Source organism: Pseudomonas sp. B424, assembly GCF_055408345.1.
In genome coordinates, this window is record NZ_JBUZTL010000011.1 from 57,672 (window position 1) to 147,663 (window position 89,992).

The 89,992-nt window shown below is 56.9% G+C and carries 74 protein-coding genes and 5 pseudogenes (1 of these 79 running past the window's edge); 29 read left to right on the plus strand and 50 right to left on the minus strand.

The genetic code is table 11. The features are described 5' to 3' along the window. The 5 genes from efeO (ACZRMS_RS14735) to ACZRMS_RS14755 all read right to left on the minus strand — a co-directional run. On the minus strand, positions 1-425 hold the 5' portion of the coding sequence (gene efeO, locus ACZRMS_RS14735; RefSeq protein ID WP_463995830.1) for an iron uptake system protein EfeO. It extends 400 nt beyond the left edge of the window; 425 of the gene's 825 nt are visible here — the first part of the coding sequence; it begins with the start codon at positions 423-425; its stop codon lies beyond the left edge, outside the window. Positions 426-483: 58 nt separating this feature from the next. Continuing rightward, positions 484-1,788 (minus strand): iron uptake transporter deferrochelatase/peroxidase subunit, encoded by a 1,305-nt coding sequence (gene efeB / locus ACZRMS_RS14740; RefSeq protein WP_463995831.1) that lies wholly within the window; start codon positions 1,786-1,788, stop codon positions 484-486. A gap of 17 nt (positions 1,789-1,805) precedes the next feature. Then, entirely contained in the window at positions 1,806-2,999 is a 1,194-nt protein-coding gene (efeO, locus tag ACZRMS_RS14745; RefSeq protein ID WP_463995832.1) for an iron uptake system protein EfeO, read from the minus strand. Positions 3,000-3,007: 8 nt separating this feature from the next. After that, positions 3,008-3,850, minus strand: coding sequence for an iron uptake transporter permease EfeU (gene efeU, locus ACZRMS_RS14750; protein ID WP_463995833.1), 843 nt, complete (start codon positions 3,848-3,850; stop codon positions 3,008-3,010). Between the two features lie 286 nt (positions 3,851-4,136). Further along, positions 4,137-5,147 carry a DNA-binding protein gene (locus ACZRMS_RS14755; protein WP_463995834.1) on the minus strand — a complete coding sequence of 337 codons (1,011 nt, stop codon included), beginning with the start codon at positions 5,145-5,147 and terminating at the stop codon, positions 4,137-4,139. Positions 5,148-5,325: 178 nt separating this feature from the next. Here ACZRMS_RS14755 and ACZRMS_RS14760 point away from each other — a divergent pair, with 178 nt between their 5' ends. The 3 genes from ACZRMS_RS14760 to ahpF all read left to right on the plus strand — a co-directional run bounded on the left by ACZRMS_RS14760 (position 5,326) and on the right by ahpF (position 8,702). Continuing rightward, on the plus strand, positions 5,326-6,264 hold the full coding sequence (locus tag ACZRMS_RS14760) for a site-specific integrase (RefSeq protein WP_463995835.1): 939 nt from the start codon (positions 5,326-5,328) through the stop codon (positions 6,262-6,264). A 192-nt stretch (positions 6,265-6,456) separates the two neighbouring features. Beyond that, positions 6,457-7,020, plus strand: a complete 564-nt coding sequence (ahpC, locus tag ACZRMS_RS14765; RefSeq protein ID WP_003445433.1) for an alkyl hydroperoxide reductase subunit C — start codon at positions 6,457-6,459, stop codon at positions 7,018-7,020. Between the two features lie 128 nt (positions 7,021-7,148). Then, positions 7,149-8,702 (plus strand): alkyl hydroperoxide reductase subunit F, encoded by a 1,554-nt coding sequence (gene ahpF / locus ACZRMS_RS14770; RefSeq protein WP_463995836.1) that lies wholly within the window; start codon positions 7,149-7,151, stop codon positions 8,700-8,702. 55 nt (positions 8,703-8,757) lie between these two features. Here the strand turns inward: ahpF and gloA are convergent, their stop codons facing one another. The 3 genes from gloA to ACZRMS_RS14785 form a co-directional block, all read right to left on the minus strand. Further along, positions 8,758-9,279, minus strand: a complete 522-nt coding sequence (gloA, locus tag ACZRMS_RS14775) for a lactoylglutathione lyase (protein ID WP_463995837.1) — start codon at positions 9,277-9,279, stop codon at positions 8,758-8,760. Between the two features lie 552 nt (positions 9,280-9,831). After that, positions 9,832-10,191 carry a histone-like nucleoid-structuring protein, MvaT/MvaU family gene (locus ACZRMS_RS14780; RefSeq protein ID WP_463995838.1) on the minus strand — a complete coding sequence of 120 codons (360 nt, stop codon included), beginning with the start codon at positions 10,189-10,191 and terminating at the stop codon, positions 9,832-9,834. A 254-nt stretch (positions 10,192-10,445) separates the two neighbouring features. After that, the gene (locus ACZRMS_RS14785) at positions 10,446-11,993 is read right to left on the minus strand and encodes an EAL domain-containing protein (protein ID WP_463995839.1); all 1,548 of its coding nucleotides are present in this window, start codon (positions 11,991-11,993) and stop codon (positions 10,446-10,448) included. A 332-nt stretch (positions 11,994-12,325) separates the two neighbouring features. Between ACZRMS_RS14785 and hppD the strand changes: the two genes are divergently transcribed. Next, positions 12,326-13,402 carry a 4-hydroxyphenylpyruvate dioxygenase gene (gene hppD / locus ACZRMS_RS14790; protein WP_048361949.1) on the plus strand — a complete coding sequence of 359 codons (1,077 nt, stop codon included), beginning with the start codon at positions 12,326-12,328 and terminating at the stop codon, positions 13,400-13,402. Positions 13,403-13,464: 62 nt separating this feature from the next. On the opposite strand, the gene ACZRMS_RS14795 is transcribed toward hppD, so the two are convergent. Genes ACZRMS_RS14795 through ACZRMS_RS14805 form a run of 3 tightly spaced genes read right to left on the minus strand, consistent with a single transcriptional unit; the run spans position 13,465 to position 18,377 of the window. Then, positions 13,465-14,103: a DUF1345 domain-containing protein gene (locus tag ACZRMS_RS14795; RefSeq protein ID WP_463995840.1), complete on the minus strand. Its 639-nt coding sequence runs from the start codon at positions 14,101-14,103 to the stop codon at positions 13,465-13,467. A gap of 51 nt (positions 14,104-14,154) precedes the next feature. Continuing rightward, complete coding sequence (locus ACZRMS_RS14800) at positions 14,155-17,256, minus strand: multidrug efflux RND transporter permease subunit (RefSeq protein WP_463995841.1); 3,102 nt, start codon at positions 17,254-17,256, stop codon at positions 14,155-14,157. Between the two features lie 2 nt (positions 17,257-17,258). After that, on the minus strand, positions 17,259-18,377 hold the full coding sequence (locus ACZRMS_RS14805; RefSeq protein ID WP_463995889.1) for an efflux RND transporter periplasmic adaptor subunit: 1,119 nt from the start codon (positions 18,375-18,377) through the stop codon (positions 17,259-17,261). Between the two features lie 206 nt (positions 18,378-18,583). On the opposite strand from ACZRMS_RS14805, the gene ACZRMS_RS14810 reads away from it, so the two are divergent. Together ACZRMS_RS14810 and ACZRMS_RS14815 are read left to right on the plus strand one after the other, a co-directional pair. Continuing rightward, on the plus strand, positions 18,584-19,285 hold the full coding sequence (locus ACZRMS_RS14810; protein ID WP_463995842.1) for a response regulator: 702 nt from the start codon (positions 18,584-18,586) through the stop codon (positions 19,283-19,285). 4 nt (positions 19,286-19,289) lie between these two features. Then, entirely contained in the window at positions 19,290-20,585 is a 1,296-nt protein-coding gene (locus ACZRMS_RS14815) for an ATP-binding protein (RefSeq protein WP_463995843.1), read from the plus strand. A 16-nt stretch (positions 20,586-20,601) separates the two neighbouring features. Here the strand turns inward: ACZRMS_RS14815 and rarD (ACZRMS_RS14820) are convergent, their stop codons facing one another. From rarD (ACZRMS_RS14820) to ACZRMS_RS14830, 3 genes are all read right to left on the minus strand, one after another. Further along, positions 20,602-21,483, minus strand: a complete 882-nt coding sequence (gene rarD, locus ACZRMS_RS14820) for an EamA family transporter RarD (RefSeq protein ID WP_463995844.1) — start codon at positions 21,481-21,483, stop codon at positions 20,602-20,604. Positions 21,484-21,743: 260 nt separating this feature from the next. After that, positions 21,744-22,628, minus strand: coding sequence for an EamA family transporter RarD (gene rarD / locus ACZRMS_RS14825; RefSeq protein WP_463995845.1), 885 nt, complete (start codon positions 22,626-22,628; stop codon positions 21,744-21,746). 185 nt (positions 22,629-22,813) lie between these two features. Continuing rightward, positions 22,814-24,130: an MFS transporter gene (locus ACZRMS_RS14830; protein ID WP_463995846.1), complete on the minus strand. Its 1,317-nt coding sequence runs from the start codon at positions 24,128-24,130 to the stop codon at positions 22,814-22,816. A 158-nt stretch (positions 24,131-24,288) separates the two neighbouring features. Here ACZRMS_RS14830 and ACZRMS_RS14835 point away from each other — a divergent pair, with 158 nt between their 5' ends. From ACZRMS_RS14835 to pssA, 3 genes are all read left to right on the plus strand, one after another. Continuing rightward, a complete protein-coding gene (locus ACZRMS_RS14835) occupies positions 24,289-25,386 on the plus strand; it encodes a sugar diacid recognition domain-containing protein (protein WP_463995847.1) in 1,098 nt (365 codons plus the stop codon). 104 nt (positions 25,387-25,490) lie between these two features. Then, positions 25,491-26,627, plus strand: a complete 1,137-nt coding sequence (locus ACZRMS_RS14840) for a glycerate kinase (RefSeq protein WP_463995848.1) — start codon at positions 25,491-25,493, stop codon at positions 26,625-26,627. A gap of 118 nt (positions 26,628-26,745) precedes the next feature. Beyond that, positions 26,746-28,089, plus strand: coding sequence for a CDP-diacylglycerol--serine O-phosphatidyltransferase (pssA, locus tag ACZRMS_RS14845; protein ID WP_463995849.1), 1,344 nt, complete (start codon positions 26,746-26,748; stop codon positions 28,087-28,089). A gap of 44 nt (positions 28,090-28,133) precedes the next feature. On the opposite strand, the gene ACZRMS_RS14850 is transcribed toward pssA, so the two are convergent. From ACZRMS_RS14850 to arnT, 3 genes are all read right to left on the minus strand, one after another. Then, positions 28,134-30,317 carry a TonB-dependent receptor gene (locus ACZRMS_RS14850; RefSeq protein ID WP_463995850.1) on the minus strand — a complete coding sequence of 728 codons (2,184 nt, stop codon included), beginning with the start codon at positions 30,315-30,317 and terminating at the stop codon, positions 28,134-28,136. A 128-nt stretch (positions 30,318-30,445) separates the two neighbouring features. Further along, positions 30,446-31,972, minus strand: a complete 1,527-nt coding sequence (locus tag ACZRMS_RS14855) for an ArnT family glycosyltransferase (RefSeq protein ID WP_463995851.1) — start codon at positions 31,970-31,972, stop codon at positions 30,446-30,448. Then, positions 31,973-33,670 carry a lipid IV(A) 4-amino-4-deoxy-L-arabinosyltransferase gene (gene arnT / locus ACZRMS_RS14860; RefSeq protein WP_463995852.1) on the minus strand — a complete coding sequence of 566 codons (1,698 nt, stop codon included), beginning with the start codon at positions 33,668-33,670 and terminating at the stop codon, positions 31,973-31,975. A gap of 388 nt (positions 33,671-34,058) precedes the next feature. Between arnT and ACZRMS_RS14865 the strand changes: the two genes are divergently transcribed. Beyond that, complete coding sequence (locus ACZRMS_RS14865; protein ID WP_048361935.1) at positions 34,059-34,664, plus strand: SCO family protein; 606 nt, start codon at positions 34,059-34,061, stop codon at positions 34,662-34,664. Between the two features lie 29 nt (positions 34,665-34,693). Beyond that, entirely contained in the window at positions 34,694-35,158 is a 465-nt protein-coding gene (locus ACZRMS_RS14870; protein ID WP_463995853.1) for a copper chaperone PCu(A)C, read from the plus strand. A 65-nt stretch (positions 35,159-35,223) separates the two neighbouring features. Here ACZRMS_RS14870 and ACZRMS_RS14875 read toward each other — a convergent pair whose 3' ends face one another. From ACZRMS_RS14875 to ACZRMS_RS14885, 3 genes are all read right to left on the minus strand, one after another. Then, positions 35,224-36,567, minus strand: a complete 1,344-nt coding sequence (locus ACZRMS_RS14875) for an OprD family porin (protein ID WP_463995854.1) — start codon at positions 36,565-36,567, stop codon at positions 35,224-35,226. After that, the gene (locus tag ACZRMS_RS14880) at positions 36,564-37,001 is read right to left on the minus strand and encodes a pseudoazurin (RefSeq protein WP_463995855.1); all 438 of its coding nucleotides are present in this window, start codon (positions 36,999-37,001) and stop codon (positions 36,564-36,566) included. The genes ACZRMS_RS14875 and ACZRMS_RS14880 overlap by 4 nt, the downstream gene beginning before the upstream one ends. Before the next feature lie 201 nt (positions 37,002-37,202). Further along, positions 37,203-38,366, minus strand: a complete 1,164-nt coding sequence (locus tag ACZRMS_RS14885) for an acetyltransferase domain-containing protein (protein ID WP_463995856.1) — start codon at positions 38,364-38,366, stop codon at positions 37,203-37,205. 321 nt (positions 38,367-38,687) lie between these two features. Between ACZRMS_RS14885 and ACZRMS_RS14890 the strand changes: the two genes are divergently transcribed. Beyond that, positions 38,688-39,722 carry a LysR family transcriptional regulator gene (locus ACZRMS_RS14890; RefSeq protein ID WP_463995857.1) on the plus strand — a complete coding sequence of 345 codons (1,035 nt, stop codon included), beginning with the start codon at positions 38,688-38,690 and terminating at the stop codon, positions 39,720-39,722. Positions 39,723-39,857: 135 nt separating this feature from the next. Here ACZRMS_RS14890 and ACZRMS_RS14895 read toward each other — a convergent pair whose 3' ends face one another. The 10 genes and pseudogenes from ACZRMS_RS14895 to ACZRMS_RS14940 form a co-directional block, all read right to left on the minus strand. Next, a complete protein-coding gene (locus ACZRMS_RS14895; RefSeq protein WP_463995858.1) occupies positions 39,858-40,322 on the minus strand; it encodes a MaoC family dehydratase in 465 nt (154 codons plus the stop codon). Beyond that, on the minus strand, positions 40,319-41,956 hold the full coding sequence (locus ACZRMS_RS14900) for an AMP-binding protein (RefSeq protein ID WP_463995859.1): 1,638 nt from the start codon (positions 41,954-41,956) through the stop codon (positions 40,319-40,321). Before ACZRMS_RS14900 ends, ACZRMS_RS14895 begins: the two co-directional genes overlap by 4 nt. A 29-nt stretch (positions 41,957-41,985) precedes the next feature. Further along, a complete protein-coding gene (locus ACZRMS_RS14905; protein WP_463995860.1) occupies positions 41,986-43,371 on the minus strand; it encodes a GntP family permease in 1,386 nt (461 codons plus the stop codon). A gap of 294 nt (positions 43,372-43,665) precedes the next feature. Continuing rightward, positions 43,666-46,743: an efflux RND transporter permease subunit gene (locus ACZRMS_RS14910; RefSeq protein WP_463995861.1), complete on the minus strand. Its 3,078-nt coding sequence runs from the start codon at positions 46,741-46,743 to the stop codon at positions 43,666-43,668. Positions 46,744-46,745: 2 nt separating this feature from the next. Beyond that, on the minus strand, positions 46,746-47,942 hold the full coding sequence (locus ACZRMS_RS14915; RefSeq protein ID WP_463995862.1) for an efflux RND transporter periplasmic adaptor subunit: 1,197 nt from the start codon (positions 47,940-47,942) through the stop codon (positions 46,746-46,748). A gap of 23 nt (positions 47,943-47,965) precedes the next feature. Beyond that, entirely contained in the window at positions 47,966-49,549 is a 1,584-nt protein-coding gene (locus tag ACZRMS_RS14920) for an efflux transporter outer membrane subunit (RefSeq protein ID WP_463995863.1), read from the minus strand. A 273-nt stretch (positions 49,550-49,822) separates the two neighbouring features. Further along, positions 49,823-51,211, minus strand: a complete 1,389-nt coding sequence (locus tag ACZRMS_RS14925; protein WP_463995864.1) for a tripartite tricarboxylate transporter permease — start codon at positions 51,209-51,211, stop codon at positions 49,823-49,825. Next, a complete protein-coding gene (locus ACZRMS_RS14930; protein ID WP_463995865.1) occupies positions 51,208-51,675 on the minus strand; it encodes a hypothetical protein in 468 nt (155 codons plus the stop codon). The genes ACZRMS_RS14925 and ACZRMS_RS14930 overlap by 4 nt, the downstream gene beginning before the upstream one ends. Positions 51,676-51,733: 58 nt before the next feature. Further along, positions 51,734-51,976 (minus strand): annotated as a pseudogene (locus ACZRMS_RS14935) (hydroxymethylglutaryl-CoA lyase); the annotation flags it as partial. A 189-nt stretch (positions 51,977-52,165) separates the two neighbouring features. Further along, the gene (locus tag ACZRMS_RS14940) at positions 52,166-53,452 is read right to left on the minus strand and encodes a hydroxymethylglutaryl-CoA reductase, degradative (protein WP_463995866.1); all 1,287 of its coding nucleotides are present in this window, start codon (positions 53,450-53,452) and stop codon (positions 52,166-52,168) included. Between the two features lie 137 nt (positions 53,453-53,589). Here ACZRMS_RS14940 and ACZRMS_RS14945 point away from each other — a divergent pair, with 137 nt between their 5' ends. The 4 genes from ACZRMS_RS14945 (at position 53,590) to ACZRMS_RS14960 (ending at position 57,168) form a co-directional block, all read left to right on the plus strand. Then, entirely contained in the window at positions 53,590-54,960 is a 1,371-nt protein-coding gene (locus tag ACZRMS_RS14945) for an aminotransferase-like domain-containing protein (protein WP_463995867.1), read from the plus strand. Between the two features lie 53 nt (positions 54,961-55,013). Next, positions 55,014-55,622, plus strand: a complete 609-nt coding sequence (locus ACZRMS_RS14950; protein WP_463995868.1) for a dTMP kinase — start codon at positions 55,014-55,016, stop codon at positions 55,620-55,622. A 168-nt stretch (positions 55,623-55,790) separates the two neighbouring features. Next, on the plus strand, positions 55,791-56,468 hold the full coding sequence (locus ACZRMS_RS14955) for a type 1 glutamine amidotransferase domain-containing protein (RefSeq protein ID WP_463995869.1): 678 nt from the start codon (positions 55,791-55,793) through the stop codon (positions 56,466-56,468). Positions 56,469-56,538: 70 nt separating this feature from the next. Next, positions 56,539-57,168, plus strand: coding sequence for a glutathione S-transferase family protein (locus ACZRMS_RS14960; RefSeq protein ID WP_463995870.1), 630 nt, complete (start codon positions 56,539-56,541; stop codon positions 57,166-57,168). Between the two features lie 73 nt (positions 57,169-57,241). Here the strand turns inward: ACZRMS_RS14960 and ACZRMS_RS14965 are convergent, their stop codons facing one another. Then, positions 57,242-58,333: an NADH:flavin oxidoreductase/NADH oxidase gene (locus ACZRMS_RS14965; RefSeq protein WP_463995871.1), complete on the minus strand. Its 1,092-nt coding sequence runs from the start codon at positions 58,331-58,333 to the stop codon at positions 57,242-57,244. A gap of 83 nt (positions 58,334-58,416) precedes the next feature. On the opposite strand from ACZRMS_RS14965, the gene ACZRMS_RS14970 reads away from it, so the two are divergent. Further along, entirely contained in the window at positions 58,417-58,716 is a 300-nt protein-coding gene (locus ACZRMS_RS14970) for an ArsR/SmtB family transcription factor (RefSeq protein ID WP_463995872.1), read from the plus strand. A gap of 344 nt (positions 58,717-59,060) precedes the next feature. Here the strand turns inward: ACZRMS_RS14970 and ACZRMS_RS14975 are convergent, their stop codons facing one another. The 5 genes and pseudogenes from ACZRMS_RS14975 to ACZRMS_RS14995 all read right to left on the minus strand — a co-directional run. Continuing rightward, entirely contained in the window at positions 59,061-59,222 is a 162-nt protein-coding gene (locus tag ACZRMS_RS14975; protein ID WP_463995873.1) for a hypothetical protein, read from the minus strand. Beyond that, positions 59,222-59,389: a hypothetical protein gene (locus ACZRMS_RS14980; protein ID WP_463995874.1), complete on the minus strand. Its 168-nt coding sequence runs from the start codon at positions 59,387-59,389 to the stop codon at positions 59,222-59,224. Before ACZRMS_RS14980 ends, ACZRMS_RS14975 begins: the two co-directional genes overlap by 1 nt. Positions 59,390-59,488: 99 nt before the next feature. Further along, positions 59,489-59,761, minus strand: a complete 273-nt coding sequence (locus ACZRMS_RS14985) for a colicin immunity domain-containing protein (protein ID WP_463995875.1) — start codon at positions 59,759-59,761, stop codon at positions 59,489-59,491. Continuing rightward, entirely contained in the window at positions 59,758-60,087 is a 330-nt protein-coding gene (locus ACZRMS_RS14990) for a colicin D domain-containing protein (protein ID WP_463995890.1), read from the minus strand. The genes ACZRMS_RS14985 and ACZRMS_RS14990 overlap by 4 nt, the downstream gene beginning before the upstream one ends. Then, positions 60,088-60,144, minus strand: a pseudogene (locus ACZRMS_RS14995) (S-type pyocin domain-containing protein); the annotation flags it as partial. It lies immediately after the preceding gene. A 721-nt stretch (positions 60,145-60,865) separates the two neighbouring features. Here ACZRMS_RS14995 and ACZRMS_RS15000 point away from each other — a divergent pair. The 4 genes and pseudogenes from ACZRMS_RS15000 to ACZRMS_RS15015 form a co-directional block, all read left to right on the plus strand. After that, complete coding sequence (locus ACZRMS_RS15000; RefSeq protein WP_463995876.1) at positions 60,866-61,567, plus strand: helix-turn-helix transcriptional regulator; 702 nt, start codon at positions 60,866-60,868, stop codon at positions 61,565-61,567. A 5-nt stretch (positions 61,568-61,572) separates the two neighbouring features. Further along, positions 61,573-62,358: a PhzF family phenazine biosynthesis protein gene (locus ACZRMS_RS15005; protein ID WP_463995877.1), complete on the plus strand. Its 786-nt coding sequence runs from the start codon at positions 61,573-61,575 to the stop codon at positions 62,356-62,358. A 54-nt stretch (positions 62,359-62,412) separates the two neighbouring features. Next, positions 62,413-62,655: pseudogene (locus tag ACZRMS_RS15010) on the plus strand (GMC oxidoreductase); the annotation flags it as partial. A gap of 581 nt (positions 62,656-63,236) precedes the next feature. Continuing rightward, positions 63,237-63,650: pseudogene (locus ACZRMS_RS15015) on the plus strand (DHA2 family efflux MFS transporter permease subunit); the annotation flags it as partial. A 208-nt stretch (positions 63,651-63,858) separates the two neighbouring features. On the opposite strand, the gene ACZRMS_RS15020 reads toward ACZRMS_RS15015, so the two are convergent. From ACZRMS_RS15020 to ACZRMS_RS15060, 9 genes are all read right to left on the minus strand, one after another. Beyond that, positions 63,859-64,533 (minus strand): hypothetical protein, encoded by a 675-nt coding sequence (locus tag ACZRMS_RS15020; protein WP_463995891.1) that lies wholly within the window; start codon positions 64,531-64,533, stop codon positions 63,859-63,861. A gap of 604 nt (positions 64,534-65,137) precedes the next feature. After that, the gene (locus ACZRMS_RS15025) at positions 65,138-67,741 is read right to left on the minus strand and encodes a fimbria/pilus outer membrane usher protein (RefSeq protein WP_463995878.1); all 2,604 of its coding nucleotides are present in this window, start codon (positions 67,739-67,741) and stop codon (positions 65,138-65,140) included. A gap of 55 nt (positions 67,742-67,796) precedes the next feature. Beyond that, positions 67,797-68,561 carry a fimbrial biogenesis chaperone gene (locus tag ACZRMS_RS15030; RefSeq protein WP_463854176.1) on the minus strand — a complete coding sequence of 255 codons (765 nt, stop codon included), beginning with the start codon at positions 68,559-68,561 and terminating at the stop codon, positions 67,797-67,799. Then, positions 68,561-69,259: a fimbrial biogenesis chaperone gene (locus ACZRMS_RS15035; protein WP_159259289.1), complete on the minus strand. Its 699-nt coding sequence runs from the start codon at positions 69,257-69,259 to the stop codon at positions 68,561-68,563. The genes ACZRMS_RS15030 and ACZRMS_RS15035 overlap by 1 nt, the downstream gene beginning before the upstream one ends. Positions 69,260-69,318: 59 nt before the next feature. Beyond that, positions 69,319-69,891 (minus strand): fimbrial protein, encoded by a 573-nt coding sequence (locus ACZRMS_RS15040; protein WP_159259290.1) that lies wholly within the window; start codon positions 69,889-69,891, stop codon positions 69,319-69,321. A 19-nt stretch (positions 69,892-69,910) separates the two neighbouring features. Then, entirely contained in the window at positions 69,911-70,453 is a 543-nt protein-coding gene (locus ACZRMS_RS15045; RefSeq protein WP_463995879.1) for a fimbrial protein, read from the minus strand. Continuing rightward, a complete protein-coding gene (locus ACZRMS_RS15050) occupies positions 70,437-71,156 on the minus strand; it encodes a fimbrial biogenesis chaperone (RefSeq protein WP_463854178.1) in 720 nt (239 codons plus the stop codon). Before ACZRMS_RS15050 ends, ACZRMS_RS15045 begins: the two co-directional genes overlap by 17 nt. 66 nt (positions 71,157-71,222) lie before the next feature. Beyond that, positions 71,223-71,735 carry a fimbrial protein gene (locus ACZRMS_RS15055; RefSeq protein WP_159259291.1) on the minus strand — a complete coding sequence of 171 codons (513 nt, stop codon included), beginning with the start codon at positions 71,733-71,735 and terminating at the stop codon, positions 71,223-71,225. 551 nt (positions 71,736-72,286) lie between these two features. Next, entirely contained in the window at positions 72,287-73,369 is a 1,083-nt protein-coding gene (locus ACZRMS_RS15060) for a M14 family metallopeptidase (RefSeq protein ID WP_159259292.1), read from the minus strand. Positions 73,370-73,465: 96 nt separating this feature from the next. Between ACZRMS_RS15060 and ACZRMS_RS15065 the strand changes: the two genes are divergently transcribed. After that, positions 73,466-73,822: a hypothetical protein gene (locus ACZRMS_RS15065; protein WP_463995880.1), complete on the plus strand. Its 357-nt coding sequence runs from the start codon at positions 73,466-73,468 to the stop codon at positions 73,820-73,822. Positions 73,823-74,005: 183 nt separating this feature from the next. On the opposite strand, the gene ACZRMS_RS15070 is transcribed toward ACZRMS_RS15065, so the two are convergent. From ACZRMS_RS15070 to ACZRMS_RS15085, 4 genes are read right to left on the minus strand one after another with little or no spacing between them, the layout of a single operon-like run. Further along, positions 74,006-74,653, minus strand: coding sequence for a response regulator (locus ACZRMS_RS15070; protein ID WP_159259316.1), 648 nt, complete (start codon positions 74,651-74,653; stop codon positions 74,006-74,008). A gap of 41 nt (positions 74,654-74,694) precedes the next feature. Further along, the gene (locus ACZRMS_RS15075; protein WP_463995881.1) at positions 74,695-77,925 is read right to left on the minus strand and encodes a hybrid sensor histidine kinase/response regulator; all 3,231 of its coding nucleotides are present in this window, start codon (positions 77,923-77,925) and stop codon (positions 74,695-74,697) included. A 53-nt stretch (positions 77,926-77,978) separates the two neighbouring features. Further along, entirely contained in the window at positions 77,979-79,166 is a 1,188-nt protein-coding gene (gene pvrR, locus ACZRMS_RS15080) for a response regulator cyclic di-GMP phosphodiesterase PvrR (RefSeq protein WP_159259317.1), read from the minus strand. Then, positions 79,153-81,975, minus strand: a complete 2,823-nt coding sequence (locus ACZRMS_RS15085) for an ATP-binding protein (protein ID WP_463995882.1) — start codon at positions 81,973-81,975, stop codon at positions 79,153-79,155. The genes pvrR and ACZRMS_RS15085 overlap by 14 nt, the downstream gene beginning before the upstream one ends. Positions 81,976-82,336: 361 nt before the next feature. Between ACZRMS_RS15085 and ACZRMS_RS15090 the strand changes: the two genes are divergently transcribed. The 7 genes from ACZRMS_RS15090 (at position 82,337) to ACZRMS_RS15120 (ending at position 88,735) form a co-directional block, all read left to right on the plus strand. Next, positions 82,337-82,849, plus strand: a complete 513-nt coding sequence (locus tag ACZRMS_RS15090) for a CS1 type fimbrial major subunit (RefSeq protein ID WP_159259318.1) — start codon at positions 82,337-82,339, stop codon at positions 82,847-82,849. Between the two features lie 202 nt (positions 82,850-83,051). Then, positions 83,052-85,184: a TcfC E-set like domain-containing protein gene (locus ACZRMS_RS15095; protein WP_463995883.1), complete on the plus strand. Its 2,133-nt coding sequence runs from the start codon at positions 83,052-83,054 to the stop codon at positions 85,182-85,184. Positions 85,185-85,209: 25 nt separating this feature from the next. Further along, positions 85,210-85,887, plus strand: coding sequence for a pilus assembly protein (locus tag ACZRMS_RS15100; RefSeq protein WP_159259296.1), 678 nt, complete (start codon positions 85,210-85,212; stop codon positions 85,885-85,887). Further along, complete coding sequence (locus ACZRMS_RS15105; RefSeq protein WP_463995884.1) at positions 85,884-86,972, plus strand: hypothetical protein; 1,089 nt, start codon at positions 85,884-85,886, stop codon at positions 86,970-86,972. Before ACZRMS_RS15100 ends, ACZRMS_RS15105 begins: the two co-directional genes overlap by 4 nt. Positions 86,973-87,086: 114 nt before the next feature. After that, on the plus strand, positions 87,087-87,473 hold the full coding sequence (locus ACZRMS_RS15110) for a hypothetical protein (RefSeq protein ID WP_463995885.1): 387 nt from the start codon (positions 87,087-87,089) through the stop codon (positions 87,471-87,473). Positions 87,474-87,476: 3 nt separating this feature from the next. Continuing rightward, entirely contained in the window at positions 87,477-88,025 is a 549-nt protein-coding gene (locus ACZRMS_RS15115; RefSeq protein WP_159259298.1) for a hypothetical protein, read from the plus strand. A gap of 65 nt (positions 88,026-88,090) precedes the next feature. Further along, on the plus strand, positions 88,091-88,735 hold the full coding sequence (locus ACZRMS_RS15120; protein ID WP_159259299.1) for a hypothetical protein: 645 nt from the start codon (positions 88,091-88,093) through the stop codon (positions 88,733-88,735). Between the two features lie 305 nt (positions 88,736-89,040). On the opposite strand, the pseudogene ACZRMS_RS15125 reads toward ACZRMS_RS15120, so the two are convergent. Beyond that, positions 89,041-89,670: pseudogene (locus ACZRMS_RS15125) on the minus strand (site-specific integrase); the annotation flags it as partial. Positions 89,671-89,992: the final 322 nt, after the last annotated feature.

Sequence of the window (89,992 nt, forward strand, 5' to 3'; positions counted from 1 at the left end):
TTCACATCGTTGTTCAGGCCGTCGGCCAACTGATCAAGACCTTGGGTGCTGTTCTCGGAGAACAGCCCGTATTCGATGCGGTGAAAGCCGGTGAAGTCGGGGGCGGTTACGCCTTTTTCGTGGTCATCGACCCGGGAATCGATCGAGGCATCAAGGTCGCTGAACAGCTCGGCAATCGGTTCGATCGACTCGTAGTACACCCGGGTCGGTGCGTAGAGTTTTTTGGCCGTGGCCAGGTCGCCTTTTTTCACGGCATCGGTGAATTTCTGCGTGTTGCTGCCCAGCTCATCCAGTTGCTCGGTGACGTAGATTTTGTAGTCCGAAACAGGTTGCACCAGGTCCAGTGGTGCGGTTGCAGCCAGTGCCGAGAGCGGGGTGTGGAGCAAACCCAGGGCCAGGAACAGTGCGAGCGGCGTCTTCTTCATGGGACTTTTTCCGGTTGGTTGAGGGGGTATTTGCATCTGCTTGCGCAAGGAGTTCGCGCTAAGCACTGGCATCGAGCAAGGCGCGGCCAATGAAGTCCTGGTCACTGCGCACGCCCGGCAGGGTGAAGAAATAGCCGCCGCCCACCGGCTTGAGGTATTCCTCCAGCGGTTCGCCGTTGAGGCGGGTTTGTACGGCGATGAAGCCTTTGTCCAGATCGCTCTGGTAACAGATGAACAGCAGGCCCATGTCCAGCTGGCCGTTCTTGTTGACCCCGTTGGAGTAGTTGAATGGCCGGCGCAGGATCAGGCTGTCGCGCGTTTCGTGGGTGCGCGGGTTGGCCAGGCGGATATGGGCGTCCAGCTTGGTGATTTTGCCGTGGGGGTCTTTGCTGTAATCCGGTACATCGGTTTCGCGGGTGCCGTCCATGGGGGCGCCACTGGCCTTGTTGCGGCCGAAGATGCTTTGTTGCTCTTGCAGTGGCGTGCGGTCCCAGCGCTCGACGAAATTACGGATGATGCGCACCGCCTGGTAGCTGCCGTTGACCGCCCAGGCGGGCTCGTCGCTACCGGGTTGGACCCAGACAGTCCGGTTCATTGCCGTGCCGTCGTTGGAGTCGGGGTTGGCCGAACCGTCGCGAAAACCCAGGAAGTTGCGCGCGCTTTGCGCCGGTTCGCCGGGTTTGGTCGGGGCTTGTGGCGGTACGGTGCCTTCTTGTTTCCAGCGCACCAGCAGCAAGTCGGGCAGGTTTTTTACGATGTCACGCAGGGCGTGAATGTTGGTATCGGCGGTATTGGCGCAAAACTGCAGGCTCAGATCGCCGTGGCATTGCGCAGGATCCAGTGCGTCATTGGGAAATCCCTGCATGCGGCTCAGGCGCTTGGGCTTGATGGGCGACAGGCCGAAGCGCTCATCAAACAGGGATTCGCCCACCGACACCGTGACCGTCAAGTTATCCGGGGTTACGACCGGGCCGAGAATGCCTGAGTCAACCGGTGGCAGCCTGGGGTCGACCTGAGGCACCGGGCCGCCCTTCATCAGGAAGGCAATGCGCTCGTTCAGGGTGCGGAACAGGCGCTCCAGATCTTCACGGTCTGCGGCCAGCACATCGAAGGCCGCCAGCATGCCAGCGGCCGGGCGCGGGGTGACAATGCCGTTTTGGTGCTGGCCGGTAAAGTCGTGATGATCCCGGGTTTTGTCGCTGCTGGGCGCCTGGGTCACCTGCGCGTTTGCCGGGCTGCTCGCCGCCATGGCCGGACAGCTCAGGGCTCCACCGGCCAGCGCCGCACCTGCGACCCCCATGCCCATAAGGATGCGACGGCGTTGCAGATTGAATGAATCGGGGTTTTGTTCTGAATCGCTCATGTGCGTCTCGTCTGCAATTACAGGCCGCTAAGGCCGAGGGCGGGATCGATTCCATCGAATGCATCGGCCACAGCCTTGGCCTTGTTACTGATTTGTTGGCGCTGTTGGGCGCTGACCGTGTCGTAGGTGCGGTAGCCCTGCGGGGTTTTCAGGCCATTGAGTTCGGCTTCAAACGAAGCTCCGGCGCTATCGAGGGTGTGCAGCAGGTCGGGATTTTTCCTGGTCAGTAACGGGCGCAGCAGATCAACTACCTTGCGCGAGGCTTGCAGGTTGGCGGCAAAGCCATTGAGGTCGATATGGCTATAGCGCTCTTCTTCGCCGCTGTTGGCGCGGCTATCAGCCAGGTTGTGCAGGGTGCGGGCAACAATGCTGACCAGTTGCTCGGGGGGGAGCGATTGCGCCAGCAGTTGTTGCTTGAGTTGCACGGCGTTGGCTTGCAGTTGCCGGGCAATCGGCGCCAGGCCCTGTGTGCTGCGCTGATCGAACAGGCCGTACTCCAGGCGATGGAAACCGGTGAAGCCGGGGTCCTGCTCGCGTTTTTCGAAGTAGTCGGCACGGGCGTTGATGGCGTTATCCAGTTCGGCCAGTCGTTGCGCCGCCGGGGCCAGTCGCTGATACGCCTCGCGCGCGGGGATATATAAAGCCTGTGCCTGTTGCAGATCACCGGCGGCAATGGCTAGGGACAGTGCATCCGCGGCCTTGATCAGTGCCGTGCCCTGGGTGCTCAGGTAAACCCGGAACTCTGACAACGGGCCGATAAACGCCACCATCGATGGGCGCGCATTGGCGCTGGCCTCGGACGCGGCAGTCGGCGTCACGTGCAGCGTACCGCGGGGGTTGCTGAGCAGGCCGCAGGTGATGGCGTAATCCCCGGGTGCCAGAGTTGCGTTGATCACCTGGCTCAGGCCCGGAGCGATGTTTTCGCGCTCTTCGACTACCAGCACGCCGTCGAGAATTTCCCATTCGACCGCCCGTTCCGAGGCGTTGACGATACGAAAGCTGTTGAAGCCGGCCGGTACGGTCAGAGCATTGGGTTCGCAGCTATGGGGGTGAATGGTGACTGTGACTTCGTTGCCGTGGGCCTTGCGCTTGGCCGCAGCCAGTTGCGAGGCGTAGTAGAACAACCCGCCGGCCGCGATCATCACGATCACCGAGCCGGCCACCGCCCAGCGCAATGCGCGTGGGGGGGTACCGCTTGCAGGGGTAGGCATGCTTGACCTTATGGGTTTGTTACGGAGGAAGTGCGTGTGGTGGTGGTCGGCGCTGGCGGGCGAAAGAACATCGCCAGCGTCACTACCAGATAGATCACATAGGCGCCGAGCACGCTGACTGTTGGCGCGTCCTGATAGCCGAACATGCCGGCCAGTACGGAGCCCAGCGGGCCGTCCATCGGCAGGTGTGCATTAATGTCGAACACCACATCTTGCAGGTGGTTCCACAGGCCGGCTTCATGGAGGGCTTGCACCGAGTTGGCCAGAATGCCCGCGGCAACCACCAGAATAAAGAGCCCGGTCCAGCGGAAGAACAGGCCCAGGTTCAAGCGCATGCTGCCGCTGTAAATCGCAAAGCCCACAAGGATTGCCAGCACCAGGCCGAGCAGGGCGCCCAGTGGAGCCGCCGGGCCTTCGCTTTGCTGGAAGACGGCGAGCAGAAAGAACACGGTTTCCAGCCCTTCACGGGCGACCGCAAAGAACACCATGGCAATCAGTGCGGTGACCTGGTGTTTGGAACCGGCGAGGGCGTGATCAAGGGAGGTGTGCAGAGAGTGTTTGATGGAACGCGCCACCTTGCGCATCCAGAACACCATTGAGCTGAGGATGCCAACGGCAATCAGGCCGACAATGCCTTCGAACAGTTCCTGTTGTTTTTGCGGGAATTCGGCGCTCATCAGTTCCAGGCCGCCGCCCACCAGCAGCGACAATGCGGCGGCCAGGAACACTCCGATCCACACGGCGGGCATCCACTGCCCGCGTCCGGTTTGCTTGAGGTAACTGGCAATGATGCCGACGATAAGTGCGGCCTCAATCCCTTCGCGCAGCATGATCAGAAATGGAACCAGCATGGAGAAAGCCCGCGTCACTAATTAGTTAGGGAGCTAATTTGTAACATATTGATACGTATTTACAAACAAGAATTGATTGCATTGCTGAACGGTTGCTGAACGGAAAGTTGCGCCGGAAGCGCTGAGCGGGTGGGAGTGAGCTTGCTCACTAAGGTATCGCTGCGGTGTGTCAGCCAGGCTGGGTTGTCCGCATCGCAGGCAAGCCAGCTCCCGCAGATATGGCGCTGACCTTGTGGGAGCGAGCCTGCTCGCGATTGTGTAGCTGCGGTCAGTCAGTAGAACCGAGTCATGGCTTTTTCGCCTCGTCGTCTGCCGCATCTGGCTGGTGGTTAAGTGCTTTCAGGGTTTGCAGTGCGGCCTCGGCTGTCATTGCTCTCAGGGTCAGTGCGGCAGTGGCTTCTTGCGCCTGGTTTTGTGCTTGCTTCAAGCCTTCACCTTCTTGCATGGCCACCCGCAGACGCTCCTGAAGCAGAGTGCAGTCGTTTTGAAGTTGACTCAGTTGGCCGCTCAGTTGCCCGTTGAGCTTGCTGAGTTTGTGCTGCTGATCGCTGGCCTGGTTCAGTTCTTTGCTCAGTGCACGGCTCTCGCTCAGCACGCGCTCGTTGTCACGATGCAGCTGGGTGATCTCATCCTGGCGTACCAGCGCGCTTTGCTGGGCCTGGCGCAGTTCCATCTGGACTTGCTGCAATTGTCCTTCGTGGCGACGCTGATCCTGTTCGCGCTGTTCCTTGACGGCGCTGCGGTAGTGCTCGAGGGCGTCGCGGGCGTGCAGGTGTTTCTCTTCCAGTGAGCGAATTTGCTCGTCGCGGTCCTTGAGGCGCAGCTCAAAATCGCTGCAGGCCTGATTCAGTGCGGCGTTGCGGGTCTGCTCGGTTTGCAGCATGGAGCGGGTGGATTCCAGGTTTGCCGTTTCCTGGCTTAGCGCATTGCCCTGTATCTCAAGCTGCTGCTGGAGGTGTAGTTGCGCCTGTTGCGCGTCGGCCAGCTGCTCCTGCAGCCCGGTCTTCAACTGTTCGTAATGCGCCTGGGCCCGGTCGATGGGCTCTTGCGCCTGTTCCTGCAGGCGCTGGGCGAGGCGGGCGACCAGTTCGGTCAGCTCGTCATCGATCTGCTCACGAGGAGCGCCTCGGCGCGTATCCGCCTCGTCCAGCTCTTTGAGATAGCGATGGATGGTGGTTTTCGATCCGGTGTTTCCCATCTCGATACGTACCGCATCAATGCTTGGGTGTTCACCGCGGGCCAGGATCGCCGTGCGCGCAATTTGAACAACCGCTTTGTTTACGCCGCCACGGGCCATGGTGATCTCCTACGATTATGTACTGTGGTATGTATCATGTAATTACATACTATATGAGTGCGTTAATTTTGTCTTTATTTGTGATTTATGATGCGGGATATACTGGTATTATCCCGTGCTAGAGCCTTTAAACTGCTTTTAAGGCCCGTTTTCAGTACGCCAATCAAGAGAACTGCCCATGAGCGAGCTGGATCGCTACTTGAATGCCGCGACCCGCGACAACACCCGCCGTAGCTATCGGGCTGCCATCGAGCACTTCGAAGTGACCTGGGGCGGGTTCCTGCCGGCCACCAGTGACAGCGTGGCGCGCTACCTGGTGGCCCATGCCGGCCAGCTCTCGATCAACACGTTGAAGCTGCGCCTGTCGGCCATCGCCCAGTGGCATAACAGTCAGGGTTTCGCCGACCCGACCAAGGCTCCGGTGGTGCGCAAGGTATTCAAGGGCATCCGCGCCTTGCATCCGGCGCAAGAGAAGCAGGCCGAGCCGTTGCAGTTGCAGCATCTGGAGAAGGTGGTCGACTGGCTTGAAGGCGAAGCGCTGGCGGCGCAGGCCAGCGACGACCGGCCGGCGTTGTTGCGCGCCAGGCGCGATGCGGCATTGATACTGCTGGGGTTCTGGCGCGGGTTTCGAAGCGATGAGCTGTGCCGCTTGCAGATCGAGCATGTACAGGCAGTCGCAGGCTCAGGCATTACGCTGTACCTGCCGCGCAGCAAAAGTGACCGCGACAACCTGGGCAAGACCTTCCAGACCCCGGCGCTGCTGCGGCTGTGCCCGGTGCGGGCCTATATCGAGTGGCTCAATACCGCCGCCCTGGTGCGCGGCCCTGTGTTCCGGGGGATCGACCGCTGGGGCAATCTGGGCGAGGAGGGGTTGCATGCCAATAGCGTGATCCCCTTGTTGCGCCAGGCGCTGGAGCGCGCCGGCATCCCCGCCGAGCAATACACCAGCCACTCGCTGCGTCGCGGTTTTGCAACGTGGGCGCATCAAAGTGGCTGGGATTTGAAGTCGCTGATGAATTACGTCGGCTGGAAGGACGTCAAGTCAGCCATGCGCTATGTTGAAGCGACCCCGTTTACGGGGATGAGCATGATGGCCGAGAAACAAATTGGTAACTGATCCGTGTCAAGTTGAAAGCCTGAGCGATGGCCCATATTTGGAAGGAGTGTTTTAGCGTTAGCTTTCTTCTATCTATAACGTCACCTGATAGCTAAAACCAATCGCGAGCATCAGCTTTGCCAATGAGCCAGATATGTAATGTGTTGTTAGGATTCACCTCATCAACTTTTCAACCCTGACGGAGAGTCAACGATGCCTATCATCAACAGCCATGTAAAACCGTTCAAAGCAACTGCCTACAAAAACGGCAGCTTCGTGGAAGTCTCGGACGCTGACCTGAAAGGCAAGTGGTCGGTGGTGTTCTTCTACCCGGCCGACTTCACGTTCGTTTGCCCGACTGAGCTGGAAGACCTCGCTGACAACTACGAAGAGTTCAAGAAACTCGGCGTCGAGATCTACAGCGTTTCGACCGACACCCACTTTGCTCACGCTGCCTGGCACAACACTTCGCCAGCCATCGGCAAAATTCAGTACACCATGATCGGCGACCCTACGCTGACCATCTCCCGCAACTTCGACGTGCTGATCGAAGAAGCAGGCCTGGCTGACCGCGGTACGTTCGTGATCAACCCGGAAGGTCAGATCAAGATCGTTGAGCTGAACGACGGCGGCGTTGGCCGTGACGCATCCGAGCTGCTGCGCAAAATCAAGGCCGCTCAGTACGTCGCTGCCCACCCGGGCGAAGTTTGCCCGGCCAAATGGAAAGAAGGTGAATCCACCCTGGCTCCATCGCTTGACCTGGTCGGCAAGATCTAAGTCTGTGAATCAGGCTGGGGCGGTGATCCGCACCTGAGTAGTAAGCAGCATCGCCCTCAAAACGCCCGGGCGACATTCGCTCGGGCGTTTTTTTTTACAGAATTCAGTATTAAAAGGAGATCGCCCGTATGTTGGACGCCAATCTAAAAGCACAGTTGAAGTCATACCTGGAGCGGGTCACACAGCCGATCGAGATTGTTGCTTCTCTCGACGACGGTGCGAAATCCCGTGAAATGCACGACCTGTTAAAAGAAGTCGCCAGCCTTTCCAGCATGATTACCCTGCTGGACAACGGTAACGATGCGCGCAAACCTTCGTTCTCGCTGAACCGCCCGGGCGGCGATATCAGCCTGCGTTTTGCAGGCATCCCGATGGGCCACGAATTCACTTCGCTGGTGCTGGCCTTGCTGCAAGTGGGCGGCCACCCATCGAAAGCCAGTAGCGAAGTCATTGAACAGATCCGCTCCCTGAAGGGCGAGTTCAACTTCGAAACCTATTTCTCGCTGTCATGCCAGAACTGCCCGGACGTGGTGCAGGCGCTGAACCTGATGGCTGTGCTGAACCCCAACATTCGCCACGTAGCGATTGACGGCGCCTTGTTCCAGGACGAGGTCAATGATCGTCAAGTGATGGCGGTACCCAGCGTTTACCTGAACGGGGTCAACTTCGGTCAGGGCCGCATGGGGCTGGAAGAGATTCTGGGCAAGCTGGACACCAGCGCCATCGAACGCCAGGCCGAAAAAATCAGCGCCAAGGATGCCTTTGACGTGCTGGTGATCGGTGGCGGCCCGGCCGGTGCCGCAGCGGCCATTTATGCTGCACGTAAAGGCATTCGCACCGGTGTGGCCGCTGAGCGTTTTGGCGGTCAGGTGCTGGACACCATGGCCATCGAAAACTTTATCTCGGTTCAGGAAACTGAAGGGCCGAAGCTTGCGACCGCGCTTGAAGAACACGTCAAGCAGTACGACGTGGACATCATGAACCTGCAACGCGCCGACAAGCTGATCCCGGGCAAGTCGGGCGAGCTGCACCAGGTCAACTTTGCAAGTGGTGCTTCGCTCAAGGCCAAGACCGTAATCCTGGCCACCGGTGCCCGCTGGCGTGAAATGAATGTACCCGGTGAGCAGGAATACCGCAGTCGCGGCGTTGCTTACTGCCCGCACTGCGACGGCCCGCTGTTCAAGGGCAAACGAGTTGCGGTGATCGGTGGCGGCAACTCCGGCGTCGAAGCGGCTATCGACCTGGCGGGTATCGTTGCTCACGTGACCCTGCTTGAGTTCGATACCAAGCTGCGCGCCGATGCCGTGCTGCAACGCAAGCTGCACAGCTTGCCTAACGTGAAGGTCATCACCAACGCTCAAACCACCGAAGTGATCGGTGACGGGCAGAAAGTCAGCGGTCTGCGCTACAAGGATCGTCAGTCGGGTGATGTGCACACGGTCGAGCTGGAAGGCATCTTTGTGCAAATCGGCCTGCTGCCAAACACGGATTGGCTCAAGGGCACAGTCGAGTTGTCGCCGCGCGGTGAGATCGTTGTCGATGCTCGCGGTGAAACGTCCATCCCCGGCATTTTCGCGGCCGGTGACGTGACCACCGTGCCTTACAAGCAGATCGTGATCGCAGTAGGCGAGGGCGCAAAAGCATCGCTGAGTGCGTTCGACTATTTGATCCGCTCCGAGTAACCGCCAGCCATAAAAAAACCCATGAGCGATCATGGGTTTTTTTTGCGCCCGATATTTACATCGGTTGCGGCTGGATGATCTCGACCCAGTAACCGTCCGGGTCTTTGACGAATGCCAGTGACTTCATGCGGCCGTCGTTCAGGCGCTTCTGGAAATCCACACCCAGGGCTTCGAAACGTTCGCAGGCGGCACGGATGTCCGGCACCGAAATACAGATATGGCCAAAACCACGAGGGTCAGTGTTGCCGTTGTGGTAGACCACGCTGTCGTCGGTTTCCGAACCGTGGTTGTGGGTCAGCTCAAGGATGCCGGGGATCGACTTCATCCACAGTGTGCGCGCGGCGTCGTCAGCAGGGATCTGTGCCTTGTCGACCAGTGCCAGGAAGTACAGGCTGAATTCGGCCTCAGGGAAGTCACGCTTCTCGACCAGCGAGAAACCCAGGACGCGGGTATAGAAGTCCAGGGATTTTTCGATGTTCTTCACACGCAGCATGGTGTGGTTGAACACGAAGTTTTGGGTAGCGCTGTCTGGTGCGGCGGTTACGCCAGGGATGTTGTTCAGGTCTTGCAGGCTCATGAACCCTCCGAAAATGATGCGTAGGTGATCGGTCGCTACGGTGAGCGTGATGGGGGAATGATACGGAATGTGACGTCATGCGCCAAACCCGTTTTCAGGGGGTGGGGCATGCCTGCACTGCGACACGCGGGGAGAGGTCTGGCAAATCGCAGGCAAAAAGAAGCCCGCCGAAGCGGGCATGGGGCGCTAGTCCTTTAGCAGCCCCTATCCTGTGACCATCCATGTGAAAAAATTGTGAAGCGCCGCACTCTTTACGACCTTTCGGTTGCACGGGCTGCATAATCAGACAATTCCTATAAAGTATTAGTACTTTAGCGCAGGGTTATTCATGTTCAGGCGGGTAATCCCGGGCATTAACCAATGCCTATGATTGAGCAGGCTGCGGGGTGTTCAAGTTTTACTGTGGGCGCGGGTACTAACTGATGCGTGCAAGTGGAGGGCAATTGAACCGTTTTGAATATGTTTGTGTCATTGCATTCGATTAACTTGAGCCACATTGTTGCCAGGCATGAAAAAGCCCTGTGCAGACAGGGCTTTGATTGAGTGCAGACTTCAGGCGCGAAGCCAGGAATCTACCGTGTCTGCGCCGTACTCTTCTTTCCAGGCTTTAAGGCCGCGATGATTACCGCCTTTGGTTTCTATCAGTTCGCCAGTGTGGGGGTTCTGGTACACCTTCAATACGCGTGCCTTGCGCTGTTTTGGCGCCGCCGCACCCCTTGCAGCGGAGGGTTTTGGGTCAAGAATGGCGATGACGTCACGAAGGTTTTTGCCGTAGGTTTTCATCAGGCCCAGCAGCTTTTGTTCGAACTCGATTTCCTTTCTCAGCCCGGCGTCATTCTTCAGGGCTTCCAATTGAGCCAGTTGTTCTTGAAGTGCCTTTTCAGCAGCGCGAAACTCAGCAAGTCTAGACAAAGTCATTACTCCATTCGTAGGATCGGCGGCGTGAGGCCGAAGCGAATTAATGATGTTTGGAATGCACAAGACAGGCAGGTCGACTGTCCAGAAAGTTCACCTGTACGAGCGAGCCCTTTGAAGCAAATATTTAAAAATGTTACGCAGACAAAAAAATTGTAGTTGTTAATTCATGCACTGCCAAGCGATGCAGGCGTCATATTTAAAAAAAGGCGATTATTTTTATAATCGCCTTTGTGTGGGGTTGTTTGTTATTAAGTGGGCGTTAAACGTGCCACTAAGGACTTGATAAAGTCTGCCGGCGGCATAGGCCGTGCAAACAGATAGCCTTGTAAAAACTCAACGCCTTGTGCGGCCAGGTACTGGCTTTGCTCTTCTGTTTCTATGCCCTCGGCAACAATGCCCAGGTCGAGCTTTGCGCCGAGCTCGATGATGCTGTCGAGGATATGCCTGGACAGCGCATCGGACCCGATCATGGCGACAAAACTCTGATCGATTTTCAAATAATCGACGTTGAACTCGCGCAAGTAACTCAAACTCGAATGCCCGGTACCAAAGTCATCCAGTGCAATCATTACGCCCAGGCTGTGCAATGCCGAAAACAACGCGTGAGTTGTTTCAGTGGGTACGATCAACTCGCGCTCGGTGAGCTCCAGTACCAGTTTGATATGCCCTTTGGGAAATGCGTCCAGAAACTCGCGGCAATCTTCAATCAGTTCCAGGTTCTGACAATGACGGGCTGCAATGTTGAACGCCAAATGAAAACCGGGGGCCATGGTGTGGATATGAGGGGCAAGCAATACGGCCGTTTGGCGCATCAGTGAGCGCGTCATTGGCACAATCAGGCCCGAGTGCTCGGCGAACGGAATGAACAAGTCCGGGCGCACCAGGCCTTCTGTGGGATGCTGCCAGCGCATCAGTACTTCGGCGCCTGCCCATTGTTTGGTGTCCCCGCGCACTACCGGCTGGAAATAAGGAATGAACTCTTCAGCCTCCAGCCCCCGCTGCAATTCATGGGTGGGTGAAGATGAACGCTTTTTCAGCTGATGAACTGTGGCCGCCGAAATCATTCCCAGAAAGACCAGTAATGCCATGAGTCCAGGGTATTGAGCTTTCACAAAACGCCAGACCGTACCGGAACTGAACCCCGCGACAACACTGTAAGGGTAGTGCGTGGAAGGCACTGTGACGGGGGCTACCGGATATGGCCCGGGCGGGGTGCTGCGCACTTGGCCAAAACGGTCAATCGAGTTGTCACCCACTTGAATCAATAACTGCGTGTACTGGTTGATCAGGCCCAATACATTGACCAGATGAAAGCCGTACAGGCTGACAATGACACCGGCGTGATCTTTTTCGCGTCGATAGATCAGCAAGGGTTCGTCAGGTGTCACCGTATTCCCTGGCAGCAGCCACAGTACGCCCTCGTTATAGTCCGCCGGATTAACCGCTTCTTTAAAGTTGCCAAACAGGGAGGTGCAATAAATCTGGTTTTCCCACACCAGGTTTACGGATCGCACGAACGGTCGGCGCGTCACCTGATCACGCAGGGCCAGCTCAACCTGGGGGCAATCCTGGCCAGCCAGTGGCAAGACCGCGTCCGCAGCCACCGCGGCATTGTCCAGCATCAAGTCAAACTGACGAATCGCCTCATGGGCGGTTTGACTGGCTTCCCACTCCAGCGAGCGGTTGGCCTGCCAAAATATGATGAACATGCCCAGGACAATGGGCAGCAGGCCACTCAGTAAAATCAGCGCATAGCGATCAGTCCATTTTCGGGGCAATTTCAGCGCGAGTGGCATTCAGAATCCTGCGAGCAAAGGGGGCGGGCGATACAAAGCGAGTGCAATCGGGTAAGGCTAGCATTGCTTTAAGGCTATTTCACATGACGTAGGACAAACATGATTACGCCATGTAGAATCGGCTTACGCATACAAGAATAACGACTTCTGCACGCAGAAGCCCTACCGCGTAAGAGATGGATCGAAATGAAGCGATTCGGGTTCCAACTGATCTACGGTGATTTCCTTGCGCGCAGTGTGCGCGGGATCTCCTGCGCGCCACCTGCCAGCCTCTGCATTCTTAGCAACTGACCCCAGTCAACTCTAAAAATGACCATGATGAGGCGCCGAAAATGGCAGATCTATACGAAAATCCAATGGGCCTGATGGGCTTTGAGTTCATCGAATTCGCGTCCCCTGTACCCAACACCCTGGAACCCGTGTTTGAAATCATGGGCTTCACCAAGGTTGCGACCCACCGCTCCAAAGACGTACACCTGTACCGTCAGGGCGATATCAACCTGATCCTCAACAATGAGCCCCACAGTGTCGCTTCTTACTTCGCGGCGGAGCACGGCCCGTCTGTGTGCGGGATGGCTTTTCGTGTGCGCAACGCGCAGCAGGCCTATACCCGCGCCCTTGAGCTGGGCGCCCAGCCGGTGCATATCCCGACAGGCCCGATGGAACTGAACCTGCCTGCCATTAAAGGCATTGGCGGCGCGCCGCTGTACCTGATTGACCGTTACGGCGAAGGCAGCTCGATCTACGACATCGATTTTGTGTTTATCGAAGGCGTAGACCGTCATCCGGTGGGCGCGGGCCTGAAGATCATCGATCACCTGACCCACAACGTGTACCGCGGCCGCATGGCTTACTGGGCCAACTTCTACGAGAAGCTGTTCAACTTCCGCGAAATTCGTTACTTCGACATCAAGGGCGAATACACCGGCCTGACCTCCAAGGCCATGACGGCACCGGATGGCATGATCCGTATCCCGTTGAACGAAGAGTCGTCCAAAGGCGCGGGCCAGATTGAAGAGTTCCTGATGCAGTTCAATGGCGAAGGCATTCAGCACGTGGCCTTCCTCAGTGATGACCTGATCAAGACGTGGGACGCCCTGAAGAAAATCGGCATGCGCTTCATGACTGCGCCGCCAGAAACTTACTACGAGATGCTCGAAGGCCGCCTGCCGAACCACGGCGAGCCGGTCGACGAACTGCAATCGCGGGGTATTCTGCTTGACGGGTCTTCAGACTCGGGCGACAGGCGTCTGCTGCTGCAAATCTTCTCGGAAACCCTGATGGGCCCGGTGTTCTTCGAGTTTATCCAGCGCAAGGGCGATGACGGCTTTGGCGAAGGCAACTTCAAGGCGCTGTTTGAATCCATCGAGCGTGACCAGGTGCGTCGCGGTGTGCTGAGCACCGACTGACTGCACCACAACGCTGCCATCGCCGGCTTGCCGGCGATGGCATCCCGCTCTGCGTTGAGTACTTAAAACAACCCCGCCGCAATATTGATCGAAAACCCCAGCACGGCCGTGTTGAACAAGAACCCCAGCAGTGAATGCCCCAGTACGGCTTTGCGCATTTCGCGGGTGGCGATGTTCACGTCCGAGGTTTGCACCGCAACGTTGAGGGTGAAAGAGAAGTACAGAAAGTCCCAGTAGTCCGGGTTCAGTTCCCCCTCCGGAAAGCGCAATGCCGGCTCCGTGCCCTCGTCGTTATAAAACAGCCGTGCGTAATGCAGGCTGAAAATCACCCCTATCATCAACCACGATCCCACCACTGTCAGGCCGGTAAAGGCGTAGTGCATGAGCTGATCGTTATGGCTGAGCTTGCTGTTGCCCGACAGTTCGAGGGTGATGGCTGCGAGGCTGGCAATCGCGGCAATGCACACGGTGAACAGCACCATGCTGGCATTTTCGTCCTCTACTTCAGCGGTGCGTTTCACGTCGCAGGCTTTGGAGCGAATCACCAGCCACAACGTCAATGCCAGATACAGCCAGACACAGGCGTTCCAGCCGAGCAGGAATTTGGTGGTCACGGTAGCGGCGGGGGCGAAGATACCGACTGCCACCCCGAGCAGGGTGGCAGCGGTCAAACGAGGATGGGTGCGGGCTAGGTGCGGCATAAACGGTCCCTGTTTACTTAATGTTGCCGCACCTTAGCACACGGCGCTGGCCTAACTTTGACGCCGCTTGCTGGCGACCAGTTTCATCACCACCACAAAGAATACCGGCACAAACACCACGGCCAGGGTGGCGACGATCATCCCGCCGATCACCCCGGTACCGATGGCCTGTTGACTGGCCGAGCTGGCACCGGTGGCGAGAGCCAATGGCACCACGCCGAGGATAAACGCCAGGGAAGTCATCACGATCGGGCGCAGACGCAGTCGCGCCGCCTGCACCGTAGCGTCCACCAGGTCATGGCCTTCGTCGTAGAGGGTCTTGGCAAACTCGATGATCAAGATGGCGTTCTTCGCTGACAGGCCAATGATGGTAATCAGGCCCACCTTGAAGAACACATCGTTGGGCATGCCGCGCAACGTGACTGCCAGTACCGCACCGAGCACGCCCAAAGGCACTACCAGCAACACGGCGGTCGGAATCGACCAGCTTTCGTACAGTGCAGCCAGGCACAGGAATACGATCAGCAGCGACAACGCCAGCAGAACCGGCGCTTGCGCACCGGACACCCGCTCCTGCAGCGACAGCCCTGTCCACTCAAGACCCAGGCCTGTGGGCAGTTGGCTGACCAGACGTTCCATTTCAGCCATCGCCTCGCCAGTACTGTGCCCCGCAGCCGATTCGCCGGAAATGCTGATCGCCGGGTAGCCGTTGTAGCGCGTCAGCTGGGACGGCCCCTGGATCCAGCGGGCTTCGACAAAGGCCGAGAGCGGTACCATCTTGCCCAGATCGTTGCGCACATGCATTTTCAGCAAGTCCTCAACCTGGCTGCGCTGATCGCCTTCCGCCTGAACCACCACCCGCTGCATGCGACCCTGGTTCGGGAAGTCGTTGATATAGGCCGAACCTACAGCCGTAGACAGGACCGCACCGATGTCCGCGAAGGAAATGCCCAGTGCATTGGCGCGCTTGCGATCGACCTCAAGCTGTACTTGCGGGCTTTCTGCCAATGCTTCTTCGCGCACATTGGCCAGCACGGGACTTTTTTCAGCCAGTGCCAGCAGTTCGCTGCGGGCTTGCATCAGCGTGTCATAGCCCACGCCGCCACGGTCTTGCAGGCGGAACTCAAAACCGCTGGAGGTGCCCAGGCCACTGACCGGAGGCGGCAGGATGGCGAAGGCGACAGCGTCCTTCAGCTCGCTGAAGGCCCCGTTGGCGCGGTCGGCGATGGCGGATGCAGAGTCCTCGGCGCCGCGTTCCGACCAGTCCTTGAGGGTAGTAAAGGCCAGGGCGGCGTTTTGTCCGCTGCCCGAAAAGCTGAAGCCCAGGATCATCGTGGTGTTACCCACGCCCGGCTCGCTGGCGTTGTGGGCCTCAATCTGCTCGACCACGTTGATCGTGCGGTTCTGGCTGGCACCCGGCGGCAGCTGGATGTCGGTGATGGTGTAACCCTGATCTTCGACCGGCAAAAAGGAGGAGGGCAGACGTGCAAAGCACACCACCAGAACCACCAGCAGGGCGCCGTACACCAGCAGGTAACGGCCGCTACGCTTGATCAGGTGCACCACCCAGTGCTCGTAACCTTCAGACAGGCGATCGAACTTCTTGTTGAACCAGCCAAAAAAACCGCCCTTGGCATGGTGCTCGCCCTTGGCGATGGGCTTGAGCAGGGTCGCGCACAGCGCCGGGGTGAGTGACAGGGCCAGGAACGCCGAGAACAGGATCGAGGTGGCCATCGACAGCGAAAACTGCTGGTAAATGACGCCGACCGAACCCGGCATGAACGCCATCGGGATAAACACCGCCACCAGCACCAGGGTGATGCCGACAATCGCACCACTGATTTGCGTCATCGCCTTGCGGGTTGCTTCCCGGGGCGAAAGCCCTTCGCTGACCATGATCCGCTCGACGTTCTCCACCACCACAATGGCATCGTCCACCAGAATCCCGATGGCCAGCACCATGCCGAACATGGTCAGTACGTTGATCGAGAACCCCAGCACCAGCATGACGGCGAAGGTGCCCATCAGCGCCACCGGCACCACCAGGGTAGGGATCAAGGTGTAGCGGATGTTCTGCAAGAACAGGTACATCACCGCAAAAACCAGCACCATGGCCTCGACCAGGGTGTAGATGACCTTGGTGATCGAGACTTTTACAAAGGGCGTGGTGTCGTACGGGATGGTGTATTCAACACCGGCCGGGAAGTAGCGGCTCAGCTCGTCCATCTTTGCGCGAATCAGGTTGCCCGTATTCAGGGCGTTGGCCTCCGGAGCCAGTTTCACGCTGAAGGCGCTGGCGGACTTGCCGTTAAGGCGCGTGCCGTACTGGTATTCCTGGCTGCCGATTTCCACCCGGGCCACATCTCTGACGCGCACCGTCGAACCGTCCGGGTTGGCGCGCAGCACAATGTCGCCGAACTCCTGCGGGGTTGAGAGCTGACCCTTGACCAGTACCGTAGCGGTGATTTCCTGGGTGGAGCGCCCCGGCAAGTCGCCGATGCTGCCCGCCGATACCTGGGCGTTTTGACTGGCAATGGCCTCGTTGACGTCAGCCGGGGTGAGGTTGAAACCGATCAGCTTTTGCGGGTCGATCCAGATCCGCATCGCCCGTTCGGCGCCATACAGCTGGGCCTTGCCGACCCCGTCGATGCGCTTGATCTCGTTCATCACGTTGCGAGCAAGGTAATCACTGAGGGCGACTTCATCCAGCGTGCTGGTGTTGTCGGCAGTCAGGGTTACCAGCATCAGGAAGCCCGAGGATATTTTCTCGACCTGCAGGCCTTGCTGGATAACCGCTTGCGGCAGGCGCGACTCAACCGCTTTAAGGCGGTTTTGCACATCGACCTGCGCCATTTCAGGGTCGGTACCGGGTTTGAAGGTTGCGGTAATGCTCGCACTGCCCAGGCTGCTCTGGGATTCGAAGTACAGCAAGCCGTCAGTGCCGTTGAGCTCCTGCTCGATCAGGCTGACCACGCTCTCGTCCAGGGTCTGGGCGGAGGCACCGGGGTAGATGGCGTACACCTCGACTTGCGGAGGTGCTACGTCGGGGTACTTGGCCACTGGCAACTGCGGAATGGCCAAAGCCCCCGCCAGCAGAATGAACAACGCAACGACCCAGGCAAAGACCGGGCGGTCGATAAAGAACTGCGGCATGCTCACTGATCCGTGGAGTGTGCGAGAGGGAGTGTCGGGTCATCGATCTGTACTTGCTCGCCGGGGCGTGCATGCTGCACCCCCTCAATGACGATGCGGTCACCGGCCTTGAGCCCGGCATTGACGGCCCAGCGATCATTGTGGGCGCTGCCCAGTTGCACAGGCTGGAGCTGCACACGGTTTTCGGCGTCGAGCAACAGCACCTGGGCAATGCCGGCGCTGTCACGCAGGATCGCGCGCTGCGGCACGCTGATGCCTTCCTTGTTGACCGCCTGCTCCAGGCGCACCCGCACAAAGCTGCCCGGCAGCAAGTCGTAGTCGGGGTTCGGGAACTCGCTGCGCAGAATGATCTGCCCGGTACTCGGGTCCACTGTTACATCGGTAAACAGCAACTTGCCCGGCAGCGGGTAAAGGCTGCCGTTTTCACGAATCAATGTGGCCTTGGCCTGCTGCTTGCCGACTTGTTGCAGTTCGCCGGCACGGAATGCTTCGCGCAGGTTGTCCAGGTCGCGGGTGGACTGCGTCAGGTCGACATGGATCGGGTTCAGTTGCTGGATGCGTGCCATCGGCGTGACTTCGCCCTGGCCCACCAGTGCGCCTTCAGTCACCAGCGCCCGGCCAATGCGGCCCGAGATCGGGGCCGTCACGGTGGCGTAGCCCAGGTTCAGTTTGGCCCGCTGAACGGCGGCCAGGTTGGCGGCAACGTCGGCATTGGCCTGCTGTGCAGCCGCTCGCGCATTGTCATGGTCCTGGCGGCTGATGGCGTTGATATCAATCAGCTCGGTGTAGCGCTGATCTTGCAATTTTGCCTGCAGCGCAACGGCCCGGGCCTTGCTCAGCGCGGCCTGCGAGCTGTCCAGGTCGGCCTTGAAGGGCGCCGGGTCAATCAGGAACAGCACATCGCCTTGTTTGACTTCGCTGCCTTCGGTGTACACACGTTTGAGTACCACGCCTGCGACCCGGGCACTGACTTGCGCCACGCGCGGGGCAACCACGCGCCCGCTCAACTCGTTATTGACAGTCAGCGGCGCGGTGGCGATGACTTCGGTACGTACTTTGGCCAAAGGGGCCTTGGTTTCAGCGACCGGGCTTTTGTCACAGGCACTGAGGGCCAGAGCCATGGCCGTGAGAAATAGGGGGGCGAAGAGCTTTTTCAACGATCGTGCCTTCTTAAATATGCGGGATGTTTCTGTTTGGCATGCTAAGCGCAGCACGCAAGGGGCATTGTGAAGCTATGTAGAGGGTGTGTGAAAAAGTGTGAAGGTTACGGGTCTATCCGTGCGAGGTTGTATATCCTTCGGTTTTTTCCCGGTTGTAAGCATTTATTATGCCCACTATTTTGCTGGTCGAAGACGACGTCGCGCTCTCTGAGCTGATTGCCAGCTATCTGGAGCGCAATGGCTATCAAGTCAGCGTGATCGCCCGTGGCGATCAAGTATGTGACAGAGCAAGAAGCAATCCCCCTGATCTGGTCATTCTTGACCTGATGTTGCCGGGCCTCGATGGCCTGCAGGTCTGCCGCTTGCTGCGTACCGAGTCGGCCAGCCTGCCGATCCTGATGTTGACAGCCCGCGACGATAGTCATGATCAGGTCCTGGGGCTAGAGATGGGTGCAGACGATTATGTGACAAAACCTTGCGAGCCCCGTGTATTGCTCGCCCGGGTACGTACTCTTTTGCGCCGCAGCAGCCTGGCCGAGCCCCAGGTGGCCAGTGACCGGATCATGATCGGCAACCTGTGCATCGACTTGTCTGAACGTTCGGTTACCTGGCGCGGTCAGGTAATCGAGCTGTCCAGCGGTGAATACAATCTGCTGGTGGTGCTGGCACGGCATGCCGGCGAAGTGCTGAGCCGCGATCAGATCCTGCAGCGGCTGAGGGGTATCGAGTTCAACGGCACTGACCGTTCGGTGGATGTGGCGATCTCCAAGCTGCGGCGCAAATTTGATGACTGCGCCGGCGAAGCGCGCAAGATCAAGACCGTGTGGGGCAAGGGTTACTTGTTCAGCCGCTCGGAATGGGAATGTTGAGCCCATGTTCAAGGTTCTGATACGGCTGTACCTGGTCACGATCGTTACATTCGCCATGGGTATCTTCCTGGTGCCGGGGGTGGTCGTGAACCTGTTCCATGATCGCTTCGTGAGCTACAACGTGGACATGTCGCGGGGCATGCAGGCCCTGCTGGTCAAACAGTTCCATCAGCTGCCGGCCGAGCAATGGCCCGACCTTGCCCGTGAACTCGACACACAGTTCAAGCCGATGCGGGTCAATCTGCTGCCTATCACCGATCCCAAGTTCAATGCCCGGGAGCAACTGCAACTGCAGCAAGGCCAGGGCGTAGTGCGCATCGGCGACTGGGGCTGGCGAACGCTGGTGGTGTCGCCGCTGGATAGTCAGCAGGCCATTGAATGGGTCATGCCCCCCGATCCGCTGGACATGAATGTGCTGTACTGGAGCATCAACGTGTTGATCGGCGCGGCCTTGCTCGGCGGTTTGCTGCTGTGGCTGCGCCCGCACTGGCGAGATCTGGAGCGGCTCAAGCGCACGGCCGCACGCATTGGTCAGGGACAGTTGAGCGAGCGTACGCAGATATCCCAGCGTTCCAACATCCACGGCCTGGCCACGGTATTCGACACCATGGCCCAGGACGTGGAAAACCTGCTCAATCAACAGCGTGATTTGCTTAACGCCGTGTCCCATGAATTGCGTACTCCCTTGACCCGCCTGGACTTTGGCCTGGCGCTGGTGTTGTGCGACGACCTGCCCAAGGACAGCCGCGAGCGCTTGCAAGTGCTGGTGGGGCACATACGCGAGCTGGATGAGCTGGTGCTGGAGCTGTTGTCATTCAGCCGCCTGCAAAGCCCTTCGCTGGTACCTGAGCGGGTAGAGGTTTCACTGGATGAATTTATCGACAGCATTCTGGGCAGTTTCGATGAAGAGCTGGAGGCTCCCGATATCGTGCTGGACGTTCTGCTGCACGGCACCCAGGAACGCTTTGCCCTTGACCCGCGCCTGACTGCACGGGCGCTGCAGAACCTGCTGCGCAATGCCATGCGTTACTGCGACCGGCGGATTCAAGTGGGGGTGACCGTCACGGCGCAAGGCTGTGAGCTGTGGGTGGATGACGATGGCATCGGGATTCCCGAGCAGGAACGCGAAAGGATTTTTGAACCCTTCTATCGTCTGGATCGCAGCCGGGACCGGGCGACCGGGGGCTTTGGCCTGGGGCTGGCGATCAGTCGGCGTGCCCTGCAAGCCCAGGGCGGTACGCTGAGCGTTGAGCAGTCGCCGCTGGGCGGCGCTCGCTTCAAGCTATGGTTGCCGGCTTGAAGCGAGGAGTTGCGGCTTAGATGGAGCGACGTTGGCGGCTCACATGCTTCAAGCCTTCAATGATCAGCACCACCACCGCGAGCCAGATCGGGCCGTAGGTCAGCCACTGGCCATCTTCCAGGCTGTCACCCAGCAACAGGGCGACGGCGACCAGCAGTACGGGCTCAACGTAGCTGAGCAGACCGAACAGGCTGAACGGCAACAGGCGGCTGGCCAGAATATACGCGAAGCCTGCCGCCGCACTGATGATGCCCATCAGGGGGACGAGGGCATAAAGCGCCTGGCGCTGCTCGCCGAGATCGACATGGGAACCTGCCAGTACAAAACACAGCGCAACCGGCACCATCAGCAACATGTCCAGCCACAGGCCGCCCAGGTTATCGATACCGATCTTTTTACGCAGTACGAAGTACATCGGGTAACCGATGGCAACCACCAGAGTGGTCCAGGAGAAACCGCCAGTGCGGTACAACTCGTTGGCAACACCGATGACGGCCAGGGCCGTGGCGATTTTTTGCAGATGTGACAGGTGTTCGCCATACACGATGCGTCCGGTGAGGATCATCGTCAGCGGCAGCAGGAAGTAACCCAGCGACACATCCAGACCGTGCCCGTTGAGCGGCCCCCACATAAACATCCAGAGCTGCAGGCCGACCAGGAAACTGGTGAGCAGCACGCAAGGAATCAGTAGAGGTTTGGCGCGTAAGCGATTGAAAATTATGGGAACCCATTTCCAGTCGCCGGAGAGGCAGATAAAGAGTGTCATGAAGGGCAGCGATATCAGTATTCGCCAGCCGAAGATTTCCTGGCCATCGAGGGGCCAGAGAAGGGAAGTGAACCAGTACAGGACGCCGAACAAGCAGGAAGCCAAAATCGATAAAACAATGCCTTTAGACACAACAACCTCAATGGATCTACAACGTTACTCGTTTGAGTGGGTATTTAGCTTGAGGCTGTTGGGGGTCGTTGGCAAATGTCTTTTAAACCAGTTACTTGGGACTGATTCTTGTTATGTGTGATCAACTGCAAAAAGTCCAAGCAAATACTGGGCCAAAGTCGTTTTAAACGAGCGTTCGTGTTTTTGAAATAAACGATTAACGGTCGCCAGCAAAACCGTCAACAGGCGTGGGAGCCGTGTATTTCGGCCCCCTCAGGCCGTTACATCGACCTGCGCTGACGCACCAGATGTTTGAAACCTTCAAAAATCAGCACCACCACGGCCAGCCAGATGGGCAGGTAAGTCATCCATTGCCCCGCGCTGATGCTTTCGCCCAGCAGCAATGCCACCAGCACCAGCAACACCGGCTCTACGTAGCTGAGCAGGCCGAACAAGCTGAAGGCCAGCATGCGGCTGGCCAGGATGTAGCTGATCAGCGCCAGGGCACTGATGGCACCCAGCAGGGGGATCAGCGCATACAGGGCCGGGCGCTGGCTTGCCACATCAAACCCTTGCTCACCGCTTTGCACAAACCACCATGCCACCGGCATCAGCAGCAACATGTCTACCCACAGGCCGCCCAGGTTGTCGGTGCCTGCGCGTTTGCGCAGCACGAAATACAGGGGATAGCCGATGGCAACCAGCAGCGTGGTCCAGGAAAAACCGCCCACCCGGTACACCTCGTTGGCGACCCCCAGGGTAGCCAGTGCCGCGGCGATTTTTTGCAGATGCGAGAGCTGTTCGCCATACACCATGCGCCCGGTAAGAAGCATGGTCAGCGGCAACAGGAAGTAACCCAGGGAGACGTCAAGGCTGTGGCCATTGAGCGGTGCCCACAAAAACAGCCAGAGCTGGACCCCCACCAGTGCGCTGGACGCGGCCAGCACGGCAACGAACCGGGGTTGCGCACGAAGCCGCGAGACGATCACCGGTACCAGCCGCCAATCGCCGGAGAAGCACATGAACAGGGTCATGCAGGGCAGGGTCAGGAGCATCCGCCAGCCGAAGATTTCGGCGCCGCTCAAGGGCCAGAGCAGGGATGTGAAGTAATACATGACACCGAACAGGCTCGATGCCAGAACTGATAGAACAATACCTTTGGACACAACAGCCTCGTTGAAACACGCATTTTGATTATTAGAAGTGCGTAGCTTGAGGCCCTGTGAGCTGTAGGGCAAATTCTTGATTAGATGTGGGAGCGGGCTTGCTCGCGATGCAGACAACTCGGTTTCACCGTCAAACCTCAGCGCTACCATCGCGGGCAAGCCCGGCTCCCACAGGCTGTGCTCGATTATGCGTTTTTAATGCCCCGGGTCATGCGCAATGCCAGCAGGCTGCCGCCCACAATCACGGCGGCCAGGAAGTACAGGGCCGCATCAGTGGAGCCGGTGGCGTCTTTTACAAAACCCACCAGGTACGGGCTAAGGAAGCCGGCCATCTGCCCCATCGAGTTGATCAGAGCCAGACCGCCCGCTGCGGCCCCTGCGCGGAGCATCGCGGTAGGCACCGGCCAGAACATCGGCAAACCGGTCAGGGCGCCCATGGTGGCGATGGTCAGGCCCAGGATCGCAATGGCCGGCTGTGTGGCGAAATTCACCGCAATCACCAGGCCCACGGCGCCCATCAGCATCGGGACCACCAAATGCCAGCGGCGCTCCTTGTGCAGATCAGCGGAGCGGCCCACCAGCAGCATGAACACCGCCGCCAGCAGGTACGGGATCGCGCTGATCCAGCCGATCACCAGAGTGTCGCTGAAGCCCAGGCTCTTGATGATCGAGGGCAGCCAGAAGTTGATCGCATATACGCCACTCTGGATGCAGAAGTAGATCAGGCCAAAGGCCCAGATGGCCGGATTCTTGAACACCGCCAACAGCGAGTCGGTCGCAGCGCCGGCCGGTTTGCTGGCGGCATCCAGACGATGGTCCGCTTCCAGCACCGCACGCTCATGCGCGCCCAGCCATTTGGCGTTGGCAAAGCTGTCACTGAGCAGGTAAATCGCCAGGCCGCCCAGCACCACAGTGGGAATCCCTTGCAGCAGGAACATCCATTGCCAGCCGGCTAGACCGCCCTGACCTGCAGCGAAGTGGCTGAGAATCCAGCCCGAGAATGGTCCGCCGATCAGGCCCGAGACAGGGATGGCGCACATGAACAGTGCCATGATCCGGCCCCGGCGAAAGCTCGGAAACCACTGCGAGAGGTACAGCACCACGCCCGGAAAGAAACCCGCTTCAGCGGCGCCGGTCAGCAAGCGCAGGGTGTAGAACCCGGCAGGAGTGGTGACAAACATCAGGCAGGTCGACAAGGTGCCCCAGGCAATCATCATCACCGCGATCCAGCGGCGCGGGCCGAACCGGGTGAGGGCCAGGTTGCTCGGCACGCCGCACAGCACGTAGCCGATGAAGAAGATCCCGGCACCCAGGCCGTAGACGGTTTCGCTGAACTTCAGTGCGTCGAGCATCTGCAACTTGGCAAAGCCGACGTTTACCCGGTCGAGGTAATTGAACAGATAGCAGATGAAAATGAAGGGGATCAAACGCAAGGTGATGCGCTTGTAGATGGCGTTTTTATCGTCATCGCTGATCAGCGACGCGGCGGCGCTCTGTGACATCTTATGTCTCTCTTTATTATGTTTTTTCACGATCCAGGGGTAACGTTGACCGCTGCTTGAGTCTCGGTCACCGCAACGCTGCTGTCTTTGTGCTGTTGCACAGCATTTTGGCGTGTCACCTGTGCCCGTGAACAAACGTTTACAAGGATTGTCACCCTATGTTCGAACTGGATCATGATTTGGCGCAGGACATCGTGGATCGCGCGATGGCCATTTTGCCGTACAACGTTAACGTTATGGACAGCCAGGGCCTGATCCTGGGCAGTGGCGAACCCGAGCGTATCAATACCCGGCACGAAGGGGCGCAACTGGTGCTGGCCAATGGACGGGTGGTCGAAATCGACGCCCAAACCGCCAAGTGCCTCAAGGGCGTGCAGCCGGGCATCAACCTGCCACTGCTGCTGGATCAGCGGCTCATCGGCGTGCTGGGCCTTACAGGCGAGCCGGAACTGCTGCGCACTTACGCCGAACTGGTGCGCATGACCGCCGAAATGCTGGTTGGCCAGCGCCATCAGCAGGCCGAGCAACAGTGGCGGCGTCAGCGCTGCGATGATCTGGTGGCCTTGTTGCTGAGCGAGGGCGGCGACTCCCCGCGGCTGATCGACGAGGCCCAGCAACTGGGGCTCAAGCCACAGCTGTCGCGGATTCCGTATCTGTTCGAGCTGGGCAAGGGCCAAAGTGCCGAGGCCCTGAGTGCGTGGCTGCAATCGCGCTATCCGGACAGCTGGTGCGTGAGCCCCGCAACGGGTTCGCTGTTGTGGTGCCGGCCGGCAACGGCTGCGCTCGATGATCTGCGCCTGCTGGAGAAACTCGACAGCCAGGGCTGGCAGGTGCTGCGCATTGCGGCAGGCGGCCAGGCCGATGCACTCAAAGGCTTGCGCCGCTGTTATCGCCGGGTCGGGGATTTATTGGCCTATGGCCGTGATGTGTTGCCGCAAACACGGCTGCTGACCCTCAACCGGTACCGGTTGCCGGTGATGCTGTGGCGCCATCGCAATGACGATGCCCTTGAAGAGTTGCTCGGCCCGTTGCACAAGGTGGTCGCCAAGGACAGCAACGGCCAGCTGATTGCCACGCTGCGCAGCTGGTGTGAACACGACGGCCAGAGCCAGGCCTGTGCAGATGCCCTGGGCATTCACCGCAACAGCCTGCGCTATCGCATGGAACGTATTGCCGAATTGAGCGGGGTCGACCCCTTGAGCCTCAACGGGATGCTGGCCTTGTACCTGGGCGTACAGTTGCTGGCGCAGAGCTGATTGTCAGAATGAACAACAAACCCTGTGATTGCTTGTGCGCCCGACTGGCGTGTTTATGCCCGGTTACTGGCAGCATGGATGCATAAGAACTGGAGATGCGCCCCATGAAAATCGTGATTGCCCCCGACTCGTTCAAAGACAGCCTGAGTGCCGAAAAAGTCGCCGATGCCATTGCCGCCGGCCTGGCCGATGTTTTCCCCCAGGCGCAGCTGGTCAAATGCCCGATGGCTGACGGCGGCGAGGGCACGGTTGAGGCCATTGTGGCCGCGGGCAATGGCCAGTTACGCCGCAATCAGGTGCAGGGCCCGTTGGGGGCGCCCGTCGAGGCCCATTGGGGCTGGCTGCCGGACAGCCACACGGCAATCATTGAAATGGCTGAAGCCAGCGGTTTGCAGCTGGTTGCGCCGGGGCAGCGCGATGCGTGCATCAGCAGCACGTTCGGCACCGGCGAGTTGATCAGGGCCGCGCTGGATGCGGGCGCCCAGCGCGTCATCCTGGCCATCGGCGGCAGTGCCACCAATGATGCCGGGGCCGGTGCGCTGCAAGCGTTGGGCCTGGGGCTGTTCGACGAGCAGGGCAACAGCCTGGCGCGCGGCGGTCTGGCATTGGCCAGGGTGGCCCGTATCGATCTGGGCGGCCTGGACCCGCGACTGGCCCGGGTACGCTTTGAGATTGCCGCAGATGTTAATAACCCGCTGTGCGGGGAGCAGGGTGCCTCGGCGATTTTTGGCCCGCAAAAAGGCGCCTCACCCGAGCAGGTCCGGCTACTGGATCAGGCGCTGGGGCACTTTGCCGATCATTGCGCCCGGGTCCTGCCCAAGGATGTGCGCCAGGAGCCTGGCTCGGGGGCCGCAGGCGGGCTGGGTTTTGCCGCCAAGGCGTTTTTCGGCGCGCAGTTCCGCGCCGGGGTTGAAGTGGTGGCAGAGCTGGTGGGGCTGGCCGAGGCGGTCAAGGGGGCCGATCTGGTGATCACCGGTGAAGGCCGTTTCGATGCGCAGACCTTGCGCGGCAAGACCCCCTTTGGCGTTGCGCGCATCGCCCGGGCCCAAGGCGTGCCGGTGGTGGTGTTGGCCGGCACCCTGGGCGAGGGTTATCAGGCCCTTTACGAGCACGGGATCAACGCGGCATTCGCCTTGACCAGCGGCCCGATGAGCCTGCAGGACGCCTGCGCCCGGGCGCCGCAACTACTGACAGATCGGGCGCGGGACATTGCGCGTTTGCTGAGCTTGTCGGCACGGTAAGCGAGGGTCGAGGCACGAGGCTGCGATGGGGGACGCTGCCAGGTGCCTCGTCAGCGACTACAGGTCACAGATTCGTGTAAGCTTTGCGGTTCTTCGCATTCGACCCTTAGCGAGCCCTATGCCGTCGCTCTTCAAACGCTCCTTGCTGCCCAAACTGCGCAGCTTTCCGTTGTCCGCCGATGCGTTCAGCATCTTGCCCAGTGCGGCTGAATTTCGTCGCTGCCTGCTGGAGCAGATCGCGGGCGCACGCCATCGCATCACGCTGGTGGCCTTGTACCTGCAGCAGGATGAGGCCGGCCAGGAGATCCTGGATGCCCTGCACGCCGCCAAGGCAGCGCGCCCCGAACTTGAAATCCTGGTGGTGGTCGACTGGCTGCGGGCCCAGCGTGGCCTGATCGGTGCGGGCAAGCAGCCCGGCAATGCGGCCTGGTATCAGGCGCAAACCGCAGCACACCCGACCCATGTACCGATTTATGGCGTGCCGGTGCAAACCCGCGAGCTGTTCGGGGTCTTGCACCTCAAAGGCTTTGTTGTCGACGACTGCGTGATCTACAGCGGCGCGAGCCTCAACAACGTCTACCTGCACAAGCTCGACAAGTACCGTTTCGACCGTTACCACCTGCTGCACAACAAGCAGTTGGCCGACACCATGCAGCGCTTTGTCCAGCAAGACCTGATCGAGACCAGGGCCGTGCATCGCCTGGACCTGCCAACGCTGCCGACCACCCGCAGCCTGCGCAGTGCCATTGGTGACTTGCGCAGCCATCTGAAAAAAGCCAGCTACGACACCAGCACCGGTACCGTCGGCCACTTTGGCCTGTCGGTCAGCCCGCTGCTGGGGGTTGGCAAAAACAACCCGCTGAGCCGGGTGATTTGCGAACTGATCGCCACCAGCCAGCAACAGCTGACGATCTGCACGCCGTACTTCAACCTGCCGCTGCCCGTGACCCGCGAAATCAATCGGGCCCTGGAGCGCGGTGTGAGGATTGATATCGTGGTCGGCGACAAGACGGCCAACGACTTCTACATCCCGCCGAGCGAGCCCTTCAAGGTCATCGCGGCGTTGCCGTATCTGTACGAGTTGAGCCTGCGCCGGTTCGCCAAGAGCCATCAGCGCATGATCGATAACGGCTTGCTGAACCTGCATCTGTGGCGTGAAGGCGACAACACCTATCACCTCAAAGGCATGTGGGTGGATGACCGCTATACCTTGCTGACCGGGAATAACCTCAACCCGCGCGCGTTCCGGCTGGATCTGGAAAACGGGCTGCTGATCGATGATCCGCGGCGTGAATTGCTCGAACCCCGGCGCAAAGAGCTGGACGCCATCTTTGCCCACACCCAGCGGATCAGCAACTTCAAGGATCTGGAAACCCTGGCGCAATACCCGCCAGCGGTGGCCAAGTTCCTGCGCCGGGTGAGCCGGGTGCGGATCGAGCGGTTGTTGTACCGGATTCTCTAAGCCTCAAGCCACAAGCCACATATCCGGCTTGTGGCGCCAGCGCCTCAAAAATCGACAGTGGCCGAGACTTTCAACGAACGGGGTTCGCCCTGGCTCAGGTAGCCGCCATTGGCCGAGGCCCAGTAACTGGTATTGGCAACGTTTTCCAGGTTGGCCCGCAGGGTGACGGCCCGTTGCTCTACATCGAAGCTGTAGCGTGCGCCCAGGTCGAAACGGTTCCAGGCTGGAATGCTCAAGTTATTGGCTTCGTCCGCATACTGGCCACCGGTGCGCAACATGCGCGCATTCACGGCTACGCCCTCTACCCCCGGCACATCCCAGTCAGCGCCCAGGTTGTACTGGAACTTGGGCACGCCAATCGCCCGGTTGCCATCGTTGGCGCCGTTTTTGGTGCCGCTCAGTTCCGTGTCCATCAGCGTGGCACCGGCCAGCAAACGAAGGCCATCCAGCGGCTCGCCGAAGATATTGAGTTCAACCCCGCGATTACGCTGAGTCCCCTGGCGCACATAGGTGTTTTGCCCATCCACATAGCCGTCGCTTGGCTGTTCGATGCGGTACACGCCGAAGCTGGCGCCAAAGGTGCCGTGGTCGTACTTGATCCCGGCTTCGACCTGTTTGGAACGCGCCGGGGCGAAAACCTGGCCGACGTTAGAGACGGGTGCGCCGCCTGCTGTTGCCGGTGCGATCGGGCCTTGGGCCAGGCCTTCAATGCGGTTGGCGTAGAGCGACACGCCTTCCCAGGGTTTGAGCACCAGCCCGTAAACCGGCGTGGTGATTGACTCGTCGTAAGTCGCGGTGCGGTTGCCGCCGTAATTCCAGCCATCGACTTTCAGGTTTTGCTTGCGCAGGCCGTAGGTCAGCAGGATGCGGTCATCGACAAAACCCAGGGTGTCGGAAATCGCCACGCTGCGGTTGATGGTCTTGCCAACAATGCCGGGATCGTTGATATCGCCGCCGACGTACGGATAATCCGAGGGCTTGGGCACATCTATGGGGTTGTACAAGTTGTTGTTGAAGCTGGTGCTCAGTGCGTAGGCCGAGCGTTGCTCTGCCCAGATACCTGTCAGGCCGAAATTGATTTGATGGCTGACCGGGCCCGTCTGCAATTTGCCGCGAAGGCCCGCCATGGCGCTGCGGTTGTCTTCATCATGGGCGACAAACATGTTCGACGCAGTCGTCGCGCCGGCGGTACTGCGCAGGGTAGGGGTGGAGTAATTGCCCGTTTCGCGGGTGTGCTTGGCTCCGGCGGCGGCATACACCGTCCACTGATCGTTCAGATCATATTCACCGCGGGCCATGCCGTAGGTGTCTTCCAGCTCGGTGAAGGTCCATTTCTGGCTGTAATTGGTGTCTGCATCCGGCGCATGGGGGATGGCGGTCAGTGTAAGGGGCACGTACACGGTGTTGCGATTGCCGTTGATACGCTGTTTTTGATAGCCAAAATCGGTCGATAGCCGCAGACGGTCACCCCGGTAATCCAGGCCCAGGGCAAACAGCTTGGTGCGCTGGTTTTCGGCGTCGACGGCGGTGTCACCCTCGCGCTGTGCCGCGTTCACGCGGATGCCGAACTGGTTGTCGGTGCCGAAACGCTGGCCAATGTCCAGGTGCTCACCCACGCGACCGCTGCTGGAGATATCCGTGGTAAAGCGCCGGGTAGGGGTGTCCTGCGCACGCTTGGGTTGCAGGTTGATGCCACCGCCCACGCCGGAACCGGTAGGCGTCACGCCGTTGATGAAGGCGTTGGGGCCCTTGAACACTTCGACCCGCTCAAGACTGTCAGTGCTGATCACTTGGCGGGGCAGCACGCCGTACAAGCCGTTGTACGAAATATCGTCGCTATTGAGGGGCAAGCCACGAATCACAAACACCTGTGCCGCGTTACCGTAACCAAAGGACTGGCGCACCGAGGAGTCGTTGAGCAGCACATCGCCAATGCTTTCGGCTTGCTGGTCTTCGATCAGCTGCGAGGTGTAGCTCGACATGGTGAAGGGCACATCCATGATGTCCTGGTTGCCCAATACACCCAACTCGCCGCCGCGTGCCACCTGGCCACCGCTGTACACGGGGGGGAGTGCACTTTGCGGCAGTTCATCGGCAGAAATGGCGGTGCTGTCCAGAGTCAGGGTATTGCCGGTTGCCTGCCCGGCATGGGCCGCACTGCACAGTGATGCACCTAAAATGCCGAGCAGGGCGCCCGCAATTGAAGTCAAACGAAAGGGAGGCAGCATAGGGTTTCCGCAATAAGTAGGGAGAGATCAGCTTCCGTGCGGATGAAAAGGCAAATGATATAGATTCTCTTTAGATACAAAAAGAAATATCTGACCTTCAAATGAACTCTCTCTTACGTAATGCAGCCCTATTGCCCTCCCGGGATGTACACCACGCTCCCGCCTTCACGCTGATGCAGCAGCCGGTCACCGTTATCGGGCTGGCTGGTGATGGTCTGGTGATCCACGCTCAGGTAGCCAAGGGGCAGGGGGTCGCCGCTGCGGTACTGGGCGAAAATCAGTGTGCGCTGCGGGTTGAAATGCTGGCCGCTGGTTTTGTCCAGCCAGGCCATCAATCCGGCACTGTCGCCTTCGCGGGGGAAGTCCTGGCCCTGGTCGACATAGAAAAACGGTTCGCCCTGGTTCTGCACATACATCGGCAATTTGTTATCGACATCGATCATTACCATGCGCCACTGCTCCCAGGGAGCTTGCTCGCTGGCCCGCGCCTTGACGTCCTGACCGAACTGGACAACCCCGCCACCCCCGTTGGACCAGGGGTAGACCACACCCAGTACCAACAGCAGCAAGGTGGCGCTGACACCAAAGCCGATCTTCCAGCCCCGGATGCTGCTTTTGCCTTGGGCGATGCGCCGCGTGACCCACCAGGCGGCCAGTAGCTGGGCAAAGGGCACCAGCGGCAACACGTAATAGCTGCGCCGGCTGCCGCTGGCGGTGAAGAATACAAACAGCAACCCCAGCCCCCACACCAGCCAACGCGTATTGGGCTCGATATGCCGCCACTGGCGCACGGCGACCCAGAGCCCGATCATCCAGAACGGTGCCCACGGCAGGGTGTACGCCGGCAAGTAGATCAGATAGGTGTAAATCGGCCCCATATGGTCGAATGGGTTGAAGAAGCGCACCACGTTTTCACGCAGCACCAGGCCCAATCCGCTCTCGCCATAGTCGATCGCGCCATACAGATGCGACAACACAAAGGGCAGCATGTACACCGCCCCGGCAATGAATAGCGCCACCACCAGGCGCAGGTTGAGGTGACGTTTCCAGCGTTGCTCGCTCAACAGATGAGGCAGCAGCACCAGCCCGGGCAGGATGAAACCGATCAGGCCCTTGAGCAGTGAAGTCACTGCCAGCAACAGAAAAAACACGCAGTACCGGCTCAGGCGCGTGTCTTCTGGCCCGCGCCAGTACCACCACACCGCCGCCAGCAGGCCGAACACGGTCAGAATGTCGGCCGTGGCCACCCGGGCCCAAAACACAAAGTAAAAGGTTGTGGCCAGCATCCAGCCGGCAATCAGCCCGGTGCCTTTGCGAAACAGCTGTTCGCCGATCGCGTACACCAGCCAGACACTCAGCCAGGCGGCAAACACCGACGACAGGCGCAGCGACCAATGGCCCAGACCGCCCATCAGCCCGGCGGTGGCGGTAATCAGCCAATAGGAGGGCAAAGGTTTGTCGTAGTACGGCGAGCCCTTGAGGTAAGGGTCCAGATAGTCACCGCTTTGCAGCATTTGCAGGGCGATATTGGCCCAGCGGGTTTCCGGGCCCCAGAGCTCCCGCGACCCCAGGCCCAGCAACAACAGCACGGCAGACACGGCCAGCAACACCAGCAAAGCCTTTTGCCCGGAGTTCCAGGGTTTGATTTCGATCATTTAAGGCTGAACCTTGGGGAAGATGAATATCGCCAGATTGCCACGCTCGTAGCGTTTGCCGCCCAAGGGCAGCAGCTCGACTTCCTGGGTTTCCAGTGCTGAATGAACCCGCATGACCACGCCCACAGAGCCGCGCAGCCGGGCTTCTTTCATCCAGCGGCCGATGTTATCCATATCCACCTGACGCGCAGCTGAATCGGCATAGCTCAAACCGTACTTCAGTTCGCCCACGGTGTTGTAGAGGCTGACGTCAGGTCGGCCCAGACGCCAGGAAAGGGCCGAAGCGGCACCCAGGTCATTGCTCAGCAAGGTGCTGGTCTGGGCCAGCTCCTGCACATGCTCGGCAATAAACTGATCAGGCATTTTGCTGTTCACGATCTCGCCCGGCATTGCTGCGGGCAACAAGGCTACCAGCAACCCCATGCCCAGGGCCGGAGCGGCCCACAGTTGCAAGGGGCGCAGGGCTTGCAAGGCATTGCTCAGCAACCAGCCCAGCAACACGATGTACCCCAGCGACAGGCTGAAGACTTCGGTGTTGTCGTAGACCGGACGGGTGAGTTGCACGTAGAGCAACCCCACCAGCCCGGCCATGGCCAGCAGCGTATTGAGTACGCCATTGATGCGGATTGTGCGGCTGCGTGCCCGGACAATCCATGTCGCCAGTGCATGGCCCATCAACAGCGCCAAAGGCAACAGGCACGGCATGATGTAGGTGGGCAGCTTGCCCTTGCTCAAGCTGAAAATGGCCAGGGGCAGCAGCATCCACAGCAACAGAAAGCCGATCGCAGGCTGGCGTTTTTGCTTCCAGGCATCGATCACGGCTGAGGGCAACATTGCCGCCCACGGCAGGCTGGCTGCCAGCAGGATAGGCAGGTAAAACCACCAGGGCTGGGTATGTTGAGCATCGGTGGCGCTAAAACGACGGATGTGCTCATTCCAGAAGAAGAACTGCCAGAAATCGGGCTCCTGGTGCTGGATCGCCAGTGCCCACGGCAAGCACACTGCCACAGCCACCAGAATTGCCAGCGGGCCGTAGCTCAGAACGTCCTTCATCCGGCGCTGCCACAGGGCATAGGGCACGGCGATGACCACTGGCAACAGCCAGGCCAGAAAGCCCTTGGTCATGAAACCCATGCCGCAGGCGAGGCCCAGAACGCCCCAGGCACACAGGCGTCCACGGCGGGTCTGGCTGTCAAAGGCGAACCAGAGCGCTACCAGGCTCAGGTTGACCCAAAAGGTGAATTGCGGGTCCAGGTTGGCGTAGCCGGCTTGCCCTGCGACCAGCCCAAAACTCATGTAGAGCAGGGTGCTGGCGAAGCGCTTGAGCGGGTCATTCCACAGCCGCCCGGCGATCAACCACACCAGGCACACACTCAGGCCGGTGCTGAGCGCCGAGGCGATGCGCACCCCGAGCAGGTTGTCCCCGAACACCGCTTGCCCGATGGCGATCATCCAGTAACCGGCAATCGGCTTCTCGAAGTAGCGCAGACCCATGAAATGCGGCGCGACCCAATTGCCGCTCTGGAGCATCTCCTGGCTGATCTGGGCATAGCGGGTTTCGTCAGGGATCCACAACCCGTGGCTCATCAAAGGCACCAGGTAGAACAGCACAAAGGCCAGGATCAGGCCGGGTATGGCCCAGCGCTCCAGGCCAAGGGCCTGTGACTTGTAAGGTACAGCCGCAACCATGTTTTCCATTGGCGAGCCCGTGTTGGACGTGAGTTATAGCCGGCACGTTAATCGGGGGCAGGTTGGGGCGAAGTGAAGCTGATGTGAAAAAAACGGAATGCAGCGCAGAGGGGCCCGAATCAAGCCCCGGAACCTGCCTGAGTCGATTTGTCGCAGTCTTGCCGGATCGCCGCGGTTTTGCTGGCCTGGACGATTAAAGCGCACCATTGGAGGGCATACCCGCCGTGCGACCAGCCGGGGAGAGTGGTAAATTCTGCGCCCATGAAACACGTCTATCCCACAGCAATCGTACGCACTTGACCTGAAAACCAACGGTCGTGAAGCGTACAACCCTGCCTGATGTTGCGCAGGGCACAGGTTTTTATCGTCAGATCAAGACCGCTTAAAGGAAACCTACATGAATCAATTACTGACTCGCCGCCATGTTGTCGCGGGCCTTGGCTTGCTCAGTCTCGGCTTGCTGGCTGGTTGCGATCCAGGCAGTGGTTTGTCGTACAAGTACGGTAAAGACTTGAGCAATGAAATCCTGGGCCGAAAGTTCAAGCTCAGGGACGCCCAGGGCAATGAGATGATGCTGGGCAGTTTTCGCGGGATGATGCCGATGATTTTCTTCGGTTTCACCCAATGCCCGGCGGTGTGCCCAACGGCTTTGGCGCGCGCCGCGCAGGTCAAGAAAATGATGGGCCCGGACGGCGACCGGTTGCAGGTTGTGTTTATTACCCTGGACCCGGAGCGCGACACTCCGGCCATGCTTGATGCCTATGTAAAAGCATTCGATCCGAGCTTTATTGCGTTGTCCGGCACGCTGGAAGAAACCGCCGCCACGGCCAAAGAGTTCAAGGTGTTTTACGAAAAAGAGCCAAGCGGCTCGTCGTACACCATCGCCCACACCGCCACCAGCTTTGTGTTTGATACCCGCGGCATTTTGCGCCTCGGCCTGTCGCCTTCGCTGTCGGCCAAACAGTGCACCGAAGACCTGCTGACCGTGATGTCGGTCTGCTGATCCACGTTCCCTTTGAAAGAGCCAACGCCATGAAACCTGTTAACTATCTGTTGTTGTCGCTGCTGGGCCTGAGCTTGCAGGTTTCTGCACAAACCGTGGTGGACGATGCCTGGGTACGCGCCACTGTCGTCGGGCAGCCTGCCAGTGGTGCGTTCATGCACATTACCGCTGACCGCGACAGCAAGCTGGTTGAGGTCAAATCCCCGGTTGCCAAAACCGTGCAGATTCATGAATCGACGATGAAAAACGACGTCATGAGCATGAAACCGGTGACTTCGGTGGCCTTGCCGGCCGGTAAAACCATTGCCATCGAGCCTGAGGGCTACCACGTGATGCTGATTGACCTGGTGGGGCAGATCAAAGAGGGTGATGACGTACCGCTGACCCTGATCGTCGAGGACGCCAAAGGTGTCAGGGAATCGATCGACGTCACCGCCAAAGCCCGCGCGTTGAACAGCATGCCGATGCATGATCATGGCGCGATGAAGCACTGATAGCCGACTGAGACTGCTTGCTTGGCAAACGACTCCCGCCGGGTCGTTTGCCACAATTTGACGCTTTAAAACCGTCCGGTTAGCGGGTACTCAATGGCCAGACGGATCTGGTCGGTATCCAGCTCGGCTTGTGCAGTGTTGCCACGGTGCATGTTGTGTCGCAATGACACGATGGTGCCCTTGGCAGTTCCACCCTGAACAACATATCGCGCTTCCAGATCCCGCTCCCAGTGCTTGCCGCCTTTGCCATAACCCAGATAGGCATAGCCGCCGCGGGGGTCGACATGGCTGCCGTCGATCTGGCTGCCGCGCACATAAGCGGCGCTGAGCACCAGGCCGAGCATGCCCCAGGGCGTCATCGCCAGATCGTAGCGCGCTTGCCATGACTGCTCGTTGGGCGCATTGAAGTCGGAGAGTTGCACCGCGTTGGTGATAAAGATCGCACCTCGGGTCACGTAGTCGAACGGCGTGTCGCCATGCACCTTCTGATAACCCAGGCTGAAACTGTGCGGGCCCTGGGCATAGGTGCTCAGCAGGCTCCAGGTGGTGTTGTCGATGTTGCCCGACAGCGCCTTGCCTTCATCAGTGGTGCGGTACAGGTTGAAGTTCAGCGACAGCGAGCGGTTTTCATCAATCGCCTGGCTGAAAGTGGCGCCCAGATACTGCTGGTTCCAGGTGTCCTGGTAGCGGGAGCTGTAGAGGCTGGCACTGAGGTTTTTGCTAGGGGTGTAAACCATGCCGGCCAGGTCAAACGCATCCCCTTTGACGGCATTCGAGTAGTTCACCACAAAGCCCTGGTTGTGGCTGCTGGCGTTGCGGTCGGTGCTCTCGGTGAAATGCCCGGCCACCATTTTCAGTGCGTTGAATTCGTTGCTGGTGAGAAATACCCCGGTGGCGGTCTCGGGCAACAGGCGACTGTCGGATGAGCTGAAGACCGGCGTTTTGACCCGCTGTTCGCCATAGGCCAGCACCGTGTCGGACAGGCGCAGCTTCAACGCCGCGCCCCCGCGGCTGAAATCGTCCTTGGGGTAGCCATCGTTATCCAGCCCAAGCAGGCGTGCCTTACCGGCACGGCCGCCGCCGCTGTCCAGCTTGACCCCGAGGTAGGCGTGGGCATCGATACCCACACCGATCAGGCCCTGGGTAAAACCTGACTGCAAGGTGCCCATCAGCCCGTAGGCCCATTCTTCGGCATAACCATTACGCTCATTGCGAGGTTTGTAGGCATTGCGCGCACCACTGTTGCTGGCGCCGTGGCGGTACTCGCGGTTGTCGTAGACCGTGCGATTGAGCACGCTCCAGGTACTGTCTTCGATAAAGCCATTGGCCCGGGACTGGGCAGAGTCTGCCAGGGCCAATGGGCTCGCGAGGGCGACCAGGAAGGCGGAGCGGGTCTTGACGGCGATCAAGGGCGGGCCTGCTGCGCCAGAGCAGCGTTCATGCGGTCGAGGGCACGTTTGGGCAAGGTTGCAGGCAACACTGGAGGCTCGGCGGCGGGCTCGCCCACCTGGATCAGCATCACCATGCCCATGGCCAGGTGCGGTGTGCACTGGATGCCGTACAGTCCAGGCACGCTGAAGGTCTGCTCGGTCGGCTGGTCCATCTTGCCCTTGAACGGCTCGGCGCCATCGGGCAGCAGCCCGGGCAATGTGGCCGCGTTGTGACCGCTTTGGGTGGGCACAAACCTGACCGTGTCACCGGGTGCTACCTGCAGGTAGTCCGGGTCAAAGACCATGCCGGCGGTGGCACTGCGGGTGAGCATTTTCACTTCGTGGGTCTGGGCCTGCACGGCGGAGCACAGCAGGGTGGCGCCAAGTAAAAGGGTCAGGGATGAAATTCGCATGTTCAGCTATCCATTTGATCAATCAGGAATAACGGAATCGCAGGACTTGCGTACCGTCAAATGAGTCAGTGAGGTAATGCGCCTGTACCTCTTTTTAAATGGCCAACTGATGCTGGATGCCCAGGTGGTTGCGGGGCCGTTTCGTGGAAGGCGAAACGGCGAGCAATGATATTTGATCTTGTTGCCGGGGTTGTTGCAGATTCAGAAATACTTGAGCCAGGTGATATCCCGACGACGCGCTTTCAGCCCGGCAAACCAGCGTACTGGCAAGTACAGTGCGGCGGCCAGCAGTACGGCTGTCAACCAGACAGCGCCGATGCCGTCAAAACCGAAGTAGCTGCCCTGGTTCAGGCCGAACAGGCCAACGCATGCCAGATACAGCACTTTGAGCACGTACAGGTGCAGCAGGTAGAAGAACATCGGTGCCGCGCCGAACACCGCAAGGGTACGGATCCATGGCGCTTGCCGGGCACGTTCAAAACCCCGCAACAGCAAAAGCCCGAGGCCCAGGGTCAAGGTGATGAACAGCAGCGAAGGCGGGTACTTGGTGATGTTGAAAAAACTCATCAGGGTTTGCGTGGCATTGCTGTAATTCGTCCACGGTGCCTCGCCGTAACCATTGAGCAAACGCAGCGCGACAAACCCGAGCAACGCACCGGCACCGGCCAGCAACAGGTAACGCTGGCGTGTGGCGGCACAGGCCGAGCGGGCGAACCAGGGGCCCATGCAGTAGCCCAGCGCGATCACGCCGATCCACGGCAATACCGGGTACGAGGTGCGCAGACGCAAGCTGTCAGAGAACTCGATCCAGCCCCGGTCATGCAGGATGGCCCAGGGCACATGCATCGCCGAACCGACCGGAAAGTGCAGGGTGTCGAGCAAGTTATGCCCGGCGATGATGGCGATGCCGAGCAACAGCAGCAGGGGGCGTGGCAGCCACACCAGCGCGGCAAGGGCGATCATGCTGACCCCGATGGCCCAGATCACCTGCATGTAAATCACGGTGGGCGGGAACTGGAAAGTCCAGGCGAAGTTCACCAGGGTAAATTCCAGCACCACCAGAAAAAGGCCGCGCTTGAACAGAAACGCCGAGACATCCCGCGTGCCCTGATATTTTTCGCCGTACAAATACGCTGAAAGGCCGGTGAGCAACACAAACACCGGGGCACACAGGTGAGCGAGAGTGCGGCTGAAAAACAGCGCCGGGTCGGTGATTTCGATGTTCATCGGATCGGCCACCTGACGGTGCAAAAAGAACGTCTCGCGCACGTGGTCCAGCAGCATGAAAAGAATCACCAGGCCCCGTAGGGCATCGATGGACAGCAGGCGTCGGGATGATGGCGGGGCTTGGGTCGAGGTCGTCATTCAGGGATCACAGGCAGGGAAGGGTTACAAGATATGGTTACTGTATAACGTTTCTATCATGCCTGCCATCCCTTTGAGAAAGATTCTCGATACTGGCGGGCGATGCTCGTTTTGAAGTTACCGTAACAGCACGTTCATAAACGGGCTTCAGGATGTAAGTTTTCCTGGGGAGCGCCCAACGTCAGGAATAAAGCGCCAAGGCATACCTGGAAGGCATGCCTTGGCGCTCTTGAGTATCGACGGCGCAGAACTGAACAAGATTCTCGAGCAGGCAATCACGCAAGGCCAGGACGCAGAAGACCAACAAGACAGGGAGTCCCCATGACATTTTTCGAACCGACGGCACCTCAAACCCGCCAGCGCGACCATGTGCACAGCGAATTGCCAGCGCCCGTCCAGAGCCTGGCAGACACGGTGCCACCCGAGGTGGTCCGCTACTTTCTGGCCAGCGCCCGTTGCGGCTGTTTCTCCCAGGCGGCCCGCAGCCTGAACGTCAAGACCACGCTGTTGCGTAAACGGCTGCTGGAACTGGAAGAACAGGTGCACTGCACGTTGTTCATCGGCCAGGGCCGGACACTGGTGCTCAGCCCGGCGGGGGAGCAGTTGCAGGCGCTGCTGATCGCCCGGGACCGGCGCTTGCCGCAGATCGAACAACCACTTATCCGTCTGGCCGTTGCCGAACCGATCCTGCATGACATTCTCGGCCGCGACCTGATTGCCCTGTTGCGCCGCAACGCCAGCGTGCGGCTGGAGATCATCTCCCTCGACGGCAAGCAAGCCCTGCAAACCGTTGAGGCCGACCTGGTGCTGTGGCTGTCGGGCATGGAATCCCCCGACCCGGGCCCCAGCTTTCATATCCAGCCAGCAAAACCCCTGGCCTGCCTGAATTACCTGCCCCATATCGCCAAACGCTACTCACGGCAGATCACCCGTCCCGAGACTCTCGAAGACCTGATCGACTACATGCTGGTGCAATGGCAACCCGACCGGCACATTGAAGCCCTGCGGCCCTGGAACACTCTGGTGGAACAGCGCCTGAGCTCAGTGGTGCAAGTGAATGACTACTCGCTGATGCTGGAAATGATCCGCTGTGGCGGCTGCATCGGGTTGCTGCCGCGCTACATGAGCAGCTTTGACCGCGACCTGATCGCCTTGCCCGGCCTGCTGCCCGACACCCTGCAGCGCCGGGCATGGATGGCGGTCAATGCCGAGGGGCGCCACCCCGAGGCTGTGCAGATGCTGGTGGACTTGATCGTGAGTACGTTTGAAAGTCGAAAGGACTGGTTTGTCAGTCAGGGTGACTGTCAGTCCATGGCCCCGACCACCGCCTTGAGCCGCTCCAGCCCAGTGCGGTAAAACCCCTCGAAGTTTTGTCTGGGGCTGGTTGTCCGGGTCGACCGGTGGTGGGGAGTCTTGCTATGTCGAGCTGCTCGAGTAACCAACCCGTTACCCCTGAGCTGTCCGGGCCGACGGTTCAGGGGCAGGGCTTGATCAGACCGCTTGTGTGGCAGCCAGATGCGTGCGGTTACTGAGCAGGATTTTGCCGGTGGCCTCGGCAATCTGTTCGCCGCGCTGGTTGGTGCATTGACCGCGCAATACGGCAATGCCGCCGTTGCTGCGGGGTTTTTCCAGGGTCTGGGTGATCGTCCACTGGACGCTCAGGGTGTCGCCCGCGAACACCGGGGCGACGAACCGGCAATTGTGCTCAAGGTACGCCACGGCAGTACCGTAGAAGTACATGCCGATGGAGGCGGACATAAAGGCGCTGGTCATCGGGCCGTGCAGGATAGGCCTGCCGAAACGGCTTTTGGCGCAGAACTCGGCATCGCTGTGCAGCGGGTTGAAGTCGCCAAACATGCCGCAGGCACGGCTGATGTGCGAGGCGTCGATGGTCAGCGACTGGCCGAAGGTTTCACCCTCGGTGATTTCGTCGAAGGCTTTTCCTAAAAAATTCATGCATCAAGCTCCATGGCAGTTCGTTGTTCTTCGCGTTCGCGCAGGGCCTTGCGAATGATTTTGCCCGTGGTGGTCATCGGCAGTTCGTCGAGGAATTCGATTTCGCGGGGGTACTCATGGGCCGCCAGCTGGGCGCGGACGTGGGCCTGCAGTTGTTTTATGGTGGCGTCGCTGGCGGCGTAGCCTTCGTTGAGTACGACGAAGGCCTTGACCACCTCGGTGCGGATCGGGTCTTTTTTTCCGATGGCAGCCGCCAGTTTTACCGCCGGGTGCTTGATCAGGCAGTCTTCGATTGGCGTAGGGCCAATGCGATAGCCGGCGCTGGTGATGACGTCATCATTGCGCCCAAGGAAGAAGATGTAGCCGTCTGCATCCATCGAGCCCTTGTCGCCAGTCACCAGCCAGCCATTGATGTACTTTTCCTCGGTGGCCCGGGTGTTTTCCCAATAGCGCAGCATCTGGCTGCCGTTGGGTGTCGCCACCGCAATGTGCCCAGAGTCACCGGTTGGCACCACCACGCCATAGTCATCGATGATCGCAACGTTGTAGCCGTCGACTGCCCGGCCTATGGCGTGGGCCCGGTAGATGCCCTGGCTGGCGCAGGATGAAACCACCAGATTGCACTCTGTCTGGCCGTAGAATTCGTTGATCCGCACCCCCAGTGCCTGATCGCCCCAGGCCAGAAGCTCGTCACCCAGCGACTCGCCGCCACTGGCGACCGAGCGCAGTGAAAGCTGCCAGCGCTGCTGCGGGTTTTCTACCGGGCGCAGCAGTTTGAGAGCCGTTGGCGGGAAAAAGACATTCCTGATATCCAGCTCTTCGATCAGTCCGAACACCTCTTCGGCGACAAACTTGTCGGCGCGGTAAGCCACCACTGGTACGCCGTGGTACCAGGCTGGCAACAGTACGTCGAGCAATCCGCCAATCCACGCCCAGTCGGCCGGGGTCCACATCCGGTCCCCGGGCTGGGGGAAGCCGTCGTGGGAGCTGCGCACGCCGGCCAGGTGTCCGAGCAGCACGCGATGGGCATGCAGCGCACCTTTGGGGTGGCCCGTGGTGCCTGAGGTGTAGATGATCAGGGCCGGGTCTTGCGCCGCCGTGTCGAGGGTCGCGAACTGGTCGCTGTGGCGCTTGAGTTGCTCATGGTAATCCAGCACGTCGGCACGCTGCGCGGGTGCATCGATGACATAGCACAGCTGTAAATCGGGGAGGTTTGCCCGGATGCCTTCGATCTTCTGCAGGCCGCTGGCGTCAGTGATCAGGGCGCGCATGGCACAGTTTGACGCCCGATGCTCGATGGCATCGGTACCGAACAGTTTGAACAGCGGAACCGCGATCGCCCCCAGCTTGTACAGCGCGATGTGTGCGGTACCAGCCTCCAGGCCTTGTGGCAGCATGATCCCGACCCGGTCACCCGCCTGCACACCTTGCTCGCGCAAGCTGTTGGCCAGGCGGTTGGCGTGCTGTTGCAAGGTCAGAAAGCTGTGTTGCTGAACCGAGCCGTCGGCGTTTTTCTGAATGATCGCAATGCGCTCTGGTTCAGCGGCCCAGCGGTCGCAACACACCTGTGCGATGTTGAAACGTTCCGGGGTACCCGAGTGCGGGTGGTCGGCAGCGGTGGGCGAAGTGTTCATGGTCAAATCCTTGTTGTTATGCGCCATGGTCAGAAGCTGCCGAACGTTGAACCCAGCACCATTACCACCAGCAAAGCGGTCATAGGCACAACGGTCGTCATCATGAATATTTGCGGGTAGGACTGGCGGTGCGTCAGGTTGCAGATCGCCAGCAGGGTGATCACCGCGCCGGAGTGGGGCAGGGTGTCCAGCCCTCCGGCAGCAATGGTGGCGACCCGGTGAAACAGGTCAGGGCTGATGCCCGCAGCCTCGATCATGCGCAGATAGTCACTGCCAAGGGTACGGAAGGCGATGCTCAGGCCACCGGACGAGGAGCCGGTAATACCCGCCAGCACGTTCATGCTGAGCACGGCCGATATCAGCGGGTGATCCGGCGAGACATTGAGAATGGTGTCTTTGATCACTGCAAACCCGGCCATGCCGGCGATCACCGCGCCATAGGCCACTTCCGAGGCGGTGTTGAAGATCGGCAGTAGCGCGCCGATGGTGCCTTTGTTGATGGTGACCGTCAGGTTCTCCCAGCGTCGCCAGTTGAGCAGGATCACAAATACGATGGCGCACATCAGTGCCAACAGCACGGACCACAGCCCTATGACGCTTTGCGGATCGATGTTGCCAAAGCGTTCTTCCCGTAAAACGCTCAGGTCCAGCGAAGGCAGGATCCAGTAGCTGAAGGCTGCGTTGAGGCCGATTACCACGATGATGGGGAGCAGGGCTACGAGCAGTCCGGGCCTTTTTACACCGGCATTCGACGGTAATTCGTCGTCATGGGGGCCGTAGCCTTCGCCGTTGGCCATGGCCTTGCGTGCCCGCGACTGCAAGATCCAGGTGCCCATCCACAGCATGACGATCGAGGCAATGATGCCCAGGCCCGGAGCCGCAAAGGTGGTGGTGCCCAGGTAGGCCGTGGGAATGGCGTTCTGTATCGAAGGCGCGCCGGGGAGTGCGGTCATGGTGAAGGTAAAAGCACCCAGCGCGATGGCGGCGGGCATGTAGCGTTTGGGGGTGCCGGACTCGCGGAAGATGGCGGCCCCGATGGGGTAGACGGCGAAGGCCACGACGAACAGAGAGACGCCGCCGTATGTCAGCAGGGCGCACGCCAGCACCACCGTGAGGATCGCGTGCCGGCGGCCCAGGCGATGCATGAACCAGTCAGCAATGGTATGCGCTGCCCCGGAGTCCGCCACCAGTTTGCCAAACAGCGCACCCAGTATGAACAGGGGGAAGAACTTGATCAGGTAGGCGCCCAGCTCTTTCATGAACAGCTGGGTATAGGTGGGCATGATGTCCGTCGCGGCACCGCTGAGCAGTACCGCCAGGGCGGCCATCAGCGGCGCCAGAATCAGTACGGTCACGCCCCGGTAGGCGAGAAACATCAACAACAGAAGGGATATCAGGATCGCCATCGTGCTCATGGGTGGTTCTCTTATAATTATTGTTTTGACGTTCGGTGCGGCGTGCTGTCCATTGCGACATTCTTCCCGGGCAGCGCGGATGCGCTGTATCCGTAAAGCGCGGCGAAATCGACAGGGCTTACGTTTACGTTTACGTCAACCTAGTGCAGCCACTGTTACATGTCAACCGGATTGGATCACATCTGCAGGTTGAATCAGCTCAAACCAGGGGGCTGGGTCGCGAAGCAAGGGTCGTGGGCCAGATGCCCTGAGCATCCGGCACGGTGACGACCCGCTTCAGGTCAGGCGAGGGTTTCAAGGTGATCCGGCCGCTTCTTCGTCGTGCTGGCCGGGGTGCGGCTGCGTGGCTTGCTGGTGGTGCGTGCTGCCGATGAACATGTACATCGCCGGCACCATGAAGAGCGTCAGCAGGGTGCCGATGGACAGCCCGGCGAAGATCACCAGCCCCATGTCATGACGTCCTGCAGCCCCGGCACCGGAGGCCCAGACCAGAGGCACCACGCCCAGCACCATCGCGGCCGTGGTCATCAGGATGGGCCGCAGGCGCACGGTGGCGGCCTCTTCAATGGCCTCACGCTTGCTGTGGCCTGCGCGCTGCAGTTCATTGGCAAACTGAACGATCAGGATCCCGTGCTTGGTGATCAGCCCCAACAACGTTACCAGGCCCACCTGGGTGTACACGTTGATGGACGCGAACCCCATGGTGATGAAGGCCAGCGCGCCAAAGAGCGCCGGGGGCACCGAGAACAGAATCACCACCGGGTCGCGGAAACTCTCGAACTGGAAGGCCAGGGCCAGGTAGACGATGAGAATCGAGAACAGCAGCAGCCCGACGAAGCCGCCTGACTCCTGCATGAACTGGCGCGACTCGCCCGAGAAGTCCGATGTGTAACCCGATGGCGCCACGTTGTTCAGGATGGTGTCCAGTTTGGCCAGCAGCTCGCCCTGGGCCACGCCACTGACGCCTGAAAGGGTCGCCGAGTTGAGTTGCTGGAAGTGGTTGATCGACTCCGGCTGTGTTGACGTCTCGATATGCGCCACCGTGCGCGCCGGGATCATGTCCCCGGCCGGGGTGCGAATGTAGTAATCGAGGATCTGGTCGGGGTTGAGGCGGTCTACCTGCAACACCTGGGGAATGACTTTGTACGAGCGTCCGGCCGTCGAGAAGTAGTTCACGTAGTTGCCGCCCAGTGCGGCGGACAGCGCTGCACCGACGTCTGCCTGGGTCATGCCCAGTGCCGCAATTTTTTCCCGGTCGACCACCAGCCGGGCTTGTGGCTTGTCCAGTTTGAGGTCCATGTCGGCGAACCAGAACAGCTGTTGTTTCTGTGCCTCGTCCATCACCGCCTGGGCCACTTCATTGAGGTTTTCCACCGAGTCGGTGGTGGTGATCACAAACTGCACCGGCAAACCCTGGGCCCCCGGCAGCGACGGTAGCGGGAAGGCCGCAACGGTCGCCCCCGGCACCTGGTTCCATTTTTGCTGGAGATCCTGCACCAGTTCGGCCTGGGAGCGGGTGCGCTGGTTCCAGGGTTTGAGCAGCACACCGCCCAGGCCCTGGTTGAGTGCGGGCAGCCCGGTGAGCTGGAACATCTGGGCGTATTCCGGCTCCTTGTTGGCTATCTGGAAGGCCTGGTCGGCAAAGCGCTCCATCTGTTGGGGCGAGGCGGTCGGCGCCCCTTTGATCTGCATGAACACCAGCCCCTGGTCTTCAGTGGGCGACAGTTCGCTTTTGGCGGTCATGCCGCTGGCAGCGACCAGCAGGAACAGCACAAAGCCGAACGTCACCAGCACCGGCCACATGTTCAAACCGCCCGACAGTACGCGGCGGTAACGGCGCCGCAGCCAGTCAAAGTACTGATCCAGCCGGCGGGCGAAACGGCCCTCTTCCTGCCCGGGCTTGAACAGCCGGGAGGTCATCATCGGCGAAAGCGTCAACGCCACCACGGCGGACACGGTCACGGCACCCGCCAGCGAGAAACAGAACTCTTTGAACAGTGCACCCGTAAGGCCGCTGCGCAGCCCGATGGGCACGTACGCGGCAATCAGCACCACGGTCATCGCGATGATCGGGCCACCCAGTTCCCGCGCCGCAACCAGCGCCGCCTCCAGCACGCCCTTGCCTTCCTCCTTGATATGGCGGTCGACGTTTTCGACCACAATGATTGCGTCGTCGACCACCAGACCGATCGCCAGCACCAGGGCCAGCAGGGTCAGCAAGTTGATGGAGTATCCCAGCAGGTACATGACGAAGAAGGTCCCCACCAGCGACAGCGGGATCGCCACCAGCGGCACGATCACCGCCCGGAACGAGCCGAGGAACAGGTAGATGACTACAGACACAATGATCATGGCCTCAACCAGGGTCTTCACCACCTCGTAAATCGAAGTATTGATGAACTCGGTGGAGTCATAGACGATGTCGCCGCGCACCCCGGCGGGCAATTGCGATTGCAGCTCGGGGAACGCATTGCGCACATTGGTGGCGACCGTGAGGATGTTCGCATTGGGTGCCACTTTGATGCCGATGAACACCGAACGCTTGCCGGAAAACGCCACGCTGCTGTCGTAGCTTTCGGCGCCCAGGGTGACGATGGCCACGTCCTCCAGGTGCACCAGTGCATCACCTTTCTGCTTGATGATCAGCCGCTTGAATTCATCCACCGTGTGCAAATCGGTCCCGGCCGTCAGGTCGACCGTCACGGTTTGCCCCCGGGTCGAGCCCACGGCAGACAGGTAGTTGTTGTTGGCCAGGGCGGTGGACACGTCCTGGGCGGTCACGTTGTGCGCCGCCAGTTTGTCCGGGTCCAGCCAGGCGCGCAGGGCGAACTGCCGCCCGCCAAGAATCTCTGCGGTTTGTACGCCCTGGATCGAATCCAGCTTGGGCTTGACCACCCGCACCAGATAATCGGTGATGTTATTGGTGGGCAGTGTGTCGCTGTAGAAACCCAGGTACATGGCGTCCGTGGTTTGCCCGACCGCTACCGACAGTACCGGTTCCTGGGCCTGCGCCGGCAGCTGGTTCTTGACCGAGTTGACCTGGGTATTGATCTCGGTCAGCGCCTTGCTGGCGTCGAAGTTCAGCCGCAGCGTGGCAGTAATGGTCGATACACCGGTGATGCTCGACGAAGACAGGTAGTCGATGCCCTGGGCTTGTGCAATGGCCGACTCAAGGGGCTGGGTGATAAAACCGGCGACCGTGGACGCGTCCGCACCGTAGTAAGCCGTGGTGATGGTGACCACCGCATTTTCGGTGCGCGGCCATTGGTTGACCGGCAACTCGAAGATCGAGCGCAGCCCCAGGATCAGGATGAACAGTGAGACCACCACGGCCCAGACCGGTCGCTGGATGAAGGTATCGGTAAGTTTCATGGTTAGTGTTCTTGAGGGGTCGGAGCGGGTTCGTTCAGCGGCGCGGCGCTGTTGTTGATCTGCACCGGCGAGCCATTTTTGAGCTTCATCTGGCCACTGGTGATCAACAGATCGCCTTCCTTGACACCGGACACAATGGCGACCTGATCGCCCCGGGTTGGCCCGGTCTTGATGAAGGTCTGCTGCGCTGTCAGTACGTCCTCACCCTTATCGTTCTTTTGCGCGGTGGCGATGAACACGGTGGTGCCGTACGGGTTGTAGGTGACGGACGTTTGCGGAGCGGTGAGGTAGCGCTGCGCCGTGCCGGAGTCGACCAGGGCCCGGGCAAACATCCCGGGTACCAGGCTGTGTTTGGGGTTATCGACGGTGGCTTCGACCGTGACATTGCGCGTGGTCGGGTCGAACTGGGTGTCGATGGTGCTGATCCTGCCCGTGAAAGTCTGGTTGGACAGGCCGTCGGCCGTCACCGAAACCTCCTGGCCGATGTCGATGGCTTCCAGCTGGGTCTGTGGCACCGTGAAGTCGATGTAGATGGGATCGAAGGTCTGCAGCGTTGCTACCTTGTCGCCGGGGTTGAGGTATTGACCGGGGTTGACGCCAGTTATGCCGATACGTCCGGCAAAAGGGGCGCGAATGGTTTTTTTCGCCACCAGTGCCCGCTGTTGTTCTGCGGCGGCAAGCTTGGCCTTCAGGTCCGCGGTATCGGTGTCCACTTGTGCCTGGGACACGGCGTTTACTGCCAGTTGGGCCTTGTCGCGCTTGAGGACAATCACGGCCAGGTCGGCAGTGGCCTCCAGGGAGTGAAGCAGGGCGATGTCCGAGTCGGCATTCAGTTGCACGAGCAGCGTCTGGTCTGCCACCTCTTGCCCGGGCTTGAAGCCAAGGGTACGCACAATCCCGCCCACTTCAGTGGTTACATCTACCCCTTTTACCGCCTTGATCGACCCTACGGCGGAAACACGGGGCTGCCATTCGTCGAACGGCACGTGCATGGCCGTCACCACCGCGGCGGGCAAGGGCACCTTGGACTGGGCGATCATGGCCGAAATCTGCATGAACTTGACCCCGCCAATGATCGCGACAATCACCAGTACCACCCCGACCATGATGATCATCGGCCGCCACAGCCGACGCTTGCGCGGGCCGTCCGATGCGTTTGGTCCGGATGGCGGGGGGGAGGCAGTCTTGACGTCAGCCATGGTGTCCTCACTGTTTCAATGATTCAGTCGAGCCGCGTCGTACCGGCCGGCGCAGCCTTTCTGTGGGGCGGCATGATCTCTTGCCACGTTGGCAGGCCGAAGCGGTCAGGACTGCCTGCGGTGGCGGGGTCCACGTCGGTGCGGTTCCACCAGCCACCCCCCAGTGCCTGGAAGAGGGCAGTGGTGTCGCTGTATCGGGCGGCCTGGGCCTTGACCCGTGCAAGCACGGTATTTTGATAGCTTTGTTGGGCCGTGAGCAGGTTGATGTACGCCACTGCCCCGAGCCGGAACTGGGCTTGCACCAGGTCCAGGTTGGCCTGGGCGGACTGTTGCGCCGCGACCTGCTGGTTGAGCGCTTCGGCATCGGCTTCCAGCGCCCGCAGCACGTTGGCTACATCCTGGAACGCGGTGATCACGGTGCCCCGGTAGCGGGCCGCCGACTCGTCATAGGCTGCCACGGCGGCCCGCTTGCGATGCTCGAGTGCGCCGGCATCAAAGATCGGCTGGATGATCGAACCGGCGAGGCTCCAGACCCCGGTGCCCGCCGAAAACAGTTTTGTGCCGCTCGCCGCCGTAGAACCCAAGGCCCCGGTAATGCTGAACTGGGGCAACTGATTGGCCACGGCCACGCCAATATCGGCGCTGGCCTGATGCAGTTGAGCCTGGGCCGAACGCACATCCGGCCGCTGGCCGACGATGGCCGAGGGCAGGCTGACCGGCAGCTCCTGTGGCAGGTGCAGGGAGGCCAGGTTGAAGCGCTCGTCCCGATCCTGATTGGGGAACCGGCCCAGGTAGGCCATCAACTGATTGCGGGTCTGGGCCAATTGCTTTTGCAGCGGGGGCAGGGTGGCACGGGTTTGCGCCAGTGCGGTCTGCTGCGTGAGGACGTCGGTATCGGCGATGGCACCCAGTCGCCGCTGGGCCTGCAGGAGGTCGAGCTGGCCGCTCTGGAGCCGGATGATTTCCTCGGTGGCAGCCACCTGATCGCGCAGAGAAGCAAGGCTAACAGCCGTATTCACCACATTGGAGGTCAACGTGAGGTACGTCGCCTCCAGCTGGAAGCGTTCGTACTCGGCTTGCGCCGTGGTGGATTCGATTTGACGGCGTGTACCGCCGAACACGTCCGGAGCATAAGACACGCTCAGCGACGCGGAGCTCACCGTCAGAATGGGCGATAACGAAGTCCCCGTAGTGGCCCCCGATATTTTCTGGCGGCTCTTCGACACATTGCCGTTTACCGAGGGAAACAGCGACGCCTGGTCGGCATACACCAGCTCGTTGGCCTGGCGCAATGAAGCCTGGGCGGCGCTGACATCGGGGTTGGCCTGCAAGGCTTCCTTGACCAGAGCGTTCAGTGCCGGTGAGCGAAACAGCGTCCACCATTGCCCGGGTATGTCCATCCCGGCGATCAGCCGCTGTGCCGCGCCGCCGGTCTCAACGTCTGCCCGGGCGGTGGTAGTGAGCTGTTCTCGTGAATAGTCGGCATTGGTGGCCACATCGGGGCGTTCAAAGTCAGGGCCTACCGTACAGCCCGCCAGGGCAAGGCACAGCAGGCTCAGTGGAGTCAGGAGGTGCGGGTGTCGAAAAAGGGCACAGATACGCGTCATCCGTTGCGGTCCCGCGGCGCGCTGGCGAAGCTGCTCATTCATATAGGCCCTGATTAATCAGCCGGTTAACTGCCTTGTTGGAAAAGAGCACCGGCTCATCAAGCCGCCCACTGCAAAAGGGGCGGGGTGACGGGGTTCAAGTCACGTGCAATAGGTGGGTTAACGTTAATTCAAGAGTGGGAAGACCGCCAATAGAGGGAATCTTGATTGGCTGGTCGTGAGTAAGGCTTGTGGCTATTTTTTGTAGGGATCTTGCACTCATTCTGCGAGGTATCATGGTTGCATCAGGGCAATCAGGGCCGGAACCGTGAGTACGGCGGTGTAATAGCCCATGAACTGCACGCCAATGTTGAAGCCCAGAAAACGTGAAAGAAATCCGCCCAGCAGGCCGATGGTAATGATCACCAGCAACCCCAGCAGGCCGCCTTCCCAGATGCCGATCACCAGGATCAGCCCGACAAAGGTCGATATCACCGCTTCGTGGCTGATATTGCGCGATACATAGGACGCTGCGCGGTGTGCGTAATTCATGGTGAACGGGTAAGCGATCAGAATGGCGATGACCACTGCCAGCATGCCGTACCCAAGAAATTCCCAGGTGCTGAGCAGTGAGTGCAAGTTGTGGACCTGGCCGGTGGCCGTGTCGACGCTAAAGCGTGGAGGCGCATTGAACAGTGGCGCTGCCGGGCCCGCGGCGACCGGACTGAGTGGCAGGCCGAAAGCGATCAACGGGATCAGCGCTTCGGCAAGGTAGGTCGACTCTGTGACCCCGTTACGGGCGGTGATGACGGTGGTCAAGCGGTGGTAGACGTGTTTGACCCTTGAGCCGACGAGCTCGCCCATGATGACGGTCATGGCAACCGGGCTGAACACAAAGGTCGCGCTGGAGATGACGGCGGTGATGGCCGTCCACATGCTCTGCTTGCTATCCAGAACTTTCAGCGGGTTAGGGAAAAATCCACCCCAGCTTTTTACGTCGGGCGAGAGTGAAAAAGTACGCACTTGCTGGCGGCGCATTGTTTCTCGCTCGGCCGGGGCGAGCATGGAGAATAGTGCAGCGATCAGCGGGCCGATCGCGATACCAAGAAAGTAACTGACACTGAGCTTGACCCCGTACTGCCCGGTGATGCTTTGCAGGCCGATGATCACCATGACGAAGGGGATCAGTGTCAGCACGGCCGCCAGGCGCCCTTTGGAAAACCATGCAATCGCGATCGCCGCCAGCAGGAAAACCCAAGGCGCCGCATGCTTGATCATGTCCCCGAACGGCGCGAGCATCACGGCGAACAAAACGGCCATCGGAACGGCAATCAGCGCGGCAATCACGGCCCCCGAAATCATTTTGCGCAGGGCAATGTGCGGCACGCCCAGATTGCGCAGAAAGTTGGCTTCACGCATGAGGGGCGTGGCCATCGTGTCGCCGGGAATCCCCAGTAGCGCCGTCGGTACGGCATGGGTCATATGTTTGGCCACGGCACCCGCCAGGAAGAAGGTCAGCACCCCTGCGGCAGGCACGCCCAACAGCACCACCAGCAAGGTTAACGGGGCGAGGGTGGTCGTTTCATCGCTGCCCGAGATGAGCCCGATCCCGGCGAAAATGACGGCCCCCAGAACACCCATGCCCGCCGCTATCAGGATCTGGTCCAGAAGTGGTTCGATCATGACCGGCCACCTTCAATGCTGGCAGCGCTGACCGGGGATTCGTCGAGGCTGTCGGGGGGCGTATGAAGGCCTTTGTCATACTCAGCGAAAAGATCATAAAGATCCATTTCACGCAGCTCCGCAATCGTGGCGGGCGGCAAGTCAGCCAGGCTGCCAAGGGGGCCATATTCGTTCTGCAATTCGATCAGGATTTTTGAGCGCCAGGCCGGGTCTGTCAGGTGCTCCACGACGTTGCGTTTGGGTTTGAACAGGGTGGCGCTGATGGCGCCGCCGGCCAGGCAACCCACAATCCCCACCAGCATCGCGTAGGCACGTGCCATCTGCGGGTCGGCTACCCAGCCCGCGAGCAGTTGCTGGGCAATGAAGAACGCGCCGAGGCTGACGATTGCGCCAATGCCGATGGAGTAAATCAGGTGACGACCGTCGACCGTGTCGCCCCATACTTCAAACAGTTCGGGTTTCATAAGGGTTCTCCCACTGCCCCAGAGGGCTTTTATTGTTATGAAGGTGAAGAGATGCGGCTTAATGGGTTTTTAAATGGCCACGTTTGGCAAGCAGGGCGCGGGAGACTCTGGAAGCCGTTCCCCGCCCGAGTTCAGCGTTGATGAACTCCCCGGCATCGATCAGCGCATCAAGATCGACGCCATGTGACAGCCCCAGACCGTTCAGCAGGTAAATCACATCTTCAGTGGCCACATTGCCTGTGGCGCCCGGCGAATACGGGCAGCCTCCGAGGCCGGCAACCGAGCTGTCGAAAATCCGTACAAGACCCCGCCATCTGCGGCACCCAGCGCGGTGAAACAAATGCTCCGGCCTCCAGCGTGCGCAAGCCGGTGTCAGCCAGCATTTCCAGCAATTGCACCCTGATCTGCGGTTTTAACGTGCGCTTTTCGTTCTGCAAGCCGTCCCTCGCACCCACCTCAACCAGACGGACATGACTGCCAGCCATGATCATTACTGCGCCCGCTTTTGTTCAAGCAGTTCAGCCGCTTTGTCCGAACGCACATCACAGGCTTCGACCATTCGGGTGACCAGCCAATTGACTTCTTCACCCCTGGCGCCCGCCGAAAGCGCAATGTTGCGTGCGTGCAGAGCCATGTGACCGCGCTGGATGCCTTCGGTGGACAGCGCACGCAGCGCGCCCAGGTTTTGTGCAAGCCCCACCGCCACAGCGATTTCGGCAAGTTCCTGTGCTGTCTTCACACCCAGGATGCGTAACGACAGTTGCGCCAGCGGGTGAGTCCGGGTAGCGCCGCCAACCAGTCCGACCGGCATGGGCATTTCCAGTGTTCCCACCAGATGGCCCTTGCTGTCTTTTTCCCAGGTTGTCAGGGAACCGTAATGCCCGTTGCGGCAGGCATAGGCGTGTGCACCGGCTTCCACCGCGCGCCAGTCGTTGCCTGTGGCGACGATCAGCGGGTCGATGCCGTTCATGATGCCCTTGTTGTGGGTGGCTGCACGATAGGGGTCGACCACGGCAAAGTTGTAAGCGTCGAGGATCCCTTCGATGACGTCTTCGCCTTTGTAGCTTGTGGTGGTGAGCAGCTCAGGTGCTATGCGGATCTGGGCCCGGGCAAGGCGCAGGTCGGCCAGGTTGGACAGGATGCGCAACCGGACCTTGCCCCCCGTAATTTCTTCCATCAGCGGGGCCACGGCTTCAGCCATGGTGTTCACGGTATTGGCACCCATGGCATCGCGCACGTCCACGATAAGGTGCGCGACCAGCATCGGCCCGCGTGGGCTCTGGGTGAAGGTATGTACTTCAATGTCGCGGCAACCGCCGCCCAGCTGGTTAAGCAGTTGATCCTTGCGATTGGCGAGTTCGATGATTTCGTCCTTGCGGCGCAAAAGGCTCAGGCGGGCGTTGAAGGGGTCTTCGATTTCGACGATCTGCACCTGGGCCCGCATGAGCGGTAATGAGCTGGAAGTCTGGAAACCGCCAGCCTCGCGAGCCAGTTTCGCCATGAACGAGGCGGCAGCGACTACCGAAGGTTCCTCAACGACCAGCGGCACGATGACGTCGCGGCCATTAATCTGGAAGTTGCTGGCGACGGCGTACGGCAATTCGAATGTGCCGATGACGTTCTCGATCATGCCATCGGCAATTTCCAGGGGGAGGGCGCCGGGATCGCGCAGCAGGGCGACATCACCTTCCGGCAGCTCAAGCAACTCTTGCAAATGCCCCAAACGCTCGGCGGGCGTCATGCTGCGGAACATGGGGAGGCGGGAGTCGATACTCATGGGGAGGGTTCTCGTGCAGTTATTGTTGTTGAGTTGCCGTCACCCTATTCGTATGTGTCCGACTTAAAAAGGTACAGTTTGGACAGACAGTACCTAAGCTGTACCCTCTGAAATTATTTCATTCAGGAATCCATGCGATGGCGCGACAGACGCTTGCCCAGCAACTGACGGCATCACTGGTCGAGCAGATTGGCAACGGCACGTACCGGGTGGGCGACCGTCTGCCTTCTCTGCGCGAGTGCATGGGCCTGTTCGGCTATTCGAAAAATACCGTGATCAACGCTTACGAGGCGCTGGCGTCCCAGGGGCTTGTTGAGGCGCGACACGGGCAGGGTTTCTTCGTCAAACAGGGCGCTCCGAGCAGCAGCGAGCCGGAAGAGCCACAGCCATTCACCCGCGCGATGGACACCATATGGCTCATGCGTCAGCAGTTTGTACGTGAGCCTGGACATTCGCCACTCGGTGAAGGTTTTCCGCCCGTCGAGTGGTTGATGGATTTGCGACTGGACAAGTTCACGCGGCAGATCATGCGCATCGGCGTCACGACGCTGTTCCGGTACGGCAATCGGCTGGGGAATGCGGCGCTTCGTCAACACCTGGTACAGAAACTGGCCAGCTATTCGATTACGGCCAGTGCTCGCCAGATCGTAACCACCCATGGCGCCAATCACGCGCTGGACCTGATCATCCGTCGCTTCATTGCCCCGGGGGACTGCGTGTGTGTCGAGGACCCTGGCTATTACCCGTTGTTCGGCAAGCTGCAACTGCAAGGTGCGCGGATGCTGTCGGTACCCAGATTGCCGGATGGCCCGGACATGGAAGTGCTCGAACAGCATCTTCTCCTGCACAAGCCGAAGTTGTTTTTCATTCAGTCTGTGGGGCACAACCCGACGGGCTCAGACATTTCCCCCGGCAAGGCTCATCGGCTGGTTCAGTTGGCGCAAGAACACAACTTTATTCTGGTGGACGACGACGCTTTGGCAGATTTCAAACCGGCATCGGCTATCAGGGTCTCTGCGCTGGATCAGTTGAAGTGTTCGCTGTACGTGGGCAGCTTTTCAAAATCTGTTTCTGCGGCATTGAGGGTGGGGTTTATCGCCGGCAACAAAGACGTCATCGATGAACTGGGTGACCTGAAGATGCTGCTGCATACCAGCACATCGGAGCTGTGTGAGCGAACCGTGGATGTCATCCTGACAGAGGGGCATTTCCTGCGGCATTTGATCCGCCTCCAGGAACGGTTGAAAGCGGCCACCGCGGCGGGCTTGCAGATGCTGGATGAGATAGGGGCCGAGGTATTTGTACGTCCGGAGCAGAGTCTTTATCTGTGGGCCCGGTTCCCCCACATTGACGACGCCAGGGAACTGACGCGACAACTGCTGCCAAAGGGTTTCATGATTGCCCCCGGGCACATCTTTTCACCGGAGCAGTCGCGTGTGAATCCATGGACGAGACTGAATGTCGCGTACCTGAATGATCCGTTACTCAAGGCCGTATTGAGGGGTTGATAACGAGACCGCAAAAAATACAACTTTTAACGATGCACAATGGAATTTGAAGAATGAACCGCCCGCTGTTTATTTCTCTGGATGGGCCCAAGGGAACTGGAAAAACCACGCTTTTGGAGGCCATTACGAAAGTACTGAGGGCTGACAACAAGAAGGTGATCCGGCTTAGCGAAAGAAATAACGATCCCTGCAGGGCTGAAACAATGGCCCTTGTGAACACACTCGTCAGAAATCCCGGCAGGGATTTGGAGTTGCGGGTTTGTGAGCGCCTTGCTGATAGTCGTAGCTGGATTTCCCGTCACGTGCTGACTACACAGCCAGCGGACAGCATCATCCTGATCGATCGCTGGTATCCGTCTGATGCCGCGTTTCGCCGGATAGTCCCGTTTGCAGAAATTCTACAATTGAACATGGATCGGGGCGTGCGAGTACCGGACCTGCATGTGGGGGTTGTCACCGACCCTGAAGTGTCATGGGCGAGGGCAGCAGCCCGATCGCGAGGGCTGGGCAGTACCGTGCTTCATAACCTGGAAGAGCATGTCGCTTGTACCCGGGCGTTCGAGCAAGCGATTGCAGATCACGGCTGGGCTTTATGCCGCAATGAAGGAACCATCGAAGACGCAACGATGCAGGTGGTTTCCGGGATTTATAGACTGCTTTGATGCTCTGTACGCTAAGGCAGCGGCTGGCGCCTATCCTGTCATCCACGGTTTTCGTCGTTGCACGTATTCAAAAACCGGTGGTCGTACATAGTCAGGGCAGTGCATTCAGCATCAGCCCAAGGCAGATCGCGTTGCCAAAGGCCAAACCGTATCAATGAGGGCTATGACATGAAAGTTCTGATGGTTCTGACGTCCCACGATCAACTGGGGGACACGGGCTTGAAAACAGGATTCTGGCTTGAAGAGTTCGCAGCGCCTTACTACGTATTCAAGGATGCAGGGGCAGAGGTGGTTTTGGCGTCGCCAGCGGGTGGTCAGCCACCGCTGGACCCAAAGAGTGAGCTGCCGGATTTTCAGACTGACATGACCCGCCGGTTTAACGCTGACCCTGACGCTCAGCGGGCTTTGGCGAACACCGTCAAGCTGGATACGGTTAGCAGTAAAGACTTTGACGCCGTGTTCTATCCGGGTGGACATGGTCCTCTGTGGGATTTGGCCGAGTCGAAGACGTCGATCCAGCTGATCCAGTCATTCGAGCGTTCCGGCAAGCCCATTGGTTTTGTCTGCCACGCTCCGGGGGTTCTTCGCCATGTGATGGCCGCAGACGGCGCGCCGCTGGTTAAAGGTCGCCGAGTCACCGGTTTCACCAATGGTGAGGAAGCCGCAGTAGAACTGACCGATGTCGTGCCATTCCTGATCGAAGATGAGTTCCAAAGCCTGGGTGGGCTATATGAAAAAGGGCCGGACTGGGCACCCTTTGTCATAGAAGATGGCAAGCTGATCACCGGCCAGAACCCGGCGAGTTCTGAAGGAGTCGCCAAAGCCCTTGTTGCCCGATTGAAGTAGCCGCTGACGGCGCCCGTGCTTGTTGAACAGTCCGGGCGCCGCGGGTTTACCCTTAGCAGAGAGAGTCTTCATGATCACACTTCACCACCTCAACGCATCCCGATCGCTACGTATTCTTTGGCTACTTGAAGAAATTGGAGAGCCGTACACCCTGATTCGCTATCAGCGGGACCCGGTCACGCGTCTCGCCCCGGCCTCACTGAAAAACATTCACCCGCTGGGCAAGTCACCAGTGATAGAGCTGGACGCACAAGTACTCGTTGAATCCGGCGCCATCGTCGAATACCTGATCCGCCGGTTCGCACCCCGGCTGGAGCCCGCGTTCAACTCACCTGACTATCTTCAGTACCTGCAGTGGATTCACTTCGCTGAAAGCTCCGCGATGGTGCCCGTACTACTCAAGCTATTCACCCAGTTCGAGATCAATGCAGGCACTCAGTTGAAGTTCCTGGACGGCTACACACAGGCCGAGTTTGATAAGGTCCTGGGGTTTTTGGACGGTGTGCTTGCGAACAGAACGTTCATCGTGGGTGACACATTGTCAGGAGCTGATTTCATGCTGGCCTTTGTTGCCATCACTGTGGTCGAGCAGATGAGGGGCGGGGCGCAATATCCTCATCTCCAGGCTTACCTGCAACGGCTGGCTGCGCTGGACAGCTGGAAACGGGCATTGAAGCTGGAGAGCCAACGCGACCAATAGTTGAGGCGCGCAGCCCCACGCTGGTCAAGTGCGGGAGCGGGCAAGCCCGCTCCCACAAAGGCAGAAATCGAACTTACCTGTAGCGCTCAAGCCAGTGAGCATAGGGCGCGGGCAGTGTCCAGGAGGCCTTTTCAACGCCCAGCTCTTTGGCTGCAAAGTACGGCCAGTGCGGATCAGCCAAATGAGCCCGGCCCACAGACACCAGGTCCAGCTGTCGAGATTCGACAGCGGCGTTTGCCAGTTGCGGAGTACCAAAGCCCCATGCAGAAGTCACTGGCAGACCTGTCTCACGGCGCACGCGCTCGGCGATTGGACCCATAAAGGCGGGGCCCCAGGGAATATTGGTTTGCGGGATAGTGAAGCCTACACTGACGCTCAACAGATCAAGCCCGCCGTCCTTGAAGCGCCGCGCCAATTCGATCGATTCGACCAGCGTTTGCTCATCGCGCCCGTCGTACTCGATTACCCCGAAACGAGCAGTGAGTGGCAGATTCTCCGGCCACACCTCACGCACAGCCGCCAGCGTCTCTAGCAAGAATCGGCTACGGTTTTCAAAGCTGCCACCGTATTCATCGGTGCGCTGATTGGAGTGCTCCGAGAAGAAACTCTGGCCCAGATACCCGTGCGCGAAGTGCAGCTCGATCCATTCAAAACCGGCGTCACGGGCCCGGCGTGCAGCATCAACGAAGTCCTGGCGCACACGGGCAATGTCTTCCAGGGACATTTGCTGGGGGACTTTCGGCAGATTGGCGCCGAACGCGATGGGCGAGGGGGCAATGGTCTGCCAACCATCTGGATTGCCTTCAGCAATGTGATCATCGCCTTCCCAGGGGCGGTTGGCGCTGGCCTTGCGACCGGCATGCGCAATCTGAATACCGGGTACAGAGCCGGCATCCTTGATCGCTTTTACCATGGGCACGAAAGCCTGCGCGTGGGCATCGCTCCAGATGCCTGCGCACCCGGGGGTGATACGTCCCTCAGGAGAAACGGCTGTCGCCTCGACTACAACCAGGCCCGCGCCGCCCCTTGCCAAACTGGCCAGGTGGACCAGATGCCAATCATTGACAACGCCATTTTCTGCCATGTACTGGCACATCGGCGGAATGGCAATACGGTTTCTTAAGGTGACGTCTTTTAAAGTGAACGGTTCGAATAGGGCAGACATGTCCAGGCTCCGGTAGATTGATTCGCTTGTTCGATAGTATTCGAAATATAGCATTCATTGAAAGCCTTCGTTATCATCGACACATGCGTACCTTCAAACACCCCATCCCATCCGACTTCATCCTCGAGCGTTTGCTTTACGCCCTGAGCGACCCCGTGCGTATAGAGATTGTCCGGTATCTTGCGGGCGTCACTGAAGCCTCGTGCGGCGAGCTGGACGGCGGTCGACCCAAGTCCAGCATGTCCCATCATTTCCGCGTCTTGCGCGACGCCGGGCTCGTCCATACGCGAAATGTCGGGACTACGCACATGAACTCACTGCGCTCGCAGGAGCTTAATTTGCGCTTCCCGGGCTTACTGGACTGCATCCTTTCCCAGGCCTGAGTGACTCGCGGCGCATCATCGCCAACCCACCGGTAGCCGAGTTGTAGCGGCTCGATAACATCCGCCGCCCGACCCGATTACATCGCTCGTTTCGGGACCACATTAATTGAGAATATCGGACCGCCTCGGCCCACATTAAGTGAGAATGGGCCCACATTGTGTGAGAACAGCCCGATTACATCCGGCTCGGACCACATTAGTTGAGAATGACACCGCCTTTGAGCGGCACACCCGCAGCCAACAGCCGATCATGCAGTTCCTGCGTGCGTTCCGCCGCGAGCTGGTCGACAAGAAAAAGCCCAGTTCAAACTGGGCTTTTTCTTGTTAGCCCCTTGTTGGGCCATTTATCGAGACAACGTAATCATGAAGGTGTTAATCCTCAGACTAACATCATCATCAATATTTTTTACTGCGGCCTCATTGTTTTCTTTAAAGTTTCCAGTTCTTTCAAACTCTTGTCGAGCATCCCAGCGGGTACTGCCATCTGGCCTAAATCTAGGGTTCATCAATGACCGCCTTCGACTATCCAAACAAACCTCCTTAATTTTGTTGCTTCTTCACAAACTTCTTTGGCAACTTTAGGTGTAAGAGCCATTACACTGTCACCGTTAAGATCAAAGAAGTCTTTACCATTTTCTAGATGTATCGTTTTATCTATACCTAAAAAATACATGCATCAGGAATATCTGGCATACAGAGAGAAAACTTGTCAAGATCCCGGCAAAAGAAAGCCCAGCTTGAGCTGGGCTTTCCTGAACCGTCGGTGAAAAAATCAACTTAACTTGAATTTCTCTAAAGTCGCTTTCACTTCTGCCTTAAAGCCATTTTCATCTAACTCACCCTCACTGCGATCAGATTCAGGATTAAAACTATCAGCCAAGATAAAAATTGTTGAAGCGCACTCAGACAGATTAGCTTCGTCGTCTTTTAGGATATTAGCATCTAGCTCATTATTCCAAGCCTTAATGTATTCGTCAGAAAAAATCTGCGGCGCTATATCTCCATTCAGAAATTTTTTCGCACGATCAATTAGATTCATACTCATTGCAGAACTCCATTATCTAAGTAGTTTTTAAATTGTGGTGTTTGCGGGTCAATTCGCCAGCCTGACAAAAACTTACCATCCTTACTGACTATAACAACATTGTTGGTTTTCGAGTTGTAAAAAACTTTGGACCCTGCGTTTCTTATGCATGTACCTTTTTTAACCGTATCTTTGTCAGCCAAATGTGCTTCAATCGCATCTCTAAATTTAGTCAGTGGTTGACGATTTTTTTGTGTTTCTTCAACTCCAAACCTTGACGCATGTTTATACTTTTTATCCAATTGCTTCTTAGTAAATATTCCCGAATCCAAAGGCTCGCTGAACATCACATAAGCCGGTGCAATCCCTGACTCTGCTGGGAACCAGATGATCAAATCATCTGGTGTAACCGTTTCATGACTTTATGCTCTGTCACAGGTACAAGCCTGATGACGGAGTTTTTCATTTTCTATACGGGTGTACGCCCAATCCCCAGATTTTCCGGCAAGTCTCCAAACCCAGCAACCGCCAGTGTCGGAAAACACATGATTTACGGTGCTGCTGATCCATAGCGAAAATGCCACTCTTTATGGGGTAAACGTGTATGTAAACCCATGCCGGGTAGACGACGCAGCCGGAAATTTTTCTTCAGGCGTTTTTCTACGGAATTTTCTTGGCTCCGCGTACTACCGCTGGAGGCGACCTTTCACCGAAGAGATGTTACTTCGTCGTCTGGATTACGCAGTGGCCGCAGCTCACCTTGGGCGACCTCATCCGGTACCGCGAAGGAGTACCGTCCCAGCATATTGATATGTGCGTTGGGCTCTACCCTCGGCGGATTGCTGTTCGACGGGAGCGGCTATCGCATGACATTTCTCGCAAGCGCTATCTTGCTGGCACTCGCAGCAGTGATGGCCTTTTTCACATCGCGAAACCAGGTTCAATAGAAAGCAGATTGAGTAAGGCAGGCAACTGTCCACAATTTGTCAGATTGGATTTGATCTAGCGTCCCGTCAGGAAAATGGGAGGGACGATTCGGACAGCCTATTAATTCAACAAAAAATTGATAATTAAACTTATTGTTGATATTTTTCCTGCCCTTCGATAAATCACGTGCAGGCACCAATGAAGGTTTCTGAAGTATTACCAGCCGAGCGCAAGCTGATACTTAATGTGCTTCACAGCACCCTCAAAATGCTCAGTAATGCGGTAGGCCTTCATACGGAGATCGTGTTACATGACCTGGCCAACCCGGAGAGATCCATCCTTGCCATCGCCAATGGTCATGTCACTGGCAGAAGGGTAGGCGGGTCAGTATTGGGCGGCCCACGCCAGGATTTAGGATTCATCGCCGTCAGGCGCGCCATGGACGATCACTCAAGCTCTGATCCCATAATGGTGGAGAACTATTCGACACTCGCGCCTGACGGCCGCCCGCTGCGCAGTTCCACCGTGGTATATCGCGACAGCAGCGGGCAGCCTTTCGCCAGTCTGTGTATCAATGCCGACTTGAGCGGTGTTGCCGCCGCACACGCTGTTCTCGCTGGAATTCTGGGCCTTGAAGCCGCGCCTGAGTCACGCGCCGATGAGCCAAGAGATATGGAACAGTTGATGGCGCAGATTATTCAGGTCGCTTGTCCCGGCGGTGTAGCAGGGATGAAAAAACCTCAAAAGGTTGAGGCTGTTCGGCAAATGCAGGATCGCGGGATATTCATCGTCAAAGGCGGGATTGAAAAAGCTGCCGCCGCGCTCGGCGTAACCCGATACACCATCTACAACTACCTGGAGCAGATCCGGGCTACAGAAAACGCAAGCGGGCAGGAATGATAAAAATGCAACTCGATATTTTCCAGGTAGACGCTTTTACTTCTGAGACTTTCGGCGGCAACCCGGCGGCGGTTTGTCCGCTGCAGACGTGGCTGCCTGATGCGACGCTCCAACAAATCGCCGCAGAAAACAACTTGTCCGAGACGGCCTATGTTGTGCGCAACGGTGAGGTGTTCGAGTTGCGCTGGTTTACCCCCACGGTGGAAGTCGACCTGTGTGGCCATGCCACCTTGGCAGCTGCCTGGGTGCTGTTCGAGCAACTGGGTGAAAACCGCGACCTACTGCGCTTTTCCACTCGCAGTGGTGAATTGCGGGTACGCCGTGAAGGCGCACGCCTGACCATGGACTTCCCGGCCAAGCAGCCAGAACTCGTCGCTGTTCCGCCAGGCCTTTTGCAAGCCTTGGGCCTGGAACGGATCGAAGCGCTTTATCGCACAGATGATTACCTGGTAGTGGTCGAGGATGACGCCATCGTCGCCGGGCTCAATCCCGACTTTGCTGCGCTAGCCGCGTTCGACGTGCGCGGTGTCGCGGTGACTGCGCCGAGTCGTCACTTCGACTTTGTTTCACGCTGGTTCGGCCCTCGGGTGGGCGTGAATGAAGACCCGGTTACCGGCTCGGCCCACACCTCTCTGGCGCCCTATTGGGCCAAGCGCTTGGGCAAGCGCAGCCTGAGTGCGGAGCAAGGCGGGGCGCGCAAGGGTCAACTGCACTGTGAAGTTCTGGACAGCGACCGAGTCATTATCAGCGGCCACGGCGCGCTGTACTTGCGCGGTACTATCTTTATCTAAGGCCAGTTCATGCAGGGGCTGCTCACACCGGGCCGAACAAACCCAAGAGTCGCGGCTATGTACGCATCCGAGTTGCGGGTGAGGGGGCTTGCAGGTTTACGTGTGATCGACTCGTCAGTGTTTCCAACCGAGCCCAACGGCAATCTCAATGCGCCGACCATCATGCTCGCCGAACGGGCATCCGACCTGGTTCGCGGGCGACAAATGTTGCCTGCTTCGGAAGTTGCAGTCGGCCTGGCACAAGACTGGCAGACGAGCCAGCGCACAGCGCTTCCCGAGCGCAATGTCAGGGTTTGATTCAGTTCATGAACTACACGTTGCTCAGGTAATCTTTGTTCAGTACCGGCAACAAGATGCCTGTTCAGGCATCTTGTTGGTGAGCGCAGACCTCAGGTTTGCGCCAAGGCATTTTCTCAGGTGGCCGGGGTATTGTTCGAAACTGTGCGAATTTTGAGGTTTCAAGTCAGTGAGCCAATCGCTTATTTACGAGAAAACCCGTAAGCCAAGCCAGACTCGATTTTTGTAAATGCTCTGCGAATTAATGAGACTAAATTCTGGATTTTCTCGTAATTAGTCATTTTCTTTCCGGTTTTTCTCGAATTTTAGCAATAATCGATAGCCGAACACGTCCTCAACAACTGTGGTTATCCATACGCCCGAACCGTCATGGCAGGATCTAGCGCATAAGGCCGGATGCTTGTATTGCTGAAGCCCCTCCAGAGATAAATCGCTATGCCCCGACAGGATGCCGAGGCTCTTAACGAGGTTGAAATGTCCACGGTGTTGTGGGCGATTCAATCTGTTAGATACAAGCGGTCGGTTGATCTCATTTACGCCCTCAAGGCAACGTCTTCGCTCGACAATAATCTTGCAATTGACGGATGATCGCCGCGTCTACCATCGGCGCCATCGCGTCCCTCGCGCCCACGTCGGGCTCGGCGGCGGTCGAGGGGATCACCGACATTTCCTCTTGGCACTGGCTGCTCTACATCAATCTAGTGCCGGGCCTGTTCGTGACCTTTGCCGTGCCGATGCTGGTCGAGATTGACCGCCCCAACCCGTCGATGCTCAAGGGCGGCGACTACATCGGTATGGCGTTAATGGCGGTGTTTCTCGGCTGTCTGAAATACACCCTAGAACAGGGCACGCGCTGTAACTGGTTCAGTGACAGCACCATCGCTACCACCGCCTGAATCACCGTCATCAGCGGCGGGCTGTTTATCTGGCGCTGCCTGGAAATCAACGAGCCGATTGACGACCTGCGCGCCCTGCGGGACGGAAACTTCGCCCTGAAAATCTCCTCCGCATTCGAGGAATACCACCGGCTCCATGCGAAACTTCAGCCGCTATCGACGGCCGCCAATGTGGCAAAGGGAGGTCGGCGGGCTGCACAAGCATTTAGCCGGTTAAAGAGTAGCTGCGCTGTCGTAGCGTCATCTCTTAGATCCACTACAAATCATCTCAGGGTGGTGAGCAATACCCCGCAAGGCTGGCAACTTATTACCAATCGATCTCAAAAGACATTGAAGCCGTCGCTGGTCCCGGTTCAGGGTCTGGAACAGGACACAAAGTCCACGTCACCTGTTGTTCAATACTCCCATTCAGGGGGACTGTTCCTAGACTCTGCGATGATCCATCCATTTGCATCGAGTTACCAGCATCTATACAGGCAGCAGTTGCGGCACCGGTTGGACCGAGAAAAGCGCGGATGGTAGCGACTTCAGACTTGCTCGTTTGGTTGAACATAGGCATATATTGTTTCGCACCCACCGCCGGGATGGTGGGCATCGCTCTGTAGTTAACCTTAGTTTGACCTGTGCCTCCTTCGCATCCTACGTTTATTTGCCCACTCTCTGTGACCATGTCTATACGGTTGGGGATGCTCCCAAAATTAACAGCAGCGGGAATGCTAACCGTACACGTAGCTTTTTTTATGACGGTTAGCGTACCACCCTGGGAAATTTGGGTTTTCGCCGCGGATTTATGGTCAACAACGAGATTGAGGGCAGGTACCGTGTAGGTGCCGGGGAGTGCAGTTTCATCGACGTAAACATACAGTCTGCCACCGGTGAGCTGGGTATTGGTTTCAGCGCCTTGAGTGACAGCGGTACCCGTTGGCAGAGATGTGCACAACACTTGTGTATAGGAAGCAACAGAATTTGTCGGATTGGTCATTGTGCCATCCGCTTGAAGCGTTGCCGATCCAGGTTGACTGCTACTGGTTGGTACCGTCAGTGATACAGTATTTGTCAGGCTCCCCGACGTGAAGTGCAAAATGATACCTGGAGCTATTTTGATGCCTGCTTTTATAACGCCCGATTGGGCAACATACCCGGTTGTGCCGCTGCACAGGTTCGGACTTCCCTGCGCAACAGGTGCCACGTTCCAGCGAAATGCCCAGCCTCCGGTTCCGCCCGAACTGGTGGCGGTGGGGTGAGTGGTAACACTGGTTCCTGAGGCCAGTTCCCAGAAATTGTCTCCAGAGCCAGATTCTACGACAAGTGCGACAGCTTGTGCGTCGTTAACTACTGCCAGACCACAAAGAACCAAGCCTCCTATAGCCCATCGCTGTCTATAAGTTAATCCCCGTGTGCTGCGCACTCGAGGTTGTTTATGACTCACGGGATGGCAGAGAGTCATAGCTGATAAGTGAGTGAATAAAATCGGTGTTATATGCTTCATGGCCTGCTCCGGGTCGGTGACTTAACGTAGTGCTTGCTCTATTGCCACCAAGGTGTTTATTACAATTTTTTTGCGCTGCTATACGATGGGAGGCAACCTATCGGCATTCACCCTTCGTTTGGATAATCGGCATTTGCGGCGATACAGCTAAACCTTTCAGGTTAAAATCAACATGGCATTGTTTATCCGCACTTTTTCCCCAGGAGACTAATAAAACGCCTTCTTCAGGCAATCCCGTCAGATAGACTTGCCCCATATCACTGACGATCCCTGCGTTGTCTTCTTGCCCCCCGGAGTGATCAACCAAAGAAACGGTCGCACCAAATGGCACTGCACCTTCGCTCTTGTTCAGGGTCATCAGTACCTGATAGCCGAGGCGGGTTTTAAAATCGGCTTTTACTACCGCGCCTTTGGTGGGATATACATTAAGGTTCGAGTAAGGCAAGTCCACGTTTTCGGGTAATGAGGCGGGGTCCAAGCCAATACTGTTCTTGCCATAATCTGACAAATAGGGGGCTACAGCGTAGCCATGTCCATCCGTGATCGCACCACCGTTAGTGACGTTAACTCCCGCTGCACCCGGAGCACTCACCAATGCCATGGAACTGCCTAATGTACGCGAGAGCGTGACGCCCTGAGAGTGAGCAATCATCCCGCCGCTGGCATTTATATTCATCGCGCGCGAGTCTGTGCTGTATGAGTAGCCACTGTTAAGACTGACTTTGCTCCCCTGATAGCCCATGTTCAGGTTACTGTTGCTCACCTGCCCCTGATTGCCCCAGCTCTCCATCATGCCGTAGTTGAAGGCACCCTCTGCGCTCGACCCGGTTACGCCTGCTTGAGTCTGCGAGCGCCCATTGTTGTCATGGGTGACCTGTGTACTTGCATAGGTATTTTGCAGTTTTGAGCTGTTACTGAACACGTTTAACGGAATACTTATGTTCAAGGACGCTTGGCGATTTTCTGGCCAGTTACCCTGTCCCTTCATTTGATCAATCGTGTAGAACACTCCATAGCTGACCCCCCGATAGCTACCGCTGTAGCCAGCAGCCAGGCCTGTTCGTTTCGTGTCTGAACCCCAATAGTTATCCTGTGACGCACGCAAGCTCAATGAACCCGAGTTGCCCAGTTGCTGATTTATTTGGGTCTGAAAGCTGCTGCGCTGGCGATCAAGTCTCCAGGGGGTCTGATCATCGCGCAACTGATAGCCCGCGTCATTAAAGTCGTTAAAGCTGTAATAGTTGCGCGTGGAATAACGCAGCGCCGTAAGATCAAACGAGGTCCCGGTCGACAGCATGTTCTTCGAATAACGCAGACGATAAGATTCCCCTGTTTGTTTCGTACTGGATTCAAATTGAGCTGATGATTGTGTCATATCTGCGGATAAAGCGCCCACCGGGCCGAGCGAGATCCCGCTCCCCGCAGTGAGCGAAGTATAATCTTGCGCAACCAGCGCCCCCCCATACAAAGTGATATTTTTAGGCAGGCCATAGATCAGAGTCCCTAACGCAAAATCTGCCTGGCGTGAGTCCACGGTCACACCACCATCATAACGTCCCGCCGTTATTTCATATTTCAAACTTCCAGGTCGTAACATCACGGGAAGTGAGGAAAAAGGAACGACAAAATTGCGTATGCTGCCATCTGTTTCAGTGACCGTGACATCCAGGTCGCCGGACATACCAGCCTGATAGATATCTTTGATTTCAAATGGCCCCGGAGCCACAAAGGTTTCATACACCACATGACCATTCTGGCGAATAGTGACCCGTGCATTACTGTTGGCAATACCACTGACGACAGGCGCAAACCCACGCAAGCGGTTGGGCAACATTTGTTCATTTGAGCTTAATTGGACGCCACGAAATGGCACACTGTCAAAGACCTCTGAGCCGCTGCTACTTTCGCCCATCAGTACAGTGGAGCGCAATCCACGTATATCTCGGAACATATTAGTATTCGAGAATTGTGTGTGATCACGGTTCTCATGGGGGCGATTGCCCCCGCCAGAGCTTACACTGGTCTGGGTGATTGTGCTGCGCAGGCGCCATGGCCCCACATTCGCCCCGGCATTGATATTTGCAAACAAATTATTACTGTAGGCTTCATTCTGATTAGACGTTTGTTCATTACGGCCGAGACTAAGACTGTAATTGGCCAGCAATGCCGGAATGCCGTCATCCCACAGTTCAGTGTCTATCCGACTGTTGATATTAGGTTGCATGGCCACCTGTGGCACACTGATATCCAGGCGCAACTTCGATAGATTAAAGCGTGCGAAGGCGTCAGGGATCAGCGCAGGCAAGTCCTCTACCGGTTTGTCTTTTGGAAGATCTTTAAGCGCAGGGAGATTGTTCACATTCACCCCCAAGGTCTCTAGCAAGTCCGGAGTTAATTCAGGGGCAATAAGCCCTTTGTTATTACGACTAAACTCGACCATCTGCGTGGTCGCTTCATTCTGATTAACAAAAATAGTTACCAGGTAATCACCCTCGGCGACACTACCCGCTTCAGCAAATTGCGACAGATCCACATCTTGCACATCTCGACCTAATGACAGTAACCCAGGGTCAAAATAATCTTCTGCCCAACCTGATGTACTTCCCATCATTAACAATAACGAGAGGGGATGTAGACGAAAACGACGAGTTTTACCCGCCCTGTATTTGTCACTGAGGGAGTATTTTTCAGCGGTGTTCATGGTGAGTATGCAGCTCCAAAACTATTGTTGTTACAAACCAAGTGCGGATATGGAGTCAGAGGGGCTGACGTTGCATTGGGGTTGCTTCAGTGTTTTCATCCAGCAATTGCCACTGCACATCACCGTTGGCCGCTTTAGGCAGGCGATAATGTTGCTGCCCTTTTGGGGGTACCATGAGGCGGAGTTCTGCCGGTTCTACAGCGCTTCCCCCAACGGTCAAATGACTAAACGTAAGGTAGAACGGTGTGGGGTTATCCACGATCAGTCGGTCACCTTGACGACTAAAATGTAATTCATTAGCTGCTTGAGTAATCCCGCCTGCCGGTAAACCCGCTGGTCGATAGAACAACTTGAAATTATTCACCAGTGCAATAACCAGTTGATTACCCGTCTGCTCAGTTTTCGCTGGCATACTGGGGATGGCTTTAACCGAGACAGCAAATACGGATTCACGATCATTCGGTAAATCGTTGCGAGTCTGGCGAATAAGCAATGTCATCTTTTCCCCAGCATTAACCCGCTTCAAGGGGGGGGTGGCAATAAAAGGAATCGTGTTGGTGGGGTCATCCGCCCCCTGTACCTCGGCGGCGGCTTGCCCGCTACTCAAATCCAATGGTCGGATCCACGACTGCATCAGATAGGCATGTTCATTATTATTTGTGAGTGAAAGGGTGACTCCTTTCTTCGCGGACTCCGGATAAATAACTCGAGTCGCATGCAATGTGATCCCTGATTGAGGGGGGGGCGCTGCTGCTTTCAAGGGGGCTGCGTTCAATAGCATTGCCAGATAAAGGAACAGGCGCAAGAAACTCAGAGCCATCAGCCATCTCCTGTTTGTACCGCAGCCTGATGGGGCTGGCTGTTACCACCATAGTCGTTAATAACTGACCATTGCGCCTTGTGCACAACCCCATTCACCGGATAACTGATTTGTGCAAAAGGCGGAATCATAGACACCGAATCGCGCACGTTAACCGTTACACCGTCCAGAGAAAGATGGGCGAATGTCAGATAGTAGGGCGTCGGATTACGCACCTGTACCTGATGACTATGTTGAGTAAAGATTAATGCCTTTTCAGCCTGTGCAGGGGTCATCAACAACCCTGCGGGCCGGTAAAATAGCTTGATAATATTTTGCACGCCGACAGAGACCCGCGCCGACATTGAGTCAGCCTCTGATATGTCCGGTTTTTCGGAAGACGGCACCATAATAGCGGACAGGTAAAAGACGGATTCTCGGTCTTTGGCCAAACCCTGTATATCTTGACGTAAAATGCGCAACGTATTTTGGCTGTTCGCCTCTAAACGGAACAGTGGAGGCGTCACAATAAAAGGTACAGGCTCTTGTCCCCCTGGCGTGGCGGCAATAGCAGATTTCACCAGATAGGTTCTTTGTCCGTGATTCTTGATCGTTATACTTTGGGCTTTATCCGTCGACGTTAACACTACACGGGTACGGCTGAGACTAATCCCACCGTCTTGCTCTGCGGCCATTGCGCCTGGTACTAGCGCACTCATCAAGACACCACTCAGCACACTTTTAATAAAAAATCTGATTAAGTCAGTTGTCAATTTCATCACTCGTAGGCAAATTCAAAGATGATGGCCGCGTTGAGTTCTCCCGAGCGGGTTGTGGGGTTATTGCACTGGGTACCACATGATAAAGCCGCATTGAAAGCAATCGAGGTTCCGTTGCTGGGCAGACTTCCAGCAGCACCCGTTGTCGGGATAAATGCGCCATTGGATATCACCGTATTATTCAACGCTGTTGTTAGTAGAACACCGTAATTTACCGCCACTGATGTCGCGGGCAGCATGAACAGAAAGTCACCTGCTTCGGTATTTCCAGTGCCGGAAACTTTAAGGCCTGGTTTTTGTGCGGAGCTTAAAAGGCCCGAACAATTTGATAAGGAAACAACTAAAGATCGTGGATTCATCAGGCTGTCGCCCTGTTTAATCCCTTGCGAACTTATATTGCCAAAATCAATAGACGCAGGGGCGGAAACTTCACAGGTTGGTGATTCAAAAACTGCAGAAAAATTCACCTCGACGGCTTGAGTCGAAACACTCGTCACGGATAAACAGAGGCCCAATACGCAACCAAAAGGCAGCATGTACTGCTTTGTTTTTTGAGTTGACAGCGTTGACATTAATCACCCCAAAAAAATGTTAAGGATAAGCAAAGGTAAATGAAATTTTTCCGCTAATCGCTCCGGCACTGGGTATTGCCTCATCCTTGCCGCGAACTAATCCCACAGTAAATGGCTGGGTAGACATTCCATTATCCTGAGAGATGCTCACCGAGTCCCCTGGCGCAACAGTGCCGTTTGCTGTGTAGAAGCCGGGCAAGTCAGTCAATGTGCCCTGTTTCAACATAAACCCTACGCCTTTTGCTTCTGAACTAGCCGATCTGAATAATCGAGCATCTGCCAAACCGGCAGACTCGCCAGTTACATTTAAAACCGGTGCTATACCTGCAGTTCCTGCACAACTCAGCTCAACATTTAAGTGATGTAATTCTACAGTGGTCATGGCAGATGAAAATTCGGATGCCCTTTTGTTGTCAAATGTGAGATTGCCATTGGGTATTGTCACTTCGCATGAACCATCACTGATATTGGCCGTAATCTGAGTGGTCGCTGCGTACACGACAGCACTGCAGGACAGGTACAGTCCGGTCAGAGCGAAGCAATATTTAATTGATCGCGCCATCGAATCGCTCCATTGCGCCAAAATCATTGATTGCATTCCATACCACGTTGCCGCGCGCTGCATTGACTGAATAAACATGGCTGCCAAAGGGCGCAATCATGCTGCTGCCATTCATGACATCCAGTTTTACCGACGTCCCAGCAATGATAAGTTTGGAGATGGAAATGTAATAAGGGGTGGGGTTACTCACTTTGGTCCCCTTGCCATCGCTGGTAAATTGCAATTTACCCATGGCTTCTTTTTGCGTCATTCCTAGATTGCCAGGGCGGTAGAATAGTTTTACGGTATTTCCCGTAGCAATCTGCAGCGCGCCATCTAAAGAGGTAGAAGACTGCGCATTACCCACCTTGCTTGTAGGTATTGCCATTGAATTAAAATAAAACACTGACTCGCGATCGTTCGGGAGTGAACCAGAGGCCTTCAATATCCTGACTTTGTTAGTGGTGCCTGGCTCAATGCGGGCTAATGCCGGGGTCACGACAAATGGTGTGCCTACTGCCTTCCCTGAAATATCTGATGAAATATCGATTTTGATAAGATAAGGTTGGGCAGTAGAAGTGTTGTTAATATCGACACTCTTGCTGCTTTCATCCGCATTGAAGATAATACGCGATGCCCCCACACTGGTACTGGCCAAAGCGGGCTGTACATTGGCTAATGCCAAGACCATTGCCAGCCCAAAAAACCGATTGATACTGACCATCTTCATGTCCTTAAAACCATAATAAGAGAGGCGAATAATCACCTCTCCCATGCTCAACCAATAGGCTTAATTATTAACGTAAGAGATTTTGATGGGGGCGGTGTAAGGCCCAGGGATCACAGCACCTGTATTCATAACGGTCATGCCGACCTTGAATGTATAAGCCAAAGCACCTGTCTCATCGGCAGTCACTGGCATACTGGCGCCGTTGTACACTTGGGTCGTGCCATCGGTTTCTTTCAACATAAAACCCGCTGACTGATTCAGGTCGCTGACAAAGATGTTGTTATCAGAACCCGGGCTCAGCCCCGTCACCTGAAGGGCGCCAACCTCATCTTCAGTGCAGTTTGCCAACGTTACGGTTAACGGCTCTGAACCCACCTGTGCTTTCGCCGTGGTGAAACCAGTCTTGCTGAAAGAACCGATGTTCAAGGATGACGCACCCTCGTTGGCGGTTACTTCACACGTCGTATTAACGATAGTGCCTTTGAGCATCAAGTCAGCCTGTGTAGCGGCTTGAGCATGACTTGTCACGGCCAAGGCGAATGCAATCGGGGCGAATACGAAAAGCTTCTTCATAGGAATTCCTTAAGATTGTTTTGATTAAAGTTGAGTTGGATCAATAAATGTAATTGACGACAAACTTATAACTTGGCAACCCACAAAAATACAAAAAAAAATTGCTATGAATCGATTTTTTAAGATTATTCTGTCTTCAATCTGAACGCTTGCGTTATGCAATAGTTAATAATTTACCGTTTAAGCATTTTGAGAAAACTCTCAAAATGACTTGGGGATTTTCTGAAACTTGTATCTTGCACAAACTGAACAGTTGAGCTGCGATGCACAGATGTCCTAAGCCGTCGCCCAAGAAGCTTGCAAACGTAAGTTGATCCGTCGGGAGTGCGTCTTGATCGAGATCTATAAGGTCACGTCCTGGCAAGGGCTGATTGCTTTGATCGAGCCGCATTTTCCAAATGGCAAAGGAGGGGGGGGGGGGTGGACGCGCCCAGGGTGATGTCAGACTTACGTTGACGAGCGGGATATACAAGCCCGCTCGCGTCAACAGTGTGACGGCGGCGGGCATTTCGCTATAGATATTTTGAGTGCACCTCTGCTTCCTGAACAGGCTACGCTGTGGCTAGCCCAATACGGGTGAGTTCAGATACTGCCCGGGCCTGCTCCAGTATTTGCTGTTTCCATGGATCGGTATCTATATAGAAGGCATCGCGCAGTTGATGTTTGATCCGTAATCGTTGCGCTTCACCGGTATCAGGATGATTTTGCAGCCACTGATCAGCACTCAGTGCCTTTAGCACCAATGGCCCGGGCTTGGTGCCAAACTCCAGCGTCAAACCGTTGTACTGCGCGTGTGGGCATTCTTGCATCACGCCCAGATCCAGGGTGCCATCCAGCACGGCGGATGATGAAGTGCCATCTACACTGGTGGTTACTTGCGCGCCCCACCAGCTTCGCGCCCGCGCAATATCCTCGGGGTCAGTACGCCCTTTATAGATGCGCTCACCAACGCCGTACGGGCCGAGGCCCGTGTGCACATCGATCCAGCCGATGCGTCGACAATGCTGGCCCAGGCGGCGAATGATCTGGCGAACCTGCAGATTGCTCCAGGCTGGTTGCGTGCCGGAAAAAAACAGGCCGTCGGGATTGCTGTGTTGACCGCTGGTGATAGCGGTTTGCAAGGTTTTAACCCCGTGACGCAAGGCATATCCGGCCAGACCGAGGGTACTGAGCAAGGTGGGCGGTTGCCGCTGTGGCATAAGTAACGAGGCGATGGAGCGGTATTGCGGGTTGTCGGGCAACGGCTGGTCGAAGTCAATAAAATTGCGGTTGATATCGATATTCTCTTCATTGACCCTGCGCAGCCAAGAGAAGCCATAGGGGTTGATCGCATGCAGATAAAGCACCGCCAGGTCATGACGGCGGCAGTGCTCCATCCACTCGCTGTTGCGCAGATGATCAATCTGTACGGCTGAGCCGCAGAAACCTTCCACACCATGGACGCCGCTGCTTAGTACCAGCAGGTTAGTGGCTGTTTGGGAGCCGAGAAGTGCCACATCAAGGGCCAGCTCCTCGCCATCCTTACCTGCTAACGGGTGAATGTAGGACTCAACCTCCAAGCCTGCATTTGCGCAGGCCTGGAGGAATTTTTGCCGGGCTTCAGCGTAGCTTTGTGAGAAACAGGATAAGTCCATCAAGCAATCCTTATTGATAGCAGTGATAAGTACGATACACACTAAACACAGTGGCCATCAGATTGGCAATGTGGAACAGGCGTTAACCCGTTAAAGATGCTAGCCACGGCTGCTGATGCTGTGTATCTCATTGCGCATTTCCTTCTTATCACCAAACAACTGCATATATTGGCGGCCTGTGTTGCTGCAGTTTTTTCATCTCATACGCTGGCTGAAGTCAAGATTTCCTATGGAGCACCTGAGGGTTTTAGTACTGTTGAGATGGACAATGCCGCGAGTCATGTCGCTACGTTTCATGGCAAGACATTACCAGGCTTTATCAGTTATTCGATATCTAAAAACGCACGGGTACTTAATGCTCAGCAGTACACTGAAAACGGCATTGGCTCAGAAGACAGTCCGGGTGCCAAGTGGTCCACAAGGGAGAACAGCTGTCTCCCTCGGGTCGAATAGTCAAGCATAATATATCAGTGTAATTAGCTCTGTTTTTGAAACGAGGCAGCCTAAGAGGAGCAGGGAGTATCGAGTGTGCGCAATTGGAATGTACTGATGGTCTGTTCACGTTGCATGACGCACGCGGCAACTGACGTGTAAGTCGCTAAATTTTCATGCGTTAAAAATCACATCCTGAATATTCTATTTAAAAAAATTGGACGTGAGGCAATAGGTGATCAAATCCTGGTCGCTGGTTACCTCCAACTTGCGCATGGCCGCAATCTTCTGGCCGCTGACGGTTTTAATGCTTCTGTTTTGTCCTCTGGCGATCTCGCTGACACTTTGCCCTGAGACAAAAAGACGGAGTATTTCGTGCTCTTTGGGTGACAAAGTCTCGAAGCGCGCTTTCAGCGTGAGCAGGTTCTCAGTTAACGATTCAGGTATGGATTCGGAACTTTGGTATTCCATGCCCTGGACAATAGCGTTGAGAGCGACTTCGATTTCGTTGTGCAGATGCCTTTTTTGAATTACCCCGACCACACCCAGTTCCTGCAAGTGAGTGATGATCAAAGGGCTGGAAATCATGGTCAACACCAGAATGCGCACAGAAGGGTAGCGACGCCTAAGATACTTCACCAGTTTCAGACCGTCCCCATACAGTGAATCTGCCGGCATGCTGAAGTCCGTGACGATAAGGTCCACTGTCTGTTGCTCCATCAGCTGTACCAACTCATCAGAGCCAACTGCCTGGCCAACAACACGAAAGCGCTCGTCGCGTTCAATCAATTCAAGCAGGCCCAGCAGTACAATGGGATGGTCATCGGCGATAACAACATTTAGTTTGTGCATGGCACGGTAACCGTGGGGTTTTTCGAGTGGATAGATCGGCTTCATAGATCAATAGCCTCCTGTTTTTTTAGCAATGTGCCGATTTGGTCCAGCCAGAGGCTTACATTCAGTGTCAATTGAGATGTAACGCCATATTTACCGAGTAAGCGTTCAAGTTCTGTACAGGTATCCGCCAGGGTGTAAGCTTGTACTGAACTCAAAGCTCCTCCCATGCTGTGCAATTGATATGCCAGGGTGGTGGGATTGCCAGTGTCTAGCGCAACTCGAGTCAGCTGGACATCTTCGTTCATCGTGTTGAAAAATAGCTCGCGCATACGGGGTGAGAGCTGGATCTGATCCATACCGTTTGTGGGAACAGAGGGCTGTTCAGACACCAAGGCAGGTTCAATCAGTACGCTCGTGCAGTACCTCAGTAGATGGGTGTGCAGTGCCTGGATGCTCAAGGGTTTGACCATCCAGGCATTCATGCCAGCGGTGATACAGCGTTTGCCTTCTTCGCGCATGGCATTGGCGGTAATTCCGATAATGGGCAGTGCCTTATCCTGTGTTCGCAGGGCTCGGGCCAGGTCATAGCCATTTAGCACCGGCATGTTGACGTCAGTCAGTATCAGGTCGAACAGGCCAGGCATCCACACTGCCAGAGCCTGATCACCATTGCCGGCCACCACCACGGAACACCCCAGGGCTTGCAGTTGTTCTTTGATGATTTCTCGATTGATCGGGTTATCTTCTGCAACCAGCACTCGCAGTTTAAGCTGTTGGTTTTGTCCCGGCGGTGACGTACCGGTGGGCAAACTGACACCGTTTTGCACAAAGCTCACAGCCCAGGCAATCGAACGAATGGAGTTGGCGTCTACCGCCCAGCCATCCGCGACTGGCTCGGGCGGGTTGCGTCCAGCTGGCGTGGCAATAATGCGCGGGCCGGGCCAGTCGTGATGATTGTCCGATGCCAGCATGTCTACCAGCAGTGCCGAGCGGTCAACTGTATGAGCATCGTTGTTCAGCAGGCGAGTGTGTACACCCAGTCGACTGAGCCATGCACAAATATGTTGTGCCAGCTCTGGGGCCGGCGCTCGCACATAAACGGGTTTGGCCTGAAATTTGAACTCAGGGCAATCGACCAGTTCTCCAGGCTCGCGTTGCAACTTCAGTTGCAAGGAAAAACTGCTGCCCAAACCGGGTTCACTTATGACGTCAAGTGTGCCCCCCATCATCTCGCACAGGCGTTGACAGATCGATAGCCCCAAGCCTGCGCCTCCTTCACTGAAGGTGTTGCGCACCTGATAAAAGGGTTCGAACAACTGCACCTGTTGCTCATGGGTGATACCAATTCCAGAGTCACTGACCTGCCATTGCAGGCTGCTGAATTCATCGTTTTGCTCCAGCACCCGAACCCGCAGTACCACCTGGCCGCTATCGGTGAACTTGATGGCATTGCTTAATAAATTGTTGAGAATCTGGCGGATACGCACCGGATCACCGCGCACCCGGTCAGGCAATGTGCAATCAATACAGGCATAGAGTTGCAAGCCCTTGCTCTGGGCAAAGGCACTGTATGTGCTCATGGTGTCTTCGGTGATATCCAGGGGGCAGAAATCCTGGGCGTCGAGAGTCATTTGCCCGGCTTCGATCTTGGATACATCCAGTACATCGCTGATTAACTGGAACAAGGTCGACGATGAGCGCTGGATGGTGTGCAGATACTCCTGCTGCCGCGGTTGCAGTGCGGTCAGTTCAAGGAGTTCCAACGTGCCCAATACGCCATACAGGGGGGTGCGGATTTCATGACTCATGGTGGCCAGAAAATGACTTTTGGCTTTATTGGCGGAGTCTGCAACCTGGCGCGCTTCTTCAAGAATGGCCGCATCTTCAATATGGCGGGTTACATCATGGAAGGCACAGAGCCAGGCATCCTCGCCATGGTAACGGGTCAACACAAAGCCCACTTGCAGATGGCGACCGTCAACGTGCAGTTTGGTTTTGCCTTGAGCCAAGAGGTCATAATGTTGCTTGAGGGCGGCAACAAGGGCTGTCGTGCCGCGCGATTGCTGGGCGAGATGATTCTCGAGCAAGACCTTGAGATCGCTACCGCGCACCACACACAAACCGGCAGGTGCACTTTCAATTACGGCCTGACTGAAGGCATCTCGCTCGGCAATATCGTCATGGGCCTGGCGCGCAGGGATAATGACCCGGTTTTTGTACCACCGACTGAATGCCAGCCCACCAATCAGGCCGACCAGCAGCAGTGCGGCCAGAGCGAGCAAAGCCCACAAGGCATAATCCAGAAAGGTTTTAACACTGATGATATAGATGCCGGTCCAGGGCTTGGTGTCATTACTGCTGATCTGAAACACCAACCCGTCGCTGTTCAGGTTCAGCCCGTCATGCAGGTCTGAGTCCGGTTTGAGTGTGCCGATCACAGCCTTTGCGGTGGGCGCGATCAGGATGAAATGGTCATATACCGAGCGCTGCATGAGGCGCTCGGGATTGTTGATCTGGGCAAGATTGAGCAGCGAAGAGACCACCACCCTTGGGCTGGCACCAGAGATGTGCAGCTGTGTAGAGGGCAGGTCAATATCGATGTAGCTCAGGATGCTTGGGTAGCTACCAGCGCCGGGCATGGCGTTATATCGCAGCCAGTGCACTTGGTTGTCTTCTGCTGGCACCGTATTGCCGGGCCGGGCCTCAAGAATTTGCTGAATGACAGAGGCTGACTCTCCCAGCCGGGTATGGGCTGCACCGCGCAAACGGCCGTGGGCCGGGACGCTGAGCTCAAAGTTGTCCGGAACGTTAAACACGAAAATCTGCGGTGACTGATAGTGTGAAGCGGACCAATACGCACTGTAGTAGTTGGCCAGATGCGCGCCCAGTTCGGTAATTTTGGTGTGCTGCAGGGCCGGGATAATGGCCGGATTGATCTTGACGCTGAAAGGCAGGGAAAACGAATACTCGCGCCCAATATAGACATGATTGCCCTCATCAGGCGCGGCGTCATGCACTTGCAAGGGGGCATGCAGCGACTCAAGCAGCCTGCCCTTGGTACTTTCCCGAGACACGGTATTGAGGAAGGCTTCGTGTTCACGAATGTTCTCCATCAGCCGGGCAAAGTGAACGCCCACACTGTCGCGCTGCTCTTTAATGACGCGTTGAACGCCCCAGTAACTGATGCCTGCCAGTAGCAACGCGAGGGCGAACAGTACGCCAAGACCTTTATTCAGGTGCAGGGAGCTAATGGTCAGCTTATCAAGGAGGGCGTTACGCGGATTCATCAGGCATGCCCCATGCAAAGCGGTTCGTACAATAGAGTTACCCCTCAAAAGTCTTAATATGCACTTGCCGGGCCATCACGCGTTAACAACTGCTGAAACAAGTCGCTGGAAACCGCGTGAGAGATCAAAAAACCCTGGACCTGAGTGCAGTCGATCTTGCGCAAAAGGGCAAGTTCTTGGGCGGTTTCTACACCTTCCGCCACAACGGTCAGGCCCAGTTGTCGTCCAAGCCCGACAATGCTGGTCAAGGCCTGAGCCAGTTCTTCATTTTCGTTGCAGCCGCGTACCAGCGCCCGATCGATCTTGAGCTCGGTAAAAGGAGTAGAGACCAGGTTGATATAGGAGCTGTAACCTTTGCCAAAATCATCCTGGGACAATCCGAAACCCTTGATCCGCAACCGGCAGGCGCCCGCATAAAAGTTGCTGATCTGTAGCGTTGTTGAACACTCCATCAACTCAAAGAAAATGTTCCCCGGCACTCCGTTGTGGTTCAGGACGAATTCGTGAATACGATCGGGAAGGTCATCACTGTTGAGCAAGTGCGTAGGCAGGTTGATCGATACAGGTATGTCATAACCTTGTCTGGCCCATTGAGCCTGGGCCTTCATTCCTTGCTCAAGCATCAACCATAACAGACGCTCTTCCAGATTGGAGGCCCCGAGCGAAGCTAGAAACACCCCGGGGAGCAGCACGCCGTGTACGGGATGTATCCAGCGTACCAGCGCCTCGGCAGCAACGATGCGACCATTGGCCAAGGCCTTTTTTGGCTGAAACCAGGCTTGTAGCTCTGCATTGTCCAGTGCATAGAGCAGTGACTGACGGTCAATATCGGTCAGAGGCGCTGGCGGTGTGGATTCTCGCAAATCTATGAGTTGGTCGATTAGGTTACGCAGGGCGCGGGCCCGTACCGGCTTGGAAATCAGCCCGATTACGTTGACCTCCAGATTGCGTGCTACCAGGCTTGCGGCCATCAGCATACGCCGTGAAGACGAGCTCATAATCGCCAGCGCGGGCCGTGTGCGCAGGGTTGCCAGCTTCTGGATAAACTGCACGCCGTCCATGCCGGGCATCAGCAGATCGGTGAGTACCAGATCGTAGTTGCGCCGTTGCAGGTAGGCGAGAGCTTGTACCCCGTCTTGTGCGCAGTCCAGATGAAAATCCCCCAGTTCATTGAACAGGTTCTGTAGGTACATGAGCTGGAAGGGGTGATCCTCAACAATCAAAATGCTACATGGCTTCATGGGTAGCTCTTTCGTAGGGCACAAGGCATTTAAACAGGGCCTGCAAGCTGAAAGGTTTGACCAGGCAGTGACTCATTCCAGCCGCAAGGCAGAGCTCTTCTTCTCCGAGCATGGCGTTGGCGGTCGCGCCGATGATTGGCGCCACGCAGCCATGGCTGCGTAGCAGGCGTGTCAGTTCATAACCGTTGAGTTTGGGCATGTTGACGTCGGTAAGCAGCAGGTCGAAACTGCCTTGGTGCCAGATTGAAAGTGCCTCTTCGCCATTTGAGGCCAGCTCTACGGTGCAGCCGAGCTCTTCCAGCTGATCGCTGAGGATCAACTGGTTAATGGCGTTGTCTTCAGCTACCAGAATGTTCAGGTTGAGTTTTCGCAGCTCTTTATGTTTGTGATACAGGCTGGGTGTGAGCACCTGTACGCCCTGCGCTGCGCTGACAGCCTGATGGATAGCCTTTAGATTATTGAGGTTGACCTGCCAGGTGCCATCAATGATCTGTGGTTCGTGATTACCGTCGCCAGCGGCCAAGACCACAGGACCGGCCCAGTCCGGCTTCAGCTGTTGTTCAAGAGACCCCGGGTGTAACTCAAGCAAGATAGCCGGTGTTGAACCGTCATGTGGCCGGGAGTGTCCGATCTGGGGCCGTGCGCCCCATTTACGCAGCCAGCCGCTGATCGTTTCAGCCAGTTCGCGCACGGGTGAAAGCACATGAATAGTTTCGGGTAACAGACTGGTCAGGGTCGATGGTAACGCGCTAGCTCTTGGTACTTCCAACGGCAGGCTGAGGGAAAAACTGCTGCCCAGGCCCACTTCGCTCACCATGCGGATGCTGCCATTCATTAACTGACTCAAGCGTAGGCAGATCGGTAAGCCAAGGCCGGTGCCAACGACCTCGTGGGTACTGCCCCCAGTCTGATAGAAAGGCTCAAAAATAAAGGGTTGCGCGGCTTGGGGAATGCCTTTGCCCGTATCTGAAATTTGCCACATAAGATTCGCTCTCTCGCCTTCACGACTCTGAAGGCTCAGGCGCAGTACCACTCGGCCGGAATCGGTAAATTTCACGGCGTTGCTCAACAGGTTGTTGAGAATTTGTCGAATGCGGGCAACATCGCCCATGACCTGGTCCGGCAACCTGGAGTCATAGCAGGCATAGAGGTTGAGCCCTTTGCGCTGAGCGGCGGCGGCATAGCCCTGAATCACTTCCTGAGCCAGGTCCACGACAGAGAACTCACTCAGTTCAAGCGCCAGTTGCCCGGCTTCGATCTTCGATACATCCAGCACGTCACAAATGAGTTGTAGCAACGTGGCGGAGGAGCCTTCGATAGCGTGCAGATAATCCTTTTGCCGTGGATCCAGTTGCGTGCGCCCAAGTAGCTCCAGCGTACCCAGAACACCGTGCAGCGGCGTACGGATTTCATGACTCATGGTGGCCAGGAACAGGGTTTTGGCCTCGTTGGCGGCCTCGGCCATTTCTCGTGCCTGTTGCAGTGCATTTTCAATCTGGGTGCGCGCACTGATGTCACTGAAGGCGCACAGCAGGACGTCTTCGCTTTTATAGCGGGTCGACGTGCAGCTTAGATACAAGTGCCGGCCATCGCAGGTCTCAAAATAGTCGGTAAGCTCAGGTTCGGCACGCTCGAAAGCCCGCTGGATCCAGATAGAACTCAAGGTTTCGCGTTCACCGCCCTGGCCGAGCCACTGCTGGGACAGGGTGTTTTCCAGAACCACCAGGCCATCGACACGCCTTATCACACAGAGTGCGACAGGTGCCGTCTGAATCACGTCCCGGCTGAACAGTTCACTTTCGACCAGGGCTTGTATTCGGTGAATCGTCGGGGTAATAAAGCGCTGCTCCAGACGTCGGATCAACAACCACACCAGAGACAGGCTGAGCAGACAAAACAACAGTGTGCCAAGCAACTGTGGCCACAACGCCTGTATGACTGAACGCAAGTCGATGGAGTAAACCAACTGCCAGTCGGACGACTTGAGTTGCTTGCGGATGACCACATGATCCGGCCACCATCCGCTGCCGACCAGACCAAAAAAGTTCTGCTCTTGTAAGGGCAACAGCCTTTCACCCAGCGCAGGCATCAAGTTATTGGTGAACAGCAGCGTGCCCTGAGAATTGAGCATCATAAATTCCCCTGCGCTCTGATCGCTCAGGGCCGCAGAGACTTCGCTGGCGTCCATTTCCAGTCCCAGCCAACCGGATTGGCGGTCGCGCTCATCCAGACGAATAAAAATATACAGCCGGGCATGGGGGCTGTCTTGCTCGGTCAACCACAGCTCATTCAGTTCCGGGCTGTCATCGCGCTTCAACGCATCCAGCTGGCGCAAAATCGTTTCGGAAAACGCACTCACCGCAGGTGTCGCGTTATACAAACGGGATACTTTGGCATTGTCGCCCGTGCTGACGTACACCAGGTTGACCTGCTTGGCTTTCAGATAATCACGCAAGCGTTCAGTCAACCAGAGGCTCCATTGCTGTTTGGCAGAAGGCCCCAGGAGCAAGTGGATCTCCTCTGCGGAGACTGACACAGCCTCATCTTCCGGCTGGCGGGTGGCTGAAAGGCTGATGCTTTCCAGCAACGACTGCCGCGTAGTGAAAAAAGTATGGGCTTCGGCAATGGCACTGCTCATATAACCGCGGCGTTGGGATATCTCGGTATTGAAAGTGAAGAGTAGAAAGTTATAGGCCCCTGCCAGCAGTCCTGATAACAGGATAATGGCTAATATCCATAATAAGCGTCTGGCCGAATGGGGGGAGGAAAGCAGGGGGGTGATGGAGTGCAAGTACGCTTTGAGTTTCATTCGGATATTTTATGTCGGGTACAGGCTGCTGGATATGAGACGAATCTCAAATCCAGGCAGTGATTAGTTTGCGCCACCACCGTGCGAATATTAGAAGTGTGTTAATACTTTTTTTCAGTAAGCGATATACGCTAGGGGTGCTGCGCGAGCGCTCTGTAGTTAGGTTTGCGTAACGGCTCTTAAATAACAAAAATCCCTCTATTTTTGCTGAATGGACGCTGAATGAGATTCGTCTTATTGTGCAAAGTTGGCACTGATGCCATTCTTTTGGCAGGCAGTAGGAACTGCCTGTTAATCAACTCTAGCCAACACGCTTACTGCTTAAGGCATGGCGTATTTGGTCACTATATTGGAAAGTAAGATGAACTTTAAAGTTGCTTTGATTGCCCTTGGTCTTGCTGGCGCACTGGTAGGCACCGTTCAGGCTGCAGACAACACTGTTTCCAAGAAAATCACCCTGACTGCACAAATTAACGATGCGCTGTTCGTTTCCAAGCCAGACGGTTCGACCTGGTACGGCACTGAAGAGCTGGTTGCAAACGACCACACTCAAGCTTCGTTCTCTAAAACACTGCCTGTGCGTGTTTGGAGCACCGCTGACGACTTTAACGTCACCTTGGCCCAGCCATTGAAAATGTCCAACGGTGCTTACGAAATGACCAACGCTGCTGTAAGCGTTGATGAAAAAGCCCTGGCTTTCGGTACTGCACTGACCATCGAACAAACCGTTGCCGGTGTTGGCGGTTATGACCAAGTGCATGAACTGGCAATCAATGTTGATGCGCCGACCAAGTCTGAAAGTGGCCCAAGCACTAACGGCAGCTACAGCGGTGACCTGGTCATGCTGTTTGAGCCAACTCCAGTAACACAGTAACACCGGCATAAATATTCATTTAATGCCCAGAGCCCCGAAAGGGGCTCTTCTTTTCCCGTGACGGAAGATCAGGATGTTTTTGCATAAGATCCCATTTCAACTGCATATATTGGCGGCCTGTATTGCTACAGTTTTTTCATCTCATACGCTGGCTGAAGTCAAGATTTCCTATGGAACACCTGAGGGTTTTAGTGCGGTTGATATGGATAACACTGCGAGTTATGTCGCGACCTATAACGGTAAGACATTGCCGGGTTTTATCAGTTATTCCCTAGCGACCAACGGACTCGTCTTCGACGAGAAACAGTATGCTGAGAACGGTATTGATTCCGACGATAGACGCATTATCGAACACGTCCTGTCAAAGATTGACTATAAACAATGCAAGGACGGTTGTGATCTGCGCGTGGCAGACCATTATGTCACGCTGGACAAGACACGCCGCACACTAAATATTCGTTCATCGCGCGAAGATTTTCTCGCGCCTGAAACCACCTGGGGGCTGATCAATAATCAGTCTCTGGATATACGGGGTTCGTCCGAAAGTTATAAGGCCTTTAACTTGAACGGCAACACCTGGTTTGGCTTGCCGGGCCGTAGTTTCGGTTATATGAACTGGTACGCTAACCGCAGCGAAAACCGTGGTCAAAGTAGCCGCGATCAAGGTATATCGTCCTATTATCTGCAAAAGAACTTTGCTGACACCTATGTACGCGCCGGTAAGCAAAACAGTATCGATTATGGTTCGGGTTCGGTCAGCACTGTGCTGTCACCCAGTTTTGACCAGTTTATTACCTTGGGTAGCCAGGGCTATATGCGCAGTAACCAGGACGTAGGCTCGCTGGTGCTGTTCTCTACGGCCGAAGGCAACTATGAGTTTTACCGTAATGGTCGCTTGATTCTTAAACGTCCGGCTATTTTGGGGCGTAACGAAATCAGCTTTATGGACCTGCCGGGCGGCTACTACCCGATAGAGATTCGTCTGGTCGATCGCAATGGTAACCTGGTCAATCAAGAAACACAGGACATCAACAACCTGAATTTCGGCGGCGCGGGCGCCAATTCCTGGCGCGTCACGGCAGGGCAGGATATGGACGAGGGCGGGCAACTGCTGGAGGCCGCCGTCAGCCGTAATATGAGTCAGTTTTATTTAAACGCAGCGGCCGTTTCCGGTGAAAATTCTGATTGGGCCTCTGAAGTCAACGTTACCCGACCTTCCTCTTTTGGCACGCTCAGTGTCGACCCTACAGTGGGTGTCTTGAGCGGCGAGAATGGTACGGGGGGCTATTTCAACTTGAATATGAACGACCCGGTATTGGGCAACCTGATGCTCAGCCGGTATCAGAACACCGATGTCTCGCGTTTTTATTACGGTACACCCAGCTCCAGCCTTTCTTACAGTAAAAACGTAGCGGGAGTCACCCTTGGCTACAACTACCGGGATTATGGCCGCGGGGAAACCCAGCAGGTTGAAGTGCGCTGGAACTATAAGCCTAACGGCTTATGGTCAACCTTTGCCGCTGGCGTGCAAAAAGGCAACTCCATGCCGGGCGAGAGTGATTACACCGTTTACCTGAACATGACCTGGATGCTCGACAAGTCGCAAGCCAGTGTGCGTGCGGCGCAGTACGGCGGCAAAACCCAGCTGAGTGGCGATTATCGCAAGGACTATGACGACAGCTTTGGTACCACCACCGCCGGCGTCACGGTGAACCGCATAGACAGCACCAATAGTTTCAACGCTTACGGCAGCCGCTCCGGCACCCGTGGCGATGCGTCCCTTAACGTGGGGCACAGTGATGCGGCGAGTAACGTCGACTTCAACTACCGCGGCATGTTTGCCGCCAATGAAGAGGGCATTGCCCTGGGGCGTTACAGCAACGGTGGCAGCGCCATGCTCTTGCAAACCCCAGCGCTGGGTGAAACGCCTTACGGCTTCAGTGTCGAAGGTCAGCCTGTTGCGGGCGGTGGCACCTATGCCGTGCCACTGGGTCAATACACCGATGTGCCCTTTGCTCGGGTTGCCAGTGACAGCGAGAACATGGACATGAACATTGAAGTGCCAGCGAACATTGTCCGGGCGCATCCGGGCCAGGTGTACAACGCCAAGGCCAAGGTCGATATCAATATGGTGTACAGCGGCATTCTGGTGAATGCCAATGGTCAGCCTGTTGGCGGCACGATTCAGGAGACCGGTGATATGGCTTACGCCAATGGCCTGTTCTCGATCAGTAGCAAAGCGATACTGCCGCATATTTCGGTCGACGGGGCGGGGCGCCGTTACACCTGTGATTTGTCCAAACCGGTGAAACCTAGCCATTACCTGTGCCAGTAAGCGCAGAACCTGACAGGAAGCTTTTATGAAGTTACGTACGATGTTGCTGAGCCTGATGTGGCTTGGCTCGAGCCTGGCCCAGGCCGAAGGCGAGTTGATGGTCATGCCGGCCACCCTCAAGGTTTACAACAATCACGAGCACTCGGTGAACGTAAAAAACCTCGGTGATGCGCCGTTGTATTTGTCCATCAGCTTGCAAAAAGTGATGAACCCAGGTGAGTCGCCGGAGATAAAACAGCCGCTCAGCGCACTTACACACCCTGGAATGCTTGCCAACCCTGACAAGCTCACCTTGGGGCCAGGGCAGAGCCGCGCGATCAGCCTCAAGTCGCTGGTCGAGCCTGAAGTCGAAACCTTGTACCGTTTGTATATCGTTCCAGTTCGGTCGATGCAGGTAGAAGAAGCACCTGAGGACAAAATTACCGCGCCAATGTCGGTCTCGATCGGTTATGGCGTATTAGTTCGCCATATGCCGCCCCCTGCTAAACAGCAAACTGGTTGGACACATCGCTGCATAGACGGTGGTGTGACGCTGGAGAATACGGGCAATGTAAGTTTGCAATTATCGGAACTTGAGAGGGCAGGCGTCAAACAGACAAAGTCCAAAGTTGCCTTATTTCCGGGAACGCCCCAACACTTTACCACCTCGCCGCTCAAGTTTGTTATAGACAATAAAATGCAGACGCTGGAGTGTTCCAAATGAAACGCCGTATGGGATGCGCTTTTAGTCATCTAAAAAAGGTGCAAGACAGGACTCGCAGTGCGCGATCCCTGTCGTGTATGGTCAGTCTTTTTGTGGTTGTTAATGCGCTGGCGCCTGATGAGGCATCAGCGGCTCAGTTCAGTCAAAGATTAACCAATGGCTTTACCAACTGCACTTATTCACGAGGTCCGAGCTATACGACTTTCACAGTGACCATGAATTTATTGTCGACTGGCTGGTATGTTGGGATACCGTACAATTTTTATTCATGGGGAATGGACCTCAGTGTTTATGATTCAGAAGGTTATCTCTCGCGGCCACTTCCTAAACCTGGACAGCCTGGACCAGCCACCAGCGTTAGCATGAATGGCGCTCAATCGATGGGCACGTATAATACCCCGGGTTACTTACTTAATTATTATACACATGGTGTTGCTAATTGGGGTGATCCTTGGTTTGTCGGCCCTGCCACTATAGAAGTTCAATTTGCGAATTATCAAATTGACCACTGGCCTGCTATCGCTCTGCGGGCGTCATTCGTTTATTCGGGCAATTCTGGTGATGGATGGGGTAACTATGTATGGGACTCGTCCGGCTACGTGTATATTGCGGCTGGTAGCAAAGGCTGTCAGACATTGGCAAGTCCAGATTATCCACCGCCAGCTGTTAGCCCTCTGGTGACCATGACAGCACCGGATTGGGACTTGGGCGAGTTACCCAGAGGTGAAGAAACGGTATTGACACTGCCTGCGACCAAGGATCAGCTGTGTTTCAGTTACGAAGGTTCAAGGCCTATTGCCAATCAGAAGTATTTGATTAATGCGACAAATGCCAATGGCTTGTCGGCCGACGGTAGTTATTTGCTAAAGAGTTTGGAGGATAGTTTGCGGACGGTTCCTTACACACTGACACTTGCCAATAGCACTGACTCCGTATTGTTACCCAATACGCAAAATCGTCTGTTTTCGTTGGATAAAGGAGGTAGAACATGCTTTACGCCCACGTTTAAGGCATACCCAGACAAGGCGGCTAAAGGCGGCGCTTACAGCGATATATTGACGTTTACTGTAGTTGCTAAAACTTAAATGGACAGGTTGATAAGTTATAGTGCAAGCCTGATGTTGGGCTGGCTATTGATGTCCCCGATTCATGCTATGGCCGCGGGTGTATTGAAACTCTCAGCTACGGAGTTGCGGTTAGTGCCCGATCAGCGTCAAGGCACGCTCTACGCTTTGAACACTGGGGACTCGCCCCTCTACCTGGACGTGGAGCAAGTGCTGGTACTCAACCCCGCTGAGAAGTCGGAGCAGTTGCTGGATATCAGTCAGGTGCCCAACCCCGGCTTGTTGGTGACACCCACCCGACTGGTGTTGGCACCCGGGCAAAAATACCGGATGAACATCAAAACCCTGGTTACACCCGTTAGCAATCAGGTATGGCGCGTGACCTTCAGGCCCAGAGAAAACGTGATCGTCCAAGCACAAGGGCCAGAGGGCGTCTCCGCCCCCCTGTCGGTCAGCGTCGGATACGGCGTGGTTATTTACCAGTACACGGTAACTCCCCAGATTAATCCTCAACAGGAGTAGCACATGAACAAAGTAGCATTGGCCTGCCTGCTGACGACCCTGGGCGCATTGCCAGCCGGGGCAGTTGCAACGGATATCATTTTGCAAGGCAAAACCAGCAGCACGATTACTGCCACAGTCAGTACCAACAACAACTTGCTGGTGACCAGCGACACGGGTGGCTGGTTCGACCAAGGGCTACAAATGTTGCAGCCGGGCGGGTGGGATTCGCCCTATGAGGTGCAAGCCCGTTTGAAAATTGTCGCAACCGACAGGAATTTTCAGGTGCGCCTGGATGAGCCCTTGGTGATAACCAACGCCAGTAATGCAGCGCAAGTTTTCCAGCAACCCAAAGTGGAGCTGAGTGCAGAAGGCCAAGGGCCCAAAACCCTGGCCGTCGCCACGCCCACTGCCTTCGAAAACCCTGTGCAGAATATCGCAGGTGAGGATTCTATCGGCTATTACGCTCTCAACGTCTCGGCCTATCCTCCGGCGGGTACGTTCAAGGACACCAGCGGCACCTACACGGGTGTGTTGTCGTTGACCTTTGAGCCGGTGATTTCAAATCCTTGATATTCGCCTGTTGCACTCAAGCCTGCCGCAGCGCTAAGGGCAGGCTTCAGTTTTTCGAGAAACCTATGAAACCATTTATCAACAACCTTGTTTTCATCCTATGCGGGCTTGCTTTGGCCTCGCCAGCCTCGGCTCTGATCAACGTTACGCCGTCGGTGACTGATGTTTGGGATAAACCAGTCAGTCTGGACATTTCCAACGACGGCGATCGACCAGAGTTTGTCTCGATTACTCTGTCGCGCTTGCTTAACCCTGGAGTCGAATTTGCCGATGAGCGAATGGAGGCCATCGTCCAGGTGACTCAGCCGAAGCTCTACGCCACGCCCTTCAAACTGATGCTGGCCCCTGGGCAGAGCAAAAAAATCACCATCAAGCCTCTGCTCCCGGTTGCTGAGGAACAGGTCTACCGCATCGATATAAAACCGGTGGTCAACCTGATCGACCCCAAGCTGAGCAGCGTGGCGGGCAATGTGGTGGTTAACCTTGCCTATAGCTCGCTGGTTCGGCATATACCTCAAAACGAAACTTCGACGTTAACGGTTAAATGTGAAGTGGATGGCGTGCGTTTTTTCGCGTCGGGCACTACGCGTTTCGTTGTAAAAGATGCGACAAGGGACGGTAGACCCATTGAGCCCTTCAACGTGTATCCCAGTGTACCGTTATTAGTGAAAGGCGCGAAAATCAAAGTCCCTCAGCACGCTGGGTGTTAGGTTCTGTACTAAAACCAACGAAACACAGATTTCTGTAAAGTTCATTACCATTACAGACAGGAGACCAAGAGGCGAAGAGGTATGAACTCCCTGACATAGCCTGTGATCTGATTGCTGATATTTTTGTTCAAGCCCGACGCACGAGGCGTCCTCGAATTGATGATCGCTGATGCTCAGCGCTAGAACTGGCTCCGCTGCGGAATTGTCGTGCCTGAAGAGAGGTCTGCTTGCCTACACCTAGAGTCCAACTCACGACGATAAAACGCAAGATGTGTTCATCGCCCGCTTACGCATATCGTGCCAACTCAACCGCGATCCCGCATGCCGATACGTTTCACAGAGTGCGCCCGCTCTTGGTCATGAGAGTGATAGTAGGTGTTCTGAGTGGTGCTGAGATTGCTGTGACGTAGATCTTCCTGAAGGTCTTTTGGATTGCGCAAAGGGGCATCAAAGGTGGCAGAGGTGTGCCGTAGCCAATGAGCAGAAGCGCAACGCAGGCTTTCTAACTCATGGACGGCTCGACCCTCGTTGCGCATATTCTCCGTGGCCTTATCAAAAACGGCTTGGAGGAGGGCGCGGATCTGTCGATCTGACAAACCCGCACGGCCATTGAGTGTTTTGATGAGAGGTGTACTTTCATCTTTAGCAGGCAACTCAGGTAATCCCAGGAAACGCCGATAGCGCTTAAGGTATCGCCGCACGTATACATCCCGCACAGCAATTTTTGCCGCCTTGTTGCCTTTACCAACAGTGTGGTACCACCAGTTCCCCTCTGCATCTAAACGGAAATCGCCCATCGTCGGTTTCCAGTTCTTTCTACCTGCGAGATCGGACACGCGAAGGTACATGGCAAAGAGGGTGGCTAGAATAAACAAAGTACGTTCGTGCCGCAGTGGCTCTTCATCCGCCATGTTTTCAGCGGTATCTAACACATACATGAGCGCCCGAATATGGCCCTCGGAGGTATTACCCCTAAACAGAAGTTGGCCCTGGTGGCCTGACCTCTATTTCTGGTGAGTATTAGAAATGGGGGGATTACCCTCCTAATTTCGCGACGGGCTCAGTCAGCCTCAATCACGATTAGTTTTAAATTTGGAGAGTGGCAAGGCTATGGAAGCCTTTGGAAAGTCAGGAAATACATGATTTAACATAATATACATTATGCGAACCTTCGTATTGGGGTGTCAGGGTCAGTGGAGGTCAGATTTCAAGCTAGGCACTGCCGTTTTCATCGCCCTAAAGGTTCGTACTCTGCAA

Coding starts and splice junctions, on each gene's coding strand:
- ACZRMS_RS15120 (WP_159259299.1), top strand. CDS start 88,091: ATGAAACCATTTATCAACAACCTTGTTTTCATCCTATGCGGGCTTGCT.
- ACZRMS_RS14990 (WP_463995890.1), bottom strand. CDS start 60,087: ATGTTCAGCGAGCCTTTGGATTCGGGAATATTTACTAAGAAGCAATTG.
- ACZRMS_RS14900 (WP_463995859.1), bottom strand. CDS start 41,956: ATGAACACTTCGCCCACCGCTGCCGACCACCCGCACTCGGGTACCCCG.
- ACZRMS_RS14950 (WP_463995868.1), top strand. CDS start 55,014: ATGAACCGCCCGCTGTTTATTTCTCTGGATGGGCCCAAGGGAACTGGA.
- ACZRMS_RS15045 (WP_463995879.1), bottom strand. CDS start 70,453: ATGGCGCGATCAATTAAATATTGCTTCGCTCTGACCGGACTGTACCTG.
- ACZRMS_RS14835 (WP_463995847.1), top strand. CDS start 24,289: ATGTTCGAACTGGATCATGATTTGGCGCAGGACATCGTGGATCGCGCG.
- ACZRMS_RS15100 (WP_159259296.1), top strand. CDS start 85,210: ATGAAGTTACGTACGATGTTGCTGAGCCTGATGTGGCTTGGCTCGAGC.
- arnT (WP_463995852.1), bottom strand. CDS start 33,670: ATGGAAAACATGGTTGCGGCTGTACCTTACAAGTCACAGGCCCTTGGC.
- ACZRMS_RS14960 (WP_463995870.1), top strand. CDS start 56,539: ATGATCACACTTCACCACCTCAACGCATCCCGATCGCTACGTATTCTT.
- ACZRMS_RS15000 (WP_463995876.1), top strand. CDS start 60,866: ATGAAGGTTTCTGAAGTATTACCAGCCGAGCGCAAGCTGATACTTAAT.
- ACZRMS_RS14955 (WP_463995869.1), top strand. CDS start 55,791: ATGAAAGTTCTGATGGTTCTGACGTCCCACGATCAACTGGGGGACACG.
- ACZRMS_RS14795 (WP_463995840.1), bottom strand. CDS start 14,103: ATGCCGCACCTAGCCCGCACCCATCCTCGTTTGACCGCTGCCACCCTG.
- ACZRMS_RS15055 (WP_159259291.1), bottom strand. CDS start 71,735: ATGAAGAAGCTTTTCGTATTCGCCCCGATTGCATTCGCCTTGGCCGTG.
- ACZRMS_RS15090 (WP_159259318.1), top strand. CDS start 82,337: ATGAACTTTAAAGTTGCTTTGATTGCCCTTGGTCTTGCTGGCGCACTG.
- ACZRMS_RS14905 (WP_463995860.1), bottom strand. CDS start 43,371: ATGAGCACGATGGCGATCCTGATATCCCTTCTGTTGTTGATGTTTCTC.
- ACZRMS_RS14920 (WP_463995863.1), bottom strand. CDS start 49,549: ATGACGCGTATCTGTGCCCTTTTTCGACACCCGCACCTCCTGACTCCA.
- ACZRMS_RS14970 (WP_463995872.1), top strand. CDS start 58,417: ATGCGTACCTTCAAACACCCCATCCCATCCGACTTCATCCTCGAGCGT.
- ACZRMS_RS14890 (WP_463995857.1), top strand. CDS start 38,688: ATGACATTTTTCGAACCGACGGCACCTCAAACCCGCCAGCGCGACCAT.
- ACZRMS_RS14785 (WP_463995839.1), bottom strand. CDS start 11,993: ATGCCACTCGCGCTGAAATTGCCCCGAAAATGGACTGATCGCTATGCG.
- ACZRMS_RS14830 (WP_463995846.1), bottom strand. CDS start 24,130: ATGTCACAGAGCGCCGCCGCGTCGCTGATCAGCGATGACGATAAAAAC.
- ACZRMS_RS15005 (WP_463995877.1), top strand. CDS start 61,573: ATGCAACTCGATATTTTCCAGGTAGACGCTTTTACTTCTGAGACTTTC.
- ACZRMS_RS14885 (WP_463995856.1), bottom strand. CDS start 38,366: ATGACGACCTCGACCCAAGCCCCGCCATCATCCCGACGCCTGCTGTCC.
- ACZRMS_RS14965 (WP_463995871.1), bottom strand. CDS start 58,333: ATGTCTGCCCTATTCGAACCGTTCACTTTAAAAGACGTCACCTTAAGA.
- ACZRMS_RS14810 (WP_463995842.1), top strand. CDS start 18,584: ATGCCCACTATTTTGCTGGTCGAAGACGACGTCGCGCTCTCTGAGCTG.
- ACZRMS_RS14930 (WP_463995865.1), bottom strand. CDS start 51,675: ATGAAACCCGAACTGTTTGAAGTATGGGGCGACACGGTCGACGGTCGT.
- ACZRMS_RS14855 (WP_463995851.1), bottom strand. CDS start 31,972: ATGATCGAAATCAAACCCTGGAACTCCGGGCAAAAGGCTTTGCTGGTG.
- ACZRMS_RS15075 (WP_463995881.1), bottom strand. CDS start 77,925: ATGAATCCGCGTAACGCCCTCCTTGATAAGCTGACCATTAGCTCCCTG.
- ACZRMS_RS15115 (WP_159259298.1), top strand. CDS start 87,477: ATGAACAAAGTAGCATTGGCCTGCCTGCTGACGACCCTGGGCGCATTG.
- ACZRMS_RS15085 (WP_463995882.1), bottom strand. CDS start 81,975: ATGAAACTCAAAGCGTACTTGCACTCCATCACCCCCCTGCTTTCCTCC.
- hppD (WP_048361949.1), top strand. CDS start 12,326: ATGGCAGATCTATACGAAAATCCAATGGGCCTGATGGGCTTTGAGTTC.
- pvrR (WP_159259317.1), bottom strand. CDS start 79,166: ATGAAGCCATGTAGCATTTTGATTGTTGAGGATCACCCCTTCCAGCTC.
- ACZRMS_RS14760 (WP_463995835.1), top strand. CDS start 5,326: ATGAGCGAGCTGGATCGCTACTTGAATGCCGCGACCCGCGACAACACC.
- ahpF (WP_463995836.1), top strand. CDS start 7,149: ATGTTGGACGCCAATCTAAAAGCACAGTTGAAGTCATACCTGGAGCGG.
- ACZRMS_RS14895 (WP_463995858.1), bottom strand. CDS start 40,322: ATGAATTTTTTAGGAAAAGCCTTCGACGAAATCACCGAGGGTGAAACC.
- ACZRMS_RS14805 (WP_463995889.1), bottom strand. CDS start 18,377: ATGGCTCTGGCCCTCAGTGCCTGTGACAAAAGCCCGGTCGCTGAAACC.
- ACZRMS_RS14880 (WP_463995855.1), bottom strand. CDS start 37,001: ATGCGAATTTCATCCCTGACCCTTTTACTTGGCGCCACCCTGCTGTGC.
- ACZRMS_RS15095 (WP_463995883.1), top strand. CDS start 83,052: ATGGATAACACTGCGAGTTATGTCGCGACCTATAACGGTAAGACATTG.
- ACZRMS_RS14915 (WP_463995862.1), bottom strand. CDS start 47,942: ATGGCTGACGTCAAGACTGCCTCCCCCCCGCCATCCGGACCAAACGCA.
- ACZRMS_RS15030 (WP_463854176.1), bottom strand. CDS start 68,561: ATGGCTCTGAGTTTCTTGCGCCTGTTCCTTTATCTGGCAATGCTATTG.
- ACZRMS_RS14870 (WP_463995853.1), top strand. CDS start 34,694: ATGAAACCTGTTAACTATCTGTTGTTGTCGCTGCTGGGCCTGAGCTTG.
- ACZRMS_RS15040 (WP_159259290.1), bottom strand. CDS start 69,891: ATGTCAACGCTGTCAACTCAAAAAACAAAGCAGTACATGCTGCCTTTT.
- ACZRMS_RS15050 (WP_463854178.1), bottom strand. CDS start 71,156: ATGGTCAGTATCAATCGGTTTTTTGGGCTGGCAATGGTCTTGGCATTA.
- ACZRMS_RS14850 (WP_463995850.1), bottom strand. CDS start 30,317: ATGCTGCCTCCCTTTCGTTTGACTTCAATTGCGGGCGCCCTGCTCGGC.
- ACZRMS_RS15025 (WP_463995878.1), bottom strand. CDS start 67,741: ATGAACACCGCTGAAAAATACTCCCTCAGTGACAAATACAGGGCGGGT.
- ACZRMS_RS14945 (WP_463995867.1), top strand. CDS start 53,590: ATGGCGCGACAGACGCTTGCCCAGCAACTGACGGCATCACTGGTCGAG.
- ACZRMS_RS14925 (WP_463995864.1), bottom strand. CDS start 51,211: ATGATCGAACCACTTCTGGACCAGATCCTGATAGCGGCGGGCATGGGT.
- gloA (WP_463995837.1), bottom strand. CDS start 9,279: ATGAGCCTGCAAGACCTGAACAACATCCCTGGCGTAACCGCCGCACCA.
- ACZRMS_RS14755 (WP_463995834.1), bottom strand. CDS start 5,147: ATGGCCCGTGGCGGCGTAAACAAAGCGGTTGTTCAAATTGCGCGCACG.
- ACZRMS_RS15065 (WP_463995880.1), top strand. CDS start 73,466: ATGCTAGCCACGGCTGCTGATGCTGTGTATCTCATTGCGCATTTCCTT.
- efeB (WP_463995831.1), bottom strand. CDS start 1,788: ATGAGCGATTCAGAACAAAACCCCGATTCATTCAATCTGCAACGCCGT.
- ACZRMS_RS14910 (WP_463995861.1), bottom strand. CDS start 46,743: ATGAAACTTACCGATACCTTCATCCAGCGACCGGTCTGGGCCGTGGTG.
- ACZRMS_RS14800 (WP_463995841.1), bottom strand. CDS start 17,256: ATGCCGCAGTTCTTTATCGACCGCCCGGTCTTTGCCTGGGTCGTTGCG.
- ACZRMS_RS14865 (WP_048361935.1), top strand. CDS start 34,059: ATGAATCAATTACTGACTCGCCGCCATGTTGTCGCGGGCCTTGGCTTG.
- ACZRMS_RS14980 (WP_463995874.1), bottom strand. CDS start 59,389: ATGTATTTTTTAGGTATAGATAAAACGATACATCTAGAAAATGGTAAA.
- ACZRMS_RS15070 (WP_159259316.1), bottom strand. CDS start 74,653: ATGCACAAACTAAATGTTGTTATCGCCGATGACCATCCCATTGTACTG.
- ACZRMS_RS15035 (WP_159259289.1), bottom strand. CDS start 69,259: ATGAGTGCGCTAGTACCAGGCGCAATGGCCGCAGAGCAAGACGGTGGG.
- ACZRMS_RS14975 (WP_463995873.1), bottom strand. CDS start 59,222: ATGAACCCTAGATTTAGGCCAGATGGCAGTACCCGCTGGGATGCTCGA.
- ACZRMS_RS15020 (WP_463995891.1), bottom strand. CDS start 64,533: ATGACCAATCCGACAAATTCTGTTGCTTCCTATACACAAGTGTTGTGC.
- ACZRMS_RS15060 (WP_159259292.1), bottom strand. CDS start 73,369: ATGGACTTATCCTGTTTCTCACAAAGCTACGCTGAAGCCCGGCAAAAA.
- ACZRMS_RS14815 (WP_463995843.1), top strand. CDS start 19,290: ATGTTCAAGGTTCTGATACGGCTGTACCTGGTCACGATCGTTACATTC.
- ahpC (WP_003445433.1), top strand. CDS start 6,457: ATGCCTATCATCAACAGCCATGTAAAACCGTTCAAAGCAACTGCCTAC.
- ACZRMS_RS14985 (WP_463995875.1), bottom strand. CDS start 59,761: ATGAGTATGAATCTAATTGATCGTGCGAAAAAATTTCTGAATGGAGAT.
- pssA (WP_463995849.1), top strand. CDS start 26,746: ATGCCGTCGCTCTTCAAACGCTCCTTGCTGCCCAAACTGCGCAGCTTT.
- ACZRMS_RS14840 (WP_463995848.1), top strand. CDS start 25,491: ATGAAAATCGTGATTGCCCCCGACTCGTTCAAAGACAGCCTGAGTGCC.
- ACZRMS_RS14940 (WP_463995866.1), bottom strand. CDS start 53,452: ATGAGTATCGACTCCCGCCTCCCCATGTTCCGCAGCATGACGCCCGCC.
- ACZRMS_RS15105 (WP_463995884.1), top strand. CDS start 85,884: ATGAAACGCCGTATGGGATGCGCTTTTAGTCATCTAAAAAAGGTGCAA.
- efeU (WP_463995833.1), bottom strand. CDS start 3,850: ATGCTGGTTCCATTTCTGATCATGCTGCGCGAAGGGATTGAGGCCGCA.
- efeO (WP_463995832.1), bottom strand. CDS start 2,999: ATGCCTACCCCTGCAAGCGGTACCCCCCCACGCGCATTGCGCTGGGCG.